This is a genomic window from Luteimonas endophytica (genome assembly GCF_029887875.1).
In the GTDB taxonomy this organism is placed as follows: Bacteria; Pseudomonadota; Gammaproteobacteria; order Xanthomonadales; family Xanthomonadaceae; genus Luteimonas; species Luteimonas endophytica.
In genome coordinates, this window is the sequence record NZ_JARXRM010000008.1 from 34,782 (window position 1) to 145,223 (window position 110,442).

Consider the following 110,442-nt stretch of genomic DNA (forward strand, 5'->3'; position numbering starts at 1 on the left):
CCGCCCGGCAGGCCGCCTGGACGGTTCGCGGGCCGCGGCCCCCGGGGTCTCCGACTCAACCCTGGCTGGCGCGTCGTCCGATTCTGCGAAAATAGTGGCCGCGCTCGCGAAGGCTCACCTACCCCTGCAGGCCGTCCGCGGCCTCGGCGGCCTCGAAGGTGTTCTGCATCAGGGTGGCCACCGTCATCGGGCCGACGCCGCCGGGCACCGGGGTGATCCAGCTGGCCCGCTGCGCGGCCGCGGCGAAACCGACATCGCCCACCAGGCGGCCGTCGTCGAGGCGGTTGATGCCGACGTCGATCACCACCGCGCCGGGCTTGACCCATTCGCCCGGGATCAGTGCCGGCCGGCCGGCCGCCACCACCAGGATGTCGGCCTCGCCGACGTGGCGCCGCAGCACCTCGGCAGGCGTGAACTTGTGGCAGCTGGTCACGGTGCACCCGGCGATCAGCAGTTCCAGCGCCATCGGCCGGCCGACGTGATTGCTGACGCCCACGATGGTCGCGCTCTGGCCGCGCACCGGACGGTCGGTCCACGCCAGCAGCGTGGTGATGCCACGCGGGGTGCACGGGCGCAGGCCGAACTGGCGCAGCGCCAGGTGACCGACGTTCTCGGGGTGGAACCCATCGACGTCCTTGCGCGGGTCGATGCGGTGGATCAGGCGGGTCGCGTCGGGGATGCCCGGCAGGGGCAGCTGCACCAGGATCCCATGCACCGCCGGGTCGGCGTTGAGACGGTCGATCAGCGCCAGCAGCTGGTCCTCGCCGGTGCCGGCGGGCAGGTCGAAGTCGAGGGCGCGGATGCCGACCTTCTCCGCCGCGCGGCGCTTGTTGCGCACGTAGGACTGCGAGGCGGGGTCCTGGCCCACCAGCACCACCGCCAGGCCGGGGCGCGAGCGGCCGCCGGCCACGCGCGCGTCGACCCGCACCCGCAGTTCGTCCAGCAGCGCATCGGCGATGCGCCTGCCATCGAGGATGCGGGCCGGTTGCGGAGCGGGATCGGTCATGGTGCGGCGACGGGTTGCGGGAGATGCATTGTCCCCGATTCCGCTCCGGCCTTGCAGCGTTGCGCTTCGCGCGCGATGCTCGCGGCTCGTTCGAAGGGAGACACGGGGCGGCCGTCGCCCCGGCGCGCAGATGACCAGCACCCCGCAGACCACCGAAATCGAAGCCGCGACATTCCGCCGCCTGCTCGCCCACCTGATGCGGGAGCGGCCGGACGTGCAGAACATCGACCTGATGATCCTGGCCGGGTTCTGCCGCAACTGCCTGGCCGACTGGTATCGCGACGCCGCCGCCGGGCTGGGGGTGGAGATGAGCCGAGACGAGGCCCGCGCCGCGGTCTACGGCAGGCCCTTCGCCGAGTGGAAGGCCGAGCACCAGAGACCGGCCTCGGCGGAACAGCTGGCGGCATTCGAGGCGGCGCGGCGCGCGCACCCGCAGGACGGCTGAGGTGGCGAAGACGGCGCTGGCGCTGCTGGGCATCGCCGCCCTCGCCTACGCGGCCGTCTGTGCGCTGCTGTACCTGCAGCAGCGCAGCCTGGTGTACTACCCGCAGTTCACCCGCAGCGATGCGGCGGGCACCGACTTCGCGATCGACCGCGGCGACGCCGTGCTGCGCGGCTGGATCGCCAACCCCGGGCACGCCGATGCGGTGCTGTATTTCGGCGGCAACGCCGAACGCGTCGAGGACAACCGCGAGGATCTGGCGCGCTGGCTGCCGGCGCGCACCGGCTACCTGCCCGCCTACCGCGGCTATGGCGCCAGTGACGGCACGCCTGGCGAGACGGCATTGCTGGGCGACGCGCTGGCGCTCTTCGATCTGGTGCGCGCGCGCCATCCCGACGGGCGCATCGCGGTGATCGGCCGCAGCCTCGGCAGCGCCGTCGCCGCCCACGTGGCCGCGCACCGCGAGGTCGAGCGGCTGGTGCTGGTGACGCCGTTCGACAGCATGGTGGAGGTGGCGCGGGGCCACTACCCGTGGCTGCCGGTGCGCTGGCTGCTGCGCGAGCGCTACGAGGCGATCCCGCCGCTGCGTCGCCACGACGGGCCGCTGCTGGTGCTGCGCGCCGGCGCCGACACGGTGGTGCCGCCGCGGCACGCGGACCGGCTGGTCGCCGCCCTGCCGCGCCGGCCCGAGGTGCGCGACTTCCCGAACGCCGGGCACAACGACATCCACCTTCAGCCGGGCTACGGCGAGGCGATCTCGGATTTCCTGCGCTGAGGGAGGAGCGCGCCGGCGCCGGAATCAATCGCCGGCGCAAAAGGCCGCGTAGTCGATGTAGCCGGGAAACGCGCGCCCCGGCGCGCACAGCGGGCAGTCGGGATCCGGGCCGAGCCGGGTCTCGCGGAAACGCATCGCCAGCGCGTCGAAGTGCAGCAGGCGGCCGCTGAGAGAGGTGCCGAGGCCGAGCAGCAGCTTGATCGCCTCGGTGGCCTGGATCAGCCCGATCACCCCCGGCAGCACGCCGAGCACGCCGGCCTCCGCGCAGCTGGGCGCCGCCTCCGGCGGCGGCGGTTCGGGGAACAGGCAGCGGTAGCACGGCGCCCCGCCGCGCCGGCGGCCGGCGTCGAACACGCTGGCCTGGCCCTCGAAGCGGTGCACCGCGCCGTACACCAGCGGCTTGCCGAGCTTCACGCAGGCGTCGTTGAGCAGATAGCGCGCCGGCAGGTTGTCGGCGCCGTCGACGACCAGGTCGACGCCCTCGAGCAGCCGTTCCACGTTCGCGCTGGTGACCCGCTCGGCCACCGCCTCGATGGTGGTGCGCGGATTGAGCGCGGACAGGGTCGCGGCGGCGGAGATCACCTTGGGGGTGCCGATGCGAGCATCGGTGTGCAGGATCTGGCGCTGCAGATTGCTGCGCTCGACGCGGTCGTCGTCGGCGAGCCGCAGGGTGCCGACCCCGGCCGCGGCTAGATAGTAGGCCGCTGGCGAGCCCAGGCCGCCGGCGCCGATCAGCAGCACCCGCGCCCGCTGCAGGCGCCGCTGGCCCTCGAGCCCCACTTCGGGCAGGCGCAGATGGCGCGAGTAGCGCTCGTGCAGGTCCGCGTCGTGGTCGGCCCGGGGCGGCGTCATCGGCAGCCCCTGCGCCTGCCAGGCGCCGGTGCCGCCGGCCACCGAGGCGACATCGGAGTAGCCCTGCGCGGCCAGCGCGCGGGCCGCCCGCAGCGAGCGTCCGCCCGCCTGGCAGATCAGCATCAGCGGCGCGTCGAGAGCGGAAACGTGGCGGCCGGGATCGCGCTCGAGGGCGCCGCGATCCACGCCCACGGCGCCCTCGGCCATGCCCGCGGCGCGCTCGTGGTCCTCGCGCACGTCGATCAGGCGCACGCCGGCGGCCACGCGCCGCAGGGCTTCGTGCGGGGGGATCTCGGGGATGTCCATACGGCGAATTATCGCGCGTTCCGGCGGCGCCCCAACGCAACGCTGCGGTCCATCCGGCGACCCGGCCGGGCGGAACCCGCCGACCCCGCGCGATTCGGCAGGCCGGGCAGGCGCCGCGCTACCGCTCAGTAGGGGAAGACCTCGACCACGCTCTCGGCCGGATAGTCGCGGGCGCCCTCGCCCAGCACGATCAGCGCATCCGAATCGGCCGCGGCGCGCATGCGGTGCGAGCCGTCGGCGGGGTTCGGCAATACCCGCAGCACACCGTCCTCGCCGCCCTGCAGCCGCCCGCGCAGGAATTCGAGGCGCTCGTGCCGCTTGTGCCAGGGGGCGGCCAGCCGTGCATGCAGCCGCGGCCGTGGGCCGCGCCCCTGCAGGCCCTCGACCAGCCGCCGCCCGAGCGCCAGCCAGGTCGCCAGCACCGAGACCGGGTTGCCGGGCAGGCACAGGAACAGCGCGTCGCCGAGGCGCCCGCCTTCGGCCAGCAGCACCGGCATCCCGGGCTTCATCCGCACCTTCCAGAACACGATTCGCCCCTGTTCGCCCAGCAGCGCCGGCAGGTGGTCCTTCTCCCCCGCCGAGACGCCGCCGCAGGTGACCACCAGGTCGAAGGCGTGGCCGGCGTGGCGTAGCGCCGATTCGACCTGCTGGGGCGTGTCCGGCAGCGTCGGCCAGGCGACCGGGTCGAGCCCGGCGCCGCGCATCAGGCCGATCAGCTGCTCGCGGTTGGAGTTGTAGATCTGCCCCGGGCGCAGCGGCAGTCCCGGCTCGACCAGCTCGTCGCCGGTGGTGAACACCGCCACGGTCGGCGCCCGCCGCACCGGCAGTTCGGCCAGCCCCTGCGCCGCGCACAGTGCGATCCGCGACGGGGTCAGGACGTCGCCGGCCCGGGCCAGGAGGTCTCCGGGCCGGGCGTCCTCGCCGGCACGGCGCACGTGGCGGCCGCGGGCGGGGACTTCGAGCAGGCGGATCCTGTCGCCTTCCTCGATGCCGGTGTGCTCCTTCATCGCCACGGTGTCGGCGCCGCCCGGCAGCGGCGCCCCGGTGGTGATCCGCGCGCACTCCCCCGGGCCGATCCGGAGCTCCGTGCCCGCGCCTGCGAAGCGCTCCCCGGCCAGGCGCAGCAGCGCTGCGCCACCGCCCGCCAGGTCGGCATGGCGCAGCGCGAATCCATCCATCGCGGCGTTGTCGAAGGGGGGCTGCGCGAGCGTCGCCAGCACCGGTTCGGCCAGGACCCGGCCGTGGGCGCGCTGCAGGGCGATGCACTCGGCCGGGAGCAGCCGCGCCGCCGCCACGGCGTCGACGAGGGCGCAGGCCTCGGCCCAGGCGATCCGGGTGGGGTAGTCGCTCACGGCAGCCGCACCCCGGCCGCGGCCAGGTCGGCGGGGGTGTTGAGATTGCCCAGCCGCGCGCCGGGCAGGCGCAGCGGCGTCATGCCGATGCGCCGCTGCAGCGCATGCACGGCACGCTCGTGGGAGCGCAAGGCCGCGCCGAGCGCGGGGCGCAGCCGGGCCAGCGGCCACAGCGCGACCAGCGGCTGCGGGCCGTCGTCGTCGACCACCCAGGCGCCGCGCTCGCCGCAGGCGAACAGGCGTTCCGCCAGCCGCTCGGGCAACCGCACCGCGTCCACCGGTACGGTCAGCAGCCAGTCGACCGCGCAGGCGCCGGCCAGCGCCTCCAGGCCGCCGAGCGGACCGGCGTCGGCGAAGCGGTCGGGCACCACCGGCAGACCGAGGCCGGCATAGCGCTGCGGCTCGCGGTTGGCGCTCACCAGCACCCTGCCCGCCCCGGAGAACGCCGCCGCCAGGCGCTCCACCTGGGCGACCCCATCGCGCCGCAGCCAGGCCTTGTCGGCGCCGCCCAGGCGCGAGCCGCGCCCGCCGGCGAGGATGCCGACATCGAACGCGCGCACGATCGGGGCTGCGACCATCGCTGCATCGTAGCCGCCGGCGCGCGGCGGCGCGAACGGCGCGCTCGCCGGGTTCACTTGCCGCGCTTGACGTGCCGGATGAGCCTGCGGCGCTTCTCGACCTGGCGCTCGGTGAGCACGTTCTTGCGGTCCTTGTACGGGTTCTCGGTCTCCTTGAACACGAACCGCACCGGCGTGCCCACCAGCTTGAAGCGCTTGCGGAAGAAGTTCTCGAGGTAGCGGCGGTAGCTCTCGGACAGGGTGCGCAGGCGCGAGCCGAAGACCACGAAGGTCGGCGGGTTGCTGCCGCCGGGGTGGGCGAAGCGCAGCTTGGGGACGTGGCCGCGCACCGCCGGCGGCGGGCTGGCGGTGTACGCGGCCTCCAGCGCGCGGGTGACCTCGGAGGTACCGAATTCGCGGGTCGCCGAGCCGTGGGCGCGGTGGATCGCGCGGAACAGCTCGCGCAGGCCGGACCCGTGCAGGGCGCTGATCCGCACCGCTTCGGCCCACTGCACGAACACCATCTTGCGCGACAGCAGGGCCTCGGTCTGCTCGCGCTGGTAGCCGCTCAGCCCGTCCCACTTGTTGACCGCGAGCACCAGCGCGCGGCCGGCGTCGAGTACCGCGCCGAGCACGCTGGCGTCCTGGTCGGTGACGCCCTCGCTGGCGTCGAGCAACACCACCGCGACCTGACACTGCTCGATCGCCTGCAGGGTCTTGATCACCGAGAACTTCTCCACCGCTTCCTCGACCCTGGCGCGGCGGCGGATGCCGGCGGTATCGATCAGCCGGTAGCGGCGGCCGTCGCGGTCCAGGTCCACCGCGATCGCGTCGCGGGTGGTCCCCGGCACCTCGGAAGCGATCATCCGCTCCTCGCCGAGCAGGCGATTGACCAGGGTCGACTTGCCGACGTTGGGACGGCCGATGAAGGCGACCCGGATCCGGTCGGGATCCTCTTCGGGTTCGTCGGTCGCGCGGCCGCCCGGCAGGCGCTCGAGAACGTCGTCGAGCAGCACGTCCAGGCCCTGCCGGTGCGCCGAGGACACCGGCAGCGCCTCGTCGAACCCGAAGCGGGCGAACTCCGCCATCGCCGCCCGGCTGTCGATGCCGTCGGTCTTGTTGACCACCAGCAGCACCGGGCGGTCGCGCTTGCGCAGCCAGCGCATCAGCTCGTCGTCCACCGCCGAGGGACCTTCGCGGCCGTCGACCACGAACAGCACCAGATCGGCCTCCTCGGCCGCGGCGCGCGCCTGCCGCGCCGTGGCGCCGGCCAGGCCGCCGGTCTCCAGATGGGTGTGCTCGCCGGCGATGCCGCCGGTGTCGACCAGCACGAACGGGCGCTCCGGCTGCAGCCGGCACACCCCGTAGTGCCGGTCGCGGGTCACGCCGGGCTGGTCGTGCACCAGCGCGTCGCGGCCGCGGGTCAGCGCGTTGAACAGCGTGGACTTGCCGACGTTCGGGCGGCCCACCAGGGCGACGATTGGGAGCATCGGAGGTCGCCGGCCGCCGCAGCGGGAGCTACTGCCCCACGCGGTAGGCGCTGAGATCGCCCTCGACCGTCTGCACGACCAGGACCCCATCGGCCACCACCGGCGCGCCCTTGATCGCGGCGCGGCCGGCGCGGGTGCGCGCGGCCAGTTCGCCGTTCTCGAGGCGCAGCCAGTGCAGGTAGCCGTCGAAGTCGCCGACCACGGCGTATCCGTCGTGTACGGCCGCCGAGCTCAGGTCGCGGCGGGCGAGCGCGTCCTGCTGCCACAGCACGGTGCCGCCGTTCTTGTCCAGCGCCCATACCGTACCGGCCGGATCGGCCACCACCAAGCGATCCGTGGCGACGCCGACGCGTCCGGAGCCGCCGTGGTCGCTGCTCCACAGCGGGCGTCCGCTGGGCGCCTCGATCGCCATCGTCTGCCCCTTGTAGCTGCTGGCGTAAAGCACCACGTCGTCCAGCACCGGGCTGCCGTCCACGTCGGCCATGCGCTCGAGGTCGGTGCGCCCGTCCGGCTGGCCGACGGCCTGCTCCCAGATCGGCCTGCCGTCGTTCAGGCCCAGCGCGATCACCGTGCCGTCGTCGTTGCCGACGAATACGTAGCCAGGTCCGAGTACCGGCGCATCGTTGCCGCGCACGGTCAGCGCCGGCAGATCGCGCACCCAGAACCACAGGCGCTCGCCGTTGGTGGCGTCGAAGGCGCTGACCCGGCCGTCGTTGGAGCGCACGACCACCACGCCCTGGCCGATCGCGGGGGCAGCGATCACCTCGTTGCCCACCTCGGCCCGCCAGCGCTCGGCACCGCTCTGGGCATCCAGCGCCAGCACGTCGCCCTCCAGGCTGCCGGCCACCACCAGCCCCTCGCCGACGCCGGGGCCGCCCGACAGCGGCAGCTCGGATTCGTGGTGCCACACCGCGGCGCCGCTCTGCAGGTCGAAGGCGTGCACGCCCCCGGTCAGCGCTGCCGCGTAGACCCGCCCCCCGGCCACGGCCGGCGACTGCCTGGCGCCGATGCGCCGCTCGCCCTTGCCGACCCCGGCGGTCCAGAGGCGGTCGACGCTCGCCGAGGGCGCGAAATCGGTCAGTTCGGCCGGCTCGGTGGTGTTGACCTCGTCGTCGTCGCCGTCGAACCAGCCGCGGACGGTGCTGCAGCCGGAGACGGCGAGCACGCACGACAGCGCGATGACGGCGCGCAGCATCGGGGAACGCGACGGGGTGTTGGCTGGCTTCATCAAATGGTCTCGGGCTGGGGCGGCGTGCCGCCGGCTTGGGTGAGCTTGAGTTCGAGCAGGCGGCGCTGCGGGGCATTGGCGTCGAGCTGGCGCAGCGCCCCGAGATAGGCTTCGCGCGCCTCCTCGCGGCGGTCCATGGCGAAGCTGGCGTCGCCGAGGACCTCCAGGCCGGCGACGTCTTCGGTACCGGCCAGCAGCTCCACCGCCTCCCCGGCGCGGTCGGCATCGATCAGCAGCCGCGCCAGACGCTGGCGGCGCACCGCCTCGAAGACCGGGTCGGCGCCCGCGCCCTGCTCCAGGGTCGCGATCGCGGCATCGCGGTCGCCGGCCTCGAGCTGGGCCTTCGCCAGGTCCAGCACGACCAGCGTTGCGTAGGGGCCATCGCGCAGCGCGGCGGCCTGGCTGGCGCCCTGCTCCAGGTCGCCCGCGCGCAGGCTCGCCAGTGCCGCCTGGTAGCGCTCGCCGGCCTGCATCCGTTCGGCCAGCTGCTGGCGTTGCCACCACTGCCACCCGCCGATGATCGCCAGGCCCACCGCCACGCCCGCCACCAGGCCCAGGCCATTGCGGCGCAGCCAGTCGCGGACCCGTTCGCCCTGTTCGTGTTCGTCCAGAAGTTCGATCGCCATACCGTCTCTCGCCCGCCGCCGGGCGCGGGCCTGTCATGTGAACGGGCCCTGGCGGGCCCGTGTCTGCGTATCGCTACCCGCGTGGCGGGTGGTGCCGGGCGGTCACTCGGACGCCGGTGCGAGCGAACCGTCAGAGGATACCGTAAAGCGCGCGACGTTCGCTCGCTGATAGGGGGCCATATCCTGAACGCGCCCGTACTGGCGCACTTCGACCGCGTCGGCATTGCCGAGCAGGATCCGCCCGACTTCCCCCGGGGCGTAGCTGCGACGCTCGCCGGCCTTGACCAGCGCCTGTTCCACGGAACTGCCGTCGGCGGCCTGGATCTCGATCCAGCTGTCGCCGCTGAAGCGCAGCGACAGCGCCGGTTCCCCGACGGGGGGCTGCGGCGCGGGCTTGCGGTTCTGGATCGGCGTCATCGACGCCACGAACGGGCGCTGGTGCCGCTGCCGCGCCTGTTCGGCAGCCGCCGGCGCCGCCGTCAGATCGCTTTCCGCCCCGGGGACGATGTCGAGCGAGGCCGATTCTGGCTGCGCGACCTCGACATGCTGGCGGGTCACCATCCATACCGGCACCGCGATCGCCGCGGTGATCACCACGTAGACCAGCCGCCGCGCAGCCTGCTCGGCGAACCGCTGCAGTGGCGAAACGAAGGTCCGCGGCGCCAGTTGCGGCGGCTCGATCGGTGCCGATGCCGGCACCCCCGCCAGCGCGTCGGCCGGCAGCCCGAGCGCCCGGGCATAGCTGCGCAGTTGCCCGCGCACGAACACCGGCGCCCCGAGCCGGCTCCAGTCCTCGGCCTCGAGCGATTCGACGACGCGGACCGGCACCCGCATCCGGGCCGCCACCTCGACGACGCTCAGGCCGGCATCGGCGCGCGCCTGTCTCAGGCGATCGCCGCTCCCCTGTTCGGGCATGCCTGCGTTCGCTGCAGATGTCATGGTCGACTGCTTTCCCCAGGTTGTGCTGACAACGCCTGCGGGAACTCCCTCCCCAGGCGCTGACGGTAGCGTTCGGCGGCGGCCGTGTCGCCGAGTCTGTCCTCGATCTGTGACGCGATTAGAAGAACCTCCGCGGTAGCGGGCGCCGCGGCGAGGCGGCGCTGCGAGAACGCGCGTGCTTCCAGGAACCTGCCCCTACGGTACTGGTATTGCGCCATTGCTGACAACGCGGTCGGGTTGGCCGGCTGCAGCTGCAGGGCGGCGCGCAGGTCGCGCTCGACCCGCTCCGGCTGGCCTGCCGCCTCCGCGCAGGCGCCGGCATGGGCCAGGGCCGAGGCCCGGTCCTGGTAGCCCGGGGCCGCGATCGCGCGGTCCAAGTGCGCCATACCTTCGGCCGGGCGGCCGTTGGCGCACAACCAGGCGCCGTAGTTTTCCAGCGCGCCGCCCAGATGCGGGGCGAGTCCGGCGACGCGTGCATAGAGTTCGCCGGCCTGCTGCCGGCGGCCACGCGAGGATTCGATCACAGCCAGCATGGTCAGCGCATCGATGTTGTCGGGGTCGTCGCCCAGGGCCGCACGCAGCTCGCGTTCCGCGGCGTCCACCTCGCCCCCGCGCAGGGCGCGGGCCGCCCGCGCCACCTGCAGGCGGGTCTCCGAACGCTGGCGGCTCTCCGGGGTCCCGCGGAACTCGTAGCGGGGCGCGATCTGCTCCGAATCGCCGCGCTTGGCGCTGGGCTTGACGAACGACAGCCGCGAACAGGCGGCGCTGGACAGCGCCAGCACGAGCGCCGCGGCGACGAGGCTATGCCGCTGCATCGACCCCGCCCCGCCCTGCCGGGTGCTCGGCCTGGTGTTCCGCCAGGTGCCTGCGGAACTCGGCCTGGCGGCGGGTCCGGTCGGCGACCTGCCCCTTGAGCTGCCCACAGGCGGCATCGATGTCGTCGCCGCGGGTGCGGCGGACCATGGTCAGCACCCCGGCGTCGAGCAGCAGCCGCTGGAAGGCGCGGATGTCGGCCTCCGCCGAGCGCTCGAAGCGCGTGCCCGGAAACGGGTTGAACGGGATCAGATTGACCTTGGCGGCGTCCTTGGCCTGCAGCGCGTTGCCGAACGCGCGCATCAGCCGCGCCAGCTGCCGGGCGTGGACGGGCTGGTCGTTGACGCCCTTCATCAGCGTGTACTCGAAGGTGATCGAGCTGCCGCGGCGCCGGCGCGCGTAGCGCTCGCAAGCCGCCATCAGCTCGGCCACCGGGTACTTGCGGTTCAGCGGGACCAGCCGGCTGCGCAATTCGTCGTCGGCGGCGTGCAGCGACACCGCCAGCGACACGTCGCTCTCCTCGCCGAGGCGGTCGATCATCGGCACCATGCCGGCGGTCGACAGGGTGACGCGCTTGTTGGCCAGGCCGTAGCCGAGGTCGTCGCGCATCACGCTCATCGCCGCGACCACGTTGTCGAAGTTCATCAGCGGCTCGCCCATTCCCATCATCACCACATTGGTGAGCCTGCGCTCGCGATGCGGAACGTTGCCCAGGTGCCTGGCCGCGACCCACACCTGGCCGACGATCTCGGCCACCGAGAGGTTGCGGTTGAAGCCCTGGGTGGCGGTCGAGCAGAACTGGCAGTTCAGCGCGCAGCCGACCTGCGAGGACACGCACAGCGTGCCGCGCCCCTTGTCGGGAATGAACACCGTCTCCACGGCGTTGCTGCCGTCCATCGCCAGCAGCCACTTGTGGGTGCCGTCGGCCGAGGGCTTCTCGAACTGCACCTGCGGCACCCGCACCTCGGCATGGGTCTCGAGCTTGGCGCGCAGCGCCTTGCCGAGGTCGGTCATGTCGTCGAACGAGGTGACGTGGCGGTGGTGGATCCACTTCATCACCTGGTGGGCGCGGAAGCGCTTCTCGCCGAGGGTTTCGACGAAGAAGCGCTCCAGCCCCGCGCGATCGAGCTCGAGCAGGTTGCGACGCGAAGCGCCCGCTGGGTCGCGCCCGGGGCGTTCATCCGGGGTCGACGGTCGCGGCTGCTGGCCGGGGCTGCTCATGATCGCGGTTCCGCGCTCAGCGCGCGCAGATCTCGTCGTCGGCGAAGAAGTAGGCGATCTCCTGCGCGGCGGTTTCGGCGCCGTCGGAGCCGTGCACGGCATTGGCGTCGATGGACTCGGCGAAATCGGCGCGAATGGTACCGGCCGCGGCCTCCTTCGGGTTGGTGGCGCCCATCAGGTCTCGGTTCCTGGCGATCGCGCCCTCGCCTTCCAGCGCCTGGATCATCACCGGACCACTGCTCATGAATTCCACCAGCGCGCCGAAGAACGGTCGCTCGCGATGCACGGCATAGAAGCCCTCGGCCTCCTCGCGCGACAGGTGCTTCATCTTGGCCGCGACGATGCGCAGGCCCGCCTTCTCGAAACGGGAATAGATCTCGCCGATGACGTTCTTGGCAACGGCATCGGGCTTGATGATCGACAGGGTGCGCTCCAGCGCCATGGGATGTCTCCGGTCAGGCGGGCCGCAATGGAGCGACCCAGATTAACATGGAAAAACCCGCGATGTGGCGCGGGTTTAGCCGAACTGGCTGGGACGGATTCTAACTGATTCCCGGGACTCCTTGAAACCGGGTCCGGCCTCGCTCCGGGTTTGACCGCGGCCGGGATTCGGCCTAGCATCAAACAAGCGTTTGATTCAGCCGACCCGGAGCGACATGCCCGCCACCCAGTTCTCCACCAAGGAGCGGATCCTCGGCGCCGCCGAGGAGCTGTTCGCCCAGCAGGGCTTCAGCGGCACCTCGCTGCGCCAGGTCACCACCCGTGCCGACGTCAACATCGCCGCGGTGAACTACCACTTCGGCAGCAAGGAGAATCTGGTCAACGAGGTGTTCCGCCGGCGCATGGACGAAATGAGCACCCAGCGGCTGTCGATGCTGCGCAGCGCGCGGGAGCGCCAGCCCGGCGAACTGGAACCGGTGCTCGCGGCGTTCGTCGAGCCCGCCCTGGCGCTGGCCGGCGACCGCCACGGCGGCGGCGCCTTCATCCGGGTGATCGCGAGAGCCTATGCCGAGAAGAACGACGGCCTGCGCGCCTTCCTGTCCGAGCGCTACGGCCACGTGCAGCGCGAATTCGCCCGCGCCCTCGGTGCCTGCCTGCCCGGGCTGTCGAAGGAGGAGCTGTACTGGCGGCTCGATTTCCTGGCCGGGGCACTGACCTATGCGATGGCCGATTTCGGCCTGATCAAGCGCCCACACGGCACCGACGAGGATGCCCATCGCCGCCGCGCCGCCAGCGAGCTGATCCGCTTCGCTGCCGCCGGCCTCCGGGCCTGATCCGAATATTTGTTCTTAAATCAAGGAGTTCCAGCGCATGTCTGAGAAACTGCTCGTCCGGCGCGCCGCCGTTCTCGGTGCCGGCGTGATGGGAGCGCAGATCGCCGCCCATCTCACCAATGCCGGGATCGACACCGTGCTGTTCGACCTCCCGGCGAAGGAAGGCGATCCCAACGGCGTGGTGACCCGCGCGATCGCCAACCTGGCGAAGCTGAGCCCGGCCCCGCTGGCCGACAGGTCGCTGGCCGAGGCGATCGTGCCGGCCAACTACGACACCGGCCTGGAACTGCTCGGCGACTGCGACCTGATCATCGAGGCGATCGCCGAGCGGATGGACTGGAAGCAGGACCTGTACCGCAGAATCGCCCCGTTCGTGCCTGAGCACGCGGTGCTTGCCAGCAATACCTCTGGCCTGGGAATCAATGCCTTGGCGGACGTTCTTCCCGAAGAACTTCGCCACCGGTACTGCGGTGTGCACTTCTTCAACCCGCCCCGCTACATGCACCTGGCCGAGCTGATCCCGGCAGCGGCCACCGACCAGGCCGTACTGCAAGGCCTGGAAACCTTCCTCACCACCACCCTGGGCAAGGGCGTGGTCTACGCCAGGGACACGCCGAACTTCATCGGCAACCGCATCGGCGTGTTCTCGATCCTCGCCACCGCGCACCACACCGCCGAGTCCGGGCTGGGCTTCGACGAGGTGGACGCCCTGACCGGGCCGCTGATCGGCCGGCCGAAGTCGGCCACCTATCGCACCGCCGACGTGGTCGGCCTCGACACCATGGCCCATGTCATCAAGACCATGGCCGATACCCTGCCGGGCGATCCGTGGCACGCGCACTTCCGGTCGCCGAAATGGCTCGAGGCGCTGGTGGCCAAGGGCGCGCTGGGCCAGAAGACCGGTGCCGGCGTGTTCCGCAAGGTCGGCAAGGACATCTTGGTCCTGGATACCGAGAAGCAGGACTATCGCCCGGCCGATCGCAAGGCCGCCGACGAGGTGGTCGACATCCTCAGGACCAGGGATCCCGCTGAGAAGTTCGCGAAGCTGCGTGCGAGCGAGCATCCGCAGGCGCGGTTCCTCTGGGCGGTGTTCCGCGACCTGTTCCACTACAGCGCCTACCACCTGGCCGACATCGCCGAGACCGCGCGCGACGTCGACCTCGCCATCCGCTGGGGCTACGGCTGGTCGCTCGGCCCGTTCGAGACCTGGCAGGCGGCCGGCTGGAGGCAGGTAGCGGGCTGGATCACCGAGGACATCGCCGCCGGCAAGGCCATGAGCGACGCGCCCCTGCCCGCCTGGGTGCTCGACGGCCGCGACGGCGTGCACGGTCCGGATGGCAGCTACAGCCCCACGCGCGATGCGCGGGTCCCGCGCTCCGACCTGCCGGTCTACGCGCGCCAGCGCTTCCCCGATCCGCTGCTCGGCGAATCGTTCGCCGAGGGCGAGACGCTGTTCGAGAACGACGGCGTGCGCCTGTGGACCGACGGCGACGGCGTCGGCGTGGTCTCGTTCAAGACCAAGATGCACACCGTCAGCGACCAGGTGCTGGACGGCGTGCAGGAAGCGGTCGGAATCGCCGAACGCGACCTGCGCGCCCTGGTGATCTGGCAGCCGAAGGAGCCCTTCTCCGCCGGCGCCGACCTGGCCGGTGCACTCGGCCTGCTGCAGGCCGGCAAGGTGGACGCGTTCGAGGCGATGGTCGCCAACTTCCAGGCCACCAGCCAGCGCATCAAGTACGCGCTGGTGCCGGTGGTCGCGGCCGTGCGGGGCATGGCGCTCGGCGGCGGCTGCGAATTCCAGATGCACGCGGCGCGCACGGTGGCGGGCCTGGAAAGCTACATCGGCCTGGTCGAGGCCGGGGTCGGGCTGCTGCCCGCGGGCGGCGGCCTGAAGGAGCTGGCGGTGCGCGCGGCACGGGCCGCGGGGCCCGGCGGCGACGTGTTCGCCGAACTCAAGACCGCGTTCGAGACGGTGGCCATGGGCAAGGTGTCGAAGTCGGCGATCGAGGCCAGGGAACTTGGCCTGCTGCGCGCCGGCGATCCGGTGGTCCTCCATCCGCACGAGCTGCTGCACATCGCCCGGCGGCAGGCGCTGGCGCTGGCCGAGACGGGCTACCGGCCGCCGCTGCCGGCGCGCGCCATCCCGGTGGCCGGTGACGTGGGCATCGCCACGTTCAAGATGATGCTGGTCAACATGCTGGAGGGCCGCTTCGTGTCCCCGCACGACTACGAGATCGCCACCCGCATCGCGACGGTGCTCTGCGGCGGCGAGGTCGACCGCGGCGCCACGGTCGACGAGGAGTGGCTGCTGCGGCTCGAGCGCGAGCACTTCGTCGCCCTGGCGCAGATGCCCAAGACCCAGGAGCGCATCGCCCACATGCTGAAGACGGGCAAGCCGCTGCGCAACTGACAAGGTGGCAATTGGTGATTCGTGGCTGGTGATTGGTCGCACGACCGCCACTCCACGGACCGCGCTTCTGCGATCACCAATCACCAATCACGAATCACCGCTTTCGGAGAAAGCAATGAAGCAGATCCAGGACGCCTACATCGTCGCCGCCACCCGCACCCCGGTCGGCAAGGCGCCGCGCGGCGTGTTCCGCAATACCCGCCCCGACGACATGCTCGCGCATGTCCTCAAGTCCGTGGTCGCGCAGGCGCCGGGCATCGAACTCGACCGCATCGAGGACGCGGTGATCGGCTGCGCCATGCCCGAGGGCGAGCAAGGCATGAACGTGGCCCGCATCGGCGTGCTGCTGGCTGGCCTGCCCGACACCGTGGCCGCGCAGACCATCAACCGCTTCTGCTCGTCGGGTCTGCAGGCGGTGGCGCTGGCCGCCGACCAGATCCGCCTGGGCAACGCCGACCTGGTGCTGGCCGGCGGCACCGAGAGCATGAGCATGGTGCCGATGATGGGCAACAAGGTGGCGCTCAGCCCCAGGGTGTTCGATGGCGACGAGAACGTCGCCATCGCCTACGGCATGGGCATCACCGCGGAAAAGGTCGCCGAGGAGTGGAAGGTGTCGCGCGAGGACCAGGACGCGTTCGCGCTGGCCTCGCACCGCAAGGCCATCGCCGCCATCCAGGCCGGGGAGTTCGCCGACGAGATCAGCCCCTACGAGGTGATGTCGCGGGTCCCGGACCTGGCCGGCAATACCGTGCAGCTGCGGCGCCGGCTGGTCGACACCGACGAGGGCCCCCGCGAGGACTCCACGCTCGAGGGCCTGGCGCGGCTGCGCCCGGTGTTCCGCAACGGCCAGTTCGGCGGCACCGTGACCGCCGGCAACTCCTCGCAGATGAGCGACGGCGCCGGTGCGGTGCTGCTGGCCTCGGAGCAGGCGCTGAAGGACTACGGCCTGACCCCGCTCGCGCGCTTCGTCAGCTTCTCGGTGGCGGGGGTGCGGCCGGAGGTGATGGGCATCGGCCCGATCGCGGCGATCCCGAAGGCGCTCAGGCAGGCCGGGCTGAGCAAGGACCAGATCGACTGGATCGAGCTCAACGAGGCCTTCGCCGCGCAGGCGCTGGCGGTGATCCGCGACTCGGAGCTGGACCCGGACAAGGTGAACCCGCTCGGCGGCGCGATCGCGCTGGGGCACCCGCTGGGGGCGACCGGAGCGGTGCGCACCGCCACCATCGTCCACGGGCTGCGCCGCCGCAGGCGGAAGTACGGTCTGGTGACGATGTGCATCGGCACCGGCATGGGCGCCGCCGGCGTGTTCGAGGCGCTGTAGGCCGGAACGACGCGCCGCGCCGCGCCCACCCGGTGGTGGACGCGGCGCGGCGCTCACCGCACCCGCGCGGCGAACTCGGAACGGTTCCCGTCCCAGATGATCCGGATGCCGCTGACCTGGCCGTTCTCGCCGCGGACGAACTCGAAGTCGGTCGCGCTCTCGCGCATGAAGAAGCGGGTCGGCGAGGCCGGATGGAACTCGGTGGCCGGCGTGCCTTCGGCGGTGGCGACCAGCCGCCCGTCCGACACGGCGATCGAGATCAGCAGCGAGTTGGACGGCACCAGGTAGTTCCCCGCGTACTCGCGCAGGATCCGTTCCGGCACCTCCACCGTGGTGCGCAACCCGCCATCCGCGGCCGCCGCGGCCGTGCCGCCACCGCGCAGCGCCGCCAGCCATGCCCGCGCCTGGCCCTCGTCGAAGGCGGTGCGCAGCGCGCGATCCCCCTCCCCGGCTGGATCGAGCAGCAAGGCGCAGAGCCGTGCGGCGTCCGCCGCGGTCACGGTGCCGTCGAGCATTCCGAGCGCGAACGGCTCGATCGCCGCCGCCGCCGCGCGCCTGTCCTGCGGGTCGAGCGGCGACCCTTGCACCAGCGCGGTATCGGCGGCGTGCAGCAGGGCGGCCATGAACGATGGCGAACGCGACACCATCTGCAGCAGCTGCTCCAGGCGCGGACCGGAGACCGATCGCAGATAGCGCCACATCTCCGCGTCGCGGGCCCGCAGCCATCCGGCGCCGTCCGGTACGGCGGCCTCGATGATCGCGCGCATCGGCAATTCGCCGTTGGAGCCGTTGCTGAGGATCACCAGGCCGTCCCGCGCGGCAGGACGGGCGAGTACGAAACTGCGCACGCCGGGTTCGCGGCCATCGTGCCAGAGCGTTTCCGCCCCGTCGGCCCGCAGCAGCTTCCAGCCGAGGCCGAAGCGCTCCACGGGGTCGTCGTGGGCCGCCTGGGGCCGCTGCATGTCCGCGAACAGGTCGCGCGGAAGGCCCGCGCCCTCGACCACCCAGGCGACGAAGCGGCCATAGTCGCCGACGGTGCTGAACATGTTCGCGGCGGCATTGGCGCGGCGGCTGCGCGCCTGGGCGGTGTCCAGCGGCTCGGCGGATTCGTCGTGGCCGGTTGCCAGTCGGCCTTCCCAGCGGCCGTCCCAGCCGAACGAACTGGCTTGCATGCCCGCTGGGGCCAGTACGCTCGTTTCCATCAACGCGGCCATCGGCTGCCCGGTGGCGTGCTCGAGCGCGCGCCGGAGGTATTCGTAGCCTTCGCCCGAGTACTCGTGTCGCGCGCCGGGCGCGAAGGCGAACTCCAGCTTGCCACCGCCCCGCCAGTTCTGGAAGCCGGTCTGGTGGCTGAGCGCGATGCGCGGCGTCAGCGCGTGCCGGCGCGGGTCCGCGGCGATGTCGGGATCGACCCAGAACGACGACAGGTCCGCATCGAGGTCGAGCCGGCCTTCGGCGGCCAGTCGTACCGCCAGCATCGCGAACACGGGCTTGGTCAGGGAGGCCACGTTGAACACCGTGTCCTCCGTCGCGGCGCTGCCGGGGCTGCGTTCGCCATAGACGCGGGTCCAGGCCACGCCGCCGTCTTCGATCCGCGCGACCGCCACGGCGGGCACCCGGGCACGGTGGATGAGCTCGGGCACGGTCTCGTCGAGCGCGGCCGCGGCCGGCGGTTGCGCCGCGTTCGCGGAGCCATGCAGGCCGGCCACGGCCAGTGCCGCGGCCAGGGCGGGTGCGATGCCGTACTTCATGTCTCGTTCTCCTCTGTCGGAAAGGTGGTGCGGACTGCGGGCAGGCGCGCCCGCGGCGGGACGGATCCGCCGTGCTGCGGTAAATCCGGGAGGCTCCGCGGATGCGGAGCGGCGATCAGGCCGGTGGCCGGCGTCTGGCGAAGTGATAGGCGAGCGACCCGACACCCGCCGCGGCGAACAGCAGCCCGAAGGCGGCCGGGTCCTTCGCGTCCAGGCCGAACAGGTCGATGGCGCCGAAACCCAGGCCCATCGCCACCAGCACCAGACCCCAGCGCAGCGAGGATTGGCGCCGGAACTCGTGGTCGGCCGCGGCCAGCGAATGCACCAGGTCCTCGGTGGCGTGGGTCTCCGCCAGGCGGCGGCGCAGCCGCGCCTCCACTACGATGCGGACCACCACGACGATGCAGGCGGCCAGGAAGAACGGGATCAGGATGGCCAGGATGTCGAACATGCAAAGGCTCCGGGAAGATGGCGCAGTGCTGCCGTTGCAGGGATTGAGTCCACCGCGGGGCCTGCGGTTGCAGGCGGCATCGCGAGGGCGCGGCGGGCGCGGCGGCGACGGCTGCAACCGCCGCGCCCCCGGTGGCGTCTGTCCCGGGCATGGATGAGGACAGGCAGGTCGTTGCCGCCGTGCTGGCCGGACGGCCCAGGGCGTTCGAGGCGCTGGTCAGGCGCCACGAGCGGCTCGTCTGGCATCTCGTCTTCCGGATGGTGCAGCATCCCGAGGAAACCCGCGAGCTCTGCCAGGAGGTCTATCTGCGGGTTCACCAGCGACTGCACCAGTTCCGCTTCGAGAGCGCGCTGTCCACCTGGATCGGCCGCATCGCGTTCGGCGTGGCCTCCCGCCACCTGCGGAAGCGGCGGATCCCGCTGCAGGAGCCGGGCGAGGACGATGCGCGTGGGGGCCTGGAGGGCATCGCCGACGGCTGCGACCTCCAGGAACGGCACGAGCGCGAGGACATGGCGGCGCATCTGGCTCGCGCCGTCGCCCGGCTGCCGCCGCTGCAGCGGACCGTCGTGACCCTCTACCATCTCGACGAACTGGGCATCGCCGAGATCGCACTGATCACCGGGATGCCCGCGGGAACGATCAAGAGCCACCTGTTCCGGGCCAGGGTCCGGTTGCGCCATGAGCTGCCGGAATCGGCGGGAGAACGCGAATGAACCATATCACCGCGGAACGGCATGCCCGGCTGCAGGCCGCGGCCGAACGGGAGCCCGCGACGGACCAAGCGGGCCTGGACCTGGAGGGCATGGAGATCGAGGCCTACCGGAGGCTGTACCGGGGCCTCCGCGAGGTCCCGCTGCCGGAGCCGCCGGAGTCCTTCGCCGCCGACATGGCCCGGCTCGTCGCCGACCACGAGGAGCGTGCAGGGCTGGAGATCTGGGCGCTGCGGGCCACGGTGGCGGTGGCCGCCGCGGGTGTGGCCGCCCTCGCGCCGGCACTGGCGCCCGCCGTTTCGGCATTCGCCGACGCCGCCGGAGCGCTGCCGTGGCCGCTGCTCCTGGCAGCGCTCGCCGCCGCGCTGGCAGGAGGGACGCTGGACCGCGCCGCGGGCCGTCGTTGAGCCTGCCGGGCGGGACGCGGCACCGCGCCCGTGCGTTCCCGGCGGGCGAGTCCGCAGTTCGCGGAACTCGGCTCAGTCGATCTCGCGCACGCCGAGTTCGTCGAGGGCGCTCTGCATCATCGTCGCGGCGGCCTCGCTCAGCTTTTCGTGGTCGAGCGCGTAGCGAATGGTCGCCTCGATCAGGCCGATATGGGTTCCGCAATCGAAACGCGTGCCGCGGAACCGGTACGCGCTGACGGGGTGGTCCTGCAGCAGCCGCGCGATCGCGTCGGTCAGCTGGATCTCGCCGCCGGCCCCGGCGTCGGTGGATTCGAGCAGATCGAAGATCCGCGGATCCAGCACGTAACGGCCCACCACCGCCAGGGTGCTGGGCGCATCGTCGGGACTGGGCTTTTCGACCATCCCGCGGATGCGGCCTTCCCGCCCGGTGAAGTCGTCGGTGGCGACGATGCCGTAGCTGCCGGTCTGGTCTCGGGGCACGTCCTGCACCGCGATCATGCTGGAACCGGAAGCCTCGGCCGCATCGGCCATCTGCTTGAGCGCACCGTCGCCGCGGTTCCAGATGAGGTCGTCCGGCAGCATCACCGCGAACGGCTCGTCGCCGACCACCGGCCTGGCGCAGAGCACCGCGTGCCCGAGGCCGAGCGCCTCGGCCTGGGTGACGAACACCGCGCGCACGTTGCGCGGCAACGGGTTGCGCACCATCTCGAGCTGTTCCAGCTTGCCGGCCCTGGCCAGCTTGTCCTCGAGCTCGTAGGCCTTGTCGAAATAGTCCGCGACCGCGTGCTTGTAGCGGTTGGTGACGAAGATCAGGGTGTCGCAGCCGGCTTCGATCGCCTCGTCGACCGCGTACTGGATCAGCGGCCGGTCGACGATCGGCAGCATCTCCTTGGGGACGGTCTTGGTGGCGGGAAGAAAGCGGGTGCCGAGCCCCGCCACGGGGAAAACAGCCTTCCTGATACGTCGCTTCATGGGTCTCCGTCAGGTCCTTCGTGCATGTCTGGCCGGGAAGGACACCACGGTCGCCGCGTACTGTTCGCCGCTGTCCATCTGCGGGAGGAACTCCGGCACGGTCTCGCGCAATACCCTGGCCATGGTGTCCAGATCGTAGATGCCGATCGCCTCGCGGAGCGCGGCCGTGGCACCGAATACCTGCTCCGCAACGATCTCCCGGGCCTCGGCCTGGAGGATCTTGGGGTGGGCGGTCGGGCGGTAGCGCTCCTCGGCATGAAACAGGGTCTCGTGCAGCTTCTCGCCGGGCCGCAACCCGGTGTAGACGATGGCGACATCGCGTTCGGGGTGTTTGCCGGCCAGGCGGATCATCTGCTCGGCCAGCAGCCGGATCGAGACCGGTTCTCCCATGTCCAGCGTGTAGATCGCGTGTCGGGAACCGATCGCCGCGGCCTGCAGGATCAGCTGGCAGGACTCGGGAATGGTCATGAAGTAGCGCGTGACCTCCGGATCGGTCACCGTGACCGGGCCACCGCTTCGGATCTGCTCGCGGAACAGCGGCACCACGCTGCCTGCCGAGTCGAGCACGTTGCCGAACCGCACGGTGACGAAACGCGTCGACTGCGGATCCGACTTCGCCTGGCAGACCATCTCCGCCAGGCGCTTGGTGGCGCCGAGCACGTTGACCGGATCCACCGCCTTGTCGGTCGAGATCAGCACGAACGTCGCCACGCCCGCGGCCTGGGTCTGGGCGGCCACGGTCTCGGTGGCGAGCACGTTGTTGCGCACCGCCTCGCGCATCTGCGTTTCCAGCACCGGCACCTGCTTGTAGGCGGCGGCATGGAAGACCGCCTCGGGCGAGGACAGCGCCAGCGCGTGACGGATCACCGCGGGATCTCCGCAATCGCCGAGCACGGGCACGCACTGGATCTGCGGGAAGTCGCGGCGCAACTGCGCCTCGATGGTGCTCAACGCCAGCTCGTCCATCTCGACCACGGCGATCTGGCGCGCGCCGTGACGCGCGCACTGGCGGCAGAGCTCAGAGCCGATCGAGCCGCCGCCGCCGGTGACCAGGACGCTGCGACCCCCGAGCCAGCCCCGGATCGATTTCCAGTCCGGCGTCACCGGCTGGCGCCCGAGCAGGTCCTCGATCGCGACTTCCTTCAGCTCGCCGGGCAGCGAACGCCCCTCGAGCAGATCGTCGAGTCTGGGCACGGTGCGGAACGGCAGCCCGGTCTCCTCGCACGCGGCGACCACGTGGCGCATCGCCGCCGCGTCCAGCGAGGGCATGGCGATGATCAGCAGCCTGGCGGCGGTTTCCGGCGCGATCCGCGCCACGTCCTTCACCCGGCCCAACACCGGCACGCCCTGCAGATGGCTGCCGTGCAGCTTGGCGGCGTCGTCCAGGAAGCCGACCACCTGGTAGGCGCCGGCCCTGCGCAGGTCCCGCAGCAGCGCCTCGCCTGCCTGGCCCGCGCCGAGGATCAGCACCCGCACCGCGGTCTGGTCGGTGCGGCTGAGGCTGTAGTCCTTCCAGCTGCGATAGAGCAGCCGCGGCATCCCCAGCAGCGCCGTCAGCACCACCGGGTACAGCACCAGCACGGTGCGCGGCACCTGGTCCAGGCGGTTGTACAGGAACAACGCGAGCACGATCGCGAACAGCCCGAACAGGCTGGCCTTCAGGATGTTCACCAGGTCGGGCATGCTCGCGAAGCGCCATACCCCGCGATACAGGCCGACCCGCCACAGCACCAGCCCCTGGGCGGCCAGGATCAGGGCGATCTCGACCGACCACCACGGCAGCGGGGCCGCGAACGGCTGCATCGAGAGCCTGAACTGGTGCAGGCCGATCCAGCACAGCCAGACCATGAACAGATCGTGCCCGACGATGGCCGCACGGGGCATCGTGATGGCGGCGCGGTCCTTCCAGCGCTTCATTCGTGTGCTTGTTCCTTGCCTGGAGGTGAGGCGCCGGCCCGCAGGATCGCCCATGCCCAGCCCCCCGCCAGGCACCACGCCGCCGCGGCTGCAATGATATATCGCGCATCGAGACCGCGGGTGGCCAGCATCGTCAGCACCGCCGCCCCGCTCCAGGCCGCGTACGCCAGGGTGACGGGCGGGTGCCGGCCGATGCGGCGGGCCCAGCACTGATAGGCGTGCTGCACATGCGGTCTCCACCAGGCTTCACGGCGAAGCATGCGCGTACCCAGCGTGAGTGCGGCATCAACGAGGAACGCCGACAGCGGCAACAGCAGCAGCGCCCAGTGCGCAGGACCCTGCTCCAGCCGCGGCGCGAGCAGCACCAGCAGCCATGCCAGCGCCAACCCCAGGGCGCCGCTGCCGACATCGCCCAGGAAGATCGCCGCACGCGGAAAATTGAATGGCAGGAATCCCAGGCAGGCGGCGCCCAGACTGAATGCCAACACAACCGCGGCGCCGCCCTCGGGACCGGCGGACGCCAGCACCCCGTAGCCGATCGCGGCGATCGCCCCCTGGCTGGCGGCCAGGCCGTCGATGCCGTCCATGAAGTTCCAGACGTTGACCAGCACCAGCGTGGCCAGGACGCCGCTCGCCGCGAGCAGCGGGCCGTGGCCGGCGTGCAGCACGGCGGCGCCCAGCAGCAGCCCGGCCACCGCGTGCATTGCCAGGCGCAGCCCGGCCGACAGCGCGCGGTGGTCGTCGATCCAGCCTACCGCGGCCACCAGCAGCAACCCGGCACCGCCCGCCAGCAGCAGCATGCGCTCGCCGGGATACCACCAGGACAGCGCCAGCGCCGTCACCAGCAGGCAGGCGACGATGGCCACCCCGCCCCCGCGCGGGGTGGCCACGCGATGGCTGCGACGCTCGCCCGGATGGTCGAGCAGGCGGCGACGCAGCGCGTAGCGGCGCGCCAGGCAGGTCCCGGCCGCTGCCAGCGCCACCTGCGCGCAGCTCCAGGCCAGCAGCGGCATCGGCGACGCCGCGATCGGCGCCACCGTCATCCGGCAGCCACCCGCTGGCGGCCGGAACAGCGGCGCCGCGCCCTACACCACCGCATAGTTGAGCAGCGGCTTGATCGAGCCCCATTCCTTGCAGCTCGGGCACTGCCAGTGGTGGCTGCGCGCGCCGAACCCGCAGCGGCCGCACCGGTAGCTGGGATTGCGCACGAGCAGCTGGTCGGTGATGTGCTTGAGGTCGTGGAGGGTTCGCGTCGGATCCGCGTTGGCTTCCGCCAGGGTCAGCTCGATCAGCGCGGCCTCGCCCCGCACCGACGGCCGGTCCTTGAGTTGCTCCGCCAGGTAGGCGCGGGCCTCGCCGACCCCCTGCTCGGTCTCGATCAGCCGGGCCAGCGCGAGCACCGGCGCGATCCCGCGGTAGTGCTCGGTCATCTCGGCGAGGAAGGCCCGGGCGCCGGGACCGTCGCCGATGCGGGCATGGGCCGCGAGCAGCGCCGGCAGGATCTCGGGCAGGAAGTCGGTGTCGTGGCGGGCGGCGCGCTCGAACGCACGGATCGCGGCGGCGTCGTTGCCCGCCTCGCGCTCGATCCGGCCCTCGAGGATGCCGGCGCGGACCGATTTCGAGTCCGCGGCGTAGGCGCGCGCCACCGCGGCGCGCGCGCCGTCGATATCGCCGGTCGAGAGCAGGCGCTCGGCGAGCTCGCACTCGAAATGCCCGACCAGCTTGCCCATCGGCTCGCCCGTGGCTTCCTCGAAGCGGGTCGCGTTCTCGATCGCCTTGGGCCAGTCGCGCTCGGCCTGGTAGATGCTGATCAGGTGGCGCAGGGCCTGCGGCGCGCGCTGGTCGAGCGCCGCCAGCTCGGTGAACACGGTCTCCGCCCGGTCCAGCAGCCCCGAGCGCATGTAGTCCTCGCCCAGCGCGAGCAGCGCCTGCACCTTCTGCTGGTCGCTCAGGTCCGGGCGCTGGACCAGCCCCTGGTGCAGGCGGATCGCCCGGTCGACCTCGCCGCGCCGGCGGAACAGGTGCCCGAGCGCGACCTGGGTCTCGAAGGTTTCCTTGTCGAGTTCGGCGATGTGCAGGAACAGCTCGATCGCCTTGTCCGGCTGTTCGTTGAGCAGATAGTTGAGGCCGCGGAAGTAGGTGGTCGACAGCCGGCTGACCTGGGTGTCGCTGTGCCGCTCGCCGCCGCGGCGGCCGATCACCCAGCCGCTGAGCGCGGCGATCGGCAACAGCAGGAAGAACCAGAACCACTCGGTGACGAAGGCCATCGCTCAGACTCCATGCCCGGGATCCGCGCCGGGCGGCGCAACGGTCCGGGGCGGCGGCGCCTGCGCGCGCCGTAGCCGCTGGCGCAGCGGCAGCACCACCGAGACCGTCAGAATCATCCCGCCCACCAGCACCCCGCAGAGCAGCGCGACCAGCAGGGCGACGCCGAGCGTGGCGTGCAGGACCACGAATCCGAGATCCAGGGCGATCGCCTGCGGGTTCAGCGCCCCGATCAGCACGCCGGCGGCGATGCAGAGCAGGGCCACGAGGAAACGGAGGGGTCGCATGATCGACGCAGCTTAACCCGGACGGCGGCCGGAACGGCGTTCAGTCGTCCGCCGGCAGCGGGACCACGTCGCTGACCCGCTCGCGCAACTCCTTGCCGGGCTTGAAATGGGGAACGTGCTTGCCCGGCAGCGCCACCGCGTCGCCGGTCTTCGGATTGCGGCCGGTCCGCGGCGGGCGGTAGTGCAGTGAAAAACTGCCGAAACCGCGGATCTCGATGCGCTCGCCGTGGGCCAGCGAACCGCCCATCATCTCCAGCAGCGACTTCACCGCCAGATCGACGTCGTCGGCCTTGAGGTGGGCCTGCCGCTCGGCGAGGATCTCGATCAGTTCCGACTTGGTCATGGCCACCGATTTCCGCATCAGGAAGGCGGCCGACGGCCCGGTCCGTACCGGGCCGCCGACGCGCGCACTCACTCGGACTTGTTGCCTTCCAGCTGCTCTCGCAGCAGCGCGCCGAGCTTGGTGGTACCGCTGGAGGCCTCCGCCGCGACCTTGTTGTACTCGGCCAGGGTCTGGGCGCTCTCGGCCTCGTCCTTGGCCTTGATCGACAGCTGCAGGGTACGGCCCTTGCGGTCCATGCCCACGAACTTGGCCTCGATGGTGTCGCCGACCTTCAGGTGCTGGGTGGCGTCGTCGACGCGCTGGTCGCTGATGTCGCGGGCGGCCACGTAGCCTTCCACGCCCTCGGCGATGTCGACCATGGCGCCCTTGGCGTCGACCTCGCGGACGGTGCCGCTGACCTTCGAGCCCTTCGGGTTGGACGCCATGAACTGGCCGAACGGGTCCTGCTCCATCTGCTTGACGCCGAGGCTGATGCGCTCGCGCTCCGGATCGACCGCCAGCACCACCGCCTGCAGGGTGTCGCCCTTCTTGAGGTTGCGGGCGACGTCGTCGCCGCTGGTGTTCCAGCTCATGTCGGAGAGGTGGATCAGGCCGTCGATGCCGCCGTCCAGGCCGATGAACACGCCGAAGTCGGTGATCGACTTGATCTGGCCCTCGACCTTGTCGCCCTTCTTGTGGATCGCGGCGAAGGTCTCCCAGGGGTTCGAGGTGACCTGCTTCATGCCCAGCGAGATGCGGCGGCGCTCCTCGTCCACGTCGAGCACCATGACCTCGACCTCGTCGCCGACCTGCACGACCTTCTGCGGGTTGACGTTCTTGTTGGTCCAGTCCATCTCCGACACGTGCACCAGGCCTTCGACGCCGGGCTCGATCTCGACGAACGCGCCGTAGTCGGTGACGTTGGAGACCTTGCCGAACACCCGGGTGTTGGACGGGTAGCGGCGGGCGATGTTGTCCCACGGATCCTCGCCCAGCTGCTTCAGGCCGAGGCTGACGCGATTGCGCTCGCGGTCGTACTTGAGCACCCGCACTTCCAGCTCGTCGCCCACGTTCACCACTTCGGACGGATGGCGCACGCGCTTCCAGGCCATGTCGGTGATGTGCAGCAGCCCGTCGATGCCGCCCAGGTCCACGAACGCGCCGTAGTCGGTGAGGTTCTTGACCACGCCCTTGAGCACCGCGCCCTCGACCAGCTTCTCGAGCAGCTGCTCGCGCTCTTCGGAATGCTCGCTCTCGACCACCGCGCGGCGCGAGACCACCACGTTGTTGCGCTTGCGATCCAGCTTGATGAGCTTGAACTCGAGTTCCTTGCCCTCGAGGTACACCGGGTCGCGGACCGGGCGCACGTCGACCAGCGAGCCCGGCAGGAACGCGCGGACGTCCTTGATGTCGACGGTGAAGCCGCCCTTGACCTTGCCGCTGATGCGGCCGGTGACGGTTTCGTTCTTCTCGAGCGCCTCCTCGAGTTCGTCCCACACCATCGCGCGCTTGGCCTTCTCGCGCGACAGCACGGTCTCGCCGAAGCCGTTCTCCAGCGCATCCAGCGCCACCTTGACGGTGTCGCCCACGGCGATGTCGATCTCGCCGTCGTCGTTACGGAACTGCTCGATCGGGACGATACCCTCGGACTTGAGGCCGGCGTTGATCACCACCACGTCGGTGCGCACCTGCACCACGACGCCGCTGACGATGGCGCCCGGCTTCAGCTTGGCCAGGTTGCCCTGGCTCTGTTCGAACAGTTCTGCGAATGATTCGGTCATTGTCTGATTACTCGGTTGATGACACAGACCGCGGCGGCGCGAATCGGAACTTCGGCTGCGCGCGGCGGTCCACCCGTTGGTCGGCCTTGCGGAATGCGTATGGCCGTGAGTGTTGAAGGTGAAACGGGATCCGCCGGCGGACCGGCGGGGCGGTTCTGCCGGAGGGCCGGCCCTGGCCGCCTGCGGCGGTTACGGCTGGACCAGTGCGAGCACTCGCTCGACGACCGCTTCGATCCCCAGGCCGGTGGTGTCGATGCGGACGGCGTCGTCGGCCGGCCGCAGCGGCGCCACCGCGCGATGGGCGTCACGGGCGTCGCGGGCGAGAATCTCGCGCAGCAGACCGTCCAATGTAACCGAAACCCCCTTGTCCTTCAACTGCTTATAGCGCCTTTCGGCGCGCTCGTCCGCGCTCGCGGTCAGGAACACCTTGTGGCCGGCATCGGGAAAGATCACCGTCCCCATGTCGCGCCCGTCCGCGACCAGCCCCGGCGCCCGACGGAACGCCCGCTGCCGGTCGCGCAGCGCCGAGCGCACCTCCGGGATGGCGGCGATCGCGGAGGCGGCGGCGCCGGCGGTCTCGGTACGCAGCTCGTCGGTGGCGTCCACACCGTTGATGATCACCCGCGGCTCCCCGGCCGGATCGGCGCGGAAGCCGATGTCGGTATCGAACGCGCAGCGGACCAGGGCGGCGGGATCGGCCAGGTCCAGGTCGGCCCAGCCCGCCGCCACCCCGACCGCGCGGTACAGCGCACCGGAGTCGAGATAGTGCCAACCCAGGCGCGCAGCGACGGCCCGGCTGATGGTGCCCTTGCCGGAGCCCGACGGGCCATCGATGGTCAGCACGGGAATCTCGGAGGTCTCTGGCATGGCGGCTCGCCCTGGGAAGATCGGGCCATTATCCGGGCTGGGCGGCCGTCGCGCGCGCGGGGCGGGGCCCGGCAGGACCGCGCTTGCCGGCAGGGCGAGCGCCCCTGTATCATCGCCGGTTTGATTCCGCCATAACCGTCCCGAGGTTCCATCATGAAGGTCCTGTCCTCTCTGAAGTCGGCGAAGGCCCGTCACCGCGATTGCAAGGTCGTTCGTCGTCGCGGCAAGGTCTTCGTGATCTGCAAGTCCAACCCCCGTTTCAAGGCTCGCCAGCGCTGAGTCGCGGGCGATGCCGCGGCCGGTTTCACCGGCTGCCGCAGACCGGACGGGGCCGCAGCGATGCGGCCCCGTTTCTCGTTCCGGAATCCCGTTTTGCGACGCCGCACCCCTTCCCGCCCCGCCCCGCCGGCTGCGGCCGCGCGGATTCTGCTTACAATCGGCCGTCCACACGAGGAGCCGCGCCATGAACCGTCCTGTCCTTGCCCTGCCCCTGCTGGCCCTGCTGGCGGTCGCCGGCGCAGCATCGGCCGATGTCCTGCTGGTCGACCGTGCCCAGGCGCAGCCCGAAGGCGCGCTGCCCGCGCGCGGCATGCGCATGGCCGACGTCGAGGCCCGGTTCGGCGCCCCCACCCAGAAGCTGGACCCGCGCGGCGGCCAGAAGCGCCAGTGGCCGACCATCAACCGCTGGGTCTATCCGGCCTTCACCGTGTACTTCGAGCGCGATCGCGTGGTCGACGCGGTGCTGAACCGCGCGGCCAGCAACGAGGTCGGTCCGAAGCCGGCGATCCGCTGATCCGCATGCCAGCGCTCGCCGCCGTTCCCTCCGTTCCCGCGGTACCGCCGACCGGCCGATGACCGCAACCGCAGCGCGCTTCCCCGCGGAATGGGAGCCCCAGGCCGCGATCCTGCTGGCCTGGCCGCATGCCGGCACCGACTGGGCCGAGCGCCTCGCCGAGGTCGAGGAGACCTATATCGCCCTGGTCGGAGCGATCGCCCGCTTCCAGCCCGCCCTGGTCTGCGTGGCCGACGCCGACGTCGAGGCCTATGCCCGCGCACGGCTGGCCTCTGCGCGGATCGACATGGCCCGGGTCCGGTTTCTGCCGCTCGACTACGACGACACCTGGCTGCGCGATACCGGCCCGGTCACTCTGCGCGACGGTGCCGGCTTCCGGATGCTGGACTTCCGCTTCACCGGCTGGGGCGGCAAGTTCGCGGCCGATCGCGACGACCGTCTCGCCGGGCGCCTGCACCAGCTTCCGGAGTTCTCGGGAAACGGGCTGCAGGCCATCGACTTCGCGCTGGAAGGCGGCGCCATCGAAACCGACGGCCAGGGCAGCCTGCTGACCACCTGGCGTTGCCTGCACGAGCGCCACCCGGACGTGGGCCGCGAACAGCTGGAAACGCGGCTGCGCGGGTGGCTGGCACAGGAACGGGTGCTGTGGCTGGAGCACGGCTATCTGGAAGGCGACGACACCGACGCCCATATCGACACCCTGGCCCGCTTCGCCGCCGCCGACGCCATCGTCCACCAGGCCTGCGACGATCCGGACGACGCCCATCACGCGGAACTGGCGGCGATGGCGGAGGAACTGGCGGCGCTGCGCGACCGGCAGGGCCGGCCCTACCGCCTGTTCGCGCTGCCGTGGCCGCGGCCGATCCACGATGGCGGGCGCCGGCTGGCCGCCTCCTACGCCAATTTCCTCATCGTCAACGGCGCGGTGCTGATGCCGGCCTATGGCGACCCGGCCGATGGCGCGGCCCAGGCGCTGCTGCAGCGCGCCTTCCCGGACCGCGAGATCGTGCCGGTGCCGTGCCGGGCACTGATCTGGCAGAACGGCAGCCTGCATTGCCTGACCATGCAGCTCCCCGCCGGGAGCGTCGCGCTCTGAGCCGCCGCGGACCGGTCCCGGGCGACGTTCCCGCAGCCCACACGTCGCCGGCCGTACACTTGCGTCCCAGTCCCAGAGCCGTTTCCGCATGAAGCACAAGCGCCTTCCCGTCGCCCTGGTCCAGGAACGCAACCATGGTTCCGCCGAAGCCAACCTCGCGGTGATCGGCGAGCGCGTGGCCTCCGCCGCCGCCGGCGGCGCGCGCCTGGTGCTGCTGCAGGAACTGCACAACGGCGCCTATTTCTGCCAGCACGAAAGCGTCGACGAGTTCGACCTGGCCGAGCCGATCCCCGGGCCCAGCACCGAACGGCTCTCGGCGCTGGCGCGCGAGCACGGGGTGGTGCTGGTCGGCTCGCTGTTCGAGCGCCGCGCCGCGGGCCTGTACCACAACACCGCGGTGGTGTTCGAGTCCGACGGCTCGATCGCCGGGCGCTACCGCAAGATGCACATCCCGGACGATCCGGGGTTCTACGAGAAGTTCTATTTCACCCCGGGCGACCTCGGCTTCAACCCGATCGACACCTCGGTCGGCCGGCTCGGCGTGCTGGTGTGCTGGGACCAGTGGTACCCGGAGGGTGCCCGGCTGATGGCGCTGGCCGGCGCCGAACTGCTGCTCTACCCCACCGCGATCGGCTGGGACCCCGGCGACGACGACGCCGAGAAGCAGCGCCAGCGCGACGCCTGGATCCTCAGCCACCGCGGCCATGCCGTTGCCAACGGCCTGCCAGTGCTGTCCTGCAACCGCGTCGGCCACGAGCCGTCGCCGCTGGGGGCGGCCGGCATCGATTTCTGGGGCAACAGCCACGTGCTCGGCCCGCAGGGGGAATTCCTCGCCGAGGCCGGCGGCGCTTCGGACGTGTTGCTGGCCGAGGTCGACCTGGCGCGCAGCGAGCACGTGCGCCGGATCTGGCCGTTCCTGCGCGATCGCCGGATCGACGCCTACGCGGACCTGCAGCGCCGCTACATCGACTGAGCGGGGTCGCCGGGCGGGCCGGGCCGGCCGGAGTCGCCGGCGGCAGTGACGAACCGGCGACGGACGGCCATTGACCGGAACGAACGGTCGTGCTTTTATCCCCGGCATGGTCGCCACTGCCGCCACTCCCACCAAGGGCGCCGCCACGCGCGAGGTCATCCTCGCGCGCGCCTTCGAACTCGCCTCGGCCAATGGCCTCGAGGGCCTCACCATCGGCAGCCTCGCCGATCAGGTCGGGATGTCGAAGAGCGGGGTCTTCGCCCATTTCGGCTCCCGCGAGGATCTGCAGCTGGCGGTGCTGGAGCTGGCGGGCAGGCGCTTCGTCGACGCGGTGCTGATGCCGGCGCTCAAGACCCGGCGCGGCCTGCCGCGGCTGCGCGCGATCATGCGCAACTGGCTCGAATGGGGCAGGACGACCGTGGGCGGCTGCGTGCTGCTGGGCGCCGTGGGCGAGTACGACGACCGTCCCGGGCCGCTGCGCGACCACGTGGTGGCGCAGCAACGCCAGTGGCGCGCCGAGATCGCGCATGCGGTGCAGCTGGCGATCGACAGCGGCGAACTCGAGCCGCGGACCGACCCCGAACAGATGTCGTTCGAGCTGTACTCGATCGCCCTGATCGTGCATTTCGACTCCGGGCTGTTCGGCTACGCACCCGCCCTGGCGCGGGGCCAGGAGGCGCTGCGGCGCCTGCTGCGCGCCTACGGGGTCGCCGACTCGGGCGAAGCCGCCGCGCCGGATCGTCGCGATTCCTGAAACGGCCGGCCCCCTGCCGACGCTATCCCTTTCCCCAAAAAAAGCACGATCGTTCGAGCTATCAGGAGCATCGAGATGAACAGCGTTTCGCCCCCGGCCGTCGTCGCGGACACCCGTGCGCCCACGAACATCCCGTGGATTCCGGACGACTGGCGCACCGCCACGCTGCGCGGCGCGATCCGCGCGCTCTGCCTGGTGTCGCCGCGCGCGGCGGAGCGCCTGGTCATGCGGATCTGGTTCACCCCGCCGCGGCTGCCGCTGCGGTCCGAGGCCGCGGCGTTCCTTGCCGGCGGCGAGCGGTTGCCGCTGCGCGTTCACGGGCGTCGGGTGGCGGCATGGACCTGGGGCGCGCAGCACGCGCCAGCGGTCCTGCTGATGCACGGCTGGGGCGGGCGCGCCGCCCAGTTGCGCGCCTTCGTTCCGCCGCTGCTGGCGCGGGGCATGCGGGTGGTGGCGTTCGACGCTCCCGCCCATGGCGAGTCCGAACCCAGCCGGCTCGGCGGCGGGCGGGTGAGTTTCATCGAGTTCGCCGCGGCGCTGCGCGAGGCCGAGGCCGCTGCCGGCCCGTTCGCGGGGCTGGTGGCGCACTCCAGCGGCTGTACCGCGGCCGCGCTGGCGATCCGCGACGGGTGGAGGCCGCCGCCACGGATCGCGTTCATCGCTCCGTTCGTGCATCCGCACCGCTACATGGCTCCGTTCGCCGCCACGCTCGGGATCAGCGCGACGGTGATGGACCGGTTCCGCGACCGGGTCGAACGCGAGTTCGGGCGCCCCTGGAGCGACTTCGAGATCGCGCGGCTGCCGCCCGCGCCCTCGCTCCCGCCGCTGCTGGTGGTGCACGATCGCGAGGACGCCGAGGTCCCGATCGGCGACAGCGAGCGCCTGGCCGCGCAGTGGCCGCGGGCGCGGCTGCACCCTACCACCGGACTCGGCCATCGCCGCCTGCTCGGGGATCCGGCGGTGATCGCGACGGTCGTGGGAACCGTCGCCGCTCCCGCCGCCGCTGCCGCACCGGCCACGCCGGCGGACGGCCGCGACGAACTCGACCGCTGGTTCGCAGCGCTCGAGCGTGTGTGCTGATCCTCCGGGCCGCCGGTTTGCCGACGCCCTCGCCAGCCTCTATGCTGCGGCGCCGTTGACGCCGCGCATGCGGCCGTCCCGCCCGCCAGGGCGGGCCCTCCGCTCCCGGCCCCCGACCCATGACCGAACCCCGGAACGACGGCCTGCACGGCCAGCCGCACGCGATCGTCGAACGCGATGGCGTGCGCTATACCCTGCTCGGCACCGCCCACGTCTCCCGCGCCAGCGTCGAAGCGGTGCGTGCCGCGATCGCCAGCGAGCGCTTCCATGCGGTCGCGATCGAACTCGACCCGGCGCGGATGCAGGCGCTCACCCAGCCCGACGCGCTGGCGAGGATGGACCTGGTCAAGGTGCTGCGCGAAGGCAAGGCGGCGCTGTTCGCCGCACATCTGGCGCTGGCGGCCTACCAGCGGCGGCTGGCCGAGCAGCTGGGCATCGAGCCGGGCGCCGAGTTGAAGGCGGCGGCACAGGACGCGCAGGCACGCGCGCTGCCGCTGCACCTGATCGATCGCGATGTCGGCCTCACCTTCAAGCGCGCCTCGCAGCGCCTGGGCTGGTGGGGACGGGCGAAGCTCGGCGGCGGGCTGTTGGCCGGGATGTTCGTCGACGAGGAGCTCGGCGAGCAGGAGATCGAGAAGCTCAAGGAGGGCGACATGCTCGAGGCCGCGTTCGGCGAGTTCGCGGCCGACACGCCGGCGTTGTACGACACCGTGATCGCCGAGCGCGACCGCTACATGGGCGCTCGCCTGCGCGAGAGCGCGCCGGCGCCGGTGGACCGCGGCGCGAACCCTTACGAGGTCCTGGCCGTGGTCGGTGCCGGGCACCTGCAGGGGCTGGCGCGGCATCTGCGCGAGGACCACGATCCGCCCGCCGACGTGCGCGCCGCGCTCGAATCGGTGAAGCCGAAGTCGTCGATCCCGTGGTTCACCCTGTTCCTCGCGGTGTTCGTGCTCGGCGGGTTCGCGTGGGGCTTCTGGCGCGGCGGTTTCGAGGTCGGGACCGAGCTGATGCTGCAGTGGGTACTGGTCACCGGGGGCCTCGGCGCGCTCGGCTGCGCGATCGCAGGCGGGCATCCGCTGAGCATCCTCGCCGCGTTCGTCGCCTCGCCGCTCACGCCGCTGCACCCGGCGCTCGCGTCCGGCACGGTGAGCGCGCTGGTCGAGGCTTCGTTGCGCAAGCCCACCTACGCCGACTTCATGGCGCTGCGCGACGACGTACAGAGCTATCGCGGCTGGTGGCGCAACCGGGTCTCGCGGGTACTGCTGAACTTCTTCCTCACCAGCCTCGGCACCGCGATCGGGGTCTGGACCGGCGGCCTGCGGATGCTCGGCGAGCTGGTCGGCTGAGCCGCCGGCGGGCCGTCACCGGGCCGGCAGCCCATCGCTTTCAGGCGCGCGCGCGGCGCCCTGCCCCGGCGCGCCGCGCGCGCGCCGCAGCAGCCGCGAGGTGCCGTTGCTCAGGTCGTCGAGAATGGCGTAGATGGTCGGCAGGAACAGCAGGCTGACCACGGTCGAGAACGCCAGCCCGCCGGCCACGGCGCGCGCCATCGGCGAGTACGCCAGGCCGCCGAGCACCACGGTGTCGCTCAGCGAGATCGGGATCATCGCCAGGATCGCCGTGCCCATGGTCATCAGGATCGGGCGCAGCCGTTCGCGGCTGCCCTCCACCAGCGCATCGGTCCGGCTCATGCCGCGGCGGCGCAGGTTGTTGATGTGCTCGACCATGACGATGCCGTTGTTCACCACCACCCCCATCAGCACCAGGATGCCGATGAAGGCCATGATGGTGAACGAGGTGCCGCTGAGCCAGAACAGCCAGAACACCCCGAAGATCGAGAACAGCACGCAGCTCATGATCGCCGCGGGGAACAGCAGCGACTCGAACACGGCCGCCATCACCACGTAGATCATCACCAGCGCCAGCACCAGGTTGAACAGCATCTGCTGCATCGCCTGCTGGTCGTCCTCGAAACCGCTGCCCGAGAAGCTGTAGCCGTAGCCCGGCGGGAACGCGATGGTGTCGAGCGTCGCCTCCAACGCCGTGCGCGCATCGGGCATGGTGGTCTCGCCTTCCAGGTTGGCCTCGACGGTGAGCGTGGTCTGGCGGTCGGTGCGGCTGATCTGGTTGGCCGCGCCGATCACGGCGATGTCTACCATCGCCAGCAGCGGCACGCTGCGGCCGTCGGGAGTGCGGATCATGAAGGTGGCGATGTCCTCGGCCCCGTAGCTCTCCGCGCCCTCGAAACGGGCCCAGACCGGCACCTCGCTCTCGCCGCGCCGGAACTCGCGCAGCTGGCTGCCGCGCAGCGCCAGGCCGACGAAGCTGGCGACCTGTTCGGCGTTGAATCCGAACGCCGCCGCGCGCTCGCGGTCGACGCGCACGGTCAGTTCGTCGTTGCGGTCGCCGATGTCCAGGCGCACGTCGCGCAGCTCGGGACGGCGCTCGAGGATCGGGACGATGTCGTCGCCGAGTTCACGCAGCTGCTGGGCGCTGTCGCCGACCAGCTGCACCTGGACGTTCTGGCCCATGCCGCCGCCCCCGCCTCCCTGGTTGCCGTCCTCGATCCCGATCACGGCACGGGCGGACTTCGGCAGCGCCTCGCTGATCGCCTCCCCCAGCGGTCCGGTGTCCTTCACCCCGTCGGCGAAGGTCAGCATGGTTCCGGCGCCACCCTGCTCCGAGTACCAGGAATAGATCTGGGTGATGCGGTACTCGTCGCGGCGGGCATCGAGGAAGTCCTCGACCCGCGCCACCTCCTCGGACATCTGCGCCTTGGTGTAGCTGCCCTTCCACTGGTAGTAGACCTGCAGTTCTCCGCTGCTGCCGCCGCCGAACATGTCGAACTTGGTGCGCGTCATCGGTACCACGCTCACCGCCACGATCAGCAAGATACCGACCACGCTCCAGCCGCGGTTCTCCAGGGTCCAGCGCAGCAGGCGTGCATAGCGCGCCTGCATGCGCGGGATCAGGCCGTCCGGCCTGCTGACCGCCGGCGGAGTCTTCATCCGCGACGACAGCATCGGGATCAGGCTCACCGCCACCAGCCACGACGCCAGCAGCGACACCGAGATGGTGATCGCGATCTGCGCCATGAAGATGCTGACGTTGTTGGTCTCGCCCAGCAGGTTGGGCAGGAACACGATGCAGTGGCATACGGTGCCGGCCGAGAGCGCGATCGCGACGTGCCTGGTGCCGACGATCGACGCGTACCAGGGCCGGTCCGGGTAGCGCTCGCGCTCCTGGTAGATGCTCTCGACCACCACCACCGCGTTGTCCACCAGCATGCCGACCGCCAGCAGCAACCCCATCAGGGTCAGCACGTTGAGGGTCACGCCGAAGAAATGCATGAACCCCAGGGTCATGATGAAGCAGATCGGGATCGCCAGCGTCACCATCAGCGTCGACGGCCAGTGGCGCAGGAAGAAGAACAGCACCGCGATCGACAGCAGCAGGCCGATGGCGCCGGCCTCGGCCAGTTCCAGCAGCGAGCCGGTGACCTCGTCGCCGAGGTTCTGGATGATCTTGATCTCGATGCCGCCGAGCCCGGGCCCCTCGCGGGCGGCATCGATCTCGCGCAGCGCCGCCTTCGACACCTCGACCAGGTTGGCGTCGCGCTCCTTGAAGATGTCCAACCCCACCGCCGAGCGCCCGTCGAGGCGCCGGCCGTAGTCCATCCGCGCCGGGCGCAGGCGCACGTCGGCGACGTCGCCCAGCCGCAGCCCGCGCTCGTTCAGCGAAAGCTCGCGCAGCTGCTCCAGGTCCTCGATCTCGCCCACCGGCTGCACCCGCAGGCGCCGGCCGCCGTCCTCGATCAGCCCGGCCGAGACCGAGAAGTTGGTTGCCTGCAGGCGCTCGGCCAGGGCGTTGAGCTCCAGGCCGTGCGCGCTCAGCCGGTCCGGATCGATCGCGATCTCGACCTCGTTCGGCGGCGCGCCGCTGATCTCGACCCTGGCCACGCCGGGGACCCGCTCGACCCGCCGCTTGAGCTGGCGGTCGATCAGGTCGTAGGCGCCGGTCAGGTCGGTGTCGCCGGCCAGCCGCACCCGCAGCACGGGCTCGTCGCTGGTCGAGAACTTGCGGACGAAGTAGCGGCGGAAGTCGTCGGGCAGTTCGTCGCGGATCGCGTCGATGCGCTCGCGCGCATCCGACGCGGTGACCGAGATGTCGCGGTCCCAGTCCGAGAACTCGATGAACACGAACGCGCCGTCGGCGTTGGCGTTGGCGCGCATGCGCTTGATGCCGCTCATCGTCGCCAGCGCCTCCTCGACCGGACGCAGGACGTTGCGCTCCACCTCCTCCGGCGAGGACCCCTCGTATGGCAGCTGCACGAACAGGAACGGCGCCGACACGTCGGGCAGCGCTTCCAGCGGCAGCCGGAACGACGCGATCAGGCCCACCACGCACAGCGACACGAACAGCATCACCGTGGTGACCGGTCGCTTCAGGCTGAGCTCGGCGATGCTCATGCGTAGCCCGCTCCGGGGTCGTCGGCGCCGGCCGCGGCCAGCCGCGCGCGGTTGCGGCGGCCTCGTTCGAGGTAGTGCGCGTCGCCGCGGCGGTCGAGCAGGTCGTACACCACCGGGATCACCAGCAGGGTCAGCAGGGTGGAAACCAGCAGTCCGCCGATCACCGTGATCGCCATCGGCGAGCGCACCTCCGCGCCCTCGCCGAACGCCAGCGCCAGCGGCAGGAACCCGAACAGGGTGCACAGCGTGGTCATCACGATCGGGCGCAGGCGCGAACGCGCGCCCTCGACCAGCGCGTCGCGCTTGGCCACGCCGGACTCGCGCAGCTGGTTGACCTTGTCGATCAGGATGATCGCGTTCTTCACCACCAGGCCGACCATCAGGATCAGGCCGATGAACACCACCACCGAGATCGTGTTGCCGGTCACCAGCAGCGCCAGCACCGCGCCCACCAGCGCCAGCGGCACGGTGAACAGGATCACGAACGGATGCAGCAGCGATTCGAACTGCGAGGCCATCACCAGGTAGACCAGGAAGATCGCCAGTGCGAAGGCGAACAGCAGCGAGCCGATCGACTCGGCCAGCTCCTCGCCCTGGCCGCCGATGTGCAGGCCGATGCCGGCGCCGAGCGGGTCCTCGGCCACCATCTGCCGCACCTCGGCCACGGCGGCGCCCAGGTCGATGCCGCGCAGGTTGGCAGAGACCACCGCCACCCGCACCTGGTCGGCCCGGTGGATCTCGCTCGGGCCGGTGGTGGCGATCACGTCCGCCACCGACGACAGCCGCACCGGCCGCGCCGCGCCCGGGTTGACGATCAGGTTGCGGATGCTCTCCACCGAATCGCGCTCGCCCTCGCGGGCGCGTACCAGCACGTCGATCTTGCGATCGCGGAAGTTGTAGCGGGTCGCCACCTCGCCGCGCACCGAGCGCACCACCGCGTCGGCGATGGCGCGCGTGGTCAGGCCGAGGGCACCGGCACGCGCCTGATCGAACACGATCTGGATCTCCGGCGCGCCCTGCTCCACCGTCGACTTCACGTCGGCGTAGTGCGGATTGGCGCGCAGCATCGCCGCCATGCGCTGGCCGGCGGTGGCCAGCGCATCCAGATCCTGGCCGCGCAGCTCGATCTCCAGCGGGGTCGAGAAGCTGAACAGCGCCGGGCGGCTGAAGTCCACCTGCGCCTCCGGATAGCGCGCCATCGTGGCGCGCAGCCTTTCGGTCAGCACCGCCTCCAGTTCGCGGCTGCCGCCGCCGGCCATGACCACCGTGAGCTTGCCGATGTTCTCGCCGCTCTCGGTGGGGTTGGCGTCCAGCCGGGTCCCGCTGCCGCTGACCCCGAACAGAGCCTCGATGCCGTCCTCGCCGGCATGCGTGGCCTGCACCTCGCGCACCACCCGGTCGGTCTCGCGCAGCGGCGTGCCGGGCGGCAGCTTGACCGTCATCTCGAAGCGGTCCTGGGCCAGCTGCGGGATCAGGTCGGTGCCGAGCAGCGGCAGCACCAGCAGGCTCGCCGCGAAGGCGGCCGCCGAGACCCCGAGCACCAGCCCGGGCCGCCGCAGCGCGCCCGGCAGCGCCCGCAGGTAATGGCGCTCCGCGCGCCCGTAGGGCGCCATCGCGAGATCGCTGGCCTTGCCCATCACCGGCGAGACCACCGCCACCAGCCCGCGCCACAGCCGCACCAGCAGCCAGGCGAGGGCGAAGAACGCCCCACGGATGCCGGCGCCGATGCCGCGGCCGGTCGCCGCCACCGGCTTCTGCCAGGTCCGCCGCGGCCGCCAGTCGGGGTGCGGCGGTTCGTCCGGGAATGCCATCGGCGCGCGATCCTTGAGCGCGCTGAGCATCGGGATCAGGGTCATCGACACCACCAGCGAGATGCCCACCGCCAGCGCCACGGTCATCGCCTGGTCGCGGAACAGCTGCCCGGCGATGCCGTCGACGAACACCAGCGGCAGGAACACCGCGATGATGGTCAGGGTGGAGGCGACCACCGCCATGCTCACCTCGCGCGCCCCCTCGATCGCGGCGGCGAGAATGCCCAGGCCGCGCTCGCGCGCCTTGGCGATGCTCTCCAGCACCACGATCGAGTCGTCGACCACCAGGCCGGTGGCCAGTGCCAGGCCGCTGAGCGACATCACGTTGAGGCTCAGCCCGAGCCGGTCCATGAAGAAGAACGTGGTGACGATCGAGACCGGCAGCGACAGGCCGACCACGAACGTGCTCCAGCCGCTGCGCAGGAACAGGAAGATGATCAGGATCGCCAGCGAGCCGCCCAACAGCGCGTCGAACTTGACGTCGGCGATCGCCGCGCGGATGAACTTGGACTGGTCGTCGACGACCGTCAGCTCCATGTCGGGCGGAACCTGCTCGCGGATCCGATCGAGCCTCTGGTGGACCGCGTCGGCGGTGGAGACCGTATTGGCGTCGCCTTCCTTGTAGATCGCCAGCTCCACCGCCTCGCGTCCGGCCAGGCGGATGATCGCCTCGCGCTCCTTGTAGCCCTGGCGCACCTCGGCCACGTCGCGCAGCCGCACCGGGCGGCCATCGGCGACGGCGCGGCTGTCGGCGGCGGCCGCGTTCTGCGCCGCCATCGCCGCGGCGAGCACGGAAGCGTCTCCCGACGCCGCGGCGATGCGCGCCACCTCGTCGGTACCGCCGCCGCTGCTGCCACCGCCCTGGGTGGCCACCAGCATGCCGCGGATCTCCTCGACGCTGGCGAACTGGTTCACAGTGCGCACCAGGTAGCGCTGGGTGCCCTGCTCCAGGCGGCCGCCGGAGAGATTCACGTTCTCCTGCTGCAGGCGCTGGATCACGTTTTCGATCGGCAGGCCGATGCGCGCCAACTGCTGCATGTCCAGCTCGACCTGGATCTCGTCCTCCAGGCCGCCGCCGACCTTGACCGCCGCCACCCCCTCGACCGGTTCGAGCTTCTTCTTCAGGTCGTCGTCGGCATAGCGGCGCAGCTCGGTGAGCTGGCGGACGCCGTCGCCGGCCTCGCCCTTCGCGCTCAGCGCCACCCGCAGGATCGGCTCGGTGGAGGGGTTGAAGCGCAGCAGCACCGGGGGTTGCACCTCGAATGGCAGCTGCAGCGATTCCAGCTTGTCGCGCACGTCAAGGCTGGCCTGGTCCATGTCGGTGCCCCAGGCGAACTCCAGCACCACGTCGGACTGCCCTGTGCGGGAAATCGACTTCAGCTTGCGCAGCCCCTTGACCACGCCCAGAGCTTCCTCGACCGGCTCGCTGATCAGGGTCTCGATCTCGGCCGGCGCGGCCCCGGTATATTCGGTGCGCACCGTGAGCGTGGGGTAGCTCAGGTCCGGCAGCAGGTTGACCCGCAGGTCGCCGAGCGCGATCAGGCCGAACAGCAGGAAGCTGATCGTCACCATCGCCACGGTGACGCGGCGGCGGGTCGAGAACTCGATCACTCCGCCGCGCGCAGCGGCGCCGCCGTCCTGGGGGCCGGCGCTGTCGTCGTGCGGGGCGCTCATCGGCTGTCGCCGTCGGCCCTGGCGGCCGCCGTCGCGGTCGCGGCCGGGGCGCCCCCGATCACCTGCACCTCGGTGCCGTCGCGCAACGCGACCTTGCCGGCGGTGACCACCTGGTCGCCGGGCTCCAGGCCCTCCCGGATCTCGACGAAGGCGCCGTCCTCGTAACCGGTCGTGACCGTGGTGCGCACCGCCTTGTCTTCCCGGATCACGTAGACGGCGGCATCGCCTTCGTCGTCGAGCAGCGCCACCCGGGGCACCGCGAGCGCGTCCTTGCGCTGGTCGTAGTCGATGCTGATCCGGCCGAACATGCCCGGCTGCAGCGACTCCCCGCCCTCGAAGGCGCAGATCACGCGGAAGGTCCCGCTACCGGCGTCGACCACCGGCGCGACGCGGTCGACCCGCCCCTCGAAGGTGGTACCCGGCAGCGCGTCCACCCGCATCGAGACCGGCTGCCCGGCCTTCAGCGTGGCCAGCTCGCGCTCGGGCACGTTGAGCGTCGCCTCCAGGCGCGAGTTGTCGACGATGCGCAGGATCGGCGTGTTGATCTGGACGAAGTTGCCGGTCTTGATCGAGCGCGAGGCGATCACGCCGGAAATCGGCGCGGTGACGTTGGTATAGGACAGTTCGAGCGCGGCCAGGCGATAGGCGGCACGCGCGTTCTCGAGGTCGTAGCGGAGCTGATCGTGTTCCCCGGCGCTGACCAGCTGCTGCGAGGCGAGCTGTTCCGAGCGGCGGAAGTTGTTCTCGAGCTTGCGCATCTGCGCTTCTATCTGAGCCAGATTGAGGCGCGCCCGGTCCGGATCCAGCCGCACCAGGGTCTGGCCGGCGCGAACCGTCTGCCCTTCCTCCACCAGTACCTCCAGCGCGACGCCGGAGGTCTTGGCCACCACCTGCGATTCGGCCAGCGGCTCGAGCGAGGCGGTTCCGGTATAGCTCGCGGCCACGGTACGGCGCGCGGCCGCCACGGTTTCCACCGGGACCGCCTGGGTCTCCTCTTCCGGCCCGGCCGCGGCTTCCCCGCCCTCGCGATCGCACCCCGCCAGCGCCACCACGCCGGCCAGCAGCAGCAAGGCCGGCCATCGCCGACGGCCGGAAATCCCTGGATTGGAAAGCATTTCGGAAAGCCCCGTTTGGTGTTGTAGTCATGTATATCACCCAAGCCTGCGCGGCCCATGCGCCGAAGGTCATGGTGACTGCCGTCGGTCCCGCTGCCGGAGCGGCGGAGCGGCAGGCTGGGTTGCGAATGGGCGGCAGGCTATACTGTCGGGATCGCGTGCAGGGGACGATCCGCGCGCGGCCCTGCGCCACAGCCAAGCACCATTCAGCCAACAGGATTGCGGAAACCCACATGACGCGACCGCTGCAACTCGCTGCCTGCCTTCTTGCCGCGTTCGGTTTCGCGGCCGCCGCCCAGCAGGCCCCGGCCCAGCAGCCCCCCGCCCAGGAGCCGGAACCGGCGCCCGCGACGGTCGAGCCGGCGGGTGCCGGGTCGGTCGACAACGGCCGGATGCTCACCTACACCTGCCAGGGCTGCCACGGCATCCCCAACTACAAGAACGCGTATCCGAACTACCGCGTGCCCAAGATCGGCGGCCAGTCCCAGGAGTACCTGGTCAACGCGCTGAACGAATACAAGCGGGGCACCCGCCTGCATCCGACCATGGAGGCCCAGGCCCAGAGCTTCTCCGACCAGGACATCGCCGACATCGCGGCGTTTCTGTCCAGCCTGAACCAGTGAGCCGCGCCGCCATGACCAACCGCGATACCCGCAAGCACCTCCTGCTGCTTTCCCTGCTCGCCGCGTGTGCGGCCCTGTCCGCCTGCGGCGGCGGCGGCCACGACGAGGGCGCCGAGCAGCGCTCCTCTTCGGCCGGCCTGCCCGAGGGCCGGATCGAGGCCGGCGAGCGGCAGGCCAACGCCAAGGGCGAGGCCACCGGCCAGTCGTGCATCGACTGCCACGGTGCCGACGGCAACGCGCCGCTGGACCCGACCTATCCCAAGCTCGGCGGGCAGTACGCCGACTATCTCGGCCATGCCCTGCAGCAGTATCGCAACGGCAACCGCGAACACGCGCTGATGTCGAATCAGGCGCAGGGACTCACCGACCAGCAGATCGCCGATCTGGCCGCCTACTTCGGTTCGCGGCCGGCCCAGATCGTCGACCTGCAGGGCGCGCACTGACCGCCGGCAGACCGGCCTGGTCGTTCGGAAGGGGCGCCCAGGCGCCCCTTCGCCGTTTTCCGGGGCCGGCCGCGGATCACCGCGGCTGCACCGGCCCGGCCGCCCGCGCGACGCCTCCCGAGGATCGCGGCGCGGTCAATCGCCGAGACTGTCCTGGTCCTCGAACAGTTCGCGCTTGAACGGGACGTCCGGCGGCGGCCGCGCCTCGGCCTCGACATCCTGCATGTTCGGATCGCTGATGCTGCAGCCACCGGCCAGCGCCAGGGTGACGACGTCGCAGCGGATGGTCTTGCCGGTGCCCGGGATGGGGATCAGCACGGTGCGGACGCTGCGACGCACCCACTCCTCCAACAGGGTCTCGTGCGGCACCCAGAAGCGATCGAAGCTGGTCGGTTCGTAGTCGCCCGGCGGACGCTTCAGCCAGGTGCCCATGCGGTCGATCTTCTCGTAGTCCTCGGTGATGGTGCCGGGCGGCAGCCCTCCGCCGACCGGTGCCGTGCCCTCGGCCAGGCGCGGGCTGCCGTCCGCATTGAACAGGCTGGAGCTGCCCTGCTGGCCGCCGACGCGTTGGCGGGCGGAATCGCCCCAGTCGTCGCCGCGGCGCGGTGTTTCCCAGGCGCCGGGATCCGGGGTCTCCGGCTCGCCGCTGCCGGTGGCCAGCGCATCGGGCCGGGCACCGCCGGCCGCGGCGGCCTCGGGCGCGGCGGCGGGCGCCGCGGCTTCGCCCGGCACGATCGCGGCACCGGAGTCGGCGGTGCGCTCGGTCCGTTCGCCGGCCCGGGCCGACGCCGGCAGCCGCAGCGGGATCTCCCGGGTACGCACCGCCGGCGCGGTCGCCTGGAGTTCCGGGGCGGCGATCGCCGGTACCTGCACCGGTGCGGTCCGCGGCTGCGGCAGGGGAGCCGCAATCTCGCGCTCCACCAACGCCACCTCGGGCTGCTGCAGTTCCGGCACTTCCACCACCGCTTCGGGCAACGGCCGGACCTGCGGCAGCGGCGGCTCGCGGATCTCCACCACCTCGATATCGCGGCTGCGCACCGGCACCTCGGGCATCTCCACGCGCGGTTGCGCCAGCTCCACTGGCCGCGGCGGCGGCACCACGAAGCGGGTGTCGGGCCGGGGGGTCTCGGTGACCTGCAGCGGCTGTTCCCGCGGCTGCGGCGCCGGCTCCGGTTCGGGTTGCGCTTCGCGCGGCGCCGACGGCGGCGGCACCGCCTGGCGCGCGGCTTGTGGCAGTTCCGGCGCAGCGGCGGCCGGCGCGGCCTGCGCCGCATCCTGCGCGGTGCGTTGCGGCGCCCCAGCGCCTGCCGCCTCCGGCGTGCCGTCGCCGATGTACTCCACCTCGATCACCGTGTCCTCGCCGCGCTGGCTGGGCGCCGCGACCTGCAGGAAGCGCGCATACATCAGCCACAGCAGCAGCGCCGAGAACAGCAGATGCAGCACTAGGCTCAGGGTGGTCGCGGAGACCCGCATCCAGCGTTCGTCCTCGCTGGCCGGATGCCACTGCTGACGCCACAACGCGCCGAACGCCTGCCAGCGGTTGAGCTGCACCCACGCAACCGGCACCGGTGGCGCCCGCCCCAGCATCACCGCCACGATCGCCGCGGCGCTGGCACCGGTGACCGCACCCGCCCTGCCCCGCATGCCGTCGAACCAGGCCTGCCAGCCCGGCGGGAACTGCCCCGGCTGCGGCGGCCGGATCGAGCGCCGCAGGCGCCGGCGCAGGGCCTCGATCAGCTCGGCGGAGGTGAACACTCGCGCCGGGTTCCGCTCAGGCCGCGCCGCGGGGCACGTACGGCGCGGTGCCGGTCTCGTGGTCGGTGGCGTCGCGCACCGCGGTCACCCCCGGCACCTTCTCCTTGAGGGTCTTCTCGATGCCCTGCTTGAGGGTGATGTCGGCCATGCCGCAGCCATGGCAGCCGCCGCCGAAGCGCAGCACCACCACGCCCTCGCCGGTGACCTCGACCACCGCGACGTGGCCGCGGTGCTGGGCCAGCTGCGGGTTGATCTCGAACTCGACCAGCCAGCGCACCCGCTCGACCAGCGACGCCGACTCGTCGGGCGTCTCGCCCTTGATCTTCGGGGCGCGGATCTGCAGCTGACCGCCGGTGGCCTGGGTCGCATAGTCGATGCTGGCGCCGTCGAGGTAGCGCACGCTGTCGGCATCGAGCCACAGGGTGAAGCCCTCGCAGTCGATCGCCCACTCGTCGCCCTGCAGCTCCGCCGGCCCGGCGAACTCCAGCCGCACGTCGGCGCGGACCGTGCCCGGGTCCACGGCCGCCAGGCGCACGCCCAGGCCCGGCGAGCCCTCGCGCTCGATCAGCTTGCGGAAGTGCGTCTGCGCGGTGTCGGAAATCTCGATCATGTCGCCTATTCTATCCGTCCCGCCTCACGTTTTTCGAACGCCGGTAGACCGAGAATCCCGGCGTTTCACCGTGGTTCCGCCAGGAGTGCAAGCGATGTCCGACCTGATCCCGCTCGTCCAGGCCCGTTGCGTCCCGCGCAAGGGCCGCGAACACAGGCTCACCGAGGCGCGTATCCGCGAGCTGCTGCCGGAGGTTCCGGGCTGGGACCTGGCCGAGGACGGCCACGCCCTGACCCGCAGCTTCGGCTTCGAGGACTACCACCGCACCATGGCGTTCGTGAACGCGCTGGCGTGGATCGCGCACCGCGAGGACCATCACCCCGACCTGTCGGTGCACTACGATCGCTGCGTGGTGCGCTATTCGACCCACGACGTCGGCGGCCTGTCCGAGAACGACTTCATCTGCGCCGCCAAGGCCGATGCCCTGATCGAGTAGCCGCGCCGCGCTCAGTCGAGGCGGCCCAGCGCGTCCTTCAATTCGGCGGGCAGCGGCGCGTGCAGCACGTAGGGCGCGGCACCGTCATCGAGCGCGAACTCCAGCGAGGCAGCATGCAGGCACATGCGCCTCAGCCCGGTGCGCTCGCGCAGCCGCCGATTGGCCTCGGGATCTCCGTACTTGTCGTCGCCGGCGACCGGATGGCCGATGTGCCGGGCATGCACGCGGATCTGGTGGGTGCGGCCGGTGGCGATGCGCACCTCGCACCAGGAGTGCCCGCCGCGGCGCTCCAGCACCCGGAAATGACTGAGCGACGGCTTGCCCTCGTCGCGGACCTGGACATGGCGCTCGCCGCCCTGGCGCAGGCCCACGTGCAGTGGAGCGTCCACGCTCATCACCCCGTCCGGCATGCGCCCGACCAGCAGCGCCAGGTAGCGCTTGGCGATGCCGCCGTCGGTGCGCATCAGCGCCTGCAGCTGGGCCAGCGCGGAGCGCTTCTTCGCCACCACCAGCAGCCCGGAGGTGTCGCGGTCGAGGCGATGCACCAGTTCCAGGGTGGCGCCGGGACGCAGCGCACGCAGGGTCTCGATCGCGCCGAAGCCGATCCCGCTGCCGCCGTGGCTGGCCAGTCCGGCAGGCTTGTTCAGCGCCAGCAGGCGCTCGTCCTCGAACGCGATCGCGCCCTCCACCGCCGCCAGCAGGCCCTTGGCCGGCGCGGCGCGCTCGCCCGGCGGGTCCAGACGCACCGGCGGGATCCTCACCTCGTCGCCGTCCTCGAGCTTGCGCTCGGCCTTGGCGCGGCCGCCGTTGACCCGCACCTGGCCCGAGCGCACCAGCTTGTAGACCAGGCTGCGCGGCACCCCCTTGAGCTGCCCCAGCAGGAAGTTGTCCAGCCGCTGGCCGGCGCGGTCCTCCGGCACCCGCACGGTGCGGGCGCCCCCCTGGCGCTGCGGCGGCGGAACTGAATGGGTCATGGGCGGTTCTGATCTGCTACACTCGCCGCGCGAGATAAGGGTCTGATTTCGCAGGGAGTTGCCCCGCGTGCCGCCTGGCGGCGCGCAACCGGACAAACCGGGCCGAAAGCCCATCTCCCGCGATCCCGATGCAGTGCGCGGCCACCGCCCCCGGGGCGGACATGTTAGCGGCTCGACGGCAGGCCCGGCCATCGCCCGGTCCCCACGGGGACTGGAGCTGAACATGTCCCGTGCGGCGCCGAGGCCCGATGCCGAAAGCCGCCGCCGGCCCTGCAACAGATCGAAAATGAGAAACGACAAGCGCTCCCGCGGCCTGCCGTGGTGTCGTAGCGCTGGAAAACCCGAAGCCGCGCCGCGGCACTGGGCAGTGCAACGCCCTGCCAGGCCCCGAAAGGGCCGCCGGCGCAGCTCGCAGTCTCCAGAGGCGAAACGCCCACGGCGTTCCGCGCGGTAGCAGCGCGCGAGGAACGCAACCATGAAACGCATGCTGATCAACGCGACGCAGGCAGAAGAACTGCGCGTCGCCATCGTCGACGGCCAGACGCTCTACGACATCGACATCGAACAACCGTCGCAGGAACAGAAGAAATCCAACATCTACAAGGGCCGCATCACCCGCCTCGAGCCTTCGCTGGAAGCGGCCTTCGTCGAATACGGCGCCGACCGGCACGGCTTCCTGCCGCTGAAGGAGATCTCCCGCGACTACTACCAGTCCGGGGTCGATCACCGCAACGCCAACCTCAAGGAACTGCTGCGCGAGGGCCAGGAGGTGGTGGTCCAGGTCGAGAAGGAGGAGCGCGGCAACAAGGGCGCCGCCCTGACCACCTTCATCTCGCTGGCCGGCCGGTACATGGTGCTGATGCCGAACTCGCCCACCGCCGGCGGCGTCTCGCGCCGGATCGAGGGCGACGACCGCGCCGCGCTCAAGGAGGCGATGGACAAGCTGGAGATCCCCGAGGAAATGGGGGTGATCATCCGCACCGCCGGCGTCGGCCGCGACGCCGAGGAACTGCAGTGGGACCTGGACTACCTGCTCAGCATCTGGCGGGCGATCTGCGATGCCGCGCTGAGCAAGCCGGCGCCGTTCCTGATCTACCAGGAATCTCGCCTGATCACCCGCGCCCTGCGCGATTACATGCGCGCCGACATCGGCGAGATCCTGGTCGATGCCGACGAGATGTACGCCGAGGCCCGCGAATTCGTCGAACAGGTGATGCCGCACAACCTGCGCAAGCTGAAGCACTACACCGACGACGTACCGCTGTTCAACCGCTTCCAGATCGAGTCCCAGATCGAGAACGCCTATGAGCGCACCATCCGCCTGCCATCCGGCGGCGCGCTGGTGATCGACCAGACCGAAGCGCTGACCGCGGTCGACGTCAACTCGGCGCGCGCCACCAAGGGCGGCGACATCGAGGAAACCGCGTTCCACACCAACCTCGAGGCCGCCGACGAGGTGGCCCGCCAGTTGCGGCTGCGCGACCTCGGCGGCCTGGTGGTGATCGATTTCATCGACATGTCCTCGAGCAAGCACCAGCGCGAGGTGGAGAACCGGCTGCAGGGTGCGCTCAAGCACGACCGCGCGCGGGTGCAGCTGGGCCGGATTTCCAAGTTCGGGCTGCTGGAGATGTCGCGCCAGCGGCTGCGCGCCAGCCTCGGCGAATCCAGCCAGATCGTCTGCCCGCGCTGCGAGGGCCATGGCCGCATGCGCAGCGTCGAATCGCTGTCGCTGTCGATCCTGCGGGTCGCCGAGGAGCACGCGATGAAGGACAACACCGGCCAGGTGCTGGTGCAGGCGCCGACCGAGATCGCCAACTACCTGCTCAACGAGAAGCGCCGGGCGCTGGCCGAGATCGAGGGCCGCCACGACGCGCCGATCGTGATCGTCGCCGACGACCAGCTGCAGACCCCGCACTACGAGGTCACCCGCATCCGCGAGAACGAACTCGGCGAGGAAACCAGCAAGCCCAGCTACCAGCGCGGGACCCCGCGCCGGCTGGCCACCATCGCGCTGAGCAAGTCGAACCTCAACGTGCCGCCGCCGCCCGCGGTCACCGCGGTGCGGCCGGCGCAGCCGGCGCCGCTGCGCGAGCCGCGCGAGGAACCGGCCGCCGAGCAGGCGCCACCGCCGGCACCGGTGGCGGCGCCGGCCGGCGGCGGTTTCATGTCGTGGCTGAAGACGCTGTTCGCGGGCGAACCCGGCGGCGAACGCCAGGTCGCCGCGGGCAGCCGCGCGCCCAGCGCAACCGCAACGGGCGAACGCGCCGACGGCGATCGGGGCGATCGCGGCCAGCGCCGCGGAGGCGGCCGCCAGGGCCGCGACGGCAAGCGCCGCGACGAGCCGCGCCGCGCCCAGAAGGGCCCCGCGCGGCCGCCGCGCGAAGAGCGGCCGCAGCAGGCCACGGCGGCCCAACAGCAGCCGCAAGCCCCCAGGCCGAAGCAGGATGCTGCGCAGGAAGACGCTGCGCCGCGGCCGCCGCGCCAGCCGCGCAAGGGCCGCTCGCGCGGGGAAGGCGCGCGTCGCGACCCGGCATCGGGCGCCGACGCCGCTGCCGAGGCGACGAACGAACGCCGCACGACCCCGCCGGTCGCCTCCGCGGTGGCGGCACCGGTGAACGCCGAAGCGGCTGCTGCGGTGCCGGCATCCGCCGGCGCTGCGGCACCGGAGGCCGGTACCGCCGCCACCGCCCCGACCGCGCAGCCCGAGCAGGACCCCGGTGCCCAGGGCGCCGGCGACGACGGCAACCAGGCCAGCGGGGACACCGGCCGGCGCCGGCGCGGCCGTCGCGGCGGCCGCCGGCGCCGGCGCGGCACCGGCGAAACCGGCAGCGCCGAGTCGATCGACGACGCCGGCGCCGGCGGCGAAACCGTGGCGGCGGCCGACGACAGTCAGCCCGAGTTCGATTTCGACGACGTGCCGAAGAGCACACCGGCGAAACGTCCCGCCGCCGCGGAATCCGGAGGCTCGGCGCCTTCCTCCACCGGCGAAGCCGCGCAGCCCGGCCCGCGCGCAGGCGGCGGAGCTGCACCTGCCCCCGTGGCGCCCAAGGTCGAGCCGGAACGCGCCATCGCGACCCCGGTGGTGGCCGCGCCCACCGCGGGAGCGGGTGGTGCCGGCAACGCTGCCGAACCGGAGCCCGAGCCGGCAACGGTAAGCGCGCCGGACGAGCTTGCGGCGCCCGCCCCGGCCGCGATTGCCGACGCAGCGCCCCCCGCGCCCCCCGCGCCGCAACCGCGCGAGCGACGGCCCGAGCCCTCCACCGAGAACGCGCCGGTGCCCACGGCGGAAGCCGACCCCAGCGCCGCGCCGGCGCACGGCCCGGCGCCCACGGCTGTTGCCTCCGCCGCTCCAGCCGCGCCCATGGCGACGGCATCGGCCGCACCGGGCAATGCGCCTGCCGCTGCTCCGTCCGCGGGGGATGCGGCCGATCCGCCGGTCTCCACGCCGGTGCCCCGCGCCCCGGGCCTGTTCGACACCATGCCTGCGCCCCACTCGCCCGCGGAGGCCGCGGCCGCGGCGCTGCCGGGCGACGAGCAAAGCGGCGAGGGCGAGGAGGAAGAGGCAGACCGCCCCGACCGGCAGGCCGACGACGAGCGCGACCAGCGCCCCGCCGGCGCCTGACCGGCGGCAACCCGCGCAGGCGCTACAGCGTCTGCGCGGGATCGCTGAGCCCGTACTGGCTCGCCAGGCGGGCCAGCGCGATGGTGTCCTGGATCTGCAGCTTGTCGAACATGCGGGTCTTGTGGGTATTGACGGTCTTGGCGCTCACGCTCAGCCGCTTGGCGATCTGTTCCTGGCGCAGCCCCTGGATCAGCAGCATGGCGATCTCCAGCTCGCGCATCGACAGCGCGTCGAACGGGCTGTCGTGACCGTCGAGCCCGGACAGCGCCAGGTTCTGCGCGATGCTGCTTGACAGGTAGCGCTTGCCGGCGGAGACCGCGCGCACCGCGCGCAGCAGCTCGCCGGCGTCGCCGCCCTTGCCGACGTAGCCCGAAGCACCGGCCTCGATCAGGCGCTTGGGCATCGGCCCGTCTTCCAGCACCGACACCACGACCACGCGCGGGCCGTAGTCGCCCTTGACGATGCGCTCGGTCACCTCTAGCCCGCTGACCCCAGGCAGATGCAGGTCGCACAGCACCACGTCGGGCTTGAGATTGCGGATCTCGGGCAGCGCCCGTTCGCCGCTCTCGGCCTCGCCGACGACCTCGATATCGGCCTCGCCGGCCAGGATCATGCGCATTCCAGTGCGCACCAATGCATGGTCGTCGACCATGTAAACACGGATGGTCATCCCTGCCCCCTCCAGATCGCGAATTCCCCTGGAGTGAGGCTAGCGCCGGCGGCACCCGCGGGCAAGCGGAATGCCGCACGAATCCCGCAGCCCGCGCGGATCGGCGTTTCGCGCGTTCAGGCGAGCGCGGTGTCGAGCAGCAGCATCAATACGAAGCCCAGCATCAGCCCGCCGGTGGCGGCGGCTTCGTGGCCCTTGCGGTGCGACTCGGGAATGATCTCGTGGCTGACCACGAACAGCATCGCGCCGGCGGCGAAGGCCAGGCCCCAGGGCAGCAGCGCCTGCGAGACCCCCACCACCGCCGCCGCCAGCGCCGCGGCGGCGGGCTCGACCAGGCCGGACAGCATCCCCACGACGATCGCGAAGCCGCGACGATAGCCCGCGGCGATCAGCGCCACCGCCACCACCATGCCTTCGGGAATGTCCTGGATCGCGATCCCGGTGGCGAGCGCCTCGGCGTTCGCGGCGCCGTCCCCCGCGTAGGCCACGCCGATCGCCAGACCCTCGGGAACGTTGTGCAGGACGATCGCGAACACGAACAGCCAGCTTCGGCGCAGGGTCTGCGCGCGCTCCCTTTCGACGCCCTTGATGAAGTGCTCGTGCGGCACCAGACGCTCGGCCAGCAGCAGCACCGCCGCCCCGAGCAGCACTCCGACGCCGACGATGGTGCCCGCCTCCCAGCGCCCGGCGCCGTCGGCGGCCGCCGCGGCGAGCCCCGGGCCGATCAGCGAGAACGACACCGCGGCCAGCATCACCCCGGCGCCGAAGCCGAACAGGCCATCGAGCACCCGATCGGTCAGCCGCGGCGAGAGCCAGACCGGCAGGGTGCCGAGCGCGGTCGCCGCCGCCGCCATCGCACCGGCGAGGAAAGCATCGAAGACCGGTTGAGGAGAGTCGGCCTGCAGCATCCGCCACAGCGACTGCAGCATCGCGAACAGGCCGAGCACCACGATCGCGTAGCCGAGCAGGCGTCGCAGTGTGGCCGGCGGCGGCAAGTGCGGGGCGTGCATGCGCGGATGATCGCACCGATCCGCTGCCGCGGCGCAGGCTCAGGGGGCGGCGGTCGTTCCGGCCGGCCCGCGCTGCGAGGCGATGATCTCCGCCAGCAGCCCATGCAGGCGGTCGCGATGGCCGCCGCTGCCCGAAGGCTGGCGTTCGTCGGAAGTCATCGCCACGGTCAGCCCCAGCGAGGGCACCACGTACAGCATCTGGCCGCCATAGCCCCAGGCGTAGCGCACGTCCTCACCGCCGATGCGACGAATGAACCAGCCGTAGCCGTAGCCGTAGCCGTCGCCGCTGTAGCGCGAACGGGTGCGCGGCCGCCAGGAGGCCTCGACCCAGCGGCGCGGGACGACCCGACGCCCGTCGCTGCTGCGGCCGCCGTTGCGGTACAGCTCGCCGAACGCCAGCAGCGAGCGCGGCGTCATCGCCATCTGGTTGCCGCCGAAGCGGATGCCCCGCGGGTCGCGGTCCCAGGCGCTGATCGCGAAGCCGGGCTGCGCGCCGAGCCACTCGCGCGCCAGATCGAGCGCATCGCGGCCGCTCACCCGGGTCAGGATCGCGGACAGCAGATGGGTGGAGCCGGTCGAATACAGCATCTCCCCGCCCGGGTCGTCCTCGAACGGCCGCGCCAGCGCCGCGCGCACCCAGTCGTCGCTGGCCACCCAGCGGCCATAGTGCGGGCCTGAAGTTCGCCCTAGGCCGGCCTGCATGCTCAGCAGGTGCGCGAGCGTGATCTCGTGCAGGCGCGGGTCCGGGTCCTCGGGCAGCGCGTCCTCGAGCAGCGGCGCGATCTTCTGAGCCTCGCCGGCGAGCAGCCCGCGTTCGATGGCGATGCCGACCAGCGCGGTCACGACCGGCTTCGACGCCGACTTGATATTGGCCGGGCGCGCCGGGGAGTGGCCGCGGTAGCCGCGTTCGGCCAGGACCTCGCCGTTGCGGGCGACGATCACAGTGCGCAGCGGGGCGAGGGCCGCCGCGTCGTCCAGCACCTCGTCCAGGGACGGCGTGGCCGATGCGGGGGGCGATGCCAGCAGCAGGAGCAGCCCCAGGACAAGGAGCGGGGGTGGCGGAGAGAGTGGGATTCGAACCCACGGTGGCATCGCTGCCACGGCGGTTTTCAAGACCGCTGCCTTAAACCGCTCGGCCATCTCTCCGTAGTACTTGCCCATCGTCGCGGCGCCGGTCCGAGCATCGGCTTGGCCGATGTTCGCTGCGGCCTGCGGGCTTCGCGTCAAGACCGCTGCCTTGAACCACCCGGCCATCGCTCCGGATCGCTCGCTCAGCGGATTGTCGCATGCGTGGCGGCGGCGGGCGCCGTTGCGCGCTGCATCGCGGCCAGCCTGCTCTGCTCGACCTCGGGGGTCTTGCCGCAGTGCTTGCAGTTCAGGCTGGACTCCTCGATCAGCGGCGGCAGGGTCTCGGCCAGATGGTCGATGAAGACCCGCACCGCCGGCAGCAGACCGCGGCGCGAGGCGAACACGGCGTGGGCGATGCCCTGCGGCAGGCGCCAGTCGGGCAGCACCACCTCCAGTTCGCCGCTGCGCACCGCGTCGGCGCACAGGGTTTCGGGAAGCATCGTGATGCCCAGGCCCTGGCGGGCCAGCGCCATCAGCATCGGGAAGTCGAATCCGGCGACCCGCGGCTTGAGCTCGACGCGGCGGGTGTTGCCGTCGGTGCCCTGCAGGTCCCAGCGCTGGCTGACCTCGTCCTCGCCCATGGTCATGGTGGTGTGGTGCTTGAGCTCCTCCGGGTCGCCGGGGCGCCCGGCGCGGTCGAGATACTTGGGGCTGGCCACCAGCAGTTCCTGGATCTGGCCGAAGCTGCGCATGATCAGGCTGCCGTCGTCGTCGAGCTTGGCGCGCACCCGGATCGCGACGTCGAAACCCTCGTTGATGACGTCGACGCGGCGGTTGCTCACGTGCAGCTGCACCCGCACCTGCGGGTACCTGGCAAGGAAATCCGGCAGCAGCTTCGGCATCGACTGCTGCGCGATCCCGACCGGCACGCTGACGCGCACCGTCCCCCGCGGCTCGGCGCTCAAGCGGTCGACGACCTCGCGTGCCGCCGACGCCTCGGCGAGCATCGACTGCGCATGGCGATAGACGCTCTGGCCGACGTCGGTGACCGCGAAGCGGCGGGTGGAGCGCTGCAGCAGGCGCACGCCGAGCTCGGTTTCGAGCTGGCTGATGCGCCGGCTGAGCCGCGACTTCGGAATGCCCAGGGCACGCTCGGCGGCGGCGAAACCGCCGTGCTCGACCACCACGGCGAAGTAATAGAGGTCGTTCAGGTCCTGCATCGCGTTGCTCACGTTTGGAACGATGCGTGGCATTAGATCACCTTTATCCCACTCGGGCAACGACCTATCGTCTGTCCATCGGCGGCCGATCCGCGCCGCCCCCCGCAGGAGGATTCCCATGAAGCTGCTGCACATCGACTCGAGCGTGACCGGGCCGGGCTCGGTCACCCGCGCCCTCACGGCCGCCATCGTCGCGCCCTGGCACCAGTGCCCCGAGGCCACCCAGGTCGTCTACCGGGACCTGAATGCGACGCCGGTCGCCCATCTGGGAGGGCGCCCCGACCCCGAGCGCGATGCGGAAGGGGCGCGGCTGCTGCAGGAGTTCCTCGACGCCGACGTGGTGGTGATCGGCGCGCCGATGTACAACTTCGCGATTCCCTCCACCCTCAAGGCCTGGATCGACCGGGTCGCGGTGGCCGGGCGCACCTTCCGCTACACCGCGCACGGGCCCGAGGGCCTGGCCGGCGACAAGCGCGTGATCGTCGCCATCGGCAGCGGCGGGCTGCATGCCGGCCGGCCGGAGGATTTCGTCGAGCCGTACCTGCGCCAGGTCTTCGGCTTCCTGGGCGTCTCCGACCTGGAAGTCGTGCGGGCCGAAGGGGTCGCCCTATCCGAGCGGCACCGCGAAACGGCGCTCGCCGAAGCGCTGCGCCGGGTGCCGCCGCCGCGGGCGCTGCGTGCGGCCGCCTGAGCGCGGCGCTCAGGCGATCCGCTCGGCGCCGCCCATATAGGGGCGCAGCGCCGCGGGCACCTCGATGCCGCCGTCGGCCTGCTGGTAGTTCTCCATCACCGCGATCAACGCACGGCCCACCGCGACGCCCGAGCCGTTGAGGGTATGCACCAGCTCGGGCCTGCCGGTGTCGGGATTGCGCCAGCGCGCCTGCATGCGCCGGGCCTGGAAATCGCCGCAGTTGGACACCGAGGAGATCTCGCGGTAGGTCCGCTGCGACGGCAGCCAGACCTCCAGGTCCCAGGTCTTGCGCGCGGCGAAGCCCATGTCCCCGCTGCACAGCAGCATCCGGCGGTACGGCAGGCCAAGCTTCTCCAGCACCACCTCGGCGCAGCGCGTCATGCGCTCATGCTCGGCATCGCTGTCGCCGGGGCGGGTGATCGCCACCAGTTCCACCTTCTCGAACTGGTGCTGGCGGATCATCCCGCGGGTGTCGCGGCCGTGGCTGCCGGCCTCGGCACGAAAGCACATCGAGTGCGCTGTCATCCGCAGCGGCAGCCGCGCGGCCTCGACGATCTCCTCGCGCACCAGGTTGGTCAGCGGAACTTCTGCCGTCGGAATCAGGTAGCGGCCGCCCGTGGCGTCCTTCACGGCGTCGACCAGGGCCGAATAGCCGTGGAAATCGCCCTCGACGAGTTCGGCCGGAGCCGGCCGACCCGATGCCTCGACGACCGCTCGCGCCGCTTCGCACAGCCTCTGCCGCGCCTCGTCGCCGAGGATGCACGTGTCGCCGAAGGTCCGGAACAGGTCCTCCTCGAACTTCGGAAGCTGCCCGGTGCCCAGCATCGGCGGCGGATTGACCAGCAGCGGCACGCTGGTCTCCTCGTAGCCATGCTCGCCGGTGTGCAGGTCGAGCATGAACTGCGCCAGCGCCCGGTGCAGGCGCGCCAGCTGGCCGCGCAGCACGGTGAAGCGCGCGCCGGACAGCTTCGCCCCGGCGTCGCCGTCGAGCCAGCCGTGCCTGGCGCCGAGCTCGACGTGGTCGCGCACCTCGAACGCGAAGCTGCGCGGCGCGCCCCAGCGCCCCTGCTCGACGTTCTGGGTTTCATCGGTGCCCGCGGGCACCGCGTCGTCCGGCAGGTTGGGGATTCCCAGCGCCAGCGCCTCGAGTTCGATCTGCAGCGCATCCAGACGTGCTTCGCCGGCCTTCAGCTCCTCGCCGAACCCGGCGACCTCGTCCAGCAGCGGCGCGATGTCCTCGCCCCGCGCCTTGGCCTGGCCGATCGCCTTGCTGCGGGTATTGCGCAGGTTCTGCAGTTCCTGGGTGCGTATCTGCAGCTGCTTGCGCTCGGCCTCGAGCGCCTTCAGCGCGTCGACATCGAGTTCGAAGCCGCGCGTCTGGCGCAGGCGCCGGGCGAGTTCATCGGGATCGTTGCGCAGCAGGGCGGAATCGAGCATCTGGATTCGCACGGTGTGGAGGGCCGTCGATTATCGCCCGGGAGCGCCCACCCTGCCCGGCCGCACCGCGACCGCTATGCCAGAATGCCGGCGATCCCCATCGGAGCAGCGCATGCCGACCCCGGAATCCAGCCGACGCCGCCACGGTTCCCCGCGCTTCCTGTTGTCGGGACGGGCGTGGTTGATCGTCGCCGCGGCCTTCGCCGCGGGCCTGCTGGTGTCGGCACTGCTTTGGTTCGGCCGCGGCGACGACCGGTCCGCGGCACCGCTCGTCGGTCCGGCCACGCAGGAAGGATCCGGTCGGCCACGCGCCCTGCCCGCTCCGCAGCCGGCAGACGTCGAGAGCGCCAGCGGCATGGCCGAGGCCGATCCGGGCGCACCTCGCCGGCAGCCGGTCGCGCCGCCGGCCCGGGCGCCGCGGCCCGCGCCCGGTGCCACACCGGATCCGGCCCCGCTGCCGGATCCAGCCGCCCGCGCGCCGGTGGCGGTGGACACGCCGGCGCCGCGCTATCCCACCGCGGCACTGCGGCGGGGCGAATCCGGGGAAGTGCTGTTGCGGGTCGAGGTGGACGAGAACGGCCGCGCCGCGGCTGTCGAGGTCATGCGCAGCAGCAACTCGCGGTCGCTCGATCGCGCGGCGGTCACTGCAGTGCGGCGCTGGCGGTTCCAGCCGGCGCTACGCGACGGCCAGCCCGTGCCGGGCACCGTGCAGGTTCCGATCGATTTCAGTCCCGGCGGCTGAGCCGGCCCGCCCGGCGTGTTAAACCGGTCTAGACACCGCCGTGACGCGGCACCCACGAACGCTGTGGAACGCTCGTCCCCGTCATCCTGAACAGGGGTACCCGTCATGTCCGATCCGATGAACCGCCCCGCCGAACCGCGCCCCGCCCCGCCGCCGTCCGACCGGCCACCGTCCGACCAGCCGCCGCCGGGCGAGCGCAAGAGCGCCAGTCCGCTGCTTTGGCTGCTGCTGCTGATCGCGCTGCTGGCGGTGGGCTGGTATTTCTACAGCCAGCGCGGCGCGGTCGATCCGCCGGCCGAGCCGGCCGACCCCGTCGGCGAGCCCGCCGACATCGGTGACGGCACCCCGCCACCGCCGGCGAGCGAGCGCGAGCAGGCGGCCCGTCCGGCCGACCCGGCGCCGGCGCCGGCGCCGGCGATCACCCGGCCCGCCGACCCGCTGGAGCGGGTCGAACCCGAGTATCCGGCCGCGGCGCTGCGCGCCCAGGAGGAAGGCACCGTGCTGCTGCGCGTGCAGGTCGATGCCGGGGGCAACCCCGGCGCCATCGAGATCGCCCGCAGCAGCCGCTCGCGCGAGCTCGATCGCGCCGCGCGCACCGCGGTGGGCCAATGGCGCTTCAGCCCCGCGATGGAGAACGGCCAGCCGGTGGCGTCGACGGTCGAGGTGCCGATCGATTTCCGCATGGACACGCAGTAGGGGGCGCCTCAGGCCGGCGTCGCGGCGAGGCCGAAGCCCGCCTCGCCGGCCAGCGCCTCGAATCCCGGAAACGAGGTCGCGACGTTCGCCACGTCGCCGATCCGCACCTCGCCGGCCACGCGCTGCGCGGCCACCGCGAACGCCATCGCGACGCGGTGGTCGCCGAGGCTGTCGACCGATCCGCCTTGCAACGCGCCGCCGTGGATCACCGCGCCGTCCGGCGTTTCATCGACCCGCGCGCCCAGCGCGCGCAGGCCGGTCGCCATCGCCGCGATCCGGTCCGATTCCTTGACCCGCAACTCCGCGGCGCCCTGCACCCGGGTGCTTCCTTCGGCCAGGGCGGCCGCCACGAACAGCACCGGGAACTCGTCGATCATGTCGGCAACGTGCGCGCGCGGCACCTCGATGCCGTGCAGCGGGGCGTGGCGGACCCGCAGGTCGGCGACCGGCTCGCCGCCCTGCTCGCCGGGATTCTCCTCGGCGATATCGGCGCCCATCGCCCGCAGCACCGGCAGCAGGCCGGTGCGGCGCGGATTCATTCCCACCCGGCGCAGCACCAGGTCCGAACCGGGTACCAGGCTCGCCGCGACCAGGAAGAACGCCGCCGACGAGAAATCGGCGGGCACCGCCACGTCGGCGGCGTGCAGCCGGTGGCCGCCGCGCAGGCGCGCATGCCCGGGCGCGAACTCGATCGGCCAGCCGAACGCCGCCAGCATCCGCTCGGTGTAGTCGCGGGTCGGCTGCGGCTCGTGCACCACGGTCTCGCCCTGCGCGTAGAGACCGGCGAGCAGGATCGCGGACTTCACCTGGGCGCTGGCGATATCCGCAGTGAATTCAATGGCTTGAAGTTCGTTGCTCGGGTGGATTCGCAACGGCGGCAGGCCGCCGCCAGCGCTGTGGATGTGCGCTCCCATCCGCGCCAGCGGCTCGATCACCCGGCCCATCGGCCGCTTCGACAGCGAAACGTCCCCGCACAGTTCGGATTCGAATGCCTGGCCGCTGAGCAACCCCGCGAGCAGGCGCATCGCGGTCCCGGCGTTGCCGCAGTCCAGCGCGCCCGGCGCGGCGCGCAGCCCATCGATGCCGACCCCGCGGACGATCCGCACGCCCTCGGCGGGCGCCTCGATGCGGACCCCGAGCCGGCGGAAGATCGCCTCGGTGGCGCGCGCATCCTGCCCCTCCAGGAAGCCTTCGATCCGCGACACGCCGTCGGCCAGCGAAGCCAGCATGACCGCCCGGTGCGAGACCGACTTGTCGCCGGGGACCCGGAGTTCGCCGCGCAGCGGCGCGCCGCCGCGGGCGCGCCAGTCCAGCCGGGCCTCGCCGCTCATGGACCGGCCCCGTCGAGCGCCTGCAGCAGGCGGACGTTCTCGGCCGCGGTCCCCACGCTGATGCGCAGGCAATCGGGTAGCCCGTAACCGGCCATCGGCCGCACCACCACGCCCTGCCGCAGCAGCGCCGCCTCGGTCGCGGCGGTGGCGCTGCCGAATTCCACCAGCAGGAAATTGGTCTGCGAAGGATGCACGAAGCGGCCGCGCTCGCGCAGGCCTTCGGTGAGCCGCGCGCGCTCGCGCGCATTCGCGGCCACGCCTTCCCGCAGGTGTGCCTGGTCGCCGAGCGCCGCGGTCGCCGCTGCCAGCGCCACGCAATTGACGTTGAAGCTCTCGCGCAACCGCTCCATCACCGCCACCAGCGCGGCGTCGCCCACCGCGTAGCCCACACGCAGCCCGGCCAGCGCATGCGCCTTGCTGAAAGTACGCGTGACCACCAGGTTGCGGTAGCGCGGCAGCAGCGCCAGCGCGCTGGCGTAGCCGGGTGCGTCGACGAATTCCGCGTAGGCCTCGTCCACCACCACCAGCACCTCCGGTGGCAGGCCGTCGAGCAGCCGCGCCAGCGCATCGGCGTCGATCCAGGTGCCGGTGGGGTTGTTCGGATTGGCCAGGTACAGCAGGCGCACGTCTTCGCCGCGCGCCGCGGCCAGCAGCGCTTCGGGGTCGTGGCCGCGCGCCATCGCGTGGCCGGCCGGCAGCGCCGGGGCGATCCGCAGCGGTGCGCCGGCCGCCTGCGCCGCCAGCGCGTAGACCGCGAACCCGTACTGCGACATCGCCACCCCGGCTGCGGGGCCGGCGAAGGCCTGCGCGAACTGCATCAGCAGCTCGTGCGAGCCGTTGCCGAGCAGCAGCTGCGCCGGCGCGACGCCGAGCCGCGCGGCGAGCGCCTGCTTGAGCCCGCCGCCGAGCGGATCCGGGTAGCGATGCGCGGTGCCCAGGGCGTCGCGCGCCGCGGCGACCGCCAGCGGGCTGGGACCATACGGGTTCTCGTTGGCGCCAAGCTCGACCAGCCGCCCGGCGCCGTGGCGCGCGCGCAGCGCCACCAGGTCATGGCCCGGATCGTAGGCCTTCAGCGCGCGGAGGCCCGGCTGCGCGAGGGCAGCGAAGCATGGGGCGGCGCTGTTTCCGATTCCCGGATCCGAAGTCACCGTTCCCGGCCTCACGGCACCGCCACCGGGTACGAGCCCAGCACCCGCACGTCGCCGGCGAACTCGTCGATCTCGCCCAGCGCGTCCTTCAACGGCGACTCGTCGACATGCCCGGCCACGTCGATGAAGAACGCGTACTGCCACAGCGCGCCGTGCGCGGGCCGCGACTCGATCCGGTTCATGCTGATGTCCCGCCGCGCCAGCGGCTCGAGGATCTTGTAGAGCGCGCCGGGCTGGTCGCGGATGAACACCATCAGCGAAGTGCGGTCGTGCCCCGACGGCGGGAACGAGGCGCGCCCGATCACCAGGAACCGGGTGGTGTTGTCGTCGCGGTCCTCGATCGGCCCGGCGACCACCTTCAGCCCGTAGACGTGGGCCGCGTTCTCGCCGGCGATCGCCGCGGCGTCGTCGGCGTTGCGGGCGCGGCGCGCCGCCTCGGCGTTGCTCGCCACCGCCTGCTTCTCGGCCCCCGGCAGGTGCTGGCGCAACCACGACCTGCACTGGGCCAGCGACAGCCCGTGCGAATACACCCGTTCCACGTCCTCGATGCGGCCGGTACGCGAGAGCAGGTACTGGTGCACGCGCAGCTCGACCTCGCCGCAGATCTTCAGCGGCGAGGTCAGGAACAGGTCGAGGGTGGACTGGATGGTCCCCTGCCCCGAATTCTCCACCGGGACCACCCCGAAGTCTGCGGTGCCCGAGGCGACCTCGTCGAAGACCTCCTCGACGCTGGCCAGCGGCAGCCCGCGCGCGGAATGGCCGAAATGCTTGTGCACGGCCTGCTGCGAGAACGTGCCCTCCGGCCCGAGATAGCCGACCTTCAACGGCTCCTGTTGCGCCAGGCAGGCCGACATGATTTCGCGGAACAGCCGCACCAGCACCTCGTCCGAGAGCGGCCCGTCGTTGCGGTCGACCACCCGCCGCAGCACCTGCGCCTCGCGCTCGGGACGGTAATAGTCGACCGCGGCGGCGAGCTTGCCCTTGGCCTTGCCGACCTGGTGGGCCCACAGCGCGCGCTCGGCGATCAGCGCCTGGATCTCGCGGTCGATGCCGTCGATCTGCTCGCGGACCGCGGACAGGTCGGCGACGGCGGGCTTCGGCTGCTTGCTGGTGCGTTTCTTCGGTTCGGTGGCCATCAACTCGCTCGCTGGTGGGGCCTGCGGGAACGACGCGGGCGGTCTTCGAGGCATCGCCCATGACGGGAGGACACGGGCTTCGGGCCGGCCCGCCCGGCCATCCATGGCCGGGCGTTCGCGGCCATGGCCGGTGCCGACAGGGCATCGGCCAAGCGTGGCCGCTCACCCATGGCGCTGCCTGAAGTCGCGCATGAAGCCGGCCAGTGCCTGCACGCCCTCGACCGGCATCGCGTTGTAGAGCGAGGCGCGCATGCCGCCGAGCACGCGATGGCCCTTGAGCCCGATCAGTCCCGCCGCGCGGGCCTCGGCCAGGAAACCGGCGTCCAGCGCGGCATCGTGGAGGAAGAACGGCACGTTCATCCGCGAACGCGCGGCCGCGGCCACGTCGTTGCGGTAGAAACCGCCGGAGTCGTCGATCTCGCGGTACAGCAGCCCGGACTTGGCGGCGCTGCGGCGCGCGAACTCCTCCACCCCACCCTCGGCCAGCATCCATTTCACGGTCAGCCCCAGCATGTACCAGTTCCAGCTCGGCGGGGTGTTGAGCATCGAGTCGGCGGCCAGCTGCAGGCGATAGTCGAAGATGTCCGCGCGCGGCTGTCCGGGGCGCTCGAGCAGCTCGCGGCGCACGATCACCACCCCGATGCCGACCGGCCCGAGGTTCTTCTGCGCGCCGGCGTAGATCAGGCCGTAGCGGGCGATGTCGAGCGGCTCGGAGGCGATGCTGGAACTGAAATCGGCGAACAGCGGCACCCCGCCCACCTCCGGCGTGTCGCGGAATTCCACCCCGTGAATGGTCTCGTTGGCGGTGATGTGCACGTAGGCGGCATCGTCCGACAGGCGCCAGTCCGCTCGCGCGGGGATCTCGCGGAAGCCGCCGGTCTCGCCGCTGGCGGCGATGCGCAGGTCCACGTACGGGGCGGCCTGGCGCAGCGCAGTTCGCCCCCAGTGCCCGGTGACGACGTAGTCCGCCGGCTGCCCCGGGGCGGCGAAGTTCAGCGCGATCAACGCCTGCTGGGTGGTGGCGCCGCCGCCGCCGAACAGCACCGCGTAGTCGTCCGGCACGCCGAGCAGTCGGCGCAGGTCGGCCTCCGCTTCGGCCGCCACCGCCATGAACTCGGGACCGCGATGGCTGAGCTCCACGATCGAGGCGCCGGCGTCGCGCCATTCGAGCATCTCCTGCTGCGCCTGGCGCAGGACCGGTTCCGGCAATGCCGCGGGGCCGGCGCTGAAGTTGTACGCTCGCGACATCGGTGGCCTTTCGCTCGGATCACGACGGGCCCGTAGTATGCCGCAGCGCATCATCGGGTGCGGCGCAACCTTCTTCCCGTTGCGATGTCCAATCCAACTGCCGCCCAGCCCGGAGCCAACCGATGAACCTGCGCGATGCCCTGCGGATCTCCGCCGCGGAGGTTACCGATGAAACCGTCTATCGATCGCGGCGTCGGCTGCTGGCGGCCCTCGCCGGGGCCCCGGCCCTGGGCCTGGCCGGCTGCGCCGACGCCGAGCCGCCGCCACCGGCACGTCCGGTGCCCGGCGCCGCCGAGGTCGCCGCCGGCTTCGACACCGAGGAGCCGCTGACCCGCTTCCAGGACGCCAGCACCTACAACAACTTCTACGAGTTCGGCACCGGCAAGGCGGACCCGTCGCGCGCGGCGCGCACGCTGCGGCTCGAGCCCTGGAACGTGGCCGTCGGCGGCGAGTGCGAGCGCCCCGGAACCCTGCTGCTCGACGAGCTGCTTCGCGGCCTGCTGCCCGAGGAGCGCACCTACCGGCTGCGCTGCGTGGAGGGCTGGTCGATGGTGATCCCGTGGCTGGGGGTTCCGCTGGGCGCGGTGCTGCGGCGCTTCGCCCCGACCTCGAAGGCGAAGTACGTCGCCTTCGCCACCCTCGCCGATCGCGAGCAGATGCCGGGCATCCGCTACCGCTCGATCGACTGGCCCTACCGGGAGGGCCTGCGCATCGACGAGGCCATGCACCCGCTGGCCCTGCTCGCCACCGGCATGTACGGACGGCCGCTGCCGCAGCAGAACGGCGCGCCGCTGCGGCTGGTGGTGCCGTGGAAGTACGGCTTCAAGAGCATCAAGTCGATCGTCGCGATCGACTTCGTCGAAAGAATGCCGCCGACCGCCTGGAACGACCTGCAGCCGTCGGAGTACGGGTTCTTCTCCAACGTCAATCCGCAGGTGGACCACCCGCGCTGGAGCCAGAAGACCGAGCGCCGGATCGCCGGCAGCGCCGGCAAGCTGTTCGCCAACCGCATCGAAACCCGGATGTTCAACGGCTACGCCGACCAGGTCGGTTCGATGTACGCAGGCATGGACCTGGAAAAGTGGTTCTGAGCCCGAAGGGGTTCCTGGCGTCTGGGCGCGGCACGGCGACGCCGACCGGCAATCCCCTCCTCGTCGCCAAGGCCGCTGTCCACGCCCTCGCGCTGGCGCCGCTGGCGCTGCTCGCCTGGCAGTTCTGGCAGGTGTTCAGCGAGGCCGACATCGATGCGCTCGGCGCCGATCCCGTGGCCGAGATCGAGCACCGGCTCGGCATCTGGGCGCTGCGGCTGCTGCTGATCACCCTGGCGATCACCCCGCTGCGCCAGCTGAGCGGCCAGCCGCTGCTGCTGCGCTTCAGGCGCATGCTCGGCCTCTACGCGTTCGCCTATGCCAGCCTGCACTTCTCCGCCTGGCTGGTGCTGGACCTGCGCGGTTACTGGCTCACGCTGTTCGAGGAGATCGTCGAGCGGCCGTACATCACGGTGGGTTTCGCCGCCTGGCTGCTGCTGGTGCCGCTGGCGATCACCTCAACCCGCGGCTGGATGCGGCGGCTGGGGCGCAACTGGGGCCGCCTTCACAGGCTGGTGTATGCAGTCGCGGCGCTGGCGGTGCTGCACTTCTGGTGGATCGTGAAATCCGACGTCCGCGAACCGCTGCTGTACGCCTCGATCCTGGGCTTGCTGCTCGGCTGGCGGCTGTGGCGCAGGCTGCGTCGGACCAGGCGTCAGCCGCTGCCGTAGAGCAGCAGCAGGCTCAGCAGCGCCGCCAGCGCCAGCGCCGCCAGCAGCAGCCAGGGCAGGCGCCAGGCACGGCGAGCTTCGCTCCCGGCGCGTACCGGCGCCGGCGCGGCGGCGTCCGATCGCGCGACCGCATCGGCAATCGGCTCCTGTCCGGCGAAGGCGCGCACCGGCGCCTCCACCACGAAGCGGTGGTGCGAATCGAACACCACCTGGTCGCCCGGCAGCAGCACCGCGTCGCGCACCGATTCTCCGTTCACCACGCTGCCCTCGTCCGAACCGAGATCGCGCAGGAGCACGCAGCCCTCGCCCAGTTCGAGCCGCGCATGCCGCTCGGCGAAGGCGGCGTCGTCGATGCGGATGTCCGACTCGGCGGCGCGCCCCACGGTGCGGGGCCGCTCCAGGGTGAAACTGCGGCCGTGGTGCTGACCACCGACACCGCGCAACACCACCCTGGGATCCGGGTCCGGCTCGGGCGCCGGCGCGCCCGCCGGGGCCGCCTGCCGCCGCTCGCCGACCAGGCGCATCTCGATCCCGTCGACGTACACCGTGTCGCCGATGCGCAGCATCGCGAGCCTGCGGATCTCGCGGCCGTTGACGTGCACGCCGCGTTCTCCCTCGGCCACCGTCAGCCACACCCCGCGCCGGTCGACGCAGAAGCGCACCACCGCCGGCTGGCCGTTGCCGACCACGTCCAGTTCGCCGCGGCTACGCGCCCGTCCGATGCCGTGCATGCCCACGCCGAGCGGCAGGTCGGGCCGGGCGGCCGAGGTGAATCGCAGCTTCAGGACTTCCATCCGGCGGGAATCTAGCACGTCGACCCACTTGGACAGGCGCCCGCGCAGCGCCAGAATGGTCGTCCACACCCAGCGAGAACGCGCCATGGCCGGTATCGACATCCACCACCCCCACTCCCTGCCGATGCCGGAGGCGCGCGCACGGATCGAGGAGGTGGCCCGGAAGCTGTCGGAGCGCTTCGGGATGGAATACGCATGGGATGGCGACCAGCTCCGCTTCGAGCGCTCCGGAGTGAACGGCCGAATCGAGCTGGCGCCGGACGCGTTGCACGTCACCGCCAAGCTGGGGTTCCTGCTTTCGGCGATGCACGGTCCGATCGAGGGGGAGATCCGTCGGGTGCTGGAGGAAAAGTTCGCGGCCTGAGCGCTCAGGCCTGGCCGAACGGCTGCGGGTGCTCCTCGAACAGCCGCTGCATCGCGGCGCGCTCCTCCGCGCCGATCTCCCCCACGAAACCCTCGACCTCGCCCAGCTGATCGAACGCGGCGTATCCGCGCTCCAGAAAGCCCTGCAGTTCGTTCAATCCGGCCAGCCGCGCCGGGCCGCGCGAGAACGCCAGCAGCGCCGCCACCCCGCGCTGCCTCAGGGCGCGGCCGAAACCGCTGCCGACTTCCTCGATCATCGCGATCTGGTGCGCGCGCAGCCGCGGCAGGCCGACTTCGCGATAGGCGCGTCCATACAGGTCCTGGGTGAGGCGCCGGCCGCGCGGCGCCAGGTGCTGCAGGGCCGCGGCCATGCGCAGGTCCAGGGCCTGGCTGAGCGCCCCCAGCTCGATCGCCGAGGCGATGGTGTCGAGCAGCCGCGGTGGCAGCAGTTTCTGCATCATCGGGATCACCCGCACGATGTCGGCGTCGCGGCGGGCGAAGTCGTGGTCGCCGTAGACGTCCTGCAGGAAGAACCGGGCCGCGGCGCGGCGCCGTGGATCCTCGAGGAACCGCGCGAAGCTGCGCTCCAGCCGCTGCGCCTGCCAGCGCCGCAGCTCCGGCAGCCAGCGCAGCGCGTTGCGCGGGTCGGCCGGGTCATGCAAAGCCTGGTGCCAGCCGACCCGGCGCGACAGCCGCGCAATGACGTCGTGGTGGCGGGACATGACGCCATGATCGGCGCTGGCGCGGCGGCGGGGCAAGTCCGGCGCCGCGGTTACACTGGCCCGGTCCCACCGGATCCGACCGCATGCTCTCACTGCATCCCGCCCGGCGCAGGCCGAGCCGCCGCCGCCCGCCGCGCATCGGCCTGGCCGTCGCCGGCGGCGGCCCGCTCGGGGGCATGTACGAGCTGGGCGCGCTGCGCGCCCTCGACGAGGCGCTGGAAGGCTTCGATCCCACCGCGCTCGACTGCTACGTCGGCATCAGCAGCGGCGCGTTCCTCGCCGCGGGCCTGGCCAACCGCATCGACACCGGATCGATGTGCCGGATCCTCATCACCGGCGACAGCGACGACGTTCGCTTCCGCCCCGGTGTGTTCATGCGACCGGCGCTGCCGGAATACCTGCGCCGCGCCGCCGGCCTTCCGCGGCTGACCCTGCGATGGTGGCAGCGGCGGCTCGGCCTGGCCGCTGCGCGCCGCGGCAGCGACGCGGGGCTGGGCGGGATGCTGCCCACCGGGCTGTTCGACAACCGCGAACTGGAGCGTTTCCTGCGGGGGGTGCTGACCCGGCGCGGCCGCAGCAACGACTTCCGCCGGCTCGACGGCCGCCTGCACGTGGTCGCGGTGGACCTGGACAGCGGCGAATCGGTGCTGTTCGGCGGCGAGGGCTGGGACGACGTGCCGATCTCGGTGGCCGTGCAGGCCAGCGCGGCCCTGCCGGGACTCTACCCGCCGGTCGAGATCCGCGGCCGACACTTCGTCGACGGCGCACTGCGCCGCACCCTGCACGCCTCGGTGCTGCTGGAGCGCGGCGTCGACCTGCTGATCGGGATCAATCCGCTGGTGCCGTTCAACAGCGCGGCGGGCGGCGGCACCCGGGGCCGGCCCGACGACCCGCGGCGCCTCGCCGAACGCGGCCTGCCGGCGGTGCTGTCCCAGACCTTCCGCACCCTGCTGCAGTCGCGCATGGAGGTGGGGCTGGCGCGCTATGCGCGCCAATACCCTGCGGTGGACCAGATGGTGTTCGAGCCCGGCCCTGCGGATGGCGACCTGTTCTTCGCCAATGCCTTCAGCTTCTCGGCGCGGCAGCGGATCTGCGAACTGGCCTACCGCAACACCCTGGACGACCTGCGCCGGCGCGCCGGCGAGCTGGTACCGCTTCTGGCTGCGCACCGGCTCCGGCTGCGCATGGACGTGCTCGACGATCCCGGCCGCACCCTGCTCCACGGGCTGCAGGCGCCCGGCCCGCGCAGCACCGACACCACCGCACGCCTGCGCCACGCCCTGGACGATACCGAGCGCCTCCTCGCCGCGCGCGGTCCGGCTCGACGCCGTTCGCCGGTGGTGTGAATGCTCTAGACGCCGCCGTGATGCTCTGCTGCGTACCTTTCGCGGCAAACGGAGGCAACATGGCCAAGTTCAAGAAGACAGCGAAGAAGACCGGCGCCCGGCGCAGCAGCGCGTCGGCCGGCGCCGAACGGCAGGGCGAAGGCCTGTCGCGCAGCCTGAGCGAATCGGCGCAGCAGATCTGGCTGGCCGGGGTCGGTGCGTTCGGACGCGCCCAGGCCGAGGGCACCCGCCTGTTCGAGGCGCTGGTGCGCGAGGGTCAGACCGTCGAGGAGCACGCGCGCAGGTTCGCCGGTGGCCAGGCCGACGTGGTCCGCGATGCGGTCGAATCCCGGGTCGGCCAGGCTCGCCATCGTGCCACCGACACCTGGGACCGCCTGGAAAAGGTGTTCGAGGAACGCGTGCAGCGCGCATTGCTCGGCCTGGGCGTGCCCAACCGGGAGGACCTGACCGAACTGACCCGGCGCGTCGACGCGCTGACCGCGGAGCTGCGGCGACAGTCCAGCACCCCGGCCGCGCGCAAGGTAGCGGCCGCCCGGCCGGTGGCCAAGAAGGCCACGCGCAAGGCGGCCAAGCGGCCCGCCGCGACCACCCGCCCGCGCAAGCCCGCAGCCGGCTGATCCGCTCGGCCGTCCAGGCGACCCGGCCCCGCGGCGGGCATCACCGGCCGCCCCGCGCGCATCGCGGGAGCTGCCGGCGCGGATGGTCGTCGGGCCGCCCGGTGCTCGCGCGCTTAACCCGCCGCGCGATTCCGACTATCCTTCCTGCCCACCCGCGCCGGCGGGCATCGCAACAGGACAGGGGTGCTTGGCGTGAGTGCAGGTCTGCAATGGGCGGTGGTCGTGGCGGTCGTGCTGCTGCTGGGCGGTGCCGCCACGCTGTACATCCGCAAGGTGCTGCTGCGCCGCGACGAGACCGAGTCGGGCATCAGCGCCCTTTCCGGCACCTCCTGGCGCGAATTCATCCACCTGGTGCTGGAAGCTCTCGCGCGGCGCGGCTTCAACCGGGTGTTCGACCACGAGGTCGCCGCCGGAGACAAGGACTACACCCTCGAACGCGACGGCCGGCGCTGGCTGCTCTCGTGCAAGCACGGCAGCGCGTTCGTGCTCGGCAACGCCACGGTCAAGGAGCTCGCCAACGACGTGCGCCTGGCGAACGCCAGCGGCGGGTTCCTGTTCACCCAGGGGAAGATCTCCGACGAGGCGCGCCGGACCGCAGCGATGCACAACATCGAGCTGCTCGACGGCGCCACCCTGTGGCCGGAGTTGCGCGACCTGGTGCGCCCGGAGCAGCTGGCCGGCATCCGCGCCGCCGCCGCGCGTCGCGCCCGCCAGCGCACCATCCTGGCCTGGCTGCTGGCGGTGCTGGCCGGGATCGCCGTCTACCTGCTGCTGCCGCCCCGCGCGACCGGGCCGGCCGAGGCCGCCCCCGCAGCGGCACCCGCCGCGGCCAGGCCCGCGCCCGGCCAGGCCCCGGACCAGGTGGCCGCCCCCGCCGCGGATGCTACCGGGGCGCCCCAGGCTGGCCCGGCGCTGACAGCGGCGCAGCAGCGCGAGGCCGTGGTCAGCGCCATCGCCACCCTGCCGATGGTGGACCGGGCGTTCTGGGCCACCCAGTCCACCCTCGAGGTGGTGCTGCTGGACACACAGAGCGACGCGATGGCGGCGATCTGCCCGCTCGTCGAGCGTTATCCGGAGCTGGCGGCCTCGCGCGTCCAGCTCACCCCGCCGGCCGAGAGCGACGTGCCGGTCCGCTTCAGGCAGTGCCGCACGTACTGAGCGCGGCGCCGGCTGGGTCCGGCCCGGCCGGCGTGGGGGCCGCGGCTACCAGTGCACCCCGCGCATCAGCGCGGCGAACGCGATCTGTTCCTGGCTCGGCGCGACCTCCCTGGTGGACGGCTTGTCGCCGCGCGCGGCGGCCGAATCCGGGAACAGTTCGAAGGCCGTGTTCATGATCACCTCGTAGGCCTTCGGCGCCACCGCGTTGACCAGCGCCGCGAACACGCCCAGGCGGGTGGTGATGCGGCTGGGCCGTTCGATGATCGCCCTGACCAGCAGGTCGGCCGCCTCCTCCGGCGCCAGCGTCGGCACGCTCTCGTACATCCTGGTCGGCGCGATCATCGGCGTCCTCACCAGCGGCATGTTGACGGTGGTGAAGCTGATGCCCTTGCCGGACAGCTCGCCCTGGGCGCAGCGGCTGAACGCGTCCAGCGCGGCCTTGGAGGCCACGTAGGCCGAGAACCGCGGGGAGTTGGCCAGTACCCCGATCGAGCTGATGTTGATGATGTGGCCCTTGCGGCGCTTCGTCATCGACGGCATGAACCCCATGATCAGGCGCAGGCTGCCGAAATAGTTGAGCTGCATGGTGCGCTCGAAGTCGTGGAAGCGGTCGTAGCTGAGCTCGATCGAGCGCCGGATCGAGCGTCCGGCGTTGTTGACCAGGATGTCGACGTGGCCGTGCGCCTGCAGGATCTCCGCCACCAGCCGGTCGCAGTCGGCCAGGTCCGCCAGGTCCGCGGTATAGGCGTGCACCTTGCCGCCGGCGGCGCGCATCTCGTCGCGGGCGCGGTACAGCTCGTCCTTGCCGCGCGCGACGATCACCGTGACCGCGCCGGCCTCGGCGACCCGGCGCGCGGTCGACAGGCCGATGCCGGAGGAGCCGCCGGTGATCACCACCACCTTGTTGCGGACCTTGCCCTTGAGGGTGCGATCGACGAACAGGTCGGGATCCAGGTGGCGCTCCCAGTAGTCCCACAGCCGCCAGGCGTAGTCCTCCAGGCGCGGCACCGCGATGCCGCTGCCCTTGAGGGCGCGCTCGGCCTCGCGGCTGTCGAAGCGGGTGGGATAGGTGATGAACTTGAGCACGTCCTTCGGGATCCGGAAGTCGCGCAGCAGCATGCCCAGCATCCGCCGCACCGGCGGCAGGTTGCCGACCGCGGTGCGGATGCTCCCGGGGACGAACGCGAACATCCGCGCGTCGATGCGCATGGTCATCTCCGGCGCGTGCCCGGCGCGGCAGAAGGTGTTGAGCACCTCGCCCACACGCAGCGGCTCCGGGTCGGTGAGGTGGAAGGTGTGGCCGTCCAGGCGCGGCCGGTGGGCGATGTGGTCCATGGCGTCGGCCACGAAGTCCACCGGCACCAGGTTGATGCGCCCGCCTTCCAGCCCGAGCGTGGGCATCCACGGCGGCAGCGCCTGGCGCAGCTTCTTGATCATGGTGAAGAAGTAGTAGGGCCCGTCGATCTTGTCGATCTCGCCGGTCTGCGAGTGCCCGACCACCATGCCGGGGCGGTAGACCCGCCATTTCAGCCGGGTCTCCCCGCGCACGAGCCGCTCCGATTCGTGCTTGGTGCGCAGGTAGGGATCGTCCAGGCCTTCCGCCTCGTCGAACATGTCCTCGCGGAAGATCCCGGGATAGAGACCGGCGACGGCGATCGAGCTGGCATGGTGGAAGCATCCCGCCTCGAGCGCGGCCGCCAGTTCCAGCGCGTTGCGGGTGCCGTCGACGTTGGCTGCCTGCTGCGCCTCGAGGCCGGCGGTCAGGTCGTAGATCGCGGCCAGGTGGAAGAAGTGCTTCACCTTGCCGTTCAGGGCGCGTACCTGCGCGGCGGTCAGGCCGCAGCGCGGGCGGGTCATGTCGCCGTCGACGGGAACGACCCGTTTGGGGTCCCAGCCCATCTTCCCGGCGATCGCGTCGAACTTCTTGCGCGAATCCCTACGCACCAGCACGTGGATCGTGCCCTTGCGCCGCAGCAGGTTGGCGACCAGGAACCGGCCGATGAAGCCGGTCGCGCCGGTGACGAAGTAGCCCATGTCTTCCCTCCACGAACGTGCGTCCGCCCCGGCCCGGGGCCTCCCCGGTCCAGCATAGCCACCGTCGCCGGTGATGCCTAGGCGAGGCCGCGGACCGGCCCGGCGCTCCACCCAATCCCCCGCCGGCGACACGCGCCTGCAATACCCGCCGACTAGCGTGCCGTCGGGGGGCCGGTCTTCGTCCATCCAGACCAGCGAGGCAGCCAGGCAATGACCGAGCAGGACCGATCCGTCGCGTACGGTGACCGCGATTTCGACCACGAAGACAGCAACCGGTCCGGAAACACGCACTTCGCCGACGTGCTGCGCACCCGCATGGCGCGGCGCCGGCTGCTCCAGGGCGGGCTTGGCCTGGCCATGGGCGCCGGCCTGTTCGGTGCGGCGGCCGCGGCCGTACCGGACCCCACCCACGCCCGCAAGCCGCCACGGCGGCCGCGCGGGGAACCGTTGGGGTTCAGCGCGGTGCCGGTCGGCCGCGGCGCCGAGGTCGTGGTCCCGCCCGAGTACGCGGTCTCGGTGATCCTGCCCTGGGGCGAACCGATCACCGGGTCCTATCCACGCTACCTGGACGGCGGCCTCAACAGCGGCGCCGACCAGGAACAGCAGGTCGGCATGCACCACGACGGTATGCACTTCTTCCCGCTGCAGAAGGCGCCGCCGTTCAAGCAGGGCATGGGCCTGCTGGTGATGAACCACGAATACATCGACCAGGCCGCCCTGCATGCGGATGGCCCGGTCGACTCCGGCGGTAGGCGCGATCCCGGGCAGGTGCGCAAGGAGATCGCCGCCCATGGCGTGAGCGTGGTCGAGATCCGACGCCGTCGCGACACCTGGGAAACCGTGCGCGGGCGCTACAACCGCCGCATCACCGGCGCCACGCCGATGGAGATCGCGGGGCCGGCGCGCGGCCATCGCCTGCTGCGCACCGCCTACAGCCCGGAGGGCACCCGCACCCGCGGCACGCTCAACAACTGCGCCCACGGCCACACTCCGTGGCGGACCTACCTGACCTGCGAGGAGAACTGGGCCGGGTACTTCGTCAACCGCGGCGAGCGGCCGCGCGAGCACGCGCGCTACGGGGTGGCCACCAGCGCCGGCCGCTACGGCTGGGAAACCGTGGAGCCGCGCTTCGATGCCACCGCCCTGGGCGACGACCCGGCGCTGGACTACCGCAACGAGCCCAATCACTTCGGCTGGATCGTCGAAATCGACCCGTTCGATCCCGACAGCACCCCGGTCAAGCGCACCGCGTTGGGGCGGTTCGCCCACGAGGGACTGGTATTCGCACAGCCGCGCCCGGGTCAGCGGCTGGTCGCCTACATGGGCGACGACGCCCAGAACGAGTACGTCTACCGCTTCGTCAGCCGGGACAGCTACGTGCCGGGCAGCGCCAGCGGCGCACTGCTCGACCACGGCACGCTGTACGTCGCGCGCTTCGCCGACGACGGCAGCGGCGAATGGCGGCCGCTCGACATCGGCGACCCCGGCTTCGCCGCAGCCGCCGCGGCTGCGGGCGTGCGGTTCGAGGACCAGGCCGACGTGCTGGTCAACACCCGCCTGGCCGCCGACGTCGCCGGCGCCACGCCGATGGACCGGGCCGAATGGGGTGCGGTCGATCCGCGCACCGGCGAGGTCTACTTCACCCTCACCAACAATTCCAGCCGCTCCGCCGGCGATGTCGACGGCCCCAACCCGCGCGGCCCCAACGCCTACGGCCATGTCATCCGGTTCATGGAGCGCGGCGACTGGCTGCGCTTCGACTGGGACGTGTTCCTGCTCAGCGGTCCGGAACACGACAGCCTCGGTCCGGACGGCGCTCCGCTCGGCGTCGATGCCATCCACGCCAGCCCGGACGGGCTGTGGTTCGATGCCCATGGCCTGCTCTGGATCCAGACCGACATGAGCGGCAGCCAGCTCGGCAGCGGTCCGTTCGGCAACAACCAGATGCTGGTCGCCGACCCGGCCAGCGGCGCGATCAAGCGCTTCCTGGTGGGCCCGCCGGGTTGCGAGGTGACCGGTGTGGTCACCACCCCCGACAGCCGCACGATGTTCGTCAACATCCAGCACCCCGCCGAGTCCGGCGGCGGCGGCTGGCCCGGCGGCATGCTGAAGCCGCGCTCGGCGACCCTGGTGGTGACGCGCCGCGACGGCGGCGTGGTCGGCACCTGACACCCTTGGGGGGAGCGCCCGCGCATGGAGCGCGCGGGCGTTCCGGTGCCGTTGACCCCCCCGAACCCCCGTGCTATCACCTGCGCTCCCCGCCAGGAGCACACGCATGTCGGACCTCAAGCGCGATTTCGAGCAGGCCGCCAGGGACGTCAAGGGACTGACAGAACGCCCCGACAACGACACGCTGCTGCGGCTCTATGCGCTGTACAAGCAGGGTGCCGAAGGCGACGTCAGCGGCCCGAAACCGGGGTTCTTCGACTTCGTCGGCACCGCCAAGTACGAGGCCTGGGCGAAGCTGCAGGGCACCCCGCGGGACGAGGCGATGCGCAGATACGTGGAACTGGTGGCCAAGCTCACCGCCTGAGCCCGCGACCGTCCCGCAGATGGCGCGCGATACCCGCCAGCGCATCCTCGACCGCGCCCTCGCGATGTTCAACGCGCAGGGCGAACCGACGGTGACCACCAACCACATCGCCGACGAGCTGGAGATCAGCCCCGGCAACCTGTACTACCACTTCCGCAACAAGGACGACATCATCGAGCAGCTGTTCGCGCGCTTCGAGCAGCGCATGGACGACGCCCTGCCCGGGCCCGAGGACCGCCTGCCCGGACTCGAGGACATCTGGCTGCGGCTGCACCTGGTGTTCGAGTGCATCTGGGACTACCGCTTCCTCTACCGCGACCTGCTCGAGATCCTCAGCCGCAACCGCCGCCTGCGGATCCGCTTCGCCCGGATCCTGCGCCGCGCCGACCAGCGCGCACGCGAGGTGATGCGCGGCCTGGCGCGGGCCGGAGTGATCCGGGGTTCGGCCGCCGAACTGGACGCGGCGAGCACCAACATCCTGGTGGTGGCGACGTTCTGGCTCGACTACGCCGCGGTGCGCGGCGGCAAGGACGAGCAGGCGGCGATCCGCGACGGCATCGTCCAGGTGCTGATGCTGATCGCGCCGTTCCTGCGCGACGCCGAACGCGTGCACCTGGACACCCTGACCCGCGCCTACCGCCGCTGAGCGGTTCGGCTGCGGGCGCCGCTGTCATCGGGACGTCACAGCATTGACACGCCGCCAACACGCCCGAGCGCTGCAATGGCGGTGCCGGATGCGCGTTTGCGCGCATCGAGCTCGTCGGGTCTCTCTCCCCCTGTCGAATTCCCCCCTTGCGCGGGCCTGCGGGCCCGCTTTTTTTTCCCGCCCCATGGCCCCCGAGTCAAACGGTCGGGCGCGCTGCCGGGCTCGGGAGCAAGGGTCGTCCGGCCCGGGGCATGCCCCCGGCTCGGTCGGCCATCCATCGCTGATCCGCCGCCGCGGGCCCGTGCCGCTATGCGCCCCGGTCCGGCCCGAGGCAAAAGCGGCCCCCGGCCGGCCGGGGCGCGGCGTCCTGCCGGAGCCATGCGCGCAAGCCCGTGCGCCCGGATGGGAGAAGAACTTCCCCCGGGGCTGGCCGGAAAACCGCGCCACCACGCGACATCGGCAGATCGCCCCGCTTCTGTCATCGTGATGTAACAAAAACATCATTTTATGGCGGCATTCCGCAGGCCACCCGGCCGCTTCCTCCCGGAGTTCCGTCAATGCAGATCAAGCGCACTCCCGCCCTCGTGTTGTCCACCGTCCTCGCGCTCGGCCTGGCCGCCTGCGGCGGCGACGGCGACGGTGCCCAGTCGGTGGGGCCCACCGCCGCGAGCGCGACCGGCGCCGATAGCGACGACCGCGTCGACGTGCAGATCACCGGCGCCGGCGCCACCTTCATCTATCCGCTGCTTTCGCGCTGGTCCGACGACTACTCGCGCGCCACCGGTGCGCGCATCAACTACCAGTCGATCGGCTCCGGCGGCGGCATCGCCCAGATCAAGGCCGGCACGGTCGACTTCGGCTCTTCCGACAAGCCGCTGACTCCCGAGGAACTGGCCGAGGCCGGCCTGGCCCAGTTCCCGTCCGCGATCGGCGGCGTGGTGCCGGTGGTCAACCTCGAGGGCGTCGAGCCCGGCCAGCTGCGCCTGACCGGTCCGCTGATCGCCGACATCTACCTCGGCAAGGTCACGGTCTGGAACGACCCGACGATCGCCGGGCTCAACCCGGATGTCGAGCTGCCCTCGACCAAGATCAACGTGGTGCACCGCTCGGACGGCTCCGGCACCACCTTCAACTGGGTCAACTACCTGTCCAAGGTCAGCCCGCAGTGGCAGGAGCAGGTGGGCGAAGGCACCTCGGTCAGCTGGCCGACCGGCGTGGGCGGCAAGGGCAACGAGGGCGTGGCCGCCTACGTCAAGCAGATCAAGGGCTCGATCGGCTACGTCGAGCTGGCGTACGCCACCCAGAACGGCATGTCCTACGCCTCGATGCAGAACGCCGACGGCCAGTGGGTACAGCCGAGCGCCGAGAGCTTCCAGGCGGCGGCTGCGAGCGCCGACTGGGCCAATTCGGAGGACTTCAGCCTGGTCATCACCAACGCGCCCGGCGCGGAATCGTGGCCGGTGGCCGCCACCAACTTCATCCTGATGTACAAGCAGCCGAAAAACCCCGAGCGCTCGCAGCAGACCCTCGATTTCTTCAAGTGGGCCCTGGAGAACGGCCAGGCCCAGGCCGACGAGCTGCACTTCGTGCCGCTGCCCGCACCGCTGGTGGAGCAGGTCGAGGCCTACTGGGCGGCCGAGATCCAGGGCTGAGCAAGGCTTGACGGCCCGCGCCGCGGTCGCCCCGGCGCGGACACCGCGTTCCACTTCCTGAGGTCCGCAGCGCACCGATGAACGCGACCACGCTCCCGCTCGACACGGCCACCCGCCGCGATGCCGCCGACAGCCGCGCCGACCGGGGCTTCCGCTGGCTGGTCACCGCCGCCGGCGTGTTCGTGCTGGTCTCGCTGGGCGCGGCGGCGCTGTCGATGCTGTGGGGCGGGCGTCTGGCGTTCGACAAGTTCGGCATCGGGTTCCTCTGGCGCGACGCCTGGAACCCCGTGCTGCAGGACTTCGGCGCGCTGGTGCCGATCTACGGCACCCTGGTCACCGCGCTGATCGCGATGGTGATCGCGGTGCCGATCAGCTTCGGCATCGCCATGTTCCTGACCGAGATCGCGCCGCGCTGGCTGCGCGGACCGGTAGGAGCGGCGATCGAACTGCTGGCAGGCATTCCGTCGATCATCTATGGCATGTGGGGCCTGTTCGTGCTGGTGCCGTTTCTTGGCCAGCACGTCTACCCCTGGGTCGACGCCAACTTCGGCGGGATCCCGCTGGTCGGCGCGCTGTTTTCCGGCCCACCGCTAGGCCTGGGCATGGGCACCGCCGGCCTGGTGCTGGCGATCATGGTGATCCCGTTCATCTCCTCGGTGATGCGCGAGGTGTTCCTCACCGTCCCCACCCGACTCAAGGAATCGGCCTACGCGCTCGGCGCCACCACCACCGAGGTGGTCTGGGACGTGGTGCTGCCCTACACCCGCTCGGCGGTCGTCGGCGGCGTGTTCCTGGGCCTGGGCCGCGCGCTGGGCGAGACCATGGCGGTGACCTTCGTGCTAGGCAATGCCCACCGGCTGACCGTATCGCTGCTGGAGCCGGGCAACTCGATCGCCGCGACCATCGCCAACGAGTTCGCCGAGGCCGATTCGCCGATGTACCTGTCCTCGCTGATCGCGCTCGGGTTCGTGCTGTTCCTGGTCACCTTCGTGGTGCTGGCCATCGCCCGGCTGATGCTGCGCCGGCTCAGCCGCCGGGAGGGCAACCTGTGAGCGCGGTCGCCCTCTACCGCAACCGCCGGATCAAGAACATCGCGGTGCAGATGCTGGCGGTGCTGGCCACGCTGTTCGGCCTGTTCTGGCTGGTGTGGATCATGTGGACCACGTTGAGCCGCGGCATCGCCTCGCTCAACCTCGCCCTGTTCACCGAGATGACCCCGCCGCCCGGCGCCAGCGGCGGCATGCTCAACGCGTTCTTCGGCAGCGCCGTGCTGAGCCTGCTGGGGGTCGCGTTCGGCGCGCCGATCGGCGTGCTGGCCGGCACCTTCCTGGCCGAGTACTCGCAGAAGAGCTGGATCGGCGAGACCGTGCGCTTCGTCAACGACATCCTGCTGTCGGCGCCCTCGATCGTGCTCGGGCTGTTCGTCTACACCATGGTGGTGGCGCAGATGGGGCACTTCTCCGCCCTCGCCGGCGGCATCGCCCTGGCCTTCATCGTGCTGCCGGTGGTGGTGCGCACCACCGACGAGATGTTGCGGCTGGTGCCGGCGCAGATGCGCGAGGCGGCGCTCTCGCTGGGGGTGCCGCAGTGGAAGGTGACCGTGCAGGTCCTGTACCGCGCCTCGTTGCCGGGCATCGTCACCGGCATCCTGCTGGCGCTGGCGCGGATCAGCGGCGAGACCGCACCGCTGCTGTTCACCGCGCTCAACAACCAGTACTGGAGCAGCAACCTGCTGGCGCCGATCGCCAACGTACCGGTGGTGATCTTCCAGTACGCCATGAGCCCGTACGAGAACTGGCATACGCTGGCGTGGGCCGGCGCCTTCATCCTGACCATGTTCGTGCTGCTGGTGAGCCTGGTGGCCCGCGCCATCGTCATGCGCAACCGCATCGTCCAGGACTGAACGCCGATGGACGCCACGGCCGAACATCGCACCCAGGCCCCCGCCCTTGCCGGCGCCCGCGCCCCGGCCGCCGCGAAGATCTCCATTCCTCCCGTTTCCCGGACCCCGGTCATGAACGACGCCCGTATCGATCCAGTCACGCCGGAGCGGGACTCCGCGAAGGCGCCGCCGCCGGCCAAGCTGTCGGCGCGCGGCCTGGACTTCTACTACGGCGATTTCCACGCCGTGAAGAACATCAACTTCGACATGCCCGAAAGGCGCGTGACCGCGTTGATCGGCCCGTCCGGCTGCGGCAAGTCCACCCTGCTGCGGGTCTTCAACCGGATCTACGCGCTGTACCCGAAGCAGGAGGCGCGCGGCGAGGTGCTGCTGGACGGCGAGAACGTCCTGGCGCCGAAGTACCCGATGAACCGCCTGCGCAGCAAGGTCGGCATGGTGTTCCAGAAGCCGGTGCCGTTCCCGATGACGATCTTCGAGAACGTGGCCTATGCCATCCGCCACCACGAGAAGCTGGCGAAGGCGCGGATGACCGAACGGGTGGAGCAGGCGCTGGTCCAGGCGGCGCTGTGGGACGAGGTGAAGGACAAGCTCGGCCAAAGCGCGCTGGGCCTGTCCGGCGGGCAGCAGCAGCGGTTGTGCATCGCCCGGGCCATCGCCCTGCGCCCGGAAGTGCTGCTGCTCGACGAGCCGACCTCGGCATTGGACCCGATCTCCACCAGCCGGATCGAACAGCTGATCGCGGAACTCAAGCAGGACTACACGATCGTCATCGTCACCCACAACATGCAGCAGGCCGCCCGCGTCTCCGACTACACCGCGTTCATGTACCTGGGCGACATGATCGAGCACGATGCCACCGAAACGATCTTCTCGAACCCCTCGAAACAGCAGACCGAGGACTACATCACGGGACGCTTCGGATGAAGCCGTGACTCGTGATTCGTGATTCGCACGAGCAGTATCGCGGCCCTCGAAGCACCCAGTTGCCAACCACAAATCACCGATCACCAATCACGGCCCTCCCATGACCCAGCCCCACGACCACATCGTCAAGAGCTACGACGAGGAACGCCAGCGGCTGCTGGGCGAGATCCTGCGCATGGGGGGGATGGCCGCCGCCCAGCTGCAGGCCGCGCTCGACGTGGTGGAGCGCCGCGACGACGCCGCCGCGGCGCGCATCATCGCAAACGACGAGGCGATCGACGCGCTCGAGAAGGAAGTCAGCCACGATGTGATGAAGCTGGCCCTGCGCGGGCCGATGGCGCGCGACTTGCGCGAGATCCTCGCCGCGCTGCGGATCGCCTCGGACATCGAGCGGATCGGCGACTACGCCGCCAACGTCGCCAAGCGCTCCACCGCGCTCAACCAGGCCCCGCCGTTGCCCCACACCCGCGGCCTCAACGTGCTCGGGCAGCTGGCGCTGGGGCTGGTACGCGACGTGCTGGACGCCTACCGCGGCAACGACGCCACCGCCGCGCAACGGGTCCGCGAACGCGATGCCGAACTGGATGCCCAGTACACCGGCCTGTTCCGCGAACTGCTGACCTACATGATGGAGGACGCACGGGTCATCACCCCCTGCACCCACCTCCTGTTCATGGCCAAGAACATCGAGCGGATCGGCGACCACGCCACCAACATCGCCGAGAACGTGTGGTTCCTGGTGCACGGCGACGACGCCCTGCCGCCGCGCGAGAAGCGCGACGAGACCAACACCGTGGCCCGCCCCGACCTGAACGAAAACTGACCGAAAACTCCAGCGGACAACGCGCGCACACCCGTAGGCGCGCGGCGGCGCGCCGGCCGCGGGTATGGTGCAGGCTGCCGCCCGAGCGGCCGCCGGCACCGGCCGCGGCGCGCGGGCGGAGCCGGTCCCCAGGTCGCCATCCCGGCGGGGTCGCCCGCCGCCACACCAGGAGTCACACGCCAATGTCCGAGTCCAACCGCAAGCCCGTGTCCCTCGCCGTCGGCGCCGCCCTGATCGGCGGTCTCGGCCTGTGCGCCCCGACGTTCGCCATGGACGACCTCGCCCAGGGTTATCTGGTCTCCGCGCAGGAAACCGGCGAAGCGGCGCAGGCCGCCGAAGCGGAGGCTTCCGCCGACAAGGCCGCAGAAGGCAACTGCGGAGCCGACGCCGAGAAGGCCGCCGAAGGCAGCTGCGGCGGCCATGCCGATGCCGCGGCCGAAGCCGACGATGCTGCCACCGACACCGGCGACAAGGCCGAGGCCGAAGGCAAGTGCGGCGAGGGCAAGTGCGGCGGCGCCGCCTGATCCGGGCAGCATGCGGGGCCTGTCCGCGCTGAAACCGGATGCGGCGGGCCTGGGCCTGCGGCGGGCCCTGCTGGGCCCGCTGCGGGACGCCGGACCGCACGACTTCGATTTCCTCGAGTGCGCGCCGGAGAACTGGATCGGCGTCGGCGGCGCCGCCGGCGAGGCGCTCGCCGAACTGTCGGACAGGCATCCGCTGCTGTGCCACGGGCTGTCGCTTTCGCTGGGCGGCACCGAACCGTTGGACGAGACCTTCCTGGGCCGGGTGCGGCGGTTCCTCGACCGCCATGGCGCGCTCTGCTACAGCGAGCACCTCAGCTACTGCAGCGACGACGGCCAGCTCTACGACCTCTTGCCGATTCCCTTCACCGAAGAGGCGGTGCATCACGTCGCCGCGCGCATCCGCCAGGCGCAGGACCTCCTCGGCCACAGGATCGCGGTCGAGAACGCCTCGTACTACGCCGCCCCGCATCGGGAAATGGGCGAGCTGGAGTTCACCCTTGCGGTGCTCGGCGAGGCGGATTGCGACCTGCTGCTGGACGTCAACAACGTCCACGTCAACGCCATCAACCACGGCTACGATGCCGAGGCCTACCTGGCGGCCCTGCCCGGCGAGCGCATCGCCTACGTCCACGTGGCCGGGCACTACGACGAGGCGGAAGACCTGAAGATCGACACCCACGGCGCGCCGGTCGTGGATGCGGTGTGGTCGCTGCTGGGCAGCGCGTACCGGCGCTTCGGGCCGCGCCCGACGCTGCTGGAGCGCGACTTCAATTTCCCGCCCTACGGCGAACTGCTCGAGGAGCTGGGAACGTTGCGGCGCATCCTGCGCGAACACGCCGCGGACCCCGGTTCGCGCCAGGCGCATGGCTGAGGCGCCGCCGCGGCTGCGCGCGCAGCAGTACGCGCTGACCCGGCACCTGCGCGATCCCGATGGAGCGTCCCCGCCGCCCGGCATCGAGGAGCGTCGCCTCGCGGTCTACCGGGAACTGCTGTTCAACAACCTCCGCGGGCTGCTCGCCTCGAATTTCCCGGTGATCGCGCGCACCCTCGGTGGCGAACGCTGGATCGCACTGGTCCGGGCGTTCCTGCGCGACCACCGCTGCCGCACCCCGCTGTTCCCGGAGCTCGGCCGCGAGTTCCTGCGCTACCTCGAGGGGGCGGACGGGCTGCCCGCGTTCCTTCCGGAACTGGCGCACTACGAATGGGCGGAGCTGGCCCTGCAGATCTCGGAAGCGTCGCTGGCCGACGCCGGCGCCGAGCCGCTGGACCGTGCCGATCCGCGCCCCGCCCTGCTCGATCGGGCGCCGGTTCTTTCACCGCTGGCCTGGCCGCTGGCCTACCGCTGGCCGGTGCACACGATCGGCCCGGAGTACCAGCCGCACGCGCCGCCTGAGGCGCCGACTCTGCTGATGCTGCGCCGCGAAGCCGATGGCCGGGTGCGCTTCTCGCGGCTCAGCCCGCTGGCCTGGCGCCTGGTCGAGCGCCTCCGGCGCTGCCCCGGCGCGAGCGGCCGCGCACAGCTGCTGGCGCTGGCGGCCGAGGCCGGCGCGTCCGATCCCGGTCCGTTCCTTGACGGCGGCGGCGCACTGCTGGCGCAGATGGCCGCGACCGGCGTGATCGCCGGCACCAGGGCGCCGCAGCCGGCGGCATGAACGCAGGCGGCGCGGTCGCTAGCGCGCGTCGGCGCCGAGCCACTTCCCGACCATGCGCCGCAGCGACCGGTCCAGCGACGGATCGTTGGCGACCTCCTGGATGTCCCGCCAGGCCAGCGCGTGCGATTCGTCGCTGACGGCGAACTGCTCGTGCGCGCCGGCACGGACCAGGTAGCGGACGTCGTAGTGCCAGTGCTCCGGCACGCCGCGGTGTTCCGGGATCCGGTGGCGGTCCAGATCGAGGATGCCGCCCTCCAGGCGCAGCTCGCGCAATCCGGTCTCCTCCTTCGCCTCGCGCAGCGCCACCCGGGCCAGATCGCGGTCGCCGTCGGCATGTCCACCGGGCTGCAGCCACAGCCCGAGCTTCCGGTGATGGGTCAACAGGGTGCGTCGGCCGTCGCCGCTGACCACCAGCGCCGAGGCGGTGAAGTGGCCGGCCGACCGTTCGCGTACGAACGGATCCGGGGCCTCGCCCGCGAGCGCGACGAATCGCGCAACCGCGGTGGCCTCCGCGGGCCAGCGCTCGGCATAGCGGGCGAAATCCTCGCGCAGGGCGGCGATGGCGTCGGTCTGGGTCATGCTGCGTTGCGTCATGAGCGGGAAGCGCAGCAGTCTAGCGCCCGGCGGCCCGGTGCGGCTTGTGATCCCCTGCGCGCTTTGGCAAGGTACGCCAGCCGCATCGCGCGGACATGCCAGACCAGGGGAACCACCACGTGCGCATCAGCCGTTCCGAGCCCGCCCACTGCCGGGGTCCGTTGACCCGCCCCTCCGCGCCCGCCGCGACGTGCGCATGACGGCAGCAGGCCGCGTGCTCGCGGCGCTCCTGGCGCTGGCCCCCGCCGCGGTGTCCGCGGCCCCGTCCTCCGCCCCCGGTCTCGACGAAACCATCAACAACGCGTTCGCCCCGGTCGCCGCCGCGGTGTCCTGGGTGGTGTTCCATCCGGTGCCGATCGGCTTCGGCGCCAGCCTGCCGTTCGTGGTGCTGTGGCTGCTGGTCGCCGCGCTCGGCTTCACCCTGTACTTCCGTTTCATCAACCTGCGCGGGTTCGCGCAGGGCTTTCGGCTGATCCGGGGCGATTTCTCGCGCCCGGACGACCCCGGCGAGGTCACCCACTTCCAGGCCCTGGCCACGGCGCTGTCGGGCACGGTCGGCCTGGGCAACATCGCCGGCGTCGCCATCGCCATCAGCATCGGCGGGCCGGGCGCCACCTTCTGGATGATCGTCGCCGGCCTGCTGGGCATGAGCTCCAAGTTCGCCGAGTGCACGCTCGGGGTGAAGTACCGCCGCATCAATGCCGACGGCACCGTCTCCGGCGGACCGATGTACTACCTCAGCCGCGGTCTGGCCGAACAGCGTCCCTCGCTGGCCGGGTTGGGCAAGGTCCTGGCGGTGGTGTTCTCGATCTGCTGCATCGGCGGCTCGCTCGGCGCCGGCAACATGTTCCAGTCCAACCAGAGCTTCCAGCAGATACTGCAGGTCAGCGGCGGCGCCGACAGCTGGCTGGCGGGCAAGGGATGGCTGTTCGGCCTGATCATGGCCGTGCTGGTGGCGGTCGTGATCATCGGCGGATTGAAGTCCATCGCCCGGGTGACCGGCAAGCTGGTGCCGGTGATGGCGATCTTCTACTTCGCCTGCGGCCTGTACATCATCGGCGCCGACATCGGCAATGTCGGGCCCGCCTTTCGCGCCATTTTCGACGGCGCGTTCACTCCCGAAGCGGGCTACGGCGGCTTCATCGGCGTGCTGATCCAGGGCTTCCGCCGCGCCGCGTTCTCCAACGAGGCCGGCGTCGGCTCGGCGGCGATCGCGCATTCGGCCTCGCGCACCAGCGAGCCGGCCTCGGAGGGGCTGGTGGCGCTGTGGGAGCCGTTCATCGACACCGTGGTGATCTGCACCATGACCGCCCTGGTGATCGTGATCACCGGCATGTACCAGGTCGAGGGCGTCGGCGACGGCGTGCAGCTGACCTCGATGGCCTACGCCTCGGTGCTGTCCTGGTTCCCGTACCTGCTGGCCGTGTCGGTACTGCTGTTCGCGTTCTCGACCATGCTGGCCTGGTCGTATTACGGCGAGAAGGCGGCCTGCTACCTGTTCGGCGAGTCGCGCGCCGTGGCGCTCGCCTACAAGCTGCTGTTCTGCGTGTTCGTGGTGATCGGCGCCTCCGCCAACCTGGGCGTGGTGATGGACTTCTCCGACGCGATGATCCTGGTGATGTCGGTGCCGAACCTGATCGGCGTGTACCTGCTGGCGCCGGTGGTGCGGCGCGAGGTGGAACACTACCTGCAACGGGTCCGCAGCGGAGAGATCCGCAACTACCGGCGCCAGCCGGTGGCGGGCTGACGCGTGGCCGCCGTCCCCTCGCGCGAACCCAGCCTGCTGCAGGCGCTGGCGCCGCTGCTGTTCCTGATCGCGGCGCTCGCCTGCGCGGTCTACCTGTACGCCGACAACGCCTCTTATGGCGCCAACCAGATCTCGCTGCTGCTGGCCGCCGGCATCGCGGCCCTGGTCGGCATCCGCAACGGCCAGCGCTGGCAGGAGATCCAGGACGCGCTTGTGCACGGCATCTCGGTGGCGGTGGTCCCGATCTTCATCCTGCTCGCGGTCGGTGCGCTGATCGGCACCTGGATCCTCAGCGGCACGGTACCGACGCTGATCGTGTACGGCGTGCAACTGCTGCACCCGGCCTATTTCTATCCCGCCGCCTGCCTGATCTGCGCGGTCGTGGCCCTGGCGATCGGCAGCTCCTGGACCGTGGCCGGCACCCTCGGCGTGGCGCTCATCGGCGTGGCGCAGGGGCTGGACATGTCGCTGCCGATCACCGCCGGCGCGATCATCTCCGGGGCCTATTTCGGCGACAAGATGTCGCCGCTGTCGGACACCACCAACATCGCCCCGGCCGCAGCCGGCAGCGAGCTGTTCGCGCACATCCGCCACATGACCTGGACCACCGGGCCGAGCATCCTGATCGCGCTGGTGCTGTTCGGGTTGGTCGGCCTGGGCGGCGGCGGCCGCGGCGACGGCAGCGTGGCGCTGGGCGACCTGCCGGTGGTGCTGGGCGCGCAGTTCGACCTCGGCTGGCATCTGCTGATCCCGATGGCGGTGGTGTTCGCGCTGGCGATCCTGCGGTTCCCGGCATACCCGACCATTCTGATCGGCGCCCTGCTCGGCGCGCTGTTCGCGGTGGCGTTCCAGCCGGCCCTGGTGATCGCGCTGGCCGACGATGCCGACCTGTCGCGGCCGATGGCGCTGCTGTCGGGCGCCTGGATCGCGCTGTTCGACGGCTACCGGGCCGAGACCGGCAATGCAGCGGTCGACGACCTGCTCAGCCGCGGCGGCATGAGCAGCATGCTCAATACGGTGTGGCTGATCGTCTGCGCGATGGGCTTCGGCGCGGTGATGGAGAAGACCGGGCTGCTGGAGCGGATGATCCGCAGCGTGCTCAAGGCCGCCAGGTCGACCGGCTCGCTGATCGCGGCGACCCTGGCCACCGCGATGGGCGCGAATGCGGTCGCCGCCGACCAGTACATGGCGATCGTGCTGACCGGCCGGCTGTTCCAGCCCGAGTACCGCCGCCGCGGGCTGGCGCCGGTGAACCTCTCCCGCGCGCTCGAGGACGCCGGCACGATCACCTCGCCGCTGGTGCCCTGGAACACCTGCGGCGCCTACATGGCCGCGACCCTGGGCGTGGCCACGTTCGACTACCTGCCCTACGCGTTCTTCAACCTGGCCAGCCCGCTGGTGGCGCTGGTGCTGGCCTACGCGGGATACAAGATCCTGCGGCTGCCGCCGCAGGACGATGCCGCCGGCGCGGCCCCGGCCCCGGCCGTCGCGGCGACCACGCGCGACTGACCCTTTCCGATCCACGCAAGCACTCCGGATTTCCTATGGACAAGACCTCGATCCACGGCATGTGGTCCTCGCGCCTGATGTTCATCCTCGCCGCGACCGGCTCGGCGGTCGGGCTGGGCAACATCTGGCGCTTCCCGTACATGACCTCGGACAACGGCGGCGGTGCCTTCGTGCTGGTCTACCTGGGCTGCATCCTGCTGGTCGGCCTGCCGATCCTGATGGCCGAGATCCTGATCGGCCGCCACGGCCGGGTCAGCCCGATCAACACCCTGCGCGGCCTGGCGCGCGACAGCGGGGTGAGCCGCCACTGGGTGGCGATCGGCTGGATCGGCATCGTCGCCGGCATCCTGATCCTGAGCTTCTACAGCGTGGTCGCCGGCTGGACCCTGCACTACACCTTCCTCTACCTCAAGCAGCTGGCCGGCGGCGCGGCCATTACCGACCCCGGCGCGACCTTCGCGGCGCTGCTCGGCGATCCGCTGGAACTGACCTTCTGGCATGCGCTGTTCATGCTGCTCACCGTGGCCGTGGTGGCGCTCGGCGTGGAGAAGGGGCTGGAGCGCGCGGTCCGGTTCCTGATGCCGGCGCTGTTCGTGCTGCTGCTGATGCTGGTGGTGTACGGGATGACCACCGGCTTCATGGGCCAGGCGGCGGCATTCCTGTTCAAGCCCGACTGGTCGGTGATCAGCGGCGGCACGTTTCTCAGCGCCATGGGCCAGGCGTTCTTCACCCTCAGCCTGGGCATGTGCACGATGATGACCTACGGCGCCTACCTGCCCCGCGAGGGGGTCTCGATCGGGCGCGTCGGCATCGCGGTGGCGCTCACCGACACCAGCGTCGCGCTGCTGGCCGGGCTGGCGATCTTCCCGGTGGTGCTCTCGTTCGGGATCGATCCGGCCGGGGGCGGGCCCGGGCTGATCTTCACCTCGCTGCCGCTGGCGTTCGAGTCGATGCCGTTCGGGATCGTCTACGGGCTGGCGTTCTTCGGCCTGCTGGCTGTGGCCGCGTGGACCTCGTCGATCTCGCTGCTGGAGCCGGCTACCGCGTTCCTGGTCGAGAAGTACGGCGTCGCCAGCCGGAAACGGGCCGCGCTCGGCATCGCCGGACTGTCGTGGTTGCTGGGCCTGCTGTCGGTGCTGTCGCTGAACCTGTGGTCCGAGGCGCGCATCCTCGACCGCGACATCATGACCTTCATCGAGTTCATCGCCAACGATCTGATGCTGCCGCTGGGCGGCCTGCTGATCGCGCTGTTCGCCGGCTGGGCGCTCAACCGCACGATCCTGCGCGAGCAGCTTTCGGACATGCCGGAGGCCCTGTTCACCGCGTGGCGCTGGCTGATGCGGGTGGTCGCGCCGGCGCTGGTGTTGATCGTGCTGGCGCGGGCGGTGCTCTGAGAGGAGCTAGACTGAGCGCATGAGCGCCCTGCCCTACGACTCCCACCGGCTCTGCGAGCTCGCGGGCGAGCTGATCGTCAACGTCCGCGAACTCGCCGCGCGCGGCTGGACCCCGGCGACCAGCAGCAACTTCTCGCAGCGCCTGGACGACCGCCACGCCGCGATCACCATCTCCGGACGCGACAAGGGCCGGTTGCGCGAGTCCGACATCATGGTGGTGGACCTGGACGGCGCCGCCGTGGGCAGCGACCACCGGCCCTCGGCCGAAACCCTGCTGCATACGCAGCTGTACCGCCGTTCGGCGGACATCGGCTGCATCCTCCACACCCATTCGCAGCACCAGACCGTCGCCTCGCGGCTGTTCGCGGGAGCCGGCCACGTGCGTCTGGAGGGCTACGAGCTGCTCAAGGCCTTCGCCGGCAACACCACCCACGAGGCCGCGGTCGACGTGCCGGTGCTGCCCAACAGCCAGCACATGCCGACCCTGGCGGCGCAGGTCGACGCGCTCCTGGACCGGGGCCCGCTCTGGGGCTACCTGATCGACGGCCACGGCCTGTACGCCTGGGGCCGCGACATGGCCGAGGCCCGCCGCCACCTGGAGGCGTTCGACTTCCTGCTCGGCTGCGAGCTGGAGCTGTTCCGGTTGACGGGGCCGCGCTAGCGGCGCGGCACACTTCTCCTCCGATCCTGCATTCGCCGTTGTTCCGGCTCCGGAGAGCCGGGCCGTTGGCCGTCCCCAGCTACCGGATTCCGATGCCGCGTCCTCTCCGGTGCGGGTTGGCGCGCGGGCTTCGGCGGCAGCGGCGCCCGGGCCGGGGGTGTTGCGCAGAGCAGGCCATGGATGGCCTGCGGCCCTGACTCCGGCCATGGATGGCCGGACCGAAAGGCGGAGCGACACCCCCGGCGCGGCTTCCGCCCCGCACGCCAGACCGAAGTCGCTCTAGAGGAACCCAACCGCAGGAGCGGCTAGTCGCTGTCGCCGCGCCCTGGCGACGATGATGGATCGCGCTATCGAGTCGGGCTGCCTGGCGCTCCGTGACGCGACTTGCGTTCCGGCCTCGACAGCCCCATTTTTAGCGCTTGCCTCGCCAGGAGACACCGCCATGAGCCGGCTGCGCATTTTTGCCGAAGACGCCCCCGATACGCCCGCCTTCGTCAGCCACGACGGCGACGAGATCGCCCGCGAGCTGGAGAAGATCGGCGTGACCTTCGAGCGCTGGAACGCGGCCCAACCGCTCGCCTCGGGCGCCAGCCAGGAAGCCGTGATCGCCGCCTACCGCCACGACATCGACCGCCTGGTCGCCGAGCGCGGCTTCACCAGCGTCGACGTGATCAGCATCGCCCCCGACAACCCCAAGAAGGACGAGCTGCGCGCCAAGTTTCTCGAAGAGCACTACCACAACGAGGACGAGGTTCGCTTCTTCGTCGCCGGCTCCGGGCTCTTCACCCTCCACGTCGACGGCAGGGTCTACGAGATCGAATGCGTCAAGGACGACCTGATCGGCGTGCCGGACGGCACCACCCACTGGTTCGACATGGGCCCGGAGCCGGACTTCGTGGCGATCCGCTTCTTCCAGCAGCCGGACGGCTGGATCGGCCATTTCACCGGCTCCGACATCGCCCGCCGGTTCCCGCGCTACGAGCGCGGCTGAGCGCGACATGGCCGACATCATCCTGACCGACGTCGAGGGCACCACCAGCAGCATCTCCTTCGTCAAGGAGGTGCTGTTCCCGTACGCGCGCCGCGAACTGCCGCGCTTCGTGCACCTGCACGGCAGCGATCCGGAGGTCCGCCACTGGCTCGACGCCGCCGCGCTCGACCTAGGCGGCGCCTGCCAGGACGAGGTGGTGGTGGAGGCGCTGCAGGGGTGGATAGACGCCGACCGCAAGCACACCGCGCTCAAGGCGCTGCAGGGCATGCTGTGGGCCGAGGGCTATCGCAACGGCGATTTCACCGCCCACGTCTACCCGGACGCGGCCGCCGCGCTGCGGCGCTGGCACGCGGCGGGCCATCGCCTGGCGGTGTACTCCTCCGGCTCGGTGGAGGCGCAGCAGCTGTTCTTCGCCCACTCCGACGCCGGCGACCTCGCACCGCTGTTCGAGGCGCACTTCGATACCCGCTGCGGCGGCAAGCGCGAAGCGCGCAGCTATGCCGGCATCGCCGCGGCGCTGGACTGCCCGCCGGGCTCGGTCGTGTTCCTGTCCGACGTGGTCGAGGAACTCGACGCCGCCCGCGAGGCGGGAATGCGGACGGTCCTGGTCGACCGGCTCGAGGACTATCCGCAGCCGCGCACCGGCGAGGCCGCCAACGGCCACCCGCGCGTGGAGCGCTTCGACCAGATCGCTCCGCGGTGACGGCGCCCGCCATGATCCGCGCCGCGATCCTCTCCCTCGCGCTGGCACTGCCCGCGGCCAGCGGCTACGCTCCCGCCACAGCCGCCGGCCCCGCCGGCACCGACGGGAGCACGAACATGCCTGCCAACGGCCAGACGGCGAGATTCGGCCTCACCGGGACCATGCGCACCACGCCTGGCAACCGTGCCGCGGTGGTGGAACTGCTGCTGCGCGACGTCGAGGCGCTGAGGCCGGCCGGCTGCCACCTGTACGTGGTCGGCCTCGACCCCGACGACCCCGATCTGATCCGCGTCACCGAGGTCTGGGATTCGCGCCAGGCGCACCGCGATTCGCTGCAGCTGCCGAGCGTGCGCGCCGCCATCGCCGAAGCGATGCCGATGCTGACTGGAGAGTTCACCCAGGTCGAATTCTCCGCGGTCGGCGGCCTCGGCCTGCCGCAATGAACCCCGCTGCGCGGGCGGTCGCGATCGCGGCGCTAGGCCTGGGGCTGTTGGGCGCCGGCCCGGGACCGGCTGCCGCGCGCGACGATGCCGAGGGTTACCCGGCGCGCGACCGCCGCCTGATCGACGCCATGCTCGAGCGGATGCCGCCGCAGCGCGCCGGCCATCCCGACCTGTACGTGGTCGGTTTCGCCGGCGACGGCGCCGAGGACGTGTTCCGCAACGAGGTCCGGTACCTCGAGACCATGGCGGGCGAGCGGCTCGATGCGCGCCGGCGGGTGATCCCGCTGGTCAACCACCCGGACAGCCTGGAGGAAGGCGGTGCGCCCTTGGCCACCCTGGCCAACCTGCGTCTCGCGCTAGCGGGCGTCGCCGGCCGGATGGATCCCGAGGAGGATCTGCTGCTGCTGTTCCTCACCACCCACGGCACGCCGGAGCACGAGCTGGTCGCAAGCCTGGCGCCCGTGGTCGAGGAGGCCTTGCGCCCGCAAGACCTGCGCGCGGCGCTGGACGACGCCGGCATCCGCAACCGCGTCGTGGTCGTGTCGGCGTGCTTCTCGGGCGGGTTCCTGCCCAAGCTCCAGGGCCCCGACACGCTGGTGATCACCGCCGCGCGCCGCGACCGGACCTCGTTCGGCTGCGGCGCGGCATCCACGGTCACCTGGTTCGGGCACGCCTGGCTGGTCGAGGGCCTCAACCGGCACGCCAGCTTCGTCGCCGCCTACGACGACGCCACGCGCCAGATCGCGCGGCGCGAGATCAAGGAGGGCTATGCGCCTTCGCTGCCGCAGATCGCGGTCGGCAAGCGCGTTGCGGGAGTGCTGCAGGCATGGCAATCGACCCTGCCGCCGGGGCCGGAGGTGCCCTACCCGTTCCCGGTCGAATCCACGGCCGCGGAGGCCGACGGCCGACTTCCGGGGCCGCGATCCAAGTGAGGCCACGGGCGGAGCCGTTCCCTCGCCGACACCGCTTTCGCTGAAAAGCGTTAGGGGATGCGAGGTTCCGGTTCCGGCTCCAGCTCCACCAGTCGATAGGTCGTGGCGGCGCGACGCTCGCCCCGCCAGCGGTCGAACGCGCGCACCTCCACCCCGTGTTCCCCGGCTTCCAGCGAGGTCGGCAACGCGCCGCGCCACAGGTGCGTGGACGGCGCCGCCTCCGGCGAGCGGTCGAAGCCGCGCGGCTGCGCCGCCAGGTCGTCGCGCGCGTTCTCGGTCGACAGCCACGGATCCGGCGCGGACACCTTGCGCATCGGCCGCCACTCGCCTTCGTCGACGCGGAACTCCACCCGGGTGTCCTCCAGTCCCATGAAGACGTTGGCGTACACCCCCCAGGCCGGGTAGGCGCCGCGGCGCAGCGTGCGCGGCGCGTGCAGCCGCATCGCCGCGGTGAAGGCCGGATCGCCCACCGGCACGCGCGCCGGGACCCATTCCAGCGCGTACTCGCCATCGACACCGATGCGCAACAGCGCGTGGCCGTTCGGCGTGCCGTCGGCCATGCTGGCGTCGGGGATCCCGGCCGCATCGGCCACGCCCGACCAGAATGCGCCGCTGGCGGCACCGACGTTGAACTCGTGCAGGGGGCGCTTCCCGCGCCACCCTTCCCCGCCAGCGTGGAAGCGATGCTGCAACACGTGCCGGTGCCCGCTCAGCACCAGCACCTGCGGAAAAGGTTCGAGCAGGCGGAACAGCCGCTGGCGATCCTCCGGCCGGAACGTGGCGGCGTCGGCGGAGGTGTCGAACAGCGGGATGTGCAGCATCAGCACCAGCAGCCGATCGCGCGGCACCGAAGGCAGGTAGGCCTGGAGAAACGCGAACTGGTCCTCGCGCAGTCCGCCGATGTAGGCGGGGCGCCGCCCCGGCGTGGCGACCACGTCGTCGAGGCCGATGAAAACCGCCTGCGGCGCCTCCCAGGCGAAGCTGTCGGGGCCGTAGACGCCGCGGTAGGTCTGCAGCGACCCCGCGTCGGCGGCGCCCGCGTCGAGATCGTGGTTGCCGGCCACGTGCAGCCAGGGCACGCCCAGGCGAGTAGTCCAGGCGTTGATCGCCGGATACAACGAAAGGTCGTCGTTGGCGATATCGCCGAGGGTGATGCCCAGCCGTGCCGGATGCCCGGCCTGCAGCGGTGCCACCACATCCGCGCCGTAGTAGCCCACTTCGCGCGCGCTTCCGGCCTGCGGGTCGGCGAACACCAGCACGTCGAGCGGCGCTTCCGCGGCATCCGCGGCGGGCACCAGCGTGAAGTCGCAGTCCGCCGCACCGGCCGGCCGCCAGAAGTCCGGCAGCCCGCCGGCGCGGGCCGGCACGGCATGGCCGGGTGGCTTGATCACGAACACCGGTCCTCGCACCGGCCCGGGCAGGCGCCACCGGCCCCCGGCATCGGTGACGGCCAGCCGTTGACCGTCCGACACCCTGACGCCGGCCAGCCCGCGCCCTGCACCGCCATCGGACCCGCGCTCGAGCACCGATCCGGCGGTACAGGCCAGCGCATGGCCCGACACCGTGCACAGCAGCACCACCGCGATCCACCACGCCTTGCGCATTGCGATTCCTTCGACTGGTATGTCCCCGATTATGCCCGGCGGCGACAGGGTCCCGCCCCAGGCATGGCAACCCACCATCCCGTAGGCGCGCGCCATGCGCGCGAAGGCCGACGCGGCGGGAAAACCCCTCGAACCACCGCCGATCCAACCGGAGCCTCCCGCGGCCTTCGCGGCCTTGGGCTGCGTTTACCGGGATTCGGCGCCGCCGCGGCGCGCCGCCAGGCGGCGCTCGAGGTCGGCCAGGCCCAGGCCGCGCGCGCGCAGCAGCACCAGCAGGTGGTAGGCCAGGTCGGCGGCCTCGCCGAGCAGCGCGTCGTCGTCCTCGGCCACCGCCGCCAGCGCGGTTTCCACGCCCTCCTCGCCGACCTTCTGGGCGATCCGGCGGATGCCGGACTCGAACAGCCGCGTGGTGTAGCTGCCCGGCGGGCGCTCGCGCTCGCGCCCTGCGAGCACGGCGTCGAGTTCCGCCAGTTCCGCACCGGGCGCGTCCGCGAAGCAGCTCGGGCGCTGCAGGTGACAGGTCGGCCCCCGCGGCCGCGCCATCACCAGCAGCGTATCGCGGTCGCAGTCGGCGCGCAGCGACACCAGTTCCAGCGCATTGCCCGAGGTCTCGCCCTTGGTCCACAGGCGCCCGCGGCTGCGGCTGAAGAACGTCACCAGGCCCTGCTCGAAGGTCGCGGCCAGCGCGGCACGGTCCATCCATCCCAGCATCAGCACGCGCAGGTTCGCGGCGTCCTGGACCACCGCCGGCAGCAGGCCACCGCCCTTGCTCCAGTCGAGCGCGTCCGGATCGAACGGATCCGGCGCGGAGATCCCCCGCTGTGCTGCGCGCGCAGCGGCGCCGTCAGGGGCAGCCACGCTGCCGCCCGCCCGCTTCTCATTCATCACGCACCTCGATGCCCTGCGCGCGCAGTCCGCGCTTGAGTGCGGCGATGGCGATCGCGCCACTGTGGAACACGCTGGCGGCCAGCGCGCCGTCGACGTCGGCGACGCGGAACGCCTCGGCGAAATGGCGGACCTCGCCGGCCCCACCCGAGGCCACCAGCGGCACCGCGCACAGCGCCCGCGCCGCCGAGAGCTGGGCGATGTCGTAACCGCGGCGCACGCCGTCGCTGTCCATGCAGTTGAGCACGATCTCGCCGGCGCCGAGCCGCTGCGCTTCGACGATCCAGTCCAGGGTGCGAAGCGCCAGCGCACGCGTCTTGTCCGGGTCGCCGGTGTGGCTGCGCACCCGCCATTCGCCGTCCGCCTCGGCCACCGAATCGATGCCGACCACCACGCACTGCACCCCGAATGCGTCGGCCAGCTCCGAGACCAGCGCCGGGCGCTCCAGCGCCGGCGTGTTGACCGAGATCTTGTCGGCGCCGGCGTGCAGCACCGCGCGCGCGGTGGCGACGTCGCGGATGCCGCCGGCCACGCAGAAGGGAATGTCGAGCAGGCTGGAGACCCGCTCCACCCAGGCATAGTCGACCGACCTGCCCTCGGGGCTGGCGCCGATGTCGTAGAACACCAGCTCGTCGGCGCCGGCGTCGCGGTAGCGCAGGGAGAGTTCCACGATGTCGCCCATGTCGACGTGGTCGCGAAAGCGCACGCCCTTGACCACGCGCCCGCCGCGCACGTCGAGGCAGGGGATCACGCGGCGGCTCAGCATCTCGCCTCCCGCAGCGCATCGGCCAGCCCCAGCCGGCCTTCCAGCAGCGCGCGTCCCAGCACGATGCCGGCGCAGCCGCGGGCACGCGCGGCGGCGACGTCGGCGGCGTCGCGCACGCCGCCGGAGGCCTGCACGCGCAGCCCCGGCGCCAGCACGCGCAAGCGGTCGTAGAGCGCGCCGTTCGGTCCCGAAAGCATGCCGTCGCGGTCGATGTCGGTGGACAGCAGGTGCCGCAACCCGGCAGCCGCGTAGCCGGCGACGAGCGCGTCGAGCGGGGCGCCATCCTCGGTCCAGCCGTGCACCGGTACCCGCCACGCGCCGCCGGCTGGATCGAGGCGCGCATCCAGCGCCACGGTGATCCGCTCCGCGCCGAACTCGGCGATCCACGCCGCCACCGTCTCCGCTTCTCGCACCGCCAGCGAACCGACCACCACCCGCGCCGCTCCCGCGTCGAGCAGGCGCTGCACGTCGTCGCGGCCGCGGACGCCGCCGCCGGTCTGCACCTGCAGCCCGGTGGTGTCGACGATCGTCCGCAGCAGCGGCCGCAGCGTGTAGCCGCCCTCGCGCGCGGCATCCAGGTCGACCAGGTGCAGCCAGGTGGCGCCCTGCCCGGCATAGGCGCCGGCCACCTCCAGCGGCTCCGGCCCGTAGCGGGTCTCGCGCGCGTAGTCGCCCTGCGCCAGGCGCACCACGCGGCCGCCGCGCACGTCGATCGCGGGATAGATGGTGAACCCGCCGCTCATGCCATGCCCGCGCCGAGGAAATTGGCCAGCAGCCGCGCGCCGGCGGGGCCCGAGCGTTCCGGATGAAACTGCGCGCCGGCGACCGCGCCGCGGCGCACCACCGCGGCGAAGGAAACACCATGTTCGCTTGCCAGCAGGCAGTCCTGGCCCGGGGCAGCGGCGTAGCTGTGCACGAAATAGGCCCAGGCGCCCGGCGCGATGCCCTCGGTCAGCGGGTCCCGGCGCAGCGGCTGCAGCCGGTTCCAGCCCATGTGCGGGATGCGCAGGCCCGGCGCCTGCCGCAATCGCGCCACCCGCCCGGGCAGCAGCCCCAGGCACGGCGTGTCGTCCTCCTCCGAATGTTCGAACAGCAGCTGCATGCCCACGCAGACCCCGAGCAGCGGCGCCTGCAGGGAACGCAGCACCTCGACCAGGCCGAGCTCGGCAAGCCGCCGCATCACCGTGGCCGCGGTGCTCACGCCGGGCAGGATCACCCGGTCCGCGGCGCGGATCGCGGCCGCGTCGCGGCTTACTTCGGCCTCCACGCCGAGCCGGCGCAGCGCATAGCGCACCGAGCCGAGGTTGGCGCCGCCGGCATCCACCAGCACCACGCGCATCGCCGCGGCGGTGGTCACAGCAGACCCTTGGTGCTGGGGAGCTCCGCGCCCTCGCGGCGGATCGCCTGGCGCAGCGCCCGCGCGAACGCCTTGAAGCAGGCCTCGACCCGGTGGTGGTCGTTCTCGCCCTGCACCGTCATGTGCAGGTTGAGCGCGGCCGCATCGCAAAGCGAGCGGAAGAAATGCGGCACCAGTTCGGTCGGCAGGTCGCCAACGCGCTCGCGGCGGAAACCGCCCTCGAACACAAGGTACGGCCGGCCGCCGAAATCCAGCGCCGCCGAGGCCAGGGTCTCGTCCATCGGCAGGGTGAAGCCGTAGCGGGCGATGCCGCGCTTGTCGCCCAGCGCCTGGCGCAGCGCCTGGCCCAGGGCGATGCCGGTGTCCTCCACGGTGTGGTGCTCGTCGATGTGCAGGTCGCCCTCGGCGCGGACGGCGAGCTCGAAGCCGCCGTGCTTGCCGATCTGCTCGAGCATGTGGTCGAAGAACGGCAGCCCGGTGGAGATCGCAGGCTCGGCGGCCCGGTCGAGATCGACTTCCACCTCGATGGCGGTCTCGCGTGTCACCCGCCGCACCCGCGCCCGGCGCGGAGCATCGGCCAGCGCGTGGGCGATCCCGGGCCAGTCCCATTCTCCGCCGAACTGCGCGGTCCGCAGCTGGAACCCGCGAATGCCGAGGTTGGCGGCGAACTGCAGGTCGGTGTCGCGGTCGCCGACCATCGCCGAGCGCTCCAGATCGATCGAGCGATCGCGCAGGTAGTGCAGCGCAAGCCCGATTCCGGGCTTGCGGGTGGACAGTCCGTCGCCGGGCAGGCTGGTATCGATCAGCTGCTCGCGGAAACGGATGCCCTGGCTTTCGAACACCTGCAGCATCAGCGCGTGCGGGCCGTCGAAGGACGCCTGCGGATAGGCCTCGCTGCCGAGCCCGTCCTGGTTGCTGACGATGACGAACTCGTAGCCGGCATCGCGCAGCTTGAGCAGCGCCGGGATCGCGTCGCGCACGAAGCGCAGCTTCGCGTACGCATCGATCTGGAAGTCCTCGGGTTCCTCGATCAGGGTGCCGTCGCGGTCGACGAACAGGATCGGCGTGCTCACGTCCGCACCCCCGCAGCCGCTGCGCCGCCCGCGCTCGCGGCCGGACGCGCTGGCCGCAGTGCCGCCAGCACCGCGTCGTTCTGCCCGGGACTGCCGATGGTGATGCGCAGCGCATCGGCCAGCGCCGGCGCCGCGCGCTGGTCGCGGACCACGACGCCTGCGGCGAGAAGCTTGCCGAACGCGGTGTCGGCGTCCTGGAAACGGACCAGCAGGAAGTTGCCCTGCGAGGGATACGCGCGGCGTACGCAGGGCAGCGCCGCCAGCGCGGCGGCCATCCGCCCGCGCTCCCGGCGCACCAGCGCCACCCGCTCGGCGGTGGCCTGCTGCGCCGGCGGCGACAGTCCCTCCAGCGCCAGCGCCGCGCACGGCGCCGGTACCGGGTACGGCGCCTGGCACCGGCGCAGCACCGCGATAAGCGCCGGATCGCCCAGCAGCACTCCGATCCGCGCACCCGCCAGCGCGTGCGCCTTGGACAGGGTGCGCAGCACGGCCAGGTTCGGCATGGCCGGCAGCAGGCCGGTCGCGGAGGGCATGGAGGAGTACTCGGCGTAGGCCTCGTCGACCACCACCAGCGCCCGGCCCAGCAGGCGCCGGGCCAGCGCCGCGACGCGCGCCGGGGCGATCGCGCCGCCGGTGGGGTTGGAGGGCGAGCACAGGAACACGATCCGCGCGCCGCGCTCCAGCGCCGCTGTCCCGATCGCGTCCAGGTCCACGTCGAAGCCGATGTCGTCCTCGCGCAGCGGCACCTCGAGCAGCGGCGCGCCCTGCAGCCGCGCGCAGACCGCATACATGCCGAACACCGGTGGCGTCGCCAGCACCGCGTCGCGGCCGGGAACGCAAAGCGCGCGCACCAGCAGGTCGATGGCCTCGTCGCTGCCGCGGCCGACCAGCAGCCGCTCCGGCGCGCAGCCGTAGAGCCGCGCCAGCGCGTCGATCAGCGCCGGCGGCTGCGGTTCCGGATAGCGACGGCAGGCGTCGGCCGCGTCGGCGGGGTTTCGCCAGGCCGACTCGTTCGCGTTCAGCCAGATTCTGCCCTGCAGCCGCTCGCTGCGCGCCGAGCCGTAGCCGGCGAAATCGCGCAGGTCGGGGCGCACCAGGTCGAGCACAGTGCTCATCGTCCCGTTCCCGCCTGCTGCAGGCGCAGCCGAACCGCGTTGGCGTGCGCCTCCAGGCCCTCGGCTTCGGCCAGGATCACGGCACAGCCGCCGATCCCGGCGATGCCATCGCGCGAGGCGGATTGCACGCTGATGAAGTTCTGGAAACTGGCCACGCTGAGGCCGCTGCAGGCGCGCGCCGCGCCGTCGGTGGGGAGCACGTGGTTGGTGCCGCTGCAGTAGTCGCCCAGTGCCTCCGGCGTGTGGTCGCCGAGGAACACAGAACCGGCCGCCTCGACCCGGTCGAGCCAGCGCCGCGGTTCGCGCAGCGCCAGGATCAGGTGCTCGGGTGCGTAGGCATTGGCGATCGCGAACGCCTGCTCCAGCAGCTCGACCTCGATCAGCCGGGACTTCGCCAGCGCCCTCGCCGCGACCGCCGCGCGCGGCAGCGCGGCGAGCTGGGCGGCGAGCGCGCGGGCGACCGCGTCGAGCAGCCGCGCATCGTCGGAGACCAGGATCACCTGCGAATCAGGGCCGTGCTCGGCCTGCGACAGCAGGTCGGCGGCGACGAATGCCGGGTCGGCGCCGGCATCGGCGATCACCATCACCTCCGAGGGCCCGGCCGGCATGTCGATCGCGGTGCCGCGCTGCGCCATCTGGCGCTTGGCCTCGGTGACCCAGGCGTTGCCGGGGCCGAACAGCTTGTCGCAGCCGGGCACCGTCGAGGTGCCGAGGCCCATGGCCGCGATGGCCTGGGCGCCGCCCAGCTTGAACACGCGGTGCACGCCGGTCATCCGCGCCGCTACCAGCACCGCGGGATCGGCGCTGCCGTCGGCGCGCGGCGGCGTGCACAGCACCACCTCGCGGCAGCCCGCCAGCCCGGCCGGCACCCCCAGCATCAACGCGGTCGACGGCAGCGGCGCGCTACCGGCCGGCACGTACAGCCCGACCCGCGCCACCGGCCGCACCACGCGCTCGCAGACCACGCCCGGCGCGGTTTCGACTGCATAGGCCGGCACCATGCCGGCGCGGTGGAAGGCGGCGATGCGTGCGGCCGCCTGTGCCATCGCGTCGCGAAGCTCCGGGGCAATGACGGCTTCGGCGCGCTCGAACTCCGCGGCGTCGACCTCGATCCGCTCCTGCGTCACCCCGTCGAAGCGGACGGTCAGCTCGCCCAGCGCGGCGTCGCCATCGCGCTGCACCGCCTCGATGATCGCCGCCACCGCCTCGCGCGTCTCATTGGCAGTGCCGCGGACCGGACGCGCCAGCGCGGCGGCGCGCGCCGCCTCGTCGAGCGCCGCCCAGCGCAGGCGGCAAACCAGTGCCGCGCTCACGCCAGGGTCCTCTCGACCGGCAGCACCATCAGCCCGCGTGCGCCGGCGTGGCGGAGGTCCTCGAGCCGCTGCCAGGTCATGGCGCCGTGGCACAGCGCCTGCAGCGCCAGGGTGTCGGCGCCGTCGACCTGCAGCACGGTCGGCGGTTCGGCATCGGGCAGCAGCTCGATCAGCCGTGCCATCGCCCCGCGTTCGGCCTGGAACAGCAGCAGGCGGCTGTGGCGCAGGCGCATCACCCCGTCCATGCGCCGCAGCAGGGTCTGCATCAGCCCGGCCCGGGCGTCGGTGAACGGCCGCACCGGGCCGGCCAGCACCGCCTCGCTGCGCAGCAGGGTCAGCACCGGCTTGAGCTGGTTGGCGGCCAGGGTGGCACCACTGGATACCAGGTCGCAGACTGCATCGGCCTGGCCCAGGCGCGGCGCGATCTCGACCGAGCCGGACAGCATCACCACCTCCGCCTCGATGCCCTCCCCGGCCAGCCAGCGCCGCAGCAGCTGCGGGTAGCTGCTGGCGATGCGGCAGCCGCGCAGCTGCCCCGGGCCCTGCCAGTCCCAGTCCTCGGGCACCGCGATGTCGAGCCGGCAGCCGCCGAAGCCGAGCGCGCGCAGCTCGGTGGCCACTGCCGGCGCACCCGCCTGCTCGCGCTCGGCCGCCTGTTCCTCCAGCACGTTGCGGCCGACGATACCGAGGTCGCAGACGCCGTCGGCCAACAGCCCGGGAATGTCGTCGTCGCGCACCAACAGCAGGTCCACCGGCAGGGTTTCGCCGTAGCAGAACAGCCGGTCGCGGCTCTCGCGCCAGTCGAGGCCGCAGGCGGTCAGCAGCGCGCGCGAGGGATCGCCGAGGCGTCCGCTTTTCTGGATGGCGATGCGCAGGCGGTCGCGCACCGCGTCGGCGGCGGGAGGGGGCATGGCGGTCCGGTCAGTGGGAGGGGGCGAGGCGCGGGTGCTGCCGGCGTGCGGCGGCCGCGTAGCCGCCGGCGCCGTGCTCGATGGTGCGCGCGACCCTGCCGATGGTGGTGACGCTGACCCGGGTACGTTCGTGGATCTCGCGGTAGGGCACGCCCTGCAGCAGCAGCGGCACCACCCGCCAGCGGTCTGTCATCGCTTCCAGCTCGGCGGGCGTGCACAGGTCGCGCAGGAACGCGCCGACCTCGTCGGGCCGTTCGAGCGCGGCCAACGCCTTCGCCAGCGCCCTGAACGAGGCGTCGGCATCCTGTTTCGGCAATGGGTCCGGACGCTGCTTCATCGAATTAATGTGTTAACGCGTTAACACATTATGCAGATGCGGGCGCCGCGGTCAACCGCCTTCCCGTTCGATCGGTTCATCGGCCGGCGCTCCTCGCAGGAGCGGGCCGTGCCCGCGAAGATCCGCATCGGCCAACCGGCCGGGGATCGCTGCGGCCTTCGCGTCCATGGGGACGTCCCACGGACGCGCGGCTCATCCCGACCGACGACGACTTCCGTAGGAGCGGGCCATGCCCGCGAAGAACCGCGTCGTCGCGCAGGCCCGGAACGGCCGCCAGCGCTGCGGCGCGCCGGCGGCTATCGCGTGTGCCGCCGGGCGAGCGCCTGCGTGGCCATCCAGCCCAGCGCCACGCCGCCCAGGGCGCCGACGATCTCCATGAACACGCGCGCGCCGAGGCCGTCGGCATCGTGGATCCTCGACAGCGCGATGCGCGCGTAGACGGGCGACTCCAGGCGCACCACGCCCAGGTAGAACAGGTTCCACAGGTCGACGCCGGCGCCCAGCGCGACTGCCGCCAGGCAGGCCCAGCCGATGTCGTGCCCCGGCTTCCAGGCGAACCTCTTCTGCAGCGCATGGAACAGGCCATGGAGGACGAAGCCGATCGCCAGCGCGATCAGTCCCGCCTCCAGCGCCCCCAGCCAGCCGAGGTGCAGCGGCAGGTTCAAGCCGCCGGCCCGGCGCCCCGCTCGGCCCGCTGGGCGGCCGCGAGCAGGCTGCCGTCGGCCACCAGGCGCACCGCCTCCGCAACCTCGCCGTCGAGGGCGCGGTCGCGGTCGAGGAACGGGATCCGTTCGCGCAGCGCCGCGTGCGCCGCAGCCACGGCCGCGCCCGGATGGTAGGTGCCGGCGCCGGCCAGTTCGGTACGCAGCGCCTCCACTTCCTCCAGGAACACCGCGCGGTGGCGGTGCCCCTCGGCCGGCGCGCCCTGGATCTTGGCGGCGAAGGCCGCCGCGTCGCTGCGCCGGGCCAGGTCGCGCGCCGCGTTGATCATGTCGCTGCGGAAATCCAGCGCCTGGGCGGCGGTGTGCAGCTCGAGCGCCAGCACCCGGCCGAGGTCCTCCACCATCGCCAGCACGTGGCGGGCCTCGTTCGCACCCATCGACACGTGGTCCTCGGCGTTGGCGCTGGTCGGGATCGAGAACACGCTGGCCGGATGCGCGCGGCTGGCCAGGTCGTTGACGATCGCCGCGGCGGTGTACTGGACGATCATGAACCCCGACTCGGTGCCGTCCTCGTTGCCGATCAGGAACGCCGGCAGGCCGTCGCTGGTGGCCGGGTCGACCAGCTTGTTGAGCCGCCGCTCGGAGATCGCCGCCAGCACCGGGATCGCCGCCTTGACGTAGCTCAGCGCCAGCGCCAGCGGCATGCCGTGGAAATGCCCGGCCGAGATCACCTGCTCCTCGACGTGTTCGGCGCGCCGGTCCGGGAACACCAGCGGATTGTCGGTGACCGCGTTGAGCTCGATGTCGAGCACGCGCTGCGCCTGCGCCAGTGCGTCGCGCACCGCGCCGTGCACCTGCGGCACGCAGCGCAGCGAGTAGCTGTCCTGCGGCTGGTGCTTCTTGCCGCCGCGGAACGGCTTGAAGCGGCGGTAGAACTTCTCGCGGCCGTGGCGCTGGTCGGCCGGCACCCAGTCCCAGCCGATGTCGAAGCGCAGCTGCTGCGCCGCCGGTTCGTCCCAGCTGCCGGGCAGCCAGCTGCGGAACCGCGGCACCAGGTGGTACGGAATATCGGCCAGGGTGGACCCCGCCAGCAGCGCGCGCAGCCGCCCCGCCACCTCGACCTGCCCCGGGTGCGGGCGCAGCGCGTGCACCTCCTGCTCGAATGCGCCGAGGCGCCCGGCGAAGGCGTCGATGGTCATCGCCGCCGCCAGGTCGGCGGTATCGAGCAACGTTTCCAGCCGCTCCAGCGCCAGCACGCCCATCGCCAGCATCTGCGCGGTGCCGTTGTTCAGCGCCAGGCCTTCCTTGTAAGACAGCGTCACCGGCGCCAGCCCTGCGCGGCGCAGCGCCTCGGCGCCCGGCAGCCGCTCGCCCTGCAGGAACGCCTCGCCGCCGCCGAGCAGCACGATCGCCAGGTGCGACAGCGGCGACAGGTCCCCGGACGCGCCGACCGAGCCGAGCGAGGGCACCACCGGCACCACCCCGGCATTGAGCATCGCCGTGAGCGCCTGCAGCGTCTCCACCCGGATCCCGGAATGGCCGCGCAGCAGCGTGTTGATGCGGATGCACAGCATCGCCCGCACCACGTCCGCCGCCATCGGCTCGCCGACGTTGACCGCGTGGGTGAGGATCAGGTTCTGCTGCAGCTCGGCGTGCAGCGAGCGGCCCGAGGGCAGCGTGCCGGGCAGTTCGTCGCGCAGCGGGTGCGCGCCGAGCAGCTTGTCGGCATTGCTGCCGAAACCGGTGGAGACGCCGTAGATCGGCTCCTCGCGCCGCACCTGCTCGGCCAGGAATTCCGCGGCGCGGGCGACGGCCTTCAGCGCGCCGCCGTCGAGCGCGACCGGCGCGCCGCGCGCCACGTCCACCAGCTGGGCGCGGGTCAGCGACCTGCCGTCGAGCCGTACCTCGCTCATTCGCCCGCCTCCGGTTCGGCACGGGTCCGCGCCTGCACCCGCAGCTGCTCGCGCTCGACCAGCAGGGTGCGGCCGAGGTCGTCCTCGGCCACCTCGAACTGCTCGCCGCGGCGCAGGTCCTTCACCGCCACCGCGCCGCGCGCCGCCTCGTTCTCGCCGCGGATCGCGACGAAGCGGATCCCGGCGCGGTCGGCGTACTGCAGCTGCTTGGCGAGCTTGCGCGGCTCCAGCTGGGTCTCGACGTTGAGGCCGGCGGCGCGCAGCCGCTGCGACAGCGCCAGCGCATGGTCCAGCCCGGCATCGTCGAGCAGCGCCACCAGCACGTCGACCGAGCTGTCGGCGGTGTCGACCAGCCCGGCCTCGCGCAGCTGCCAGAACAGCCGGGTCAGGCCGATCGAGATGCCCACGCCGGGGAGCCTCGATTTCGTGTAGTGACCGGCGAGATCGTCGTAGCGGCCGCCCGAGCAGATCGAGCCGATCTGCGGGTGCGCATCCAGGGTGGTCTCGTAGACCATGCCGGTGTAGTAGTCGAGGCCGCGCGCGATCGACAGGTTGATCGCGTAGCCAGACTCGGGCACACCCATCGCCCGCAGCCGCTCCAGCGCCGCGCGCAGCTCGTCGCGGCCCTGTTCGAACAGCGGCGTGCCGGCGCCCAGCGCGTCGAGCCTGGCCAGGGCGTCGGCATGGCCGGCCGAGCGCACCTGCGAGAACGCCATCAGCCGGTCGGCGACTTCCGCGGCCAGTCCGAACTCCTCGCCGAGCAGCGTTTCGCGTACCGCGTCGGCGCCGCGCTTGTCGAGCTTGTCGAGCTCGCGCAGCACCGCGTCCTGGCGTTCGCCCTCGATCCCCAGGCCTTCGAAGAACCCGCGCAGCAGCTTGCGGTGGTTCATCTGGATGGTGAACGCCCCGATTCCCAGCGCGCCGAACACGGCATGGATCACCGCCGGGATCTCGGCGTCGTAGCGCGGCGACAGCGCATCCTTGCCGATCACGTCGATGTCGCACTGGTAGAACTCGCGGAAGCGGCCGCGCTGGGCGCGCTCGCCGCGATACACCCGCTGCATCTGGTAGCGGCGGAACGGGAACGCCAGCTCCCGCTCGTGCTCGGCGACGTAGCGCGCCAGCGGCACGGTGAGATCGAAACGCAGGGCCAACTCCGGCAGAGCAGCCACCTTCTGAACCTGACCTCGTATCGCGTCGGCGGAGACTGCGGGAAACTCGTAGGAGCCCGCTTCCGTCCTCAACTGTTCCAGCCTTTCCATGGCGCCTTTTTCCAAGCCGCCGGTCGACTGCACGAAGTACACCTGCCGCTCGGTCTCGCCGCCCGACTTGGTCAGCAGCACCTCGGACAGCTCGAACACCGGCGTCTCCACCGGCAGGAAGCCGAATCCCTCGAAGGTGCGGCGGATGGTGCCGAGCATGCGGTCGAACGCGATCTGGTCGCGCGGCAGCAGCTCCATCACCCCCGGCGGGGTACGCGGCTTGATCAAGGCGGGGCTCCGTGGTGCGTGCAGTGCGACAGTTTAACGGGTCGCGGCGCCGCGGCCGGGGTTCCCCGGGCCGGATCCGTCCCGCCCCCTTGCCGGGCCCAAGGCGCCCCCCTACAATTGGCGGCTCGCCCGCGTCGGGGTGTAGCTCAGCCTGGTAGAGCGCTACGTTCGGGACGTAGAAGTCGCAGGTTCAAATCCTGTCTCCCCGACCAATCGATCCAAAGGCTTACAAGAAGGCCGCCCTAGGGCGGCCTTCTTGTAACTGCAGGGTAACCGCAGTCACAATGATGGAATAGTCGCGCAGCGGAAGCCAATGTGAGGTAGAAGCTCTGATGGGCGGGTTGCCGGCCACGGCTAGGTCGAAGTCGACCGGGTGCGCAACGGACGTACGCGGCCGCGCACGCAGTCAAGACCAGGGCGATGGCCGGCCGTGATCGCACATCCCGGCGTGGGCCTCCGATCTAGAGTGTGACTCGGCCAGGTCTCATTAGGGTCCTCTCTCGTACGTGAAGCCCTGGGTACGTCCGCTCTTGCCCTGAAGTGCGGGACACGTTCGCGTCGGATCTGCTCAGCGAGTTCGGGCAGCTCGATGTAGTCGTGTCCAGGCATGCCCCCGATCAAGTGATAGGCACAAGGGAGCCCTGGAACACCCATCAGCACCCATGGAGCCCAAGCGTTCCAATGCCCCAATATGCTCACGCTGCTATCGGGAATGGTCGCATTCCAGGCGATCAGCGCGATGCACGCCCAACCAGCACCTACCATCGAGAACCAACGTTTTCGCTCCAAGCGCCGTTCGGCCATCTGTTCTTTCACGTGCTGGCGCCGGTCGGCGTCTGGCTGTTCAGCTAACCAAGCCTCGGCTTGGCTCCAAGATACAAAGCGCGCAGCATCAGGCGTCTTCCGGCCAGGAAACCACCCAAACCAGCCCTGGACCGTGATCACGAGCGTACCCAGCACCTCTACAGCCAAAAAGCGAAGCAAGCCCGCCCCAACCGTCATGGTCAGTCCGTAGGCGAGCACCGCCAGCACCAACAACCCTGGCCTAGCGCCGAACTCATTCAAACCCATGCGAAACAGGCTCACGCCCGTGCCCCACGACAACACCAGATCGGTCACCAAGGCAAAGGCGAACAAGCGCAACAGAAAGCGGTAGTCGTGGGCCTTTTCCAACAAGCTCCATTTTTCGGCATCGAGATTCATGGCGGGTGCTCCGCATGCGCAGGGATCCACAGTCTCCCGCGGCCCTGTCTCAGTGATTGCGATGAGCGTCGACAACATGCCACCTTCGACAAGCCCGAGACTATCTTTCAGGGCATTCCAGAGCCTCCATTGGGCTGACACTCCGCAAACGTGCCAGGATAATCCTAGAATCCACAGGGGGGAGACACGTGGGCATCGAACGGGAATTCGGCCGCTACGGCGCCAAGCTGGCGAATCGCACGTGGGCGGTGTCCGCGCTCACCGATGATCCGCGCGAGCTCGTGGTGAGCATCTGGCAGCACCACCCCAACCCGGCCCGCCTGGCTGGGCACGCGCAGCGGTGCCGAGCGCGCCAGGGAGACGCCCCATGAGCGGCTATAACACCAACTTGGCGGCCGAATTCTACGTGCTGTCCACGTTCTACCGCCTGGGCACGGACGCCAACCTGACGTTAGGCAACAAGAAGAGCGTGGACATCGTGGTGATCCGCGGCGCCGGCGATTCCCTGACCATCGACGTGAAGGGCTTGGCCGGCACCACCGGCTGACCCATCGACAACCTCAAGCCGGGCACGCTCCGGCACTTCATCGCCTTCGTCTGCTACCAAGGCAAGATGGACGACCCGACCGTGGCGCCCTTATGCTGGGTGGTGCCGTCCAGCGACCTGGCCAAGCTGACCTACAACGCCCCCCGGGCCGGAAGCTGATGCGAGTGTCCACGCTCAAATCGACCGGCGAGAAGTATCTGAACGCCTGGCACCGGGTCATCTGAGCACAAAAAGCCCCGTTTCCGGGGCTTCGGTCGTCGGCGCTTAAGTGGGGATTCTGACCGCCGTCCCCCGTTGCCGGGTGAAGGGGCCAGGCCGTCGTGCCACGGCTGGCCGGCCGTTTCGTCGGCTGCAATCGGCCACTGTGGTCAGACTTCGCCCCAATCGGCGTCGGACTTTTCCGCCAACCATTGCTCGGCGGTCTTGCCTTTGAGTTCGCCGGCCAAGTGGCTGGCGCATAGCATCTTGCCGCCGGACCGCGCGTTGGCCACCGTATGCGCGGCAAGGATCGCTGCGGCCAGCAAGTGTTGCTTCGTGCGCCCGTCTTGCGACCAGTCGCTGGACAAGGCTTTCAAGGTGGCCAACGCCTCCTGCCCGGACAGGTACTGCAGGCAGGTGAGAAACGACCACTGGAGGCCCACCTCTTCGCGCAGGCGCCTGCCGGCGGCCTTCTCGTCGATCCGACCTTCCACGGTGTCGAGCAACGCTTGGGCCGCGGCCACAGCCTTGTCCTGGGTCGACAACCGGCTCTTCTTCTTTGGATACAGTCCGCGCATTCGCTTATCCTCAGGCCGGGGTAGGCCACCGTTCGATGGCATCCAGGAATTGTTCGATGCCGCCGTTGCGCATGGAAAAACAACGCGCAACGGGCATGGCGATGCGCGTGTCGGCGATACGTTGGTGCAGCGCGTTGACCCGGCGCTCCCAAGCCTTATCTATCAGCACCAGGTCGCAGTAGTCCACGGCATCGACCGCATGCATCAGGTCCACCGCTTCGTTTGCGGTGATCGACGCGTTGGGATCGAGCATCAGTTCCCGCAGCAACTCACCGGAAATGATCTGCTGGCGCGTGCGCCCGTCGTCGGGTCGCGCAGCTTTCGCCTTGCGCCGATAGGGTTCCATCTGACGGTGATGGGCCAGCGAGGCGACCAGCCTGGCCGCGACCTCGTCCAGGATTTCCACCATCCGGTCGCGGTTCTCGTGGACCACCTGAAACATCCCCCGAAATGTCTCCGGGAAGGATTGGGTTTGGGCCCACTTGCGCGAGAAGTAATTCATGTTCCGGCGATCAGCCGGCGGGAGCGATCGCCTCGCCGGGTCGGTGTTGCCGCGCGACGGCCGCGCGTCGGCCGGGTCGGACAAGAACAGGTAAATGTGCGGCACCACCTGGGCGAGCAGCCGCTCGGCCCGCTCGACGTGGCGCGGGTCGGCGAAGCGTGCGAACTCGCCCATGGACACCGCCGCCAAGAGCCAAGTGCCGTTGCGCGTCTTGAGGTTTTGCGCAAACCGCGCCGATCGCTCGTCACTCTCGGCGATGGCGCGGATGGCGAACGTGTCCAAGTAGACGGTCGGGTGGTCGAACCGCTGCGTCCACACCACGTCCTCGCCGTCGAAAGCGAACAAAATCGACATCCGCTACTTACTCAAGTTGCGACCTTGGCAGCGTCCGGCCACACCTGGAGCAACAATCCAAACAAGTGCTCGGCGCGCTTGTCACTGGAAGAGCGGCACTGGAAGTTCACGCTGGGATCGAAGATGGCTTTGAGCTGACAGGTGTTCGCGTCCAAGTGGTCCCCTGTTTGGTTGTAGCTGTCCTCAGCGGCCAGCATACCGCGCTGCAGCGGTGCCCCGCCCCCGTCTCAGGGACTGAGTCGGGGTGCAAGACCTCTACCCATCTAGCTGCCCAGGCCGAGATAGCCAGACATCGGGGCGCACCCCTCGGCTACGATGCGGCCATGCCCGTCTCCGATGCCAACGCCTTCGCCCTGCTTCGCACCTTCGGGACCCTGGAGTTCGCGCTCAAGCGGATCCCCGGCTTCACGGGCGTGGGCTCCTACAGGTCGGCCAAGGCGAACTGGCGGGCGGTGGACGAAGCGGTGGATGCGCTGCCGGCGTCCGAGTTTCTAGACCGGATGTCGGCCCCGACGCGGGACAAGTTGCTGGGAGGGGCTCGCCACCGGCCCATGGTCCAGGTGGTCGATGTCATCCAAGGCCAGAACCTGACGCGCTTCGACTTGCTGCCCCTCCACGCCTCGGACGCCCGCGCTGTGATCGAGGCCACGCGCCGCGTGCGCAACAACCTTTTCCACGGTGGAAAGGAAGACCCGTTGGAAGCGCCCTACCCGGGCGACGACGACGAGTGGGCGGTGGCCGCTCGGGAAGTCGCCGAATTGCTGCTCGACCTGCTGGACCGCCAAATGCTCAGGCCGTAGGCGACTTAACGCCCCTGACTGGACCAAAATGGGGCATGGACTCTGACTGCGCCATCTTATGGAAAGCAAAGCTTGAAGCCTTACTTGGCCCCCGCTGGGCGGTCCGCTGTAGCCACGTGTTTTTGGCCGAGGAACTGGCGCAGCTGCGCGAAGGCCTGTGGCCGCGCGACGTGGACGATCGTTGGGTAGTGTGGCTCGACGGCGGCACGCTGCGCTGCTGGCGCTCGTGGACCGGCACATGCATCTACGAAACCAAAGTCGCGGTGAGCGAGGACGGCACGGGCGTGGCCGCGATGCTCGACGTGCTCGACGACCCGGACTCTTACCGGCGCGCCGGCACTGACGCCGGCGAGCTGGAACGCTTCGAAAGCGTCCTGCCGCTGGTGTGGCGCCGCGAGGACGAAGGCGACGCGCTAGCCGGTGTGTCGGTCCTCGGGGGCTGACCGTGGCCCAAGTCCCCGCCAACCTGCTGTTGCTGCACCAGGGCGAAGAGGAGTTGCGCCAGCGCGCCGTGCGCATGGTCGAGGCCTACCCCAACTTGGCCGACCACCTGGATCTCACCGAACGCGCCATGGACGTGATGGACATGCTGCGCCAGCACTACCAGGCCGACGACGACGAACGCACCATCAGCCACCTCGGGATCCGCGCGTTCAACGACTTTGCCACTGCGTGGAAGCTCATGGCTTCTGGCTACTATCAGGCGGCCACGCTCATCTTGCGCGACATCGTAGAAGCAACCAACTTGGTCAACGCCTTCCACGTGGACCGCGCGCTCATCGAGAAGTGGCGCAAGGCGGACCGACGTACGCTTAAGCGGGACTTCGCTCCCGCGGCCGTGCGCGAGATCCTCGACGACGCAGCAGGCCTGGGCAAAAGCCGACGCGAGGAGATCTACATAAGGTTTTCTACGCTGGCCGGCCACCCCACGCTCGACGGGTTCGCCATGCTGCGCCCCAAGGGCATGGAGGCGCACATCGGCCCGTTTTCGGATCTCACGGCGCTGCGCGTGGTGGTGGAGGAAATGGGCATGCTGGCACCGCAGGCCGGCTTTGCGTTTTGCATCTATCTGGACACGTCCATCGACGCGTGCAGCCAAGTCGCGCACTACTTCTTGACCGGCGCAATGGATTACTCGGGTAAATACTTGGGCAAGCCCTACTCGTCCAAGGAGCGTGCGGAAATCGATCGGCTATTCGCACGCTCGTCTTCTGAGGCGCGCTGATGAAATGGGACTTGAAGGAACTTCGGGGACACGTGAAGCGGCTGCTCGGCGAAGACTAGCTGCGCAGCGTCAACCAGTGCTTACGGACCATCGGCGACCGGCGCGAATTTAGCCGCTACCAATTCAACGAAACCAAAGTCCAGATGGCGGATATCCTCCAGGGCCGCGAAGACTTTGAGCTGACCGCCGCGCTCTTGGGGGCGTTAGACACCGACAAGCGG

At 71.3% G+C, this 110,442-nt stretch carries 107 protein-coding genes, 2 tRNA genes and 2 pseudogenes (1 of these 111 cut by a window edge); 52 read left to right on the top strand and 59 right to left on the bottom strand.

Annotation, left to right across the window (positions count from 1 at the left end; translation table 11 throughout):
• Positions 1-118: 118 nt before the first annotated feature.
• On the bottom strand, positions 119-1,006 hold the full coding sequence (gene folD / locus QFW77_RS00360) for a bifunctional methylenetetrahydrofolate dehydrogenase/methenyltetrahydrofolate cyclohydrolase FolD (RefSeq protein WP_280572149.1): 888 nt from the start codon (positions 1,004-1,006) through the stop codon (positions 119-121).
• A gap of 130 nt (positions 1,007-1,136) precedes the next feature.
• Between folD and QFW77_RS00365 the strand changes: the two genes are divergently transcribed.
• Positions 1,137-1,451, top strand: a complete 315-nt coding sequence (locus tag QFW77_RS00365; protein ID WP_280572150.1) for a DUF1244 domain-containing protein — start codon at positions 1,137-1,139, stop codon at positions 1,449-1,451.
• A gap of 1 nt (position 1,452) precedes the next feature.
• On the top strand, positions 1,453-2,223 hold the full coding sequence (locus QFW77_RS00370) for an alpha/beta hydrolase (RefSeq protein WP_280572151.1): 771 nt from the start codon (positions 1,453-1,455) through the stop codon (positions 2,221-2,223).
• A gap of 24 nt (positions 2,224-2,247) precedes the next feature.
• Here the strand turns inward: QFW77_RS00370 and moeB are convergent, their stop codons facing one another.
• The 10 genes from moeB to ndk form a co-directional block, all read right to left on the bottom strand.
• Complete coding sequence (gene moeB, locus QFW77_RS00375) at positions 2,248-3,381, bottom strand: molybdopterin-synthase adenylyltransferase MoeB (RefSeq protein ID WP_280572152.1); 1,134 nt, start codon at positions 3,379-3,381, stop codon at positions 2,248-2,250.
• Between the two features lie 125 nt (positions 3,382-3,506).
• Positions 3,507-4,733 (bottom strand): molybdopterin molybdotransferase MoeA, encoded by a 1,227-nt coding sequence (locus QFW77_RS00380; RefSeq protein WP_280572153.1) that lies wholly within the window; start codon positions 4,731-4,733, stop codon positions 3,507-3,509.
• Positions 4,730-5,311 carry a molybdenum cofactor guanylyltransferase gene (gene mobA / locus QFW77_RS00385; protein ID WP_280572154.1) on the bottom strand — a complete coding sequence of 194 codons (582 nt, stop codon included), beginning with the start codon at positions 5,309-5,311 and terminating at the stop codon, positions 4,730-4,732. The genes QFW77_RS00380 and mobA overlap by 4 nt, the downstream gene beginning before the upstream one ends.
• A 53-nt stretch (positions 5,312-5,364) precedes the next feature.
• A complete protein-coding gene (der, locus tag QFW77_RS00390) occupies positions 5,365-6,780 on the bottom strand; it encodes a ribosome biogenesis GTPase Der (RefSeq protein ID WP_280572155.1) in 1,416 nt (471 codons plus the stop codon).
• Between the two features lie 28 nt (positions 6,781-6,808).
• Positions 6,809-8,008: an outer membrane protein assembly factor BamB gene (bamB, locus tag QFW77_RS00395; RefSeq protein WP_425603237.1), complete on the bottom strand. Its 1,200-nt coding sequence runs from the start codon at positions 8,006-8,008 to the stop codon at positions 6,809-6,811.
• Positions 8,008-8,634: a YfgM family protein gene (locus tag QFW77_RS00400; protein ID WP_280572156.1), complete on the bottom strand. Its 627-nt coding sequence runs from the start codon at positions 8,632-8,634 to the stop codon at positions 8,008-8,010. Before QFW77_RS00400 ends, bamB begins: the two co-directional genes overlap by 1 nt.
• A gap of 102 nt (positions 8,635-8,736) precedes the next feature.
• Entirely contained in the window at positions 8,737-9,573 is an 837-nt protein-coding gene (locus QFW77_RS00405) for a helix-turn-helix domain-containing protein (protein WP_280572157.1), read from the bottom strand.
• A complete protein-coding gene (locus QFW77_RS00410) occupies positions 9,570-10,388 on the bottom strand; it encodes a type IV pilus biogenesis/stability protein PilW (RefSeq protein WP_280572158.1) in 819 nt (272 codons plus the stop codon). Before QFW77_RS00410 ends, QFW77_RS00405 begins: the two co-directional genes overlap by 4 nt.
• Positions 10,375-11,607 carry a dual-specificity RNA methyltransferase RlmN gene (rlmN, locus tag QFW77_RS00415; protein ID WP_280572159.1) on the bottom strand — a complete coding sequence of 411 codons (1,233 nt, stop codon included), beginning with the start codon at positions 11,605-11,607 and terminating at the stop codon, positions 10,375-10,377. Before rlmN ends, QFW77_RS00410 begins: the two co-directional genes overlap by 14 nt.
• A 16-nt stretch (positions 11,608-11,623) precedes the next feature.
• On the bottom strand, positions 11,624-12,049 hold the full coding sequence (gene ndk, locus QFW77_RS00420; protein ID WP_280572161.1) for a nucleoside-diphosphate kinase: 426 nt from the start codon (positions 12,047-12,049) through the stop codon (positions 11,624-11,626).
• Positions 12,050-12,263: 214 nt separating this feature from the next.
• Here ndk and QFW77_RS00425 point away from each other — a divergent pair, with 214 nt between their 5' ends.
• From QFW77_RS00425 to QFW77_RS00435, 3 genes are all read left to right on the top strand, one after another.
• Positions 12,264-12,881, top strand: a complete 618-nt coding sequence (locus tag QFW77_RS00425; RefSeq protein WP_280572162.1) for a TetR/AcrR family transcriptional regulator — start codon at positions 12,264-12,266, stop codon at positions 12,879-12,881.
• Positions 12,882-12,918: 37 nt separating this feature from the next.
• A complete protein-coding gene (locus QFW77_RS00430; protein WP_280572163.1) occupies positions 12,919-15,291 on the top strand; it encodes a 3-hydroxyacyl-CoA dehydrogenase/enoyl-CoA hydratase family protein in 2,373 nt (790 codons plus the stop codon).
• A 115-nt stretch (positions 15,292-15,406) separates the two neighbouring features.
• Positions 15,407-16,612, top strand: a complete 1,206-nt coding sequence (locus QFW77_RS00435) for an acetyl-CoA C-acyltransferase (RefSeq protein ID WP_280572164.1) — start codon at positions 15,407-15,409, stop codon at positions 16,610-16,612.
• A gap of 53 nt (positions 16,613-16,665) precedes the next feature.
• On the opposite strand, the gene QFW77_RS00440 is transcribed toward QFW77_RS00435, so the two are convergent.
• Positions 16,666-18,363: a serine hydrolase gene (locus tag QFW77_RS00440; protein WP_280572165.1), complete on the bottom strand. Its 1,698-nt coding sequence runs from the start codon at positions 18,361-18,363 to the stop codon at positions 16,666-16,668.
• Between the two features lie 115 nt (positions 18,364-18,478).
• The gene (locus QFW77_RS00445; protein WP_280572166.1) at positions 18,479-18,814 is read right to left on the bottom strand and encodes a DUF6249 domain-containing protein; all 336 of its coding nucleotides are present in this window, start codon (positions 18,812-18,814) and stop codon (positions 18,479-18,481) included.
• Between the two features lie 149 nt (positions 18,815-18,963).
• Between QFW77_RS00445 and QFW77_RS00450 the strand changes: the two genes are divergently transcribed.
• Together QFW77_RS00450 and QFW77_RS00455 are read left to right on the top strand one after the other, a co-directional pair.
• Positions 18,964-19,527, top strand: a complete 564-nt coding sequence (locus QFW77_RS00450) for an RNA polymerase sigma factor (protein WP_280572167.1) — start codon at positions 18,964-18,966, stop codon at positions 19,525-19,527.
• Positions 19,524-19,931: a hypothetical protein gene (locus QFW77_RS00455; RefSeq protein ID WP_280572168.1), complete on the top strand. Its 408-nt coding sequence runs from the start codon at positions 19,524-19,526 to the stop codon at positions 19,929-19,931. The genes QFW77_RS00450 and QFW77_RS00455 overlap by 4 nt, the downstream gene beginning before the upstream one ends.
• A 72-nt stretch (positions 19,932-20,003) precedes the next feature.
• Here the strand turns inward: QFW77_RS00455 and galU are convergent, their stop codons facing one another.
• The 8 genes from galU to cmk form a co-directional block, all read right to left on the bottom strand.
• Entirely contained in the window at positions 20,004-20,903 is a 900-nt protein-coding gene (galU, locus tag QFW77_RS00460; protein WP_280572169.1) for a UTP--glucose-1-phosphate uridylyltransferase GalU, read from the bottom strand.
• Between the two features lie 9 nt (positions 20,904-20,912).
• Positions 20,913-22,820 (bottom strand): polysaccharide biosynthesis protein, encoded by a 1,908-nt coding sequence (locus QFW77_RS00465; protein WP_280572170.1) that lies wholly within the window; start codon positions 22,818-22,820, stop codon positions 20,913-20,915.
• The gene (locus QFW77_RS00470; protein WP_425603243.1) at positions 22,817-23,833 is read right to left on the bottom strand and encodes an MraY family glycosyltransferase; all 1,017 of its coding nucleotides are present in this window, start codon (positions 23,831-23,833) and stop codon (positions 22,817-22,819) included. Before QFW77_RS00470 ends, QFW77_RS00465 begins: the two co-directional genes overlap by 4 nt.
• 72 nt (positions 23,834-23,905) lie before the next feature.
• Positions 23,906-25,087 carry a lipopolysaccharide assembly protein LapB gene (gene lapB / locus QFW77_RS00475; protein ID WP_280572172.1) on the bottom strand — a complete coding sequence of 394 codons (1,182 nt, stop codon included), beginning with the start codon at positions 25,085-25,087 and terminating at the stop codon, positions 23,906-23,908.
• A gap of 3 nt (positions 25,088-25,090) precedes the next feature.
• Complete coding sequence (locus tag QFW77_RS00480) at positions 25,091-25,372, bottom strand: lipopolysaccharide assembly protein LapA domain-containing protein (RefSeq protein WP_280572173.1); 282 nt, start codon at positions 25,370-25,372, stop codon at positions 25,091-25,093.
• 40 nt (positions 25,373-25,412) lie between these two features.
• Positions 25,413-25,715, bottom strand: coding sequence for an integration host factor subunit beta (locus tag QFW77_RS00485; RefSeq protein ID WP_180679774.1), 303 nt, complete (start codon positions 25,713-25,715; stop codon positions 25,413-25,415).
• Positions 25,716-25,783: 68 nt separating this feature from the next.
• The gene (rpsA, locus tag QFW77_RS00490; protein ID WP_280572174.1) at positions 25,784-27,475 is read right to left on the bottom strand and encodes a 30S ribosomal protein S1; all 1,692 of its coding nucleotides are present in this window, start codon (positions 27,473-27,475) and stop codon (positions 25,784-25,786) included.
• A gap of 189 nt (positions 27,476-27,664) precedes the next feature.
• Complete coding sequence (gene cmk / locus QFW77_RS00495; RefSeq protein WP_280572175.1) at positions 27,665-28,342, bottom strand: (d)CMP kinase; 678 nt, start codon at positions 28,340-28,342, stop codon at positions 27,665-27,667.
• 153 nt (positions 28,343-28,495) lie between these two features.
• Between cmk and ykgO the strand changes: the two genes are divergently transcribed.
• From ykgO to QFW77_RS00530, 7 genes are all read left to right on the top strand, one after another.
• Positions 28,496-28,621, top strand: coding sequence for a type B 50S ribosomal protein L36 (gene ykgO / locus QFW77_RS00500; protein WP_010342887.1), 126 nt, complete (start codon positions 28,496-28,498; stop codon positions 28,619-28,621).
• A gap of 184 nt (positions 28,622-28,805) precedes the next feature.
• Positions 28,806-29,135 (top strand): hypothetical protein, encoded by a 330-nt coding sequence (locus tag QFW77_RS00505; RefSeq protein WP_280572177.1) that lies wholly within the window; start codon positions 28,806-28,808, stop codon positions 29,133-29,135.
• A 58-nt stretch (positions 29,136-29,193) separates the two neighbouring features.
• Positions 29,194-30,231, top strand: a complete 1,038-nt coding sequence (locus QFW77_RS00510) for an agmatine deiminase family protein (protein ID WP_280572178.1) — start codon at positions 29,194-29,196, stop codon at positions 30,229-30,231.
• A gap of 88 nt (positions 30,232-30,319) precedes the next feature.
• A complete protein-coding gene (locus tag QFW77_RS00515; protein WP_280572179.1) occupies positions 30,320-31,204 on the top strand; it encodes a carbon-nitrogen hydrolase in 885 nt (294 codons plus the stop codon).
• Positions 31,205-31,310: 106 nt separating this feature from the next.
• On the top strand, positions 31,311-31,958 hold the full coding sequence (locus QFW77_RS00520; protein WP_280572180.1) for a TetR/AcrR family transcriptional regulator: 648 nt from the start codon (positions 31,311-31,313) through the stop codon (positions 31,956-31,958).
• A gap of 75 nt (positions 31,959-32,033) precedes the next feature.
• Positions 32,034-33,038 carry an alpha/beta fold hydrolase gene (locus QFW77_RS00525; RefSeq protein WP_280572181.1) on the top strand — a complete coding sequence of 335 codons (1,005 nt, stop codon included), beginning with the start codon at positions 32,034-32,036 and terminating at the stop codon, positions 33,036-33,038.
• Positions 33,039-33,157: 119 nt separating this feature from the next.
• Positions 33,158-34,384, top strand: a complete 1,227-nt coding sequence (locus tag QFW77_RS00530) for a TraB/GumN family protein (protein WP_280572182.1) — start codon at positions 33,158-33,160, stop codon at positions 34,382-34,384.
• 15 nt (positions 34,385-34,399) lie between these two features.
• On the opposite strand, the gene QFW77_RS00535 is transcribed toward QFW77_RS00530, so the two are convergent.
• Genes QFW77_RS00535 through QFW77_RS00545 form a run of 3 tightly spaced genes read right to left on the bottom strand, consistent with a single transcriptional unit; the run spans position 34,400 to position 42,104 of the window.
• Positions 34,400-37,504 (bottom strand): efflux RND transporter permease subunit, encoded by a 3,105-nt coding sequence (locus QFW77_RS00535; protein ID WP_280572183.1) that lies wholly within the window; start codon positions 37,502-37,504, stop codon positions 34,400-34,402.
• Entirely contained in the window at positions 37,501-40,989 is a 3,489-nt protein-coding gene (locus tag QFW77_RS00540; RefSeq protein ID WP_280572184.1) for an efflux RND transporter permease subunit, read from the bottom strand. Before QFW77_RS00540 ends, QFW77_RS00535 begins: the two co-directional genes overlap by 4 nt.
• A complete protein-coding gene (locus QFW77_RS00545) occupies positions 40,986-42,104 on the bottom strand; it encodes an efflux RND transporter periplasmic adaptor subunit (protein ID WP_280572185.1) in 1,119 nt (372 codons plus the stop codon). Before QFW77_RS00545 ends, QFW77_RS00540 begins: the two co-directional genes overlap by 4 nt.
• A 233-nt stretch (positions 42,105-42,337) precedes the next feature.
• Between QFW77_RS00545 and QFW77_RS00550 the strand changes: the two genes are divergently transcribed.
• Positions 42,338-42,727, top strand: coding sequence for a c-type cytochrome (locus QFW77_RS00550; RefSeq protein ID WP_280572187.1), 390 nt, complete (start codon positions 42,338-42,340; stop codon positions 42,725-42,727).
• A gap of 11 nt (positions 42,728-42,738) precedes the next feature.
• Entirely contained in the window at positions 42,739-43,170 is a 432-nt protein-coding gene (locus tag QFW77_RS00555; protein WP_280572188.1) for a c-type cytochrome, read from the top strand.
• Positions 43,171-43,305: 135 nt separating this feature from the next.
• Here the strand turns inward: QFW77_RS00555 and QFW77_RS00560 are convergent, their stop codons facing one another.
• Positions 43,306-44,925 carry a hypothetical protein gene (locus QFW77_RS00560; protein WP_280572189.1) on the bottom strand — a complete coding sequence of 540 codons (1,620 nt, stop codon included), beginning with the start codon at positions 44,923-44,925 and terminating at the stop codon, positions 43,306-43,308.
• A gap of 16 nt (positions 44,926-44,941) precedes the next feature.
• Positions 44,942-45,535 (bottom strand): NfuA family Fe-S biogenesis protein, encoded by a 594-nt coding sequence (locus tag QFW77_RS00565; protein ID WP_280572190.1) that lies wholly within the window; start codon positions 45,533-45,535, stop codon positions 44,942-44,944.
• 94 nt (positions 45,536-45,629) lie between these two features.
• Here QFW77_RS00565 and QFW77_RS00570 point away from each other — a divergent pair, with 94 nt between their 5' ends.
• Positions 45,630-45,971 carry a 4a-hydroxytetrahydrobiopterin dehydratase gene (locus QFW77_RS00570; RefSeq protein WP_280572191.1) on the top strand — a complete coding sequence of 114 codons (342 nt, stop codon included), beginning with the start codon at positions 45,630-45,632 and terminating at the stop codon, positions 45,969-45,971.
• 11 nt (positions 45,972-45,982) lie between these two features.
• Here the strand turns inward: QFW77_RS00570 and QFW77_RS00575 are convergent, their stop codons facing one another.
• Positions 45,983-46,945 (bottom strand): RluA family pseudouridine synthase, encoded by a 963-nt coding sequence (locus QFW77_RS00575; RefSeq protein ID WP_280572192.1) that lies wholly within the window; start codon positions 46,943-46,945, stop codon positions 45,983-45,985.
• 475 nt (positions 46,946-47,420) lie between these two features.
• On the opposite strand from QFW77_RS00575, the gene QFW77_RS00580 reads away from it, so the two are divergent.
• On the top strand, positions 47,421-50,567 hold the full coding sequence (locus tag QFW77_RS00580; protein WP_280572193.1) for an Rne/Rng family ribonuclease: 3,147 nt from the start codon (positions 47,421-47,423) through the stop codon (positions 50,565-50,567).
• A gap of 22 nt (positions 50,568-50,589) precedes the next feature.
• Here the strand turns inward: QFW77_RS00580 and QFW77_RS00585 are convergent, their stop codons facing one another.
• The 5 genes from QFW77_RS00585 to QFW77_RS00605 form a co-directional block, all read right to left on the bottom strand.
• Positions 50,590-51,237 carry a response regulator gene (locus QFW77_RS00585; protein WP_280572194.1) on the bottom strand — a complete coding sequence of 216 codons (648 nt, stop codon included), beginning with the start codon at positions 51,235-51,237 and terminating at the stop codon, positions 50,590-50,592.
• Between the two features lie 116 nt (positions 51,238-51,353).
• Positions 51,354-52,247: a ZIP family metal transporter gene (locus QFW77_RS00590; RefSeq protein WP_280572195.1), complete on the bottom strand. Its 894-nt coding sequence runs from the start codon at positions 52,245-52,247 to the stop codon at positions 51,354-51,356.
• Positions 52,248-52,286: 39 nt separating this feature from the next.
• On the bottom strand, positions 52,287-53,228 hold the full coding sequence (locus tag QFW77_RS00595) for a serine hydrolase domain-containing protein (protein ID WP_280572196.1): 942 nt from the start codon (positions 53,226-53,228) through the stop codon (positions 52,287-52,289).
• 75 nt (positions 53,229-53,303) lie between these two features.
• Positions 53,304-53,393: transfer RNA gene (locus QFW77_RS00600), tRNA-Ser, on the bottom strand.
• 125 nt (positions 53,394-53,518) lie between these two features.
• Positions 53,519-54,535: a LysR family transcriptional regulator gene (locus tag QFW77_RS00605; RefSeq protein ID WP_280572390.1), complete on the bottom strand. Its 1,017-nt coding sequence runs from the start codon at positions 54,533-54,535 to the stop codon at positions 53,519-53,521.
• A gap of 118 nt (positions 54,536-54,653) precedes the next feature.
• On the opposite strand from QFW77_RS00605, the gene QFW77_RS00610 reads away from it, so the two are divergent.
• Positions 54,654-55,226 (top strand): FMN-dependent NADH-azoreductase, encoded by a 573-nt coding sequence (locus QFW77_RS00610; RefSeq protein WP_280572198.1) that lies wholly within the window; start codon positions 54,654-54,656, stop codon positions 55,224-55,226.
• Positions 55,227-55,235: 9 nt separating this feature from the next.
• Here QFW77_RS00610 and serS read toward each other — a convergent pair.
• Positions 55,236-55,838 (bottom strand): annotated as a pseudogene (serS, locus tag QFW77_RS18995) (serine--tRNA ligase); the annotation flags it as partial.
• A 162-nt stretch (positions 55,839-56,000) separates the two neighbouring features.
• A pseudogene (locus QFW77_RS19000) lies at positions 56,001-56,663 on the bottom strand (serine--tRNA ligase); the annotation flags it as partial.
• 112 nt (positions 56,664-56,775) lie between these two features.
• Here QFW77_RS19000 and QFW77_RS00620 point away from each other — a divergent pair.
• Positions 56,776-57,405, top strand: coding sequence for an energy transducer TonB (locus QFW77_RS00620; protein WP_280572200.1), 630 nt, complete (start codon positions 56,776-56,778; stop codon positions 57,403-57,405).
• Between the two features lie 105 nt (positions 57,406-57,510).
• Positions 57,511-58,101: an energy transducer TonB gene (locus QFW77_RS00625; RefSeq protein WP_280572201.1), complete on the top strand. Its 591-nt coding sequence runs from the start codon at positions 57,511-57,513 to the stop codon at positions 58,099-58,101.
• An 8-nt stretch (positions 58,102-58,109) separates the two neighbouring features.
• Here the strand turns inward: QFW77_RS00625 and aroA are convergent, their stop codons facing one another.
• The 4 genes from aroA to serC all read right to left on the bottom strand — a co-directional run bounded on the left by aroA (position 58,110) and on the right by serC (position 62,964).
• Positions 58,110-59,432: a 3-phosphoshikimate 1-carboxyvinyltransferase gene (gene aroA, locus QFW77_RS00630; protein ID WP_280572202.1), complete on the bottom strand. Its 1,323-nt coding sequence runs from the start codon at positions 59,430-59,432 to the stop codon at positions 58,110-58,112.
• The gene (hisC, locus tag QFW77_RS00635; RefSeq protein WP_280572203.1) at positions 59,429-60,580 is read right to left on the bottom strand and encodes a histidinol-phosphate transaminase; all 1,152 of its coding nucleotides are present in this window, start codon (positions 60,578-60,580) and stop codon (positions 59,429-59,431) included. Before hisC (QFW77_RS00635) ends, aroA begins: the two co-directional genes overlap by 4 nt.
• An 11-nt stretch (positions 60,581-60,591) precedes the next feature.
• Positions 60,592-61,770 carry a prephenate dehydratase gene (gene pheA / locus QFW77_RS00640; RefSeq protein ID WP_425603238.1) on the bottom strand — a complete coding sequence of 393 codons (1,179 nt, stop codon included), beginning with the start codon at positions 61,768-61,770 and terminating at the stop codon, positions 60,592-60,594.
• A gap of 108 nt (positions 61,771-61,878) precedes the next feature.
• A complete protein-coding gene (serC, locus tag QFW77_RS00645) occupies positions 61,879-62,964 on the bottom strand; it encodes a 3-phosphoserine/phosphohydroxythreonine transaminase (protein WP_280572205.1) in 1,086 nt (361 codons plus the stop codon).
• 122 nt (positions 62,965-63,086) lie between these two features.
• Here serC and msrP point away from each other — a divergent pair, with 122 nt between their 5' ends.
• Together msrP and msrQ are read left to right on the top strand one after the other, a co-directional pair.
• Complete coding sequence (msrP, locus tag QFW77_RS00650; RefSeq protein WP_280572206.1) at positions 63,087-64,055, top strand: protein-methionine-sulfoxide reductase catalytic subunit MsrP; 969 nt, start codon at positions 63,087-63,089, stop codon at positions 64,053-64,055.
• Positions 64,056-64,069: 14 nt separating this feature from the next.
• Complete coding sequence (gene msrQ, locus QFW77_RS00655) at positions 64,070-64,723, top strand: protein-methionine-sulfoxide reductase heme-binding subunit MsrQ (protein ID WP_280572391.1); 654 nt, start codon at positions 64,070-64,072, stop codon at positions 64,721-64,723.
• Here msrQ and QFW77_RS00660 read toward each other — a convergent pair.
• Complete coding sequence (locus tag QFW77_RS00660; protein ID WP_280572392.1) at positions 64,708-65,517, bottom strand: FHA domain-containing protein; 810 nt, start codon at positions 65,515-65,517, stop codon at positions 64,708-64,710. The genes msrQ and QFW77_RS00660 overlap by 16 nt on opposite strands.
• Before the next feature lie 85 nt (positions 65,518-65,602).
• On the opposite strand from QFW77_RS00660, the gene QFW77_RS00665 reads away from it, so the two are divergent.
• The gene (locus QFW77_RS00665; RefSeq protein ID WP_280572207.1) at positions 65,603-65,881 is read left to right on the top strand and encodes a polyhydroxyalkanoic acid system family protein; all 279 of its coding nucleotides are present in this window, start codon (positions 65,603-65,605) and stop codon (positions 65,879-65,881) included.
• 4 nt (positions 65,882-65,885) lie between these two features.
• Here the strand turns inward: QFW77_RS00665 and QFW77_RS00670 are convergent, their stop codons facing one another.
• Positions 65,886-66,602, bottom strand: coding sequence for a DUF8198 family protein (locus QFW77_RS00670; protein WP_280572209.1), 717 nt, complete (start codon positions 66,600-66,602; stop codon positions 65,886-65,888).
• A gap of 83 nt (positions 66,603-66,685) precedes the next feature.
• On the opposite strand from QFW77_RS00670, the gene QFW77_RS00675 reads away from it, so the two are divergent.
• The 3 genes from QFW77_RS00675 (at position 66,686) to QFW77_RS00685 (ending at position 69,723) form a co-directional block, all read left to right on the top strand.
• Entirely contained in the window at positions 66,686-67,948 is a 1,263-nt protein-coding gene (locus QFW77_RS00675; protein WP_280572210.1) for a patatin-like phospholipase family protein, read from the top strand.
• A 59-nt stretch (positions 67,949-68,007) separates the two neighbouring features.
• A complete protein-coding gene (locus tag QFW77_RS00680) occupies positions 68,008-68,565 on the top strand; it encodes a phasin family protein (RefSeq protein ID WP_280572211.1) in 558 nt (185 codons plus the stop codon).
• Positions 68,566-68,757: 192 nt separating this feature from the next.
• The gene (locus tag QFW77_RS00685; RefSeq protein ID WP_280572212.1) at positions 68,758-69,723 is read left to right on the top strand and encodes a restriction endonuclease; all 966 of its coding nucleotides are present in this window, start codon (positions 68,758-68,760) and stop codon (positions 69,721-69,723) included.
• A 45-nt stretch (positions 69,724-69,768) separates the two neighbouring features.
• Here QFW77_RS00685 and QFW77_RS00690 read toward each other — a convergent pair whose 3' ends face one another.
• Positions 69,769-71,757: an SDR family oxidoreductase gene (locus QFW77_RS00690; RefSeq protein ID WP_280572213.1), complete on the bottom strand. Its 1,989-nt coding sequence runs from the start codon at positions 71,755-71,757 to the stop codon at positions 69,769-69,771.
• A 210-nt stretch (positions 71,758-71,967) separates the two neighbouring features.
• On the opposite strand from QFW77_RS00690, the gene QFW77_RS00695 reads away from it, so the two are divergent.
• From QFW77_RS00695 to QFW77_RS00745, 11 genes are all read left to right on the top strand, one after another.
• Entirely contained in the window at positions 71,968-73,926 is a 1,959-nt protein-coding gene (locus tag QFW77_RS00695) for a PhoX family protein (RefSeq protein ID WP_280572214.1), read from the top strand.
• A 106-nt stretch (positions 73,927-74,032) separates the two neighbouring features.
• Positions 74,033-74,290 carry an acyl-CoA-binding protein gene (locus tag QFW77_RS00700; RefSeq protein WP_280572215.1) on the top strand — a complete coding sequence of 86 codons (258 nt, stop codon included), beginning with the start codon at positions 74,033-74,035 and terminating at the stop codon, positions 74,288-74,290.
• 19 nt (positions 74,291-74,309) lie between these two features.
• Complete coding sequence (locus QFW77_RS00705) at positions 74,310-74,936, top strand: TetR/AcrR family transcriptional regulator (protein ID WP_280572216.1); 627 nt, start codon at positions 74,310-74,312, stop codon at positions 74,934-74,936.
• Positions 74,937-75,493: 557 nt separating this feature from the next.
• Complete coding sequence (gene pstS, locus QFW77_RS00710; RefSeq protein WP_280572217.1) at positions 75,494-76,588, top strand: phosphate ABC transporter substrate-binding protein PstS; 1,095 nt, start codon at positions 75,494-75,496, stop codon at positions 76,586-76,588.
• Positions 76,589-76,665: 77 nt separating this feature from the next.
• Positions 76,666-77,640: a phosphate ABC transporter permease subunit PstC gene (pstC, locus tag QFW77_RS00715; protein ID WP_280572218.1), complete on the top strand. Its 975-nt coding sequence runs from the start codon at positions 76,666-76,668 to the stop codon at positions 77,638-77,640.
• A gap of 50 nt (positions 77,641-77,690) precedes the next feature.
• A complete protein-coding gene (gene pstA / locus QFW77_RS00720; RefSeq protein WP_280572393.1) occupies positions 77,691-78,491 on the top strand; it encodes a phosphate ABC transporter permease PstA in 801 nt (266 codons plus the stop codon).
• Between the two features lie 111 nt (positions 78,492-78,602).
• The gene (pstB, locus tag QFW77_RS00725; RefSeq protein WP_280572219.1) at positions 78,603-79,415 is read left to right on the top strand and encodes a phosphate ABC transporter ATP-binding protein PstB; all 813 of its coding nucleotides are present in this window, start codon (positions 78,603-78,605) and stop codon (positions 79,413-79,415) included.
• 100 nt (positions 79,416-79,515) lie between these two features.
• Entirely contained in the window at positions 79,516-80,238 is a 723-nt protein-coding gene (gene phoU, locus QFW77_RS00730) for a phosphate signaling complex protein PhoU (protein ID WP_280572221.1), read from the top strand.
• Positions 80,239-80,420: 182 nt separating this feature from the next.
• Positions 80,421-80,762, top strand: coding sequence for an HvfA family oxazolone/thioamide-modified RiPP metallophore (locus QFW77_RS00735; protein ID WP_280572223.1), 342 nt, complete (start codon positions 80,421-80,423; stop codon positions 80,760-80,762).
• Positions 80,763-80,772: 10 nt separating this feature from the next.
• Positions 80,773-81,633 carry an HvfB family MNIO-type RiPP peptide maturase gene (locus tag QFW77_RS00740; protein ID WP_280572225.1) on the top strand — a complete coding sequence of 287 codons (861 nt, stop codon included), beginning with the start codon at positions 80,773-80,775 and terminating at the stop codon, positions 81,631-81,633.
• On the top strand, positions 81,626-82,414 hold the full coding sequence (locus QFW77_RS00745) for an HvfC family RiPP maturation protein (protein WP_280572227.1): 789 nt from the start codon (positions 81,626-81,628) through the stop codon (positions 82,412-82,414). Before QFW77_RS00740 ends, QFW77_RS00745 begins: the two co-directional genes overlap by 8 nt.
• Positions 82,415-82,432: 18 nt before the next feature.
• Here the strand turns inward: QFW77_RS00745 and QFW77_RS00750 are convergent, their stop codons facing one another.
• Entirely contained in the window at positions 82,433-82,993 is a 561-nt protein-coding gene (locus tag QFW77_RS00750; RefSeq protein WP_280572228.1) for an NUDIX hydrolase, read from the bottom strand.
• 211 nt (positions 82,994-83,204) lie between these two features.
• Here QFW77_RS00750 and QFW77_RS00755 point away from each other — a divergent pair, with 211 nt between their 5' ends.
• The 8 genes from QFW77_RS00755 to QFW77_RS00790 all read left to right on the top strand — a co-directional run bounded on the left by QFW77_RS00755 (position 83,205) and on the right by QFW77_RS00790 (position 91,388).
• Complete coding sequence (locus QFW77_RS00755; RefSeq protein WP_280572231.1) at positions 83,205-84,755, top strand: alanine/glycine:cation symporter family protein; 1,551 nt, start codon at positions 83,205-83,207, stop codon at positions 84,753-84,755.
• 3 nt (positions 84,756-84,758) lie between these two features.
• The gene (gene nhaC / locus QFW77_RS00760) at positions 84,759-86,264 is read left to right on the top strand and encodes a Na+/H+ antiporter NhaC (protein ID WP_280572232.1); all 1,506 of its coding nucleotides are present in this window, start codon (positions 84,759-84,761) and stop codon (positions 86,262-86,264) included.
• Between the two features lie 35 nt (positions 86,265-86,299).
• On the top strand, positions 86,300-87,658 hold the full coding sequence (locus QFW77_RS00765; protein WP_280572233.1) for a sodium-dependent transporter: 1,359 nt from the start codon (positions 86,300-86,302) through the stop codon (positions 87,656-87,658).
• A 19-nt stretch (positions 87,659-87,677) separates the two neighbouring features.
• Positions 87,678-88,319 (top strand): methylthioribulose 1-phosphate dehydratase, encoded by a 642-nt coding sequence (locus QFW77_RS00770; RefSeq protein WP_280572236.1) that lies wholly within the window; start codon positions 87,678-87,680, stop codon positions 88,317-88,319.
• Between the two features lie 442 nt (positions 88,320-88,761).
• Positions 88,762-89,310 (top strand): 1,2-dihydroxy-3-keto-5-methylthiopentene dioxygenase, encoded by a 549-nt coding sequence (locus QFW77_RS00775; RefSeq protein ID WP_280572237.1) that lies wholly within the window; start codon positions 88,762-88,764, stop codon positions 89,308-89,310.
• A 7-nt stretch (positions 89,311-89,317) separates the two neighbouring features.
• Positions 89,318-90,013, top strand: a complete 696-nt coding sequence (gene mtnC, locus QFW77_RS00780) for an acireductone synthase (RefSeq protein WP_280572238.1) — start codon at positions 89,318-89,320, stop codon at positions 90,011-90,013.
• Positions 90,014-90,024: 11 nt separating this feature from the next.
• Positions 90,025-90,456, top strand: coding sequence for a putative quinol monooxygenase (locus QFW77_RS00785; RefSeq protein ID WP_280572239.1), 432 nt, complete (start codon positions 90,025-90,027; stop codon positions 90,454-90,456).
• Entirely contained in the window at positions 90,453-91,388 is a 936-nt protein-coding gene (locus QFW77_RS00790) for a C13 family peptidase (RefSeq protein WP_280572240.1), read from the top strand. Before QFW77_RS00785 ends, QFW77_RS00790 begins: the two co-directional genes overlap by 4 nt.
• Positions 91,389-91,438: 50 nt before the next feature.
• Here QFW77_RS00790 and QFW77_RS00795 read toward each other — a convergent pair whose 3' ends face one another.
• The 13 genes from QFW77_RS00795 to hisS form a co-directional block, all read right to left on the bottom strand.
• On the bottom strand, positions 91,439-92,992 hold the full coding sequence (locus QFW77_RS00795; protein WP_280572241.1) for a calcineurin-like phosphoesterase C-terminal domain-containing protein: 1,554 nt from the start codon (positions 92,990-92,992) through the stop codon (positions 91,439-91,441).
• A 186-nt stretch (positions 92,993-93,178) separates the two neighbouring features.
• Positions 93,179-93,877, bottom strand: coding sequence for a bifunctional phosphoribosyl-AMP cyclohydrolase/phosphoribosyl-ATP diphosphatase HisIE (gene hisIE, locus QFW77_RS00800; protein WP_280572242.1), 699 nt, complete (start codon positions 93,875-93,877; stop codon positions 93,179-93,181).
• Complete coding sequence (hisF, locus tag QFW77_RS00805; protein WP_280572243.1) at positions 93,870-94,643, bottom strand: imidazole glycerol phosphate synthase subunit HisF; 774 nt, start codon at positions 94,641-94,643, stop codon at positions 93,870-93,872. The genes hisIE and hisF overlap by 8 nt, the downstream gene beginning before the upstream one ends.
• Positions 94,637-95,386: a 1-(5-phosphoribosyl)-5-[(5-phosphoribosylamino)methylideneamino]imidazole-4-carboxamide isomerase gene (locus QFW77_RS00810; RefSeq protein ID WP_280572244.1), complete on the bottom strand. Its 750-nt coding sequence runs from the start codon at positions 95,384-95,386 to the stop codon at positions 94,637-94,639. Before QFW77_RS00810 ends, hisF begins: the two co-directional genes overlap by 7 nt.
• On the bottom strand, positions 95,383-95,982 hold the full coding sequence (gene hisH / locus QFW77_RS00815; RefSeq protein WP_280572394.1) for an imidazole glycerol phosphate synthase subunit HisH: 600 nt from the start codon (positions 95,980-95,982) through the stop codon (positions 95,383-95,385). Before hisH ends, QFW77_RS00810 begins: the two co-directional genes overlap by 4 nt.
• A gap of 14 nt (positions 95,983-95,996) precedes the next feature.
• Positions 95,997-97,073, bottom strand: coding sequence for a bifunctional histidinol-phosphatase/imidazoleglycerol-phosphate dehydratase HisB (hisB, locus tag QFW77_RS00820; protein WP_280572246.1), 1,077 nt, complete (start codon positions 97,071-97,073; stop codon positions 95,997-95,999).
• Positions 97,070-98,188: a histidinol-phosphate transaminase gene (hisC, locus tag QFW77_RS00825; RefSeq protein ID WP_280572247.1), complete on the bottom strand. Its 1,119-nt coding sequence runs from the start codon at positions 98,186-98,188 to the stop codon at positions 97,070-97,072. Before hisC (QFW77_RS00825) ends, hisB begins: the two co-directional genes overlap by 4 nt.
• The gene (gene hisD, locus QFW77_RS00830) at positions 98,185-99,489 is read right to left on the bottom strand and encodes a histidinol dehydrogenase (RefSeq protein ID WP_280572395.1); all 1,305 of its coding nucleotides are present in this window, start codon (positions 99,487-99,489) and stop codon (positions 98,185-98,187) included. Before hisD ends, hisC (QFW77_RS00825) begins: the two co-directional genes overlap by 4 nt.
• Before the next feature lie 8 nt (positions 99,490-99,497).
• Positions 99,498-100,412: an ATP phosphoribosyltransferase gene (gene hisG, locus QFW77_RS00835; RefSeq protein WP_280572248.1), complete on the bottom strand. Its 915-nt coding sequence runs from the start codon at positions 100,410-100,412 to the stop codon at positions 99,498-99,500.
• A 10-nt stretch (positions 100,413-100,422) separates the two neighbouring features.
• The gene (locus tag QFW77_RS00840; protein ID WP_280572249.1) at positions 100,423-100,749 is read right to left on the bottom strand and encodes a YerC/YecD family TrpR-related protein; all 327 of its coding nucleotides are present in this window, start codon (positions 100,747-100,749) and stop codon (positions 100,423-100,425) included.
• A 296-nt stretch (positions 100,750-101,045) separates the two neighbouring features.
• A complete protein-coding gene (locus tag QFW77_RS00845; protein ID WP_280572250.1) occupies positions 101,046-101,414 on the bottom strand; it encodes a hypothetical protein in 369 nt (122 codons plus the stop codon).
• Entirely contained in the window at positions 101,411-103,324 is a 1,914-nt protein-coding gene (locus QFW77_RS00850; protein ID WP_280572251.1) for an HAL/PAL/TAL family ammonia-lyase, read from the bottom strand. The genes QFW77_RS00845 and QFW77_RS00850 overlap by 4 nt, the downstream gene beginning before the upstream one ends.
• Positions 103,321-104,814, bottom strand: a complete 1,494-nt coding sequence (gene hisS / locus QFW77_RS00855) for a histidine--tRNA ligase (protein ID WP_280572252.1) — start codon at positions 104,812-104,814, stop codon at positions 103,321-103,323. The genes QFW77_RS00850 and hisS overlap by 4 nt, the downstream gene beginning before the upstream one ends.
• A gap of 135 nt (positions 104,815-104,949) precedes the next feature.
• Between hisS and QFW77_RS00860 the strand changes: the two genes are divergently transcribed.
• Positions 104,950-105,026, top strand: a tRNA-Pro gene (locus QFW77_RS00860).
• A 142-nt stretch (positions 105,027-105,168) separates the two neighbouring features.
• On the opposite strand, the gene QFW77_RS00865 is transcribed toward QFW77_RS00860, so the two are convergent.
• Positions 105,169-106,017 (bottom strand): hypothetical protein, encoded by an 849-nt coding sequence (locus tag QFW77_RS00865; RefSeq protein WP_280572253.1) that lies wholly within the window; start codon positions 106,015-106,017, stop codon positions 105,169-105,171.
• Between the two features lie 367 nt (positions 106,018-106,384).
• On the opposite strand from QFW77_RS00865, the gene QFW77_RS00870 reads away from it, so the two are divergent.
• Positions 106,385-106,564 carry a hypothetical protein gene (locus tag QFW77_RS00870; RefSeq protein WP_280572254.1) on the top strand — a complete coding sequence of 60 codons (180 nt, stop codon included), beginning with the start codon at positions 106,385-106,387 and terminating at the stop codon, positions 106,562-106,564.
• A 368-nt stretch (positions 106,565-106,932) separates the two neighbouring features.
• On the opposite strand, the gene QFW77_RS00875 is transcribed toward QFW77_RS00870, so the two are convergent.
• The 3 genes from QFW77_RS00875 to QFW77_RS00885 are packed head-to-tail and all read right to left on the bottom strand — an operon-like array spanning position 106,933 to position 108,393.
• A complete protein-coding gene (locus QFW77_RS00875; RefSeq protein WP_280572255.1) occupies positions 106,933-107,340 on the bottom strand; it encodes a hypothetical protein in 408 nt (135 codons plus the stop codon).
• A gap of 10 nt (positions 107,341-107,350) precedes the next feature.
• On the bottom strand, positions 107,351-108,196 hold the full coding sequence (locus QFW77_RS00880; RefSeq protein WP_280572257.1) for a hypothetical protein: 846 nt from the start codon (positions 108,194-108,196) through the stop codon (positions 107,351-107,353).
• An 11-nt stretch (positions 108,197-108,207) separates the two neighbouring features.
• Entirely contained in the window at positions 108,208-108,393 is a 186-nt protein-coding gene (locus tag QFW77_RS00885; RefSeq protein WP_280572258.1) for a hypothetical protein, read from the bottom strand.
• A 126-nt stretch (positions 108,394-108,519) separates the two neighbouring features.
• Here QFW77_RS00885 and QFW77_RS00890 point away from each other — a divergent pair, with 126 nt between their 5' ends.
• The 4 genes from QFW77_RS00890 to QFW77_RS00905 form a co-directional block, all read left to right on the top strand.
• The gene (locus QFW77_RS00890; protein WP_280572259.1) at positions 108,520-108,996 is read left to right on the top strand and encodes a hypothetical protein; all 477 of its coding nucleotides are present in this window, start codon (positions 108,520-108,522) and stop codon (positions 108,994-108,996) included.
• A gap of 122 nt (positions 108,997-109,118) precedes the next feature.
• Positions 109,119-109,439: a hypothetical protein gene (locus QFW77_RS00895; protein WP_280572260.1), complete on the top strand. Its 321-nt coding sequence runs from the start codon at positions 109,119-109,121 to the stop codon at positions 109,437-109,439.
• A gap of 2 nt (positions 109,440-109,441) precedes the next feature.
• Entirely contained in the window at positions 109,442-110,221 is a 780-nt protein-coding gene (locus QFW77_RS00900; protein WP_280572262.1) for a hypothetical protein, read from the top strand.
• Positions 110,222-110,364: 143 nt separating this feature from the next.
• On the top strand, positions 110,365-110,442 hold the 5' portion of the coding sequence (locus QFW77_RS00905; protein WP_280572263.1) for a hypothetical protein. 207 nt of this gene lie beyond the right edge of the window; 78 of the gene's 285 nt are visible here — the first part of the coding sequence; the start codon lies at positions 110,365-110,367; its stop codon lies off the right edge, out of view.

Coding starts and splice junctions, on each gene's coding strand:
- folD (WP_280572149.1), bottom strand. CDS start 1,006: ATGACCGATCCCGCTCCGCAACCGGCCCGCATCCTCGATGGCAGGCGC.
- QFW77_RS00365 (WP_280572150.1), top strand. CDS start 1,137: ATGACCAGCACCCCGCAGACCACCGAAATCGAAGCCGCGACATTCCGC.
- moeB (WP_280572152.1), bottom strand. CDS start 3,381: ATGGACATCCCCGAGATCCCCCCGCACGAAGCCCTGCGGCGCGTGGCC.
- mobA (WP_280572154.1), bottom strand. CDS start 5,311: ATGGTCGCAGCCCCGATCGTGCGCGCGTTCGATGTCGGCATCCTCGCC.
- der (WP_280572155.1), bottom strand. CDS start 6,780: ATGCTCCCAATCGTCGCCCTGGTGGGCCGCCCGAACGTCGGCAAGTCC.
- bamB (WP_425603237.1), bottom strand. CDS start 8,008: ATGAAGCCAGCCAACACCCCGTCGCGTTCCCCGATGCTGCGCGCCGTC.
- QFW77_RS00400 (WP_280572156.1), bottom strand. CDS start 8,634: ATGGCGATCGAACTTCTGGACGAACACGAACAGGGCGAACGGGTCCGC.
- QFW77_RS00405 (WP_280572157.1), bottom strand. CDS start 9,573: ATGACATCTGCAGCGAACGCAGGCATGCCCGAACAGGGGAGCGGCGAT.
- QFW77_RS00410 (WP_280572158.1), bottom strand. CDS start 10,388: ATGCAGCGGCATAGCCTCGTCGCCGCGGCGCTCGTGCTGGCGCTGTCC.
- rlmN (WP_280572159.1), bottom strand. CDS start 11,607: ATGAGCAGCCCCGGCCAGCAGCCGCGACCGTCGACCCCGGATGAACGC.
- ndk (WP_280572161.1), bottom strand. CDS start 12,049: ATGGCGCTGGAGCGCACCCTGTCGATCATCAAGCCCGATGCCGTTGCC.
- QFW77_RS00425 (WP_280572162.1), top strand. CDS start 12,264: ATGCCCGCCACCCAGTTCTCCACCAAGGAGCGGATCCTCGGCGCCGCC.
- QFW77_RS00430 (WP_280572163.1), top strand. CDS start 12,919: ATGTCTGAGAAACTGCTCGTCCGGCGCGCCGCCGTTCTCGGTGCCGGC.
- QFW77_RS00435 (WP_280572164.1), top strand. CDS start 15,407: ATGAAGCAGATCCAGGACGCCTACATCGTCGCCGCCACCCGCACCCCG.
- QFW77_RS00440 (WP_280572165.1), bottom strand. CDS start 18,363: ATGAAGTACGGCATCGCACCCGCCCTGGCCGCGGCACTGGCCGTGGCC.
- QFW77_RS00445 (WP_280572166.1), bottom strand. CDS start 18,814: ATGTTCGACATCCTGGCCATCCTGATCCCGTTCTTCCTGGCCGCCTGC.
- QFW77_RS00450 (WP_280572167.1), top strand. CDS start 18,964: ATGGATGAGGACAGGCAGGTCGTTGCCGCCGTGCTGGCCGGACGGCCC.
- QFW77_RS00455 (WP_280572168.1), top strand. CDS start 19,524: ATGAACCATATCACCGCGGAACGGCATGCCCGGCTGCAGGCCGCGGCC.
- galU (WP_280572169.1), bottom strand. CDS start 20,903: ATGAAGCGACGTATCAGGAAGGCTGTTTTCCCCGTGGCGGGGCTCGGC.
- QFW77_RS00465 (WP_280572170.1), bottom strand. CDS start 22,820: ATGAAGCGCTGGAAGGACCGCGCCGCCATCACGATGCCCCGTGCGGCC.
- QFW77_RS00470 (WP_425603243.1), bottom strand. CDS start 23,833: ATGCCGCTGCTGGCCTGGAGCTGCGCGCAGGTGGCGCTGGCAGCGGCC.
- lapB (WP_280572172.1), bottom strand. CDS start 25,087: ATGGCCTTCGTCACCGAGTGGTTCTGGTTCTTCCTGCTGTTGCCGATC.
- QFW77_RS00480 (WP_280572173.1), bottom strand. CDS start 25,372: ATGCGACCCCTCCGTTTCCTCGTGGCCCTGCTCTGCATCGCCGCCGGC.
- QFW77_RS00485 (WP_180679774.1), bottom strand. CDS start 25,715: ATGACCAAGTCGGAACTGATCGAGATCCTCGCCGAGCGGCAGGCCCAC.
- rpsA (WP_280572174.1), bottom strand. CDS start 27,475: ATGACCGAATCATTCGCAGAACTGTTCGAACAGAGCCAGGGCAACCTG.
- cmk (WP_280572175.1), bottom strand. CDS start 28,342: ATGCCAGAGACCTCCGAGATTCCCGTGCTGACCATCGATGGCCCGTCG.
- ykgO (WP_010342887.1), top strand. CDS start 28,496: ATGAAGGTCCTGTCCTCTCTGAAGTCGGCGAAGGCCCGTCACCGCGAT.
- QFW77_RS00505 (WP_280572177.1), top strand. CDS start 28,806: ATGAACCGTCCTGTCCTTGCCCTGCCCCTGCTGGCCCTGCTGGCGGTC.
- QFW77_RS00510 (WP_280572178.1), top strand. CDS start 29,194: ATGACCGCAACCGCAGCGCGCTTCCCCGCGGAATGGGAGCCCCAGGCC.
- QFW77_RS00515 (WP_280572179.1), top strand. CDS start 30,320: ATGAAGCACAAGCGCCTTCCCGTCGCCCTGGTCCAGGAACGCAACCAT.
- QFW77_RS00520 (WP_280572180.1), top strand. CDS start 31,311: ATGGTCGCCACTGCCGCCACTCCCACCAAGGGCGCCGCCACGCGCGAG.
- QFW77_RS00525 (WP_280572181.1), top strand. CDS start 32,034: ATGAACAGCGTTTCGCCCCCGGCCGTCGTCGCGGACACCCGTGCGCCC.
- QFW77_RS00530 (WP_280572182.1), top strand. CDS start 33,158: ATGACCGAACCCCGGAACGACGGCCTGCACGGCCAGCCGCACGCGATC.
- QFW77_RS00535 (WP_280572183.1), bottom strand. CDS start 37,504: ATGAGCATCGCCGAGCTCAGCCTGAAGCGACCGGTCACCACGGTGATG.
- QFW77_RS00540 (WP_280572184.1), bottom strand. CDS start 40,989: ATGAGCGCCCCGCACGACGACAGCGCCGGCCCCCAGGACGGCGGCGCC.
- QFW77_RS00545 (WP_280572185.1), bottom strand. CDS start 42,104: ATGCTTTCCAATCCAGGGATTTCCGGCCGTCGGCGATGGCCGGCCTTG.
- QFW77_RS00550 (WP_280572187.1), top strand. CDS start 42,338: ATGACGCGACCGCTGCAACTCGCTGCCTGCCTTCTTGCCGCGTTCGGT.
- QFW77_RS00555 (WP_280572188.1), top strand. CDS start 42,739: ATGACCAACCGCGATACCCGCAAGCACCTCCTGCTGCTTTCCCTGCTC.
- QFW77_RS00565 (WP_280572190.1), bottom strand. CDS start 45,535: ATGATCGAGATTTCCGACACCGCGCAGACGCACTTCCGCAAGCTGATC.
- QFW77_RS00570 (WP_280572191.1), top strand. CDS start 45,630: ATGTCCGACCTGATCCCGCTCGTCCAGGCCCGTTGCGTCCCGCGCAAG.
- QFW77_RS00575 (WP_280572192.1), bottom strand. CDS start 46,945: ATGACCCATTCAGTTCCGCCGCCGCAGCGCCAGGGGGGCGCCCGCACC.
- QFW77_RS00580 (WP_280572193.1), top strand. CDS start 47,421: ATGAAACGCATGCTGATCAACGCGACGCAGGCAGAAGAACTGCGCGTC.
- QFW77_RS00585 (WP_280572194.1), bottom strand. CDS start 51,237: ATGACCATCCGTGTTTACATGGTCGACGACCATGCATTGGTGCGCACT.
- QFW77_RS00590 (WP_280572195.1), bottom strand. CDS start 52,247: ATGCACGCCCCGCACTTGCCGCCGCCGGCCACACTGCGACGCCTGCTC.
- QFW77_RS00605 (WP_280572390.1), bottom strand. CDS start 54,535: ATGCAGGACCTGAACGACCTCTATTACTTCGCCGTGGTGGTCGAGCAC.
- QFW77_RS00610 (WP_280572198.1), top strand. CDS start 54,654: ATGAAGCTGCTGCACATCGACTCGAGCGTGACCGGGCCGGGCTCGGTC.
- QFW77_RS00620 (WP_280572200.1), top strand. CDS start 56,776: ATGCCGACCCCGGAATCCAGCCGACGCCGCCACGGTTCCCCGCGCTTC.
- QFW77_RS00625 (WP_280572201.1), top strand. CDS start 57,511: ATGTCCGATCCGATGAACCGCCCCGCCGAACCGCGCCCCGCCCCGCCG.
- aroA (WP_280572202.1), bottom strand. CDS start 59,432: ATGAGCGGCGAGGCCCGGCTGGACTGGCGCGCCCGCGGCGGCGCGCCG.
- pheA (WP_425603238.1), bottom strand. CDS start 61,770: ATGCCTCGAAGACCGCCCGCGTCGTTCCCGCAGGCCCCACCAGCGAGC.
- serC (WP_280572205.1), bottom strand. CDS start 62,964: ATGTCGCGAGCGTACAACTTCAGCGCCGGCCCCGCGGCATTGCCGGAA.
- msrP (WP_280572206.1), top strand. CDS start 63,087: ATGAACCTGCGCGATGCCCTGCGGATCTCCGCCGCGGAGGTTACCGAT.
- QFW77_RS00660 (WP_280572392.1), bottom strand. CDS start 65,517: ATGGAAGTCCTGAAGCTGCGATTCACCTCGGCCGCCCGGCCCGACCTG.
- QFW77_RS00665 (WP_280572207.1), top strand. CDS start 65,603: ATGGCCGGTATCGACATCCACCACCCCCACTCCCTGCCGATGCCGGAG.
- QFW77_RS00670 (WP_280572209.1), bottom strand. CDS start 66,602: ATGTCCCGCCACCACGACGTCATTGCGCGGCTGTCGCGCCGGGTCGGC.
- QFW77_RS00675 (WP_280572210.1), top strand. CDS start 66,686: ATGCTCTCACTGCATCCCGCCCGGCGCAGGCCGAGCCGCCGCCGCCCG.
- QFW77_RS00680 (WP_280572211.1), top strand. CDS start 68,008: ATGGCCAAGTTCAAGAAGACAGCGAAGAAGACCGGCGCCCGGCGCAGC.
- QFW77_RS00690 (WP_280572213.1), bottom strand. CDS start 71,757: ATGGGCTACTTCGTCACCGGCGCGACCGGCTTCATCGGCCGGTTCCTG.
- QFW77_RS00695 (WP_280572214.1), top strand. CDS start 71,968: ATGACCGAGCAGGACCGATCCGTCGCGTACGGTGACCGCGATTTCGAC.
- QFW77_RS00700 (WP_280572215.1), top strand. CDS start 74,033: ATGTCGGACCTCAAGCGCGATTTCGAGCAGGCCGCCAGGGACGTCAAG.
- QFW77_RS00705 (WP_280572216.1), top strand. CDS start 74,310: ATGGCGCGCGATACCCGCCAGCGCATCCTCGACCGCGCCCTCGCGATG.
- pstS (WP_280572217.1), top strand. CDS start 75,494: ATGCAGATCAAGCGCACTCCCGCCCTCGTGTTGTCCACCGTCCTCGCG.
- pstC (WP_280572218.1), top strand. CDS start 76,666: ATGAACGCGACCACGCTCCCGCTCGACACGGCCACCCGCCGCGATGCC.
- pstA (WP_280572393.1), top strand. CDS start 77,691: ATGCTGGCGGTGCTGGCCACGCTGTTCGGCCTGTTCTGGCTGGTGTGG.
- pstB (WP_280572219.1), top strand. CDS start 78,603: ATGAACGACGCCCGTATCGATCCAGTCACGCCGGAGCGGGACTCCGCG.
- phoU (WP_280572221.1), top strand. CDS start 79,516: ATGACCCAGCCCCACGACCACATCGTCAAGAGCTACGACGAGGAACGC.
- QFW77_RS00735 (WP_280572223.1), top strand. CDS start 80,421: ATGTCCGAGTCCAACCGCAAGCCCGTGTCCCTCGCCGTCGGCGCCGCC.
- QFW77_RS00740 (WP_280572225.1), top strand. CDS start 80,773: ATGCGGGGCCTGTCCGCGCTGAAACCGGATGCGGCGGGCCTGGGCCTG.
- QFW77_RS00745 (WP_280572227.1), top strand. CDS start 81,626: ATGGCTGAGGCGCCGCCGCGGCTGCGCGCGCAGCAGTACGCGCTGACC.
- QFW77_RS00750 (WP_280572228.1), bottom strand. CDS start 82,993: ATGACCCAGACCGACGCCATCGCCGCCCTGCGCGAGGATTTCGCCCGC.
- QFW77_RS00755 (WP_280572231.1), top strand. CDS start 83,205: ATGACGGCAGCAGGCCGCGTGCTCGCGGCGCTCCTGGCGCTGGCCCCC.
- QFW77_RS00765 (WP_280572233.1), top strand. CDS start 86,300: ATGGACAAGACCTCGATCCACGGCATGTGGTCCTCGCGCCTGATGTTC.
- QFW77_RS00770 (WP_280572236.1), top strand. CDS start 87,678: ATGAGCGCCCTGCCCTACGACTCCCACCGGCTCTGCGAGCTCGCGGGC.
- QFW77_RS00775 (WP_280572237.1), top strand. CDS start 88,762: ATGAGCCGGCTGCGCATTTTTGCCGAAGACGCCCCCGATACGCCCGCC.
- mtnC (WP_280572238.1), top strand. CDS start 89,318: ATGGCCGACATCATCCTGACCGACGTCGAGGGCACCACCAGCAGCATC.
- QFW77_RS00785 (WP_280572239.1), top strand. CDS start 90,025: ATGATCCGCGCCGCGATCCTCTCCCTCGCGCTGGCACTGCCCGCGGCC.
- QFW77_RS00790 (WP_280572240.1), top strand. CDS start 90,453: ATGAACCCCGCTGCGCGGGCGGTCGCGATCGCGGCGCTAGGCCTGGGG.
- QFW77_RS00795 (WP_280572241.1), bottom strand. CDS start 92,992: ATGCGCAAGGCGTGGTGGATCGCGGTGGTGCTGCTGTGCACGGTGTCG.
- hisIE (WP_280572242.1), bottom strand. CDS start 93,877: ATGAATGAGAAGCGGGCGGGCGGCAGCGTGGCTGCCCCTGACGGCGCC.
- hisF (WP_280572243.1), bottom strand. CDS start 94,643: ATGCTGAGCCGCCGCGTGATCCCCTGCCTCGACGTGCGCGGCGGGCGC.
- QFW77_RS00810 (WP_280572244.1), bottom strand. CDS start 95,386: ATGAGCGGCGGGTTCACCATCTATCCCGCGATCGACGTGCGCGGCGGC.
- hisH (WP_280572394.1), bottom strand. CDS start 95,982: ATGCGCGTGGTGCTGGTGGATGCCGGCGGCGCCAACCTCGGCTCGGTG.
- hisC (WP_280572247.1), bottom strand. CDS start 98,188: ATGAGCACTGTGCTCGACCTGGTGCGCCCCGACCTGCGCGATTTCGCC.
- hisG (WP_280572248.1), bottom strand. CDS start 100,412: ATGCCCCCTCCCGCCGCCGACGCGGTGCGCGACCGCCTGCGCATCGCC.
- QFW77_RS00840 (WP_280572249.1), bottom strand. CDS start 100,749: ATGAAGCAGCGTCCGGACCCATTGCCGAAACAGGATGCCGACGCCTCG.
- QFW77_RS00850 (WP_280572251.1), bottom strand. CDS start 103,324: ATGAGCGAGGTACGGCTCGACGGCAGGTCGCTGACCCGCGCCCAGCTG.
- QFW77_RS00865 (WP_280572253.1), bottom strand. CDS start 106,017: ATGAATCTCGATGCCGAAAAATGGAGCTTGTTGGAAAAGGCCCACGAC.
- QFW77_RS00870 (WP_280572254.1), top strand. CDS start 106,385: ATGAGCGGCTATAACACCAACTTGGCGGCCGAATTCTACGTGCTGTCC.
- QFW77_RS00875 (WP_280572255.1), bottom strand. CDS start 107,340: ATGCGCGGACTGTATCCAAAGAAGAAGAGCCGGTTGTCGACCCAGGAC.
- QFW77_RS00880 (WP_280572257.1), bottom strand. CDS start 108,196: ATGTCGATTTTGTTCGCTTTCGACGGCGAGGACGTGGTGTGGACGCAG.
- QFW77_RS00885 (WP_280572258.1), bottom strand. CDS start 108,393: ATGCTGGCCGCTGAGGACAGCTACAACCAAACAGGGGACCACTTGGAC.
- QFW77_RS00890 (WP_280572259.1), top strand. CDS start 108,520: ATGCCCGTCTCCGATGCCAACGCCTTCGCCCTGCTTCGCACCTTCGGG.